This window comes from Neobacillus sedimentimangrovi (genome assembly GCF_010614825.1).
Lineage (GTDB): Bacteria > Bacillota > Bacilli > Bacillales > Cytobacillaceae > Neobacillus > Neobacillus thermocopriae.
Window position 1 is genome coordinate 1 of the sequence record NZ_JAAFZF010000006.1, and the last position, 99,846, is coordinate 99,846.

Consider the following 99,846-nt stretch of genomic DNA (forward strand, 5'->3'; position numbering starts at 1 on the left):
AGAATTAGATGATTATGTTCATTGGTTTAATCATATCAGAATTCACGGAACACTTGGGTATTTAAGCCCTATTGAATATAAAAATGAACACCTTAAAAAAGTTGTCTAGTTTAGTGTTGACATACCAATAAGTAGCTGAACCGTCAGAAGTCAGCAGAGGTCATAGTATTAGTTGGTCTAGAACAACTAAGAAGGACCGAACAATTAAGAGAGAATAGCCCTTGGCATTCAGTGAGTCATGATGAACACAGAAAACGTAGTACCTCACTTGAGGGAGGAAGCGGTGAATCCCGTGGGAGACCTCTTGGAGGGTGGAGTGACCACTGGCATAAAGAGAACAGCTATTCACGGAAGTTATAAAGACTTGCGTCAATTATCTTAATTGAACCGCCGTATACGGAACCGTACGTACGGTGGTGTGAGAGGACGGGAGTTAATCGCTCCCTCCTACTCGATTCTTTTGAAAGTTCCTATTGAAGTAATGCACCCGTTAGTTTAATAAGAACAGAGACATTTATTAAACAATGGCGTCCTTTAACGGAATATGTTTATAAATACCGTCTTAACCTGTTACCGTTAATAAAACTGCTATTGTATTAAATACTCCATGAACTATCATTCCTGGAATGGCAGAACCTGTCTTTTCATACGCCCAAGCGAACACAACACCGTTGATGAAATTCACGGGCATTGCGTTTAAAGTTGGAAAGTGCGCTATCGTAAATATTAGCGAGCTAATCACGATTCCCCAATTCATTCCAAGTCTAACTCTTAACCAACGGTAGATAAACCCTCGATAAAATATCTCTTCATAAACTGGAGATACTACGCCAGCGGAAATAATACCAATGAGTATAGTAAACAGATTAATATTTTGCTGTAAGCTCTCCGTCTTGCTGTTATCTACACTATTACCTAATAAACTTGTTAGTAATACTACAGCTACGCTTAAAATAATGGTTATCAATAACCATATCGGGATTTTTAACCAATACTTTGTAGAAAAACTTCTTACTCCTACCTCTTTCCATGAAAGATTTTTAGGACGTAGTGCGATTAAATATAATCCTGTCATGAGTACAATCGCAATTGTTAATCCAGTCAATGTTCCTGAGTATAGTGTATTGCTAAACAAAGATAGATAAAGTGATTGGACGCCATATTTAACAACCACAATCACAAATATAAATTCGAGTAATAGCAGTAGCGTAAATTCCTTCCCAGTCCATGTGTCCTTCTGTTTCCATGCCGAAACATTCATAACCTAAATTCCCTTCGATAATTAGTTTTTTATTAAACAATATTGCCCGATTGTTGAACACAAGTTAAACAACACTGAATACGTTTGAAACGAATAGAAGTTCCAACTTTAAATAAATTTTCCATATATAATTTTCAAAATTCCATTTTTTCTTATTGAACTAAACTGCCCAATAGTTAAAGAAGCGACAGCTTTGTTCAGCTATCGCACCCGTTACTTGAATAATGTACTTATTCTAAAAATGATTATTTATTTGTCAATCTTTAGATAATGGGTTGCTGATGGAAGAAATCTAAAGTTCGTCCCATTAATTCTAGCACTAACTTCTTTCTTATTTAATGCTTCTATTAATTCGTCCAAATATGGGTAAACTTCGTCTTTAAAACCAACTAAAGGATATATAAAAATTGAACCATCTTTTTTTTGTAATTATTACCATTTCCTTAATAGCATCTAAATGGAATTTAAAATTAAATTGCTCTTGATATAGGAATATAAAGTGATAACAAAAAACAAGTGAAAATGTATCATCATCAAAAGGTAAAGAAGGCAATCTTGCTGGAACGTATATTTCTTTTTTTCATCTCTTTTATAACTATTTATAAATTGATTTAACGAACAGTTTCGAATATCATCATGATGTTCTAAGCTATTGTAATAGTTCCATACAAAAAGATTTTCATTTTGGGATAACTTTTGAGAAGCTATTTTGATTTCCTTTCTTCCAAGACTACCGATTTCTTCAATTGAAAGTTTGTATAAAGGGTCAACAGCCATCGCTTTAAATCCCCTTTGATTTAATTCTGCTGTAAATGATGAAGCACCTGAAGCAATATCAAGAATTGTACCTTTTCCTAAAAAATCTTGCTCTAACATGAACATTTCTTGATACTCTTCGTAAGAGCGACAAGTCATCGCAACCCCTGTTTGAGTATATAATTCGGTTTTACTCATTTCTCATCTCACCTTTCTCTTCTCAACTAAAGCTAAACTGACTTAATAATATACACTATTATATAAAGAGGTTAGAAATTCCTTATTCAACTAAACTGCCCGTTAGTTCAATAACACTTATTTCAAATAGTAAAACCTTTTACAACAAAAAAAGTAAGGGTTGCCCCCTACTTCAAAACTACAATTTTATACTGTTATTCAGTCGGTCTAATATAGGCTATAAATTTAGGATTAGTCAAAGCAAAATCACTATTGATTCTAGCCCTGTTTTTAATTTGTCCACGATTGAAAGCATCGCCTGATTTATCAATATCAATCTGTAAACCGCCTTCAGGTAATACCCCCCATGCAATCGTACCTAAATCACCAACTAGCGCCTGATTTTCTTCTAAACCGCCCGCCACATTGTAAGTATTTAGATTTTGCATGAAGCTAGGGGCTTGAATAAATTGCCCTGTTGTATCTGTTAATAGTTCCATATCCATTGAATCATTAGAATTTAATACAAGTCCATTTGCTCGCCCGTTATTATTTCTAATGGCTTTGATTCCTTGCCCAATGCTCTCATAATCAATGGTGTTAGCATCCACAAGATTAATATCAGCATCGTTTAAAATCCCCTCATATCTAACGGATCACCGCCATGAAGCATGAAGCTTTAAACGACTTGCGCCATACTTGAAGCCATAATTTGAGTAACGGCTAATCCTAAACTATCCCACTTGATTCAAGCAATTCCAAGGAAATTGAAGTCATTGCATATAATGGTTTTGCTTCAAGCTTCACACCATCAAAAACGGGTGCTGATTCTACAATTAAATCATTTTCAGCTTTGAAGGCTGGCAAAATATCGCCCACAACTTTAGGAATCACTAAAGCCTCAGACACACACATGCAGTTTTGTTACTTGAATCAAAAGCAAACATTAAATATGTATCAAGTCGTTTGGGGCATAAAACCATCAAAACAACTGCGGATACTTATCTTGATATTACTGAAAAAATATAAGAAGACGAACTTCAAAAGTTCGCCTCCTACACTAAAAGATAATTTCAACTTGGCACAAATTTGGCACGACATGAAACCCTCTCAAACCCTTGATATATAAAGGTTTTTTATTTGTTATCCAATACTGCCTTCCATTTCGAACTTAATCAAACGGTTCATTTCAACAGCGTATTCCATTGGTAGTTCTTTTGTGAATGGTTCAATGAAGCCCATGACAATCATTTCAGTTGCTTCCTGCTCAGAGATTCCACGGCTCATTAGATAGAAGAGTTGTTCTTCTGAAACTTTGGAAACTTTCGCTTCGTGTTCAAGTGAAATGTTGTCATTTAAAATTTCGTTATATGGAATTGTATCTGAAGTAGATTGGTTATCCATAATCAACGTGTCACACTCGATATTAGCACGGGCACCATCCGCTTTACGTCCGAAGTGGACAATACCGCGGTACGTTACCTTACCGCCCTGCTTGGAAATCGATTTAGAAACAATCGTTGAAGATGTATTTGGTGCAAGGTGTATCATTTTCGCTCCTGCATCTTGGTGCTGACCTTTACCGGCAATGGCAATGGATAATGTCATACCGCGTGCGCCTTCACCTTTTAAAATAACGGCAGGATACTTCATCGTAAGCTTAGAACCGATGTTACCGTCAATCCATTCCATTGTTGCATTTTCTTCACAAACAGCCCGTTTTGTAACCAGATTATAAACGTTATTAGCCCAGTTCTGAATCGTTGTATAGCGGCAGTATGCACCTTTTTTAATAATAATTTCAACAACCGCACTGTGAAGGGAGTTGGTTGTGTAAACCGGCGCCGTACAACCTTCTACATAGTGAACATGAGCACCTTCATCTACGATAATGAGTGTTCTTTCAAATTGTCCCATGTTCTCAGAGTTAATACGGAAGTACGCTTGTAATGGAGTATCCACTTTTACACCTGGCGGAACATAGATAAAGGAGCCACCAGACCAAACGGCAGAGTTCAAGGCCGCAAATTTGTTATCTGTTGGTGGTACAACCGTTGCCCAGTGCTTACGGAAGATATCTTCATTTTCTTTTAAAGCAGAATCTGTATCTTTAAAGATAATTCCTAATGCTTCTAAATCTTCCTTCATGTTATGGTAAACAACCTCAGATTCATACTGTGCAGAAACCCCTGCCAAATATTTTTGTTCTGCTTCAGGAATTCCTAGCTTATCAAAGGTTGCCTTAATTTCTTCAGGGACCTCATCCCAAGAACGCTCTGATTTTTCGGATGGTTTTACATAGTAAGTAATCTCATCAAAGTCTAATGCATTTAGATCTCCGCCCCATTGAGGCATTGGCATGTTATAGAAATGCTCAAGAGATTTTAAACGGAAATCAAGCATCCATTGCGGTTCGCCCTTCATCTTAGAAATTTCTTCGACAATCTCACGTGTCAAACCACGCTTTGAGCGGAAAATGGAAACGTCCTTATCGGCAAAACCATATTTATAATCACCGATTTCCGGCATTTTTTTCGCCATCGTCGTATTCCTCCTTTGGAAACGGAGGGTCAGTATTTGACCCTTTCCGTTTGATTGTTGAGCTCATTCTGCTGATACTTTCTCTTGGTGTTAATGCTTTTCTTCTTCCTTGAGTCCTTTTTCCATTGCCTTCCATGCTAATGTTGCACATTTAATTCTGGCTGGAAATTTAGACACACCTGATAATGCTTCAATATCCCCTAAATCGATATCATCGTCATATTCTTTCCCTTGCATCATATTGGAAAAAATCTTAGACAATTTTAATGCGTCATCTATATTTTTCCCTTTGATCGCTTGGGTCATCATAGAGGCAGATGACATGGAAATGGAACAACCTTCGCCTTCAAATTTGGCATCACTTACAATGCCGTCCTCGACCTTGATTGTTAAACGAATCCGGTCACCACAAGTAGGGTTGTTCATATCAATCGTCAAATTGCCATCCTCTAAGATACCGCGATTACGGGGATTTTTATAATGATCCATAATGACTTGGCGGTACAATTGATCTAAGTTATTAGAAGACATCACTGAAATACTCCTTTGTTTTGACAAGCCCTTCAACAAGTTTATCAATATCTTCTTCCGTATTATATAGGTAAAAGCTGGCGCGAGCTGTAGCTGTTGCTTTTAACCATCTCATCAATGGTTGGGCACAATGATGGCCGGCGCGGACTGCGATCCCTTCTGCATCTAAGACCGTTGCCACATCATGCGGATGCACATCCTGAATATTAAATGTGACAACTCCGGCACGTTTGGCTGGATCTAGCGGACCATATATTTGAATACCTTCGATCTCTGCCATTTTTTCAAGTGCATAGGCAGCGAGTTTACGTTCATGTTCTGCAATTTGATCAAGTCCAATTTCATTTAAAAAATCGATTGCTGCGCCAAGACCTACCGCACCAGCAATGATAGGGGTACCCCCTTCGAACTTCCAAGGTAGTTCTTTCCATGTGGAATCATACAATTCAACAAAATCAATCATCTCTCCGCCAAACTCAATCGGCTCCATGTTTTCAAGTAAATGCTTTTTACCATATAAAACTCCGATACCAGTTGGGCCGCACATTTTATGGCCGGAGAATCCAAGAAAATCACAGTCTAAATCTTGAACATCGATTTTCATATGTGGTGCACTTTGGGCACCGTCCACGACCATAATCGCACCATTTTCATGCGCAATTTGAGCAATTTCCTTAATCGGATTAATAACGCCAAGAACATTGGAAATTTGCATAATCGATACAATCTTTGTATTAGATGTAACAGTTGCCCGAACATCGTCTAATGAAATCGTTCCATCCTCCTGAAGTGGGAGGTATTTCAATTGGGCTCCAGTTCGTTTTGCCACCTGCTGCCAAGGGATGATATTACTATGGTGCTCCATATAGGAAATAACAATTTCATCGCCTTCCTTCAAGTTCGCAGCAGCATAGCTTGCAGCGACCGTATTAAGGGCCGTCGTTGTCCCTCTCGTAAAAATAACTTCTTGAATCGATTTGGCGTTGATGAACTTTCGAACTTTTTCCCGTGCCCCTTCGTAAGCATCCGTCGCTTTTGTTCCCAATGTATGAACACCACGATGGACGTTGGAATTGTACTCACGGTAATATCTTTCAAGGGTTTCAATCACCTGAATCGGTTTTTGAGATGTAGCCGCACTGTCTAAGTAAACAAGAGGCTTCCCGTTTACTTCCTGGTCCAAAATCGGAAACTGTTTGCGAATATCTTGGATATTCATTATCTTACTTTCCTTTCAATAACTTCCGTCAATTGCTGTTTTACTTTTTCAATTGGAAGTTGATTTACCACCGGCGCAAGGAAACCATGAATAACTAAGCGTTCTGCTTCTGCCTTTGGAATTCCCCGGCTCATTAGATAATAAAGTTGAGTAGGATCTACACGTCCAACAGATGCCGCATGTCCTGCTGTTACATCATCTTCGTCGATCAATAGAATTGGGTTGGCATCTCCGCGTGCTTTTTCGCTAAGCATTAATACGCGAGACTCTTGTTCAGCGTTAGATTTGGAAGCACCATGCTCAATTTTTCCGATTCCGTTAAAAATAGAAGTAGCGCTGTCCTTCATTACACCGTGCTTCAAGATATAACCTTCTGTATGTTTACCAAAGTGAACCACCTTAGTAGTGAAGTTTTGGATTTGCTCACCACGTCCAACTACTACGGTTTTTGTATCACCATAGGAACCATCACCAAGTAGGTTCGTTGTATTTTCAGAAATGGTATTGCCTTCGTTCATTAATCCAAGCGCCCATTCGATACGGGAATCACGGCCGGTTACCCCACGGCGGTTTACATAAGTAGTAACCCCTTTTGCCAAATTATCAACCGCTCCATATTGTACTCGGGCATTCGTATTCGCGATTACCTCTGTTAAAATGTTCGCTAATGTGTTAGATGTTTCCATTGTGGAAATGTAGTTTTCAACATACGTAACAGAACTATTATCATCCGCAACCACAAGCACATGGTTAAAGAGATTTGCTTCATTATTATCATGTAAGAATACTGCCTGAATTGGTTCGGTGATTTGAACGTTTTTTGGAACATATAAGAATATGCCGCCGTTTACAAGCGCTGCATGCAAAGCAGTTAGACGATGCTCATCTGCATTAATCGCTTGTGTCATATAATATTTTTTCAATAAGTCACCGTGTTCGCGGGCTGCAGTAAAAATATCAGTAAAAATTACACCCTGTTTTTTTAGCTCATCAGACAAGGTCAAATATGCCGGAGTCTGATTGCGTTGGATGTATAAATTTTGGTTACCTGCATCCACATCCACGAGTGCTTTCACTTCATCCGGAAGATCCGCCAAAGATGTGAAGGCTTCACTTTTAACGGTATACTGATTAAAATTTGTGAAGTTCCACTTATCAATTTTGGTTTTATCCGGTTTTGGCATTGGAAGCTCTTCAAACTCGGCTAATGCCTTTAGCCTAAGCTCTTCAAACCAGGCAGGCTCGCTCATTTCTTTGGAAAAAGAGCTGACGATACCTTTATCAATTGTTTCGATTGTCATGTTCATCCTCCTAACCGCAAGTCTTACGCTTCTTGCCCAACTGTTTCGTCTTCGATCCCAAGTTCTTTCTTAATCCAGTCGTATCCTTCTGCCTCTAAACGTTGAGCCAGTTCCGGTCCTCCAGATTTAACAACACGGCCTTGCATCATAACATGCACATAGTCAGGAGTAATATAGTTTAAAAGACGCTGATAGTGAGTGATAATTAAGCATCCAAAATCTTCACCACGCATACTATTGACACCTTTTGATACAACCTTAAGGGCATCGATATCAAGTCCGGAGTCAATCTCATCGAGGATCGCAATTTTTGGTTCCAACATCATTAATTGTAAAATTTCGTTCCGTTTTTTCTCCCCACCTGAGAAACCTTCATTTAAGTAACGTTGCGCCATGTCTAAATCCATTTCAAGGAATTCCATCTTTTCATCCATTTTACGGATAAATTTCATTAATGAAATTTCGTTTCCTTCTCCTAGACGGCTGTTGATCGCTGAACGTAAAAAGTCTGCATTTGTTACACCAGTGATTTCACTTGGATATTGCATGGCTAAAAATAGACCAGCACGTGCACGCTCATCTACTTCCATTTCTAAAACATCTTGACCATCTAGTGTGATGCTACCACTTGTTACTTCATATTTTGGATGACCCATGATCGCTGCTGATAAAGTGGATTTACCAGTTCCGTTTGGTCCCATGATTGCGTGAATCTCTCCGCCTTTTACTTCAAGGTTTACACCTTTTAAAATTTCTTTTCCATCAATTGCCACATGTAAATCCTTGATTGTTAAAGTTGATCCAGCCATATTAATACCTCCGACAAAGAATGTTTGTATTATCAGATCCTAACGTCTCTAACATCATTCTCAATTTATTCTCATTACAATCTTATAACAAATTAAAGGTGTTAGCAACCTTTATACTGTATAAACCTAGCTTTTATTTTCAATAAAGGATGGCTAATTGAGAATGAATTTCAGATTAGAATCAAATTTCAGATATTCATAGTAGATAAAAAATATGTAAAATAAACTCGAATAAAATCATAACCCATTTTCAATATAATTGCCAATGGTACATATCAAATCTATTTTTACCATCAAATCTTGTTTCAATGTAAAGAAATAAGAAAAGCCAGTGAATCATCCTCACTGACTTTTCTAACCTTTTTTCTACTTATATTAATTATTCAGATACTGGTACAACAGCACCATCATATTTTTCTAAAATGAAATCTTGGATTTCTTTTGAATGTAGAACTTCGATAAGCGCCTTGATTTTTTCTCTATTTTCGTCCCCTTTACGAACGGCAATGACGTTTACATATGGAGACTCTTTATCTTCAATAGCGATTGAATCTTTTAATGGATTTAAGCCGGCATCGATCGCGTAGTTAGAGTTGATTAACACGGCATCCCCTTCACCTTTATTATAGATTTGCGGAAGAAGTGCTGCCTCATAGTTTGCATCAAATTTAAGCTTCTTAGGATTCTCTACTACATCTTTAATTTCAGCTTTTGTCTTATCAATGCCGTCTTTTAATTTAATTAGTCCTTCTTTTTCAAGTAAGGATAAAAGACGCCCATGGTCAGCGACAGAGTTACTCATGATAAGATGTGCACCTTCTGGAAGGTCGCTAAGTTTTTTGTACTTTTTGGAATAAACACCAATTGGCTCAATATGGATACCACCTGCATTGACAAATCCATAACCGAATTCTTCATTTTGAGCATTCAAGTAAGGGATATGCTGGAAGTAGTTAGCATCCAATTCTTTAGATGCTAAAGACTTGTTAGGTAATACATAATCTTGGAATGTCTCGATTTTCAGGTCAATGCCTTTCTCCTTTAATAGTGGTTTTGCTTCTTCTAAAATTTCAGCATGTGGTACGTTGGATGCACCGACCACTAATGTTTTTGTTTCTTTCGATGCTTTATCCCCGCTATCTCCAGCGTTTTCTTTGTCATTTCCTGTTCCACAAGCAGCAAGAACAAAAGCAAGCGTTAAAGCAAAAAATACACTTAACCATTTTTTCATTGTCTAAACTCCCCTTTATCGTTTATCTAATTTTGAAGTGATAAAATCACCAATAAATTGAATCGCAAATACTATAACTAAAATGATAATGGTAGCAACCAAGGTTACGTCATTATGTCCTCGCTGGAATCCTTGAAGATAGGCGAGATTTCCCAATCCTCCTGCACCTATGACACCCGCCATGGCTGTATAGCTAACCAAGGCAATGGCTGTTACCGTAATTCCGGAAACAAGTGCCGGCATGGATTCCGGTAACAATACCTTCCAAATAATCGTTCCCGTAGTTGCTCCCATGGATTTGGCAGCTTCAATAACACCTTTATCAATTTCACGAAGGCCAATTTCAACCATTCTTGCATAGAACGGAGCGGAACCAATAATTAAAGCTGGCAATGCTGCATTTTCGCCAATCATTGTTTGAAAGATTAACATGGTTAATGGAATTAATAATACAATCAAAATAATAAATGGTATGGAACGGAAAATATTTACGATTGCACTTATGACTAAGTTAATCGGCTTATTTGCCCATAAATTTCCCGGTGATGTTAAGAATAAAAGCATACCAAGAATGATGCCCAACACAAATGTAATCAATACGGAAATGCCCGTCATATATAAAGTTTCCACCGTTGCCTGCCACATCGCCGACCAATCGACATTTTGAAAGTAACCTTCTTGATTATTCACCTGTAACCACCTCCACTCCTACCTTTTGGGAACGAATATATTCTATGGCTCTACTGATTTCTGCTTGGTCCCCGTCGATATGAATGAAAAGAGATCCGTACGAACCGCTTTGCGTTTGCGAAATCTTACCTTGTAATATATTGACTGTCACATGGTGATGACGAATTAGATGGGTGATCAGTGGCTGTTCAGCAGAATCACCAATAAAGGTTAACTTGACAATGGAACCTGAATGATAACGCTCCAGTAAATGCTCGATGGTTTCTTTTGCTTCTTCCGGCTCTGTCACTTGTTGAACAAATCGCTTTGTAATCGGCTGTTTAGGGTTTTTAAACACATCTAGAACCTGACCAAGTTCAACAATTCTTCCACTTTCCATAACAGCTACACGATGACAGATTTTCCTGATGACATGCATTTCATGGGTAATTAACACAATCGTTAAACCTAGTTTTTTGTTAATATCGACTAATAGATCCAAAATGGAATCTGTAGTCTGTGGATCAAGTGCAGAGGTTGCTTCATCACAAAGCAAAACTTTTGGATTATTTGCCAGCGCTCGAGCAATCCCGACCCTTTGCTTCTGACCTCCACTTAGTTGAGATGGATAGGCATCTTCTCTACCTTCTAGACCAACTAATTTAATCAACTCGGCTACCCGTTTTTTCCTCTCTGGGGCTTTCACACCAGCAATTTCTAATGGGAAAGCAATATTTTCACTAACTGTTCTTGACCACAAAAGGTTGAAATGCTGAAAAATCATACTAATTTCTTGCCTTGCCTGCCGAAGCTCGCTTCCTTTAATTTTGGAAATTTCCCGGCCCGCCACTGTTACAGAACCATCTGTTGGAATTTCCAAACCATTCAGCATACGAATTAAAGTACTCTTTCCGGCACCACTATATCCGATGATTCCGAAGATTTCGCCTTCTTTAATTTCAAGATTCACTTCATCCACAGCTTTAAGCAGGCCATGCTTGGAAGGAAAAATCTTTCGGACGTTTTTGATCGATATCATGAACTCACCTGCTTCTTATCCGAATTAAATTTATATTTTGACTTTTTTTCTGAAAAGGATTCTATCATTGGCGGGCAAAAAGGAATTTCTTGCCCCCAATATGATCTTATAAAAAAATGCCTTTCTGCACAGGCAGAAAGGCATCATAAAACAACAATCCTTTCTCCCATCTCTCAAAGCAAAATGCTTTGTGTGAATTGGCACCATTTCAATTCAAAGAATTGACGGTTGCCGGGCTTCATTGGGCACATCCCTCCACCTCTCTTGATAAGAGCGTTTAAGCAATCCTATATTCAGTTAACACATCGCTGTGTATAAGTCAGAAAATATTTTACGAAGGCTATCGTATCACGGATAAAAACAGGTGTCAATGGAAATTTTTAATAATACTTAGGCTTTCGTTTTCAAAGAGGTAATACCTGTTGCTACTTCAATGGCATCTTCTAAATCTTCAATTAAATCCTCTACATTTTCAATCCCAATAGATAAACGAATTAAGTCTTCTGACACACCAGATGCCTTTAATCCTTCCACATCGAGCTGTTGATGGGTGGTGCTTGCCGGGTGAATAATCAAGCTCTTGGCATCACCGACATTCGCTACATGCGCCCAAATCTTAATGGAATCTATTAATTTTGCCCCAGCTTCTCTTCCACCTTTTATTCCGAAGATAACAATTGAACCAGCCCCTTTAGGCAGATACTTTTGAGCAAGCTCATAGTCAGGGTGAGAAGCATCCCCTGGATAAGAAACCCACTCGACCGCTGGATGGTTCTTCAAGTACTTAACGACCTCTTTCGCATTGGCTACATGCTCTTTCATACGCACATGCAATGTTTCCAATCCTAATACAAATTGAAACGCATTTTGTGGACTTAACGAAGGTCCCATGTCTCTAAGCAGTTGAACACGTGCTTTAATAATATACGCAAGTGGTCCCAGTGCCTCCGCATAAACAAGGTTATTGTAGCTTGGATCTGGAGTAGTGAAGCCAGGGAATTTCGGAGAATTCCAATCAAATTTACCACCATCTACAATGATGCCTCCTGTTGTCGTACCATTTCCTAACAGCCACTTTGTAGCAGAGTGAACCACAATATCTGCCCCATGCTCAATCGGACGGCATAAATATGGAGTGGCAAAAGTATTATCAACAATTAATGGAATACCCGCTTCATGTGCAATATTTGCCACTTTTTCGATATCCAACACGCGCAAACTTGGATTTCCAACAGTTTCAGCAAAGACCGCTTTTGTTTTTTCCGTAATAGCTGCCCGGAAATTCTCCGGATCCTCTGGGTCGACGAACTTTACGTTAATCCCGTATTTAGGAAGAGTCACAGCAAATAAATTGTATGTTCCACCATATAGTGTGGAAGCTGACACAATTTCATCTCCAGCTTCGGCAAGGTTAAGAATCGCGAGCGTTATGGCTGCCATACCACTTGCTACCGCAAGTGCTCCAACCCCTCCTTCCAAAAGTGCAACCCGTTCCTCAAAAACCGTTGTTGTCGGGTTATGGATACGGGTATATATATATCCTTGCTCTGCCAGTGCAAAGAGGTTTGCGGCATGTTCTGTATTTTTAAATTGGTAAGCATTGTTCTGATAAATAGGGACTGCTCGTGCCCCTGTTACCGGATCAGGAGACAATCCTCCATGAACACTTAATGTTTCAAAGCGATATTTCTTTTCCTTTGCCGTCATCGTTCTCTCTCCCTTCTAAAAATAAAAATCCCCTGCTTCATAAGAAGAGGGGGAATTCTCTTCTTATCTTTCAGAGCTATAAGCTCTGCTGGATTTAGCACCGTGTTTCAAGTACCGGTTGCTGGGCTTCACTGGGCCAGTCCCTCCACCTCTCTTGATAAGAATCTTTATGTAAGTCATTTAATGTGCGAATATTTAAAAAAAAAATCATACATGAAGTTTAATTCCGAGTCAATAGGTTTGATTAAAGATCTTTTTAATTTTGGAGATAAGAACACTAGTCCAAAAATAGAGGGAGAAATATAAAACTACAAAAATAATTTCTCATATTTCATTTATATGAATAGAGGATTTTATAAAAGAAATTAAACTCAATTATTTTTATTTTTTAACATCAACCTGCCAATCCAGACGACTCCTACACCAAGAATGAGCAGAAATAATATTTGAACAACTTGAAAAATCAAATCTCCTACAAACATGGAGAGATTCTCCTTTCACACGTAGTTTTACGTAACTAATTCCAATAAACCATAAATATCCAATAATGTAAATTACCATTTATTATTAAGGTAAAAATTGTTAGAGGAAAGTTTATGAATTTAAATTCTGCTTTCCTCTTTTTCTTGTTTACTCATTTGTCCTTTTACACATTTCTACGTTTCTTACTCTCATTGACGGACTAGGAGAAAAGCATTTTTTCCTTTCGAAGTCTTATGTCAATGGCTTGATCATTTTGATCATCACTTAGATAACCTTTTGGGCAATTCCTAAACGTGACCCGTTCTGATTTATTTTATTGATCTTTTTCATTTTTTCATTTCGTGAATTGGCCAAATAAAAAACGGACTCCAACAATAAGATTGTCCGCAATGGTGCGGTAATGGTGAGGCTACCGATTCGTTCCAGAGTCCTTAGTTTTTCTTGCCCCTTAAGGAGCTGTGCCAATCCATCACTACTCCCGCTGATGAGGCAATGGGGTTGTGAATCGTTTCTTTCATGAAGGAATAAAATTTCCCCATTTTTGATGATAAGCTGAATGGTTTGCTGTTCGCTTTTTAGGACAACCCGGACATCTACTTGTTCAGTTACTGATAAGCTTTAAACTCTTGAGGAAGCTCAAATTATTACTAGAAGGACAGGAGCCATTATGTTCCATACTAACTTAATTCATAGAGGTAGCGATTCTAAAGAGAAATACTTACTTGCTAGGTTTAAAGATTTTGAAAACAATAATTCTGTCATAACTAAAAGCGAGTAGTATTAAAATACTCGCTTTTAGTTTACCTTTTACATTATTAAAAAGCTTATAATTAACCCAAATATCCCTACAAACAAATAAGAATAACCTAGAATTGAACTATTTCTATTTTTTTCTTTTTTAGCAATCAAGAAATATAGTCCAAACCCAATTAAAAAGGCAAGTAAGACACTCCCTACCTTGAATAATATCATCAAAACACACCCATTCTAAATTATAAATTAAAGTATATGCCTCTAGCCAGTTGGGCATTTTGGTGTGTTTTAAGTAAAGAATCTAAAGTTGCTCCATACGCACCTAAAGCTGCCAAACCTGCTGTTAAAGTTCCCGCTCCTGCTGTAGGGACAGAAAGAATAAATGCTTAAAATTAAACTAAATAAGTGAGTAGTTCTCAACTACTCGCTACTATCAACGTTCCAGTTCCAGTTCCATTTCTTTGCTTCTTTGAGGTTTCTCCAACTTCTCCAATGAATCCTGAACATAAATTTATATAATTTCGTAATTAATTTTAATAAACTATAAATATACAATAATGTAAATTATTGTATATTTCAAGGTGGAATTTGTTAGAGGAAAGTTTATGAATTTAAATTCTGCTTTCCTCTTTTTCTTGTCTACTCATTTGTCCTTATACACATTCCTAGGTTTCTTACTCTCATTGACGGACTAGGAGAAAAGCATTTTTTCCTTTCGAAGTCTTATGTCAATGGCTTGATCATTTTGATCATCACTTAGATAACCTTCTGGGCAATTCCTAAACGTGACCCGTTCTGATTTGTTTCTTTGAACTTTTTCTTTTTTTCATTTCGTGAATTGGCTAAATAAAAAACGGACTCCAACAATAAGATTGTCCGCAATGGTGCGGTAACGGTGAGGCTACCGATTCGTTCCAGAGTTCTTAGTTTTTCTTGACCCTTAAGGAGCTGTGCCAATCCATCATTGCTGCCTATGATAAGGCAATGGGGCTGTGAATCGTTTCTTTCATGAAGGAATAAAATTTCCCCATTTTTGATGATCAGCTGAATGGTTTGCTGTTCGCTTTTTAGGACAACCCGGACATCTACTTGTTGAATTAACGGGAAAAGATGGCTACGTTTCTTTACTTCTTGTAAAAAAACTTGTACAGCTTCAATCATTATTCCTCACTCCGATTCATTAGTCTTACCTTATAATTTAAGCAATCCCCCTTTAATTCCTTTTAGAATTGCTCGACAAATGTCTTTATTATCAAGCGTGATTTCAGTGTTTTCCCAGAAATATGTCGGAAAATGTACTCAATGCTAAAGAAGTAGAGAAAGTTCAAGAGGAAATCATTTGTAGAGAAACGATGACACGAGGAAAAACAAGTTAGCAACATTTGTAGGCAACCAAAAATAAACTTTTTAGTCTAAAAAAATGACGCCCTCCATAGGCGTCTAAAGTAAATCTCAACCAAAATGTTCATTTATTTTTTCTAGCAAGTACGGCACAGAACGAAATGCATAGAGCGTATCAGTTACTTCTCCTCCACGGATGAACAATAAACAGGGGACACTTTCAATTCCAAAGTCCATCGCCAAATCAGGATAAAAATTCAAATTCATTTTACCCATATCAATACGAGCTATTTCCTTAATTACCTCAAGCATTTTTCCTGCTAATTGGCAGGTGCCGCACATTGGCGTATAAAAATAAAGCAATCCATTCCCTCCATTTTCAAGGAAGGAGGTCAAATCATTTCGGTTCCATTCATTCATATAGCCCTTATCCCATCTCTAAATACTCAGTATGGACATCGATATTGGCGCTCAGTAGTACTGTGGCTAAATGGTGCACAGGAGCGGTAGCCACCTCTCGATACATCCTATCTATATATAAATGCTCTGCATTTGGAAATTCACGCTTAAATAGCTTCCGAAGCTTTTCACCTGCTTCGTCGGCATCGACAAGAATATATACATCCTTGTCTTCAAGGAATTCAATCCATTCATCAAGCTTACTGTGACTAATGGTTCCATTCGTACATATAATTTCAAGTGGTTCCTTGACAATATTTTTCACTTTGTTTTTATCCGATTTTCCTTCAACGATCAATACTTTGTCAACATACAAATCTTTCATCATCCATCACCCGAGATAGAAATCTGTTTTATGTTAACATATTCCAAATTCCAATACGTGTGCTCTAATTAATTATGTTAACTATATCATTATTAGTAGTATTAACAATAGGTATTTGCTCATGAATGATGAAAAAATTCTCTCATTTGCACCATCCACTATTATTGTAGACTAATATTCCTTTCCACCGATTTTATGTTAAGATTCCCTATAATTGCATTAGAAATAGTGGAAATTTTATGCAAAAAAGCACCCTCAAAAGGTGCTTTTTCCCCAAAATTAATCTTCTTTAATCATTTCTTCATATTGTTCAGCTGTTAAAAGTTCGTCTAATTCACCACTGTTTGAAGGTTCCACGACAATCATCCATGCCTTTTCATATGGTGATTCGTTAACAAATTCAGGGCTATCGCTTAATTCTTCGTTAATTTCCACTACCTTACCGCTGACAGGAGCATAAAGTTCAGAAACGGTTTTTACAGATTCTACACTTCCAAATGGTTCGTTGACCGTTACTTCATCGCCGACTTCTGGAAGTTCAACGAAAACAATATCCCCTAACTCAGATTGAGCAAAATCCGTAATTCCAATACGAATCTTTCCATCTTCTACTCTTACCCATTCATGTTCTTTTGAATAACGTAATTCTTTTGGTACGCTCATTGCTTAAATCCCTCCATGTATGTTTGTCGAAAAAAATTTATCATCGAAATAATTCGATTTCACAGGAATAAATGGAAGCAGGCTTTTATTTAAGCCACATTTTTTCATACTCTTCTTCTTTAAAACCAACAGTAACATGTTCACCATCTGTTAACAGAGGCCTTTTAATTAACATGCCATCTGACGCCAACAAATCCAATAATTCATCCTCCGTTGCGGTTTTCAGACGATCTTTAACACCGAGTTCACGATATTTCTGCCCGCTAGTGTTAAAAAACTTCTTTAATTCCAGTCCGCTTTTATGATATAAATCCACTAATTCCTCACGGGAAGGAGGATTTTCGACAATATGTACTGTCTCATATGCAAGGTTATGTTCATCCAGCCATTTCTTTGCTTTACGGCAAGTCCCGCATTTCGGATACCAGTAAAAAGTTAGAGACATCCATGATCACCGCCTATTCAAATTCACTGCCATTTTACCATAAGGCCTTTGAAAAACCTAATAGATGACAATATGCGATTTTCAGCCATCGGATAAATTCGACATCATTTGTAGATTTTCCTCCTTCATAAAAAAATATTTTCCATTCTATTCAGAAAAGCGGAACGCCCCTGGGCAGCGGCCAGTAGTGCGAGGCATAAACTACCGTAGCCTTCCTGTGGTGCTCTCCTACTGAAATAATTAATGTTGAATTATCCAGAAAGAGGCAAAGCTTCTAGACGGAAATCATATCGACACCTCTGCTTTGCAATGCACAGATACAGCGACAAACTACAAAAAATTCGCTACAATGAAGGGCTTACAACACGAAGCCATCAATGTTCGTAAAGGGATCTATACAAAGAAAGGAATTTACCATATTCAAAACGTTAACGGGTATCATACTCGTTTGAAAAAGTGGATGAATCGATTTCAAGGTTTAGCAACCAAATACCTTGATAATTACCTTTTTTGGCATCGTATTCTTGAATTGAATAAGAAAATGCCGGTGTAAAGGGAATGCTTCTTTGTTCTTGCCAACGAGTGAACTTTACAACTGTTGCATCCATAAGAGCATAAAAAGGGGCTGTCCGGAAAGTGGTATTTCAGCCGAAATCTTTATAAAAGCAAAACCCAAGAATGCTGTTAAATCAACATTCTTGGGTTTTTAATTTGGGTTCATTTTTCTCTTAAATGGACTTTTTAGACAGCCCCTTGTCGGAACTTATAAACATAAATTTTTTCTGCAAAAAAACTGACAATTAAACCAATCATTAAAGGAATCAAAGAACTGCTTGTAATGTAGAAGCCGTTTAAATTATCTATATATTTGTGATGAAACATTAACAACGGAATGGTAAATATATGCCCTACTAAATAAAGAAGCCCTGTTGTTAAAACAAGTGTCGTCAAAACAATCATAAATCTTTTCATTTTCTCATCTCCTAAATAAAATTTTAACAAAATCTACATTTTTTGTTAATAATATAAATTTTATTTTGCTTTTAGCAACAATCTTTTAGAAAAAAGCCTAAAATAAAAAAGCTTCCCTCATTTATGAAGGAAGCCCAAATTTATCGTTACACTACATAACGCTCAGCTTCGATTAGAACATCAGCCGCTTCACGCTTTTTCGCAATGACGTTCACTGGAGTGTGACGAGTTAACTTGCGAAGCATGGATAGCATCATGCGTAACATATCACCTTCTTCAACAGCAATAAGTGTTTCTTTGGCACTCGCTTCGATTTCATTAAATGCCTCTTGGCAGAAGATTTGTGTATAAAGAACCTTTTGTTTATGCTTATCAGCACCGTCTTTTTTAATGGCCTTTTCCGTGCGTAATACGACAGATTCCATTGCATAGACATTAGACACGACGTCAGCAATGTTTGCAAGGATTTCTTGCTCTTTTTCAAGGGCTTTGCCATATTTCTGAGCGGCCAATCCAACTAAGAGAAGCGCCATTTTCTTCGCATTTTTCAACAAATATTTTTCTTGAGCAAGTAGCTCATTGCCTGGTTCTTCCGGCATTAACATCATGACTTCTTCTTGAAGGGTTATAGCCTTTTGGAATAATGGTAGATCTCCTTTCATTGCCTTTTTCACCAAGGTTCCAGGAACGAGCAGGCGGTTGATTTCATTTGTTCCTTCAAAAATGCGGTTGATGCGGGCATCCCGATAAGCTCTTTCAATTGGATATTCCTGCATATATCCGTATCCCCCGTGGATTTGCACTCCTTCATCAACGACATAAGATAGAACTTCACTTGCAAAAAATTTATTGACCGAGCATTCCACCGCATACTCAGCAATGGCACTTGCTAGTTTCTTAATATCTTTTACTTCTTCTGCAGAAAGCTTGCCTTGATTATTTTCATATAAACCTACAGTTCGATAAACAGAGCTTTCAGCCGCATATATTTTCGAAGCCATCGTACCGTATTTCTCTTTCGTTAAATTGAACTGAGAAATTGGTGTATTAAACTGTTTGCGTCCATTTGCATATTGCACGGTCATATCAAATGCTTTTTTCGCTCCTCCGATAGCGCCTACAGCCAATTTATAACGACCAATGTTTAAAATGTTAAAGGCAATCACATGACCTCTTCCAGGTTCACCTAATAGATTTTCTACCGGTACAGACACATCCTCCAAAATAAGCGTTCGAGTGGAGGAAGATTTAATTCCCATTTTCTTTTCTTCCGCCCCAGTTGAAACGCCTGGAAAATCTCTTTCAACGATAAAAGCAGAGAAGTGCTCTCCATCAATTTTGGCATATACGACAAAAACATCTGCAAAACCGGCGTTCGTAATCCATTGCTTTTCACCATTTAGAATATAATGAGTGCCAGCCGCATTAAGTTTAGCTGTTGTTTTTGCCCCAAGAGCATCGGATCCCGAGCCTGGCTCCGTTAAAGCGTAAGCAGCAATTTTTTCTCCGGAAGCGAGAGCCGGAAGATACTTTTTCTTTTGCTCTTCATTTCCAAATAAAACAATTGGGAGAGAGCCGATTCCCACGTGCGCTCCATAAGAAAGGGAGAATCCGCCAGCACCAGCCATTTTCTCAGTAATGACAGAGGAAGTGATCTTATCTAAGCCAAGTCCTTCATATTCTTCAGGGATATCGACGGCTAACAAGCCCAGTTCCCCCATTTTCTTTAACAGTTTAACCGTGCGATCAAATTCATGGTTCTCCAAATGCTCAAGTTGTGGGAGTACTTCTTTTTCAACAAAGTCTTCCGCTGTTTGTGCAATCATTAAATGCTCATCTGAAAAATCTTCCGGTGTAAAAATATCTTCATAAGAAAGATCATCAATTAAAAAGCTCCCGCCCTTTACAACCTTTTTTATTTCAGTCATGTAAAATTCCTCCTAAATTAGTTTGAAAGCTGCCACTTAAGTCAGCAGTGTTCTTTTTAAAGCAGTTCAAATACGCCTGCAGCACCCATGCCTCCGCCGATACACATCGTTACAACACCGAACTGTTTTTGTCTGCGTTTTAATTCATTTATTAGTGTTAATGTAAGCTTTGCTCCTGTACAACCAAGCGGGTGTCCAAGGGCAATGGCTCCACCGTTTACGTTCACTTTCTCTTCATCTAGACCAAGTTCCCGGATGACCTGAATGGACTGTGAAGCAAAAGCTTCATTCAACTCGAATAAGTCGATGTCAGACAATTCAAGTCCCGCAAGCTTCAGCGCTTTTGGTACAGCCACGACAGGACCGACACCCATAATTTCAGGTGGTACACCGCCTACTGCAAATGACTTAAATTTAGCAAGCGGCTTTAAGCCAAGTGCTTCTGCCTTTTTTCGCTCCATAATCATGACAGCGGCTGCCCCGTCACTTGTTTGAGAAGCATTCCCTGCGGTTACAGAGCCATTAATCGAGAATGCTGGGCGAAGCTTTGCCAAAGTTTCCAAATTTGTATCTGGACGAACCCCTTCATCCTGAGTAAATTGAAAGGTTTTTTCCACCAACTTATTGTCCTTTCCGACGGAGCGAATCGTTACATCCACCGGTACAATTTCATCGACAAATTTGCCTTCCTGAATCGCTTTATGGGCACGTTGATGACTTCTAACCGCAAAGGCATCCTGCTCTTCACGTGTAATGCCGTATTTTTTTGCCACCTCTTCAGCTGTATGCCCCATGCCCATGTAATATTCCGAAGCCTTTTCTACAAGTTTCACGTTTGGCCGAATCACATGTCCTCCCATTGGTAGCATGCTCATGGATTCCACCCCACCCGCAATAGCCGTATCCGTATGACCGAGCATGATGGATTGAGCTGCATAAGCAATTGCTTGCAATCCCGATGAACAGAATCGATTGACTGTGATGGCTGGCACAGTGTGCGGAAGACCAGCTAATGCCCCAATATTTCTTGCCACGTTCATTCCTTGCTCTGCCTCTGGTGTCGCACAGCCTATGATTAAATCATCAATATTTCCTTCGTAGTTTCCGGCACGTTTCAATGTTTCTTTAACTACTAATGCTCCCAAATCATCCGGACGAACCTGGGCGAGCGATCCTTTTTTGGCTTTACCAACCGGGGTTCTCGCTCCAGCTACGATTACCGCTTCTCTCATTTCGTTCCCTCTCTTTCTCTTATATTTAAAAAATATGAATCTATTTTTTTATAAGAAGAGAAACCCTCCGTTAATCTTAATTTCTTAATGGTTTACCCTTCACAAGCATGTGCTGCATGCGCTGCTGTGTTTTTGGTTCCTTAATTAAGCTTAAGAATGCTTCCCTTTCAAGTTCCAATAAATATTCTTCATCCACTTCGGTTCCGAATGGGACTTTGCCACCAGCAATGACATAAGCGATCTTCTTCGCAATTTTCATGTCATGCTCAGATATATGACCAGATAGTTTCATTGCTTCAGCACCTAACAATAAAGTGGCATAACCAGTTTCTCCAACAACGGGTACCTTTTTCTTAACTCTTGGTTTATACCCTTTTTCATGTAAAGCAAGGACGGCCTGCTTTGCATCATATAATAAATGGTCACTATTTATGCTGATTCCATCAGAATGGCTTAAGAAATTATATTCTCGAGCTTCCTCACCTGAAGTGGAAACCTTAGCAGTGGCAATTAATTCAAATACTTTATTGGCAACCTGCTGTAGGTCAAACGGAACACCGTTTGGCATCATTTCTAAGTGCTTGATGTAAAGTTCTTTGTTACCGCCGCCACCTGGCAATAAGCCTACACCGACTTCCACAAGACCCATATACGTTTCAATAGATGCTTGAATATGGGCTGCTGGCAAGCATACCTCTGCACCGCCACCAAGAGTCATGCCAAATGGCGCTGCAACAATTGGTTTAGAGCTGTATTTTACTTTTAATAGTGCCTTATGAAGCATGCGGATAACTAAGTCAAGCTCATCATAGTTTTCATCCTGTGCTTCCATTAGCATCATGGCAAGGTTAGCTCCAACACAGAAGTTTTTGCCTTGATTCCCGATGACAAGCCCTTTGTAATTTTTCTCCACTTCATCTACAGCGAAATTAAGCATTTGAATGGTATCCAGCCCCAGCGCATTGTTTGGTGAGTGGAATTCTAATAAAGCTACACCGTCTCCGATATCGATCAAGCTGGCTCCGCTGTTCTTTTTGATTACACCTTTTTGTTTTTTGATTTTCTTGAGGTCAATCACTTTAGGATTGAACTCAACGAGCTTATATTCTCCGTTATGATAAAAGTAAAGTTCATTATTTTCTTCTTTGTAGAATGATGTATGCCCATTATCGAGCATTTCCGTTACCCAGGATGGGATTTCCATACCTGCTTCCTTCATTTTTTGAACCGATTTTTTAACACCAATGGCATCCCATGCTTCAAATGGGCCGTGCTCCCAGCCAAAGCCCCATTTCATCGCGCGGTCAATGGATACGATATCATCAGCAATTTCCCCCAATAGTTTTGCAGCATATAAGAATACTTGTGAAAATGTATGCCATAAAAATTGACCAGCACGGTCATTTGCATAAACAAGCGCTTTCAATTTGTTCGCTGTTCCTTTTTCCTGTTTAGCAAGCTCGATGGATGGTGCAGACAGTTTTTTACGTGGGCCATATTCTAATGTATTTGGATCGATTTCAAGAATTTCGTTCCCTTTCTTTAAGAAAAATCCTTGACCAGACTTGCTACCTAGCCAGCCATTTTCAACCATTTTCTTCATAAAGGCCGGTACTTCGAAAACTTCCTTCTCTTTTCCTTCTACTTTTTCATACACATTGCCAGCTACATGAACAAACGTATCCAATCCGACTACATCCAACGTCCGGAACGTTGCACTCTTAGCCCTTCCAATTAACGGTCCAGTAATCGAATCAACTTCCCCCACACTATATCCGCCCTTCAGCATTTCTCTTACTGTAACAAGAAGGCCGTATGTCCCAATTCGGTTGGCAATAAAATTAGGGGTATCTTTTGCCACAACCACACCTTTCCCTAATACATCTTCCCCAAATGTTTTCATGAAAGAGAGAACCTCTGGATCGGTATATGGTGTCGGGATAATTTCCAACAATTTTAGATAGCGCGGTGGGTTAAAGAAATGTGTTCCAAGAAAATGTTTTTTAAAGTCTTCTGAACGGCCTTCCACCATAGCTTCAACGGAAATTCCGGATGTATTAGAGCTGACAATGCTGCCAGGTTTTCGGTATTGGTCAACCATTTCAAAAACCTGCTTTTTCACATTTAAATTTTCAACCACGACCTCGATAATCCAGTCAACATCCTTTAACTTTCCTAGGTCGTCTTCCAAGTTTCCAGCTTCAATCAAATCGATATTCTTCTTAGATGTCAGGGGTGCCGGTTTTTGTTTCAATAATTTTTGAATGTTATTCGTTACAATCCGATTACGTACTTGTTTGTCATTTAATGTAAGTCCTTTTCCTTCTTCTTCCTTCGTTAATTCACGCGGCACAATGTCCAGTAACAGCGTTGGAATTCCGATATTCACTAGATGGGCAGCAATACCTGATCCCATTACTCCGGAACCCAGGACAGCTGCTTTTTTGATTAAATAACTCAACATTGTCTCCCCCTTCAACTTTGAATGAATACTCATTCATTTTTTTATGAAAAAAAATTTCTCTTGCATTAAATAATTCGCTCATATTAACTATAAAATATTTAGAAAAATTACGCAATTAAAAATCGTTAAAAATTAAAATTTTTTTGAAAATAAACTGCACCTTAAATATGATAATTTTCTCTACCTAGGGGAATCTATTGACGAGGTGATGAAAATGGCTAAAATGAAAAAAAATCCATCAAAAGCAGGCGTAAGTGCAGCTAGTGTCAGAGGAAATGCTGGTCCAGGCCGCGAAGCAAGCGGAGTGGATAAGCAGAACAGCCAAAATAATCAATATAAGAGATAATAATAAAAAAGGTGCCCAGTAATTGTGCTATTTGGGCACCTTTTTTGATGAATGAATGAGGACTAGGAAGCTTTACTCTTTTATTTTTTCATTGACTCTCGATGTTTTTCGTTCAGCAGTTTAATTTCATTGATGATTTCTTTCATTTCTGCCCGCGCATTTGGGTAGAGTGCACTCCAGTGATTTACTAGTTGTGGCATTGATTTGGCAATATGTGTGTATATTGCCCAGGCCTTTACCTTTTCTTTTATTTCCTCATCCGTGGTTCCAACCAATAGTTCACTATATTTTTCAAGTAAGGCCTCGAACTGCTCCGCAAATATTTTCTTTTCCATTGATACACCTTCCATCCTTACCGAGATAAGTACATGGACAAGTTTTACAGCGCTTGGTGCTGCCACTAAGCTGATAAGTAAAGCAGCAGGTTTTTCTCAATCTGACTTTTTCACCATTGGCCATGTACACCTTTTCTGTGTAATATTTTTGCAGTGGATTTTCATGGCAATCCCCGAACAAAGCCCCTTCCGCTTCAAAAATTAAATATTGAAAATCGTCCAAGACTTGTTCATATCTACTATCCTTTAATTCCTTTTCATAGAGCCAAAATAAATATACTGCAATATTTTCCCATAAAATCAGTTTGGAAATCCTAAATGTTTTTTCCAACATGGAAAGGATTGGATCAATGTTATTAGCAAAAAGGTCTTTTAACACCTTTTTCCGCCAGTCAGCCCGGCTCAAAGCAGTGGCTTCCCACTCTTCTACAGTTAAATCTTTTAAACGAATGGATGGTAGCCAGTTATTTCCTTGTTTCGTCGTTTCCATCCATAGTGTATCCAGACTGACATTCAGTTTTTTGTTCCAAACAGACATGGCATAAAGAGCCATTACAGCTACAAAAGCATATCGTTTCACAAAAATCGATGCAGCCACTTTATCGGATGGAGCACCAATCACTTTTGCTAGGTTCCCCATAAATTTTTTTAAAAGAACTTCATCAAGGAGATTGGTAATGGCATATGATTGTTCCAACTGCGGATTGAAACGATATTTTTGTAACAACAACATCTCCTTTTCAGTAAGTTGTTTAGCCATGGACAGCTGCCGCCTTATTGAGAATACATCTCCCTTTTCCATAAGGGATACATAGCGGAGTTCCAAATAGCGGGTCCATTGTTACTTCACAGTCCATGTCAAATACATTTTTCACAAGACTACAATTGATGACATGTTCCGGTTTCCCTTGAGCATAAACTTTTTGATCCTTGATCGCCACAATATTATGAGCATAGCGACAAGCTAGGTTCAAATCGTGGAGTACCATGATGACGGTCCGCTTATTCTTTTCATTTAACTCAAAGAGTAAATCGAGAATTTCAATTTGATGTGTCAAATCCAAATAGGTTGTTGGTTCATCCAATAAAAGGATGTCCGTATCCTGGGCTAATGTCATCGCAATCCATGCCCGTTGGCGTTGGCCTCCAGACAAAGAATCAACCGGTCTTTCCTTTAACTCCTCCAGGCGGGTCGCCTTGAGGGCATCATTCACTTTTTTCTCATCTTCCTCCGACCATTGACGGAGCCATGACTGATAAGGATAACGTCCTTGCTTGACAAGCTGCATAACCGTTAATCCTTCCGGGGCTGATGGGGATTGTGGCAAAATAGCCATCTTTTTGGCAACTTCCTTTGTGGATAGTTTGGCAATTGCTTTACCTTCCAACAGGACAGAACCGGAGTTTGGCTTTAATAAGCGGGCAATAGAACGCAGTAAGGTAGATTTTCCACAGCCATTCGCACCAATAAAAACGGTAATCTCGCCCTTTGGAATTTTCAAATCAAGCTCATTGATGATTAGTGTATCCCCATAGGATATCGTTAAATTTTTCGTTTCAATCGCATTTGGCATCACAGCCAACTCCTTTGTTAAGCATTCCTAGTTTTAAAAAGCAAATAAATAAAATAAGGTGCTCCAATACCGGCGGTAAATACACCGGCAGGAACCTCAAGCGGTGAAAACAATGTTCGTCCGACCAAATCAGCGAGCATCACAAGAATCCCGCCAATTAACGCTGATGCAGGAAGCAATGCCCCAAATGATGAACCGACCAATCTTCTTGCCATATGCGGTGCCATTAAACCTACAAAGCCAATCGCACCTGCAAACGCGACAGATATCCCAATTAATGCGGTACTTAACATTAATAAAAGAAAACGATGTTTCTGAACCTTATCTCCCAAACCAGTCGCTACTTCATCTCCAAGTTCTTGAAGATTGAGCAACTTAGCAGCAGCAATTGCAATAACGAAGAAAATTACTGCCCAAGGGACAAGTATGGATACATTTTTCCAATTTGATCCGTACACGGTTCCAGTAATCCAAATATTTGCTTGGCTAGCCTGATATACTGGACCGGTCACCATTAAAAGGGTCGTTAAAGCTTGCATGAGAGCAGAGATGCCAATTCCAATCAACACCAATCTGATTGGGGAAACCCCGTTTTTCCAAGCTAGTAAGTATACTAATAAACCAACTACACAAGCCCCGATAAAGGCGGCTAAAGGGAGCCAGGCAATACTGACTGTTAAGGAATGATTTTTATCGCTGAAAAGACTTAAGAATCCTACAACACAAACGGCCGCCCCTCCGGTGATTCCCAGTACATCAGGAGAAGCTAGCGGATTTCGAATCATTCCTTGTAAGATTCCTCCGGCAACCGCTAATGAAATTCCCACCATTAATGCGACAATTATTCTTGGCAAACGGAATGAATGGATCACCAATGTCTCCATTTCCGGACCTGCTCCGAATAAAACCTTAACTACTGTTAGTGGATCAATTTTCATTTCTCCGGAACCGGTGCTGATGACAAAAACAGCAAATGTGATGACAAAAAGAATAAAACAAATAAATGCCGCTTTACGGTCGGCTAATAATGATAGCTTACCTTTAAAAAGTCGAAAATTCCTATATCTACTCATCGTCGTGCATTGAACCCCCTTCTTGCTATGTAAATAAAGAATGGGGTTCCAATAATGGCAGTCATAACCCCTACAGGAATCTCTGACGGCATTAATATATATCTGGCTGCAATATCGGCAGCTAATAACAGAATGGCACCGATAACACCGGCATATGGGATAACCCAACGATGGTCAATACCGGTAATAGATCTAGTAATGTGTGGGACCACCATTCCGACAAAACCAATTGGCCCTGCAACTGCTACAGATGCCCCAGCCAATAAAACCACTAATATTCCGATGGAGATTTTGACAAGTCCAGTATTTAAACCTAATCCCTTAGCTACATCTTCCCCCATCGCAAGAACATTCATTTTTCCAGATATCAATAGCGCCCCAAGCCATCCAATGCCCATGTACGGTAGGACAGCAACAAGTGTCTCCAACTTCCGTCCCGAAACTGACCCTGCCAGCCAAAACAATACTTGGTCAAGCAACGCTTCATCGAGCACGAGCAGAGCCTGAGTAAAGGAAGAGAACATCGCTGAAATGGCTGCACCAGCTAATGTCAACTTTATTGGTGTCAACCCTTCACGTCCAATGGACCCAATGACATAAACACTTATTGCTGCTACCGTGGCCCCTAGGAAGGCAAGAGCGTTAAATCCTTGCATATTATGAACAGAAAATAAGGTCATTGCTGTAACGACAGCCAGACCGGCACCTGCATTAATCCCAAAAATCCCTGGAGAAGCCAATGGATTCTTCGTTAATGTCTGCATGAGAACGCCGGCAATCGCTAGGCTTGCCCCAACAGCAGCCGCAATGAATGCTCGAGGAATTCGAACAGTTTGAATAATGATATGTTCATTGGAGCCATTATAATGAGTAAAACTATCGATGGCCAGCCGCCAGCTTGTGTCCGTATAGCCGTAAATGACACTTGCACACATAAAGCCAATTAATAAGAAAATCGCCGCCACCAAGCCTAGCCATTTCATTAAAGTACTTTTTAGCAACATCTTTTTAGAAGCCTTTCTATTTTTGTATCAGTTTCATGTATCATGCATGATCAACGAGTTTGATAATCATTTTCAATTATACCATAATCATGTTTAGAAAAAAATTACTGAAAATCATTTTCAATAAAATATTGACATAAGGGTGTCTATCATTTTATGATAGAGTTGTTATTGAAAATGATTATCATTAACAGTTACTTAAGGGGGCAACATACATAATGAAAGCTTTCAAAACAGTTTTGACTCTTCTATCTGTTATGGCTGTATTTTTATTAGCGGCCTGTGGTGGCGGTAACAAAGAAAACGCTGACAAAACAGAGTCGAAAAAAACAGAAGATAAACCTTATACCATTGAACATGCAATGGGTAAAACGGAAATCAAAGGTACACCAAAAAAGGTGGTTGTTCTTACAAACGAAGGTACAGAAGCATTATTAGCACTAGGAATTAAACCAGTTGGTGCCGTGCAGTCTTGGCTTGGTGATCCATGGTATGACCATATTACCAAGGATATGAAAGGCGTTGAAGTAGTTGGAACAGAAAGTGAAATTAATGTTGAGAAAATCGCAACATTAAAGCCTGACTTAATCATCGGGAACAAGCTACGTCAAGAAAAGATATACAATCAACTAAGTGCCATTGCACCAACAGTTTTCTCTGAAACCCTTCGTGGCGATTGGCAAGAAAACTTTAAGTTATATGCAAAAGCGGTAAACCTTGAAGAAAAAGGCAACCAAGTATTAGACGATTTCAATAAGCATATTGCTGATGTAAAAGAAAAACTTGGTGATAAAGTCAATAAAGAAGTTTCAGTTGTTCGTTTTATGGCTGGTAAAACTCGAATTTATTATACCGATTCTTTCTCTGGTGTGATATTTAACCAATTAGGCTTCAAACGTGCCGCTCAGCAAGAAGAGCTGTTCACTCCAGATAATAAGCTTGGAAATTTGGCTGTTGAAGTTGGTAAAGAAGTAATTCCAAAAATGGATGCAGATTACATCTTTTATTTCACCTATGCGCCACAAGGTGATCAAGCAGCATTAGATACAGCAAAAGAATGGACAAATGATCCATTATGGAAAAATTTAAATGCAGTTAAGAGCGGAAATGCCTTTGAAGTAAGTGATGCGATTTGGAATACTGCAGGTGGCGTTCTAGCTGCAAACTTAATGCTTGATGACATTGAAGAAAAATTAACTAAGTAATAACCTCCCCAAGGTTAATATATTAAGAAAAAAGCGAGGCTGCCATGACCTCGCTTTTTTCTATTTATTAAATCTTGTCTAAACACAAAAAGCGGCTAACTTGCCGCTTTTTTTGCGATAAATTATGCCGTTGTCGAAAACATGTACTTCTTATAATGATATCGAATCGAAAAGATTAATCCGAGAGCAAACATATTTCCCATTAATGCACTGCCCCCATAACTAATGAACGGCAGAGGAATACCGGTGATTGGCAGAACTCCAATGGTCATCCCGATATTTTGAAAAACATGGAATGTGATCATGCTGATTACTCCGACACAAATGTAAGAGTAAAATTGATTCTTCGTTTCCATTGCGACTTTAATAATATGGTAAATCAATAAGAAAAATAAACTGATTAGGACACTCGCCCCGATAAAACCAAATTCCTCACCAACGACACTAAATATAAAGTCTGTGTGGCTTTCCGGCAAATAAACTTCACGATTGCCATATCCTTTCCCGCCTGTTTGACCGGAGCCAATAGCAAGCAGTGATTTGGTTAAATGGTAACCAGCTGAACTTTGATAGTTATAAGGGTCCAGCCAGGAATATATTCGTCCAAACTGGTACTGCTTTACCCCTAAGTATTTTTCAAGTATTTCGGGTTTCCATAATACAAAATAGAAAATAGTACCAATACAGGCAATACCAAACGAAAAAATCGGAACTAGTATTTTCCAGGATATCCCTGAAATAAAAATCATTCCTAATAAAATCGCCAGGAAAACGAGTGATGTTCCAAGGTCTGGCTGCTGCATGACGAGCATCAACGGAACCATGGTCACAACCCCAAGCTTTATTAATAGCCAAAAATCTGACTGTACGGTTTTGTTAGGATTCTTCTGATGATGATCGTCAATCACCCTTGATAGAGCAAGGATAATAAAAATTTTCACAAACTCAGATGGTTGCAGTGAACCCATGCCAGGGACTTTAAACCAGCTTTTCGCCCCGTTAATGACCGGAGCGATACTTGATGGTGCTACAATCAAAAACGCAAGCAGAAAAATTCCGAAGCCATACATGTACCAAGTCAGCTTACGCAACTGATCGGAATCTAATTGCATCACAGCCGCAATAATTCCGCCTCCAACCACATACCATACGATTTGCTTAACTAAAAAGTTTTCATTATACTGCCCGCTGGCTTGTGCACTATAAATGGCGATACAGCTAGACAAGAACAATAATAACAATATGAAAACTAAACTATAATCCAACTTGGAAGTTGTGTACTTATTTGAAGTCATGTTGAAGTCTCCTTAACAAAGAACTAGTACATTCCTTCATTATATTTTTAAAAAGCTCAAATCACAACTTCTAAGTGCAGATGGATTTTTTTACATATCGTCTAAAAATAGAGGCGCTGGATTTCGCCCGCCATCCAGTTTAAATTATTCGGTACTTGCGGTAGACCGTATCCAATATACAATGGGGTTGTAATAAATCGCGGTACCACTTTTGCATATATTTTGGAAAAGTAATGATAGAAAAAAATATTATAGCTCGTCGCCCTAAATGGGAAATGATGTAAAATGTAGTGGGCGGCAATTTGCATATATTCCGAAAAACGTTCCTTATAACCTGAATCATCCATTTCCATATTCAATTCGTAAAAACCAACACGTGGTTTTGTAGAGAGTGAAAAGCGCACCCCATCTTCTTCTGCTAGAACGATTCCTTCAAACATTTCATAGTTCACTTGATCCCTATAATCAATATCATACAAACCAACAATTTGCATATGCGGATGGGAAAGGGTTCCACCAGATAGTGGGCCATGATTTTTGAAAAAAATAACAGACTTATAGTTACCACTATCCTCCATTTCTAGCCAATGCCTCATCCCAAATTGAATCAGCCTATGTAGATGTTCTTTTGAATAAGTAGACAGTTCCGCATGGCAATCATCCGTTTCGATCAAAACCGTTTGATAGGCATTTTCTAATACAGGGTATTTATTTTTCAAAAGAATAATTGGACCATCGACCTCAATCAGATCAGTGAGTTCCTCTCTTGCACAAAATGGACATGCCTGTTGTTTGTTCCGATAATTTTCCGGCTTTTTAACCCCAATGGCTGTATTGAAGTGTAGATGTTTACTTTCCAATCCTTTTTTCCCCTCTCCAAAAGCTATACTTCTATTTTATGGGAGGAAATACGAGCTTTGCACATATTTTGATTAGCCTTTCATTTTTTCAATCGCCAAGCTTCATGAAATATATCCCCTCAGCATAACTATATATTGTACAGGCTTTAGGAATAAAATAGAATGCGAGGAGTACTATGTTATCAAAACTAGAAGCATTTATTCTTGGAATGATTCAGGGGTTAACTGAATTTCTCCCTATTTCAAGTACGGGACATCTATACTTGGGAAGAAATTTATTTGGATTGCAAGAAGCAGGGCTCCTGCTTGATACCATGCTCCACATCGGAACTTTGCTAGCAGTCTTTGTCTATTATAAGGAAGAATTCATCAAGATCATTAAGAACCCTTTTAGCAAATTAACGTTTTTACTGATTGTTGGTACCATTCCTGCTGTTGTCATAGGACTAGTAACGAAAGACTATATTGAAGAAGTGTCAAAAACGGGCATCACGATTGGCTGGGAGTTTTTGCTTACCGGGTTATTTCTGTGGATGGCGGATACGGCTAAAAACGGCTACAAAAAAATGGACGACATTAGCTACAAGGACGCCTTCATCATCGGTACATTTCAAGCAGCGGCCATACTGCCAGCGATCTCTCGTTCCGGAATGACCATTGTTGCTGCACTTTGGCGCAAATTAGACCGAGAAACAGCAGCCTATTTCTCTTTCTTGTTATCTACACCCGCAATAGCCGGAGCCATTGTCCTACAAACAAAAGATTTGCTGAGCGACGGCGGTGAGCAAATTTCCCTATCGACTTTGCTAGTCGCTATCCTCTCCTCCGCTTTCTTTGGTTATGTGGCCGTTAAATGGATGATTGGCTTTTTAAAAAATCACTCACTTAAACCATTTGCTTATTATGTGTGGGCATTAGGATTCCTCATCTTATTCTTTCAGTTTACAGGAAAATTCTGAAATACAAATTTAACCTTACTTAAGTATCATAGTAGACCAGTAATTTCTTTCATGCTATTGCTTTATCCTTCCTATCCGAATGCACGTTTGTGCAGCAGTTCCTATCCATATAGGAACTGACTTTTTATTTCATTGTCTTAAAGTTTTCCGAACGCTAAAATAGGATTTAAAAATGGATTTTAGGAGGGCTTATCATGAAATACGCCATTATTACCGGAGCGTCAAAAGGCCTTGGAGCATCCATTGCAAAGCGCCTCATTGACGAGCAAATTGCACTTGTAACGGTATCCCGCACAGAAAATGAAGAGCTCAGGAAGTATGCTCAAGCAAATAATATCTTTTACCAACATCACTTCTGCAATCTTTCCAACGACGAAGAAATTCAAGAAGTGTTTATGGAAATCGCACATTCTATTTTTCAAAAGAATCCTGAGGAAATCCTTCTCTTTAACAATGCAGGCGTAATTGAGCCTATACATACAGTCGGCAGCCTGGATCAAACACCTATTATTCGAAACATTCAGGTCAATTTAATTGCTCCTATGCTCATTACCAATTTATTTCTCCAAAAAGCCAAGCTTACGAATACATCCGTTCAAGTCATAAATGTGACTTCCGGTGCAGCAACACGTCCTATTCATGGTTGGAGCATATATTGCAGTTCAAAGGCAGGACTTAATATGTTCACACAAACAGTTGCCATGGAACAAGCAGAAATGAAGACGAACAATAAAATTATGGCTTTTAGCCCCGGGGTTATGGATACAGAAATGCAGGAAATCATCCGCACCTCATCAAAAGAGGCATTTATAGAAATTGATAAATTTAAAGAATATAAGAATAAAAATATACTAAAGCATCCAGATGTAGTTGCAGGAGCATTAGTGGATCTAGTTCTGAGCGGCAATTATGAAAGCGGGAAAGTTTATCATATCAAGGATTTATTAAAATAATAGAACATCGGTTTATTCGATAGTAAAAAATTATTCCAGAATCATAGTCTTAAAGAGTTCCATAAAAAAATCCTTATCGAGATCGATAAGGATTTTTTATTATTTAATCAGCATTTTTCTTGATTTGGTCGGTCAATTCTTCAATACTTTGTTTAACATTGCCTTTACCGGAATAGTTTTCGATGAGTTCTTTCACATCAATGCCACTGGAAGCTTTTAAAGATTCTTGCAGGGTAGTCATTAAGTTTGTCGCATAGCTGGTGATTTTATTGGCTCCTCCGTTTTCCCCAGAACTTCCTGTGTCCACGACCGTAATTTTATCAATATTAGAGAGTGGACTAGCCACTTGCTTCGCATATTCAGGAAGCATTTTGATAATCATGTCGAGAATCGCAGCCTGACCAAATTGTTCGAACGCTTCGGCAATTTTTTGCTTAGCTTCCGCTTCAGCCAAACCTTTCATGCGGATAATTTCTGCTTCAGTTAACCCCTGAGCCTTTTGTGCTTCAGCCTTCGCAAGACCATCAATACGAACCCGCTCGGCTTCTGCCTTAGCCATTGCTTCAATCCGATATTTATTTGCCTCTGCTTCAGCAATTTGCTTCGCCTTTTCCGCAGCTGCTGCCTGCTCAACAGCATAGCGGTCGGCATCGGCTTTCTTTTTAACTTCAGAATCGTATTGTCTTTCACGGCGAAGAATCTCTTTTTCTTCTAGTTCAATTTGTTTCTGTCTTTCAATAATCTTGATTTGCATTTCTTGCTCAGTAACTTCCTGCTTTGCTTTTGCACTTTCTAAATCATAAGCCATATCCGCACGAGCCTTGGCAATATCTTGTTCACGGCGAAATTCCGCTATTTTCAACTGGTTAATTTTTTCTGCTTCAGCAATTTCCGTTGCGCGCTCCAACTCAGATCGTTTCGCTTCCTTATCAGCTTCTGCCTTTTTAATCCGTGTTTCTTTTTCCGCTTCTGCTGTGGCAATATCTGCATCTCGTTTGACTTGAGCAATCCGCGGTTTACCCAATGCTTCAAGGTAACCATTCTTATCACGTACATCTTTAATTGTAAATGACACAATCACAAGTCCCATTTTGGCAAGATCTTGAGAAGCTACGCGTTGGACCTCTTGCGAGAATTTATCACGGTTTTTATAGATTTCTTCCACGGTCATCGAACCTAAAATGGAACGAAGATGACCTTCCAAAACTTCTCTCGCTTCATTTTCCCGTTCTTCCTTTGCCTTGCCAAGAAATTGTTCAGCCGCTGTAGCAATTTCGCTAATGGATCCGCCAATTTTAATAATCGCGACCCCATCGGCCATGACTGGTACTCCCTGTTCCGTATATACTTCAGGCGTCGTCACTTCTAGTTTACTAGATAATAGACTTAAAGGTTCTGCCTGTTGGAACACCGGCAAAATAAATGTACCTCCACCACGGATGATTTTGATCTTATTGCCCGATTCGTCAACATGCACATTCTTAGAACCTAGGAAACTTCCTGTAACAATTAATGCCTCGTCTGGGCCAGCCGTTCTGTACTTTGTAATAAATACGCCAATTAATGCGATTAATAATAGTACAACAATCCCAATAATAATCCATACAAAACTCATCTAATGACCTCCTATTCTTTTTTTATATAAAACTTTCTATTTCCTGATGAACGGTTACTTCTAGGACACCATCTTTCACCTGAACAACTAGCACCTTCGTACCATTTGGTACAGCCTTCCCATCAAAGCTGACAGCCGGTTTGGCGATTCTACCACTAGCATTCTCAATCATGACTTCTCCATAACCATCCGCAGGAATGGGAGTAATAACGGTACCAATCCGTCCTCTCAAGTCAGACTCTTTATATACAAGAGATTCCTCGGCAGACGATAGCGGCACGAGTACAAACACATTTAATAAAGTAACAAGTATAAATGCGATAACTGCTGATATTCCCAGAATAAGTAAAGAATGGAGGGATGAAAGCCGTTCAAACAAATAACCGCTCGCAGAAAGTATGGTGATGAATGCAAAAATGAGAACTGGATTTAGAAAGGGCAGTCCATCTCCAGGTGCATCAAAATGAAACACATCTGCAAATAGAACATATAAAACGGTTAGTACTCCTGAAATAATGAGACCATACAGATAGATCGTAACTAAAGAAATGCCAAAAAGTTCCATGGGCATCATTCCTTTCCATTAAGATGGAAACAAGAAAGGCATTTGTGCTAAGGGACATTGATGGCAAGAAACTTAAACATCGGAGCATCCATCCTTTCTTTAAGATTATGTATGGTATTTAATACGGATCAAAAAGGAAAAAGTTTCAAACTTCACGGTATTTTTAACCATTATTGTAAGACTATATAAAATGACTCTGTTGTAATACTATTAAAGTACTATAGATAAAAACACTTCACACAAATTGTTTGGAGTGAAAATGGACTTAAGGGTAACCATCTATATTTTTATGTTCGGTTCCTTCTCGAAAGACCATTATTCCAATAAATGAAACTTTACAGTCATTAAGAACGTATATGTATTAGGAAAAATTTTCAAGAAAGGAGATTTTTGTATGCCTACTTGTCAAAATTGCGGTAAAAAATGGTCTTGGATTGATTCCTTAAAGAAATTAGTAACATTCCGTAAAAGTTTGAAATGTCATCATTGCGGAAAAATCCAATACCAAAGTACTTCTTCCAGAAATATAACTTCCTTATTTACCTTACTTCCAATTATCACGATTCCATTTTCTATCATGTTTCATTTATCTTTAACTTCTGTGATATTATTAGAACTTGCTTTCATACTCGGGGTTCTATTTGTTATGCCATTGTTCTTAAAATTATCTAATATAGAAGAACCGTTATGGTGAAGATGGAGACTGTGAATCTTGTATATTTCTTTTTTCTCTACTATTAACATAGCCATTTCTAATAGTTATTGGAAAAAGAAAAAGTGCCCCAGCCTATGGCTAAAGCACTTATTGTATCATATTCAAGAACTTCCGAGTTCGTTCCTCTTTCGGGTTGGTGAAAATTTCTTCCGGCTTGTTTCGCTCGACAATGACTCCTTGGTCCATGAAAATAATTTCGTCTGCGACATCCCGAGCGAAGCGCATTTCATGGGTAACCACAATCATCGTCATTCCTTCTTGAGCAAGGTCCTTCATAACTTTAAGCACCTCACCGACAAGCTCAGGATCGAGCGCTGAAGTCGGTTCATCAAATAGCAGTACTTCTGGTTCCATTGCCAAAGCTCTTGCAATTCCCACACGCTGCTGTTGGCCGCCCGATAACTGGGATGGGTAATAATTCATTTTATCACCAAGCCCGACTTTTTCCAGCAATGCTTGCGCTTTTTTCCTTGCTGTTTCTTTTTCCACGCCCTTTACAATGATTGGCCCTTCCATTACATTTTCCAAAGCCGTTTTATGAGGGAACAAATTATAGTTTTGAAATACCATCCCTGTCAGACGGCGAAAGGAGGCAATACTTTTTTTCGAAACGGATTTTGAAAAATCAAGACTATTCCCTGCAATAGAAATAATGCCTTTTGTTGGTGTCTCCAGCACATTTAAGCAGCGGAGCATCGTTGTTTTTCCTGAACCAGATGGTCCAATGATAACTACAACCTTCCCTTTATCTACCTCAAGGTCCATTCCCTTTAATACTTCCAACTTCCCAAATTGCTTATATAACCCTTTGATCGAAATCATCCTATTTCTCCTTTCCTAAGACACATACCGATCCAATCTACTTTCCATGTATTGCTGCAAAATGGATAGGAAAAAGCAGATGATCCAGTAGATAAGTGCAGCTTCGGAATAAACCAGTAGGAATTCGTAATTTCTTGATGCGATTTCCTGCGCACGGCGGAACATTTCGGTTACAAGCACAAGGGATGCAAGGGAAGTATCTTTTACAAGGCTAATAAAAGAGTTAGACAAAGGAGGAATCGATACTCTTGCAGCTTGTGGCAGAATAATTCTTTTTAAAGCTTGTGTATAAGTCATACCAATCGAAAATGCAGCTTCCCACTGTCCTTTTGGAATAGAAAGAATCGCTGCGCGAATAATTTCCGATGCGTATGCCCCAACACTAAGAGAAAAACCAATCACTGCAGAAACAAACGGATCAAGCGTTACTCCCAAGTTCGGAAGCCCATAAAAAATAATAAATAATTGCACGAGTAAAGGAGTACCGCGAATGATCGAAACATAGACTCTAGCAATGCCCTGCAATATTTTCACATGGGAAATACGAGCTAATGCTGTTAATATGGCTAAAATCAATCCGATTATAAATGATAAAATGGTAAGTGGAATCGTATACAAAAGAGCTCCCTCCAGCATTGGCTGAAGGGAACTAACAGCTATTTCCAACCATCTTTCTGCTTTTTCCGGATCAGTAAAAATACTATTTAAGTACATCTTCACCAAACCATTTCTCAGAAATTTTTGTGTATGTGCCGTCTTCAATCATATCTTTTAACGCCTTGTTTACAGCGTCCACAAGCGTGTCACTATTCTTTCTAAACATAAAGCCGCTTTTTGAAGCATCTTCACTTTCATCAACAATTTTAATCGGCGCATCAGGTTTTTGTTTTGTATAATCCAAGTAAGCAATATTATCATTGATCGTTACATCTACCCGTTTAGATGCAAGGAGCTCCACTGCCTGTTGGAAACCTTCCACCCCAACTAGATTCGCACCATATTCTTTTGCAATATCTGCATAGTTACTTGTTAGAGACTGAGCAGAATTTAATCCTTTAATATCCTCAAATGATTTTACTTTATTATTATCCTTATGCGTAATTAGAACGGCTTTTGAAGTGATATAAGGATCAGAGAAATCATATTTTTCCTGACGATCAGGGCGAATTCCGACTTGGTTAGCAATCATGTCAAAACGTTTGGAGTCCAATCCAGCAAACATGGCATCCCATTGCGTTTCCTTGAATTCAGCTTTCACACCAAGTCGTTTAGCAACTTCTTCAGCTAGTTCCACATCAAATCCCGTTAATTTTCCACTTGAATCATGATAGGTGAACGGAGGATATGTACCTTCTGTTCCGATTAATATTTTTCCTTCTTTCTTAATTTTAGCAAGTAAATCGGCATTTTCAGCCGTCTTTTTGTCCTTACCATTCTCTTCTTTGTCCTTATCATTTTGGCCGCATGCTGTTAAAACCAGCATAAAACTAAATAACAAAGCCAATAGTACGGATAATTTTTTCAAAACTTATACCTCCTAAATCCGATTTTTTTACTATGATTTTATAATCATATTACATCCCTTTTCTAGTGTCAAAAGAAAAATTTCATAATTATTTTCCCCTATATAATAAAAAAAAACCTATCAGCGTCTGATAGGTAAAATTTTTTCTATGCGGCTTTTTGTCCTTTTGTTACAGAACTTTTCTTTTTCAATAATGGTTTGATAAAAATGATCCCACTTGCCAATAAAATCATTCCATAACTAAACGTTTTAATATCTGCCGTACCTGCCACAATGACCCAAATAGAATAAATGGTTGCTAATAATCCAATTATTCCGTCACTAATTCGGGATGACAAGTCTTTGTATGTTTCACCTGTTAGCACTAATTTTAATTGGTAAACAGATGAAATAAGATATGGCACTAAATAGGCCAACGTGGCAATGATAATGACAAAGTCAAAAGCATCTGAAATTGAATTCGAAACGGTAGAAAAAATTAATACTTGTGCTAAACCATTAGAAATATTAAGTGAAAATATTGGCATGCCTTTTTTGTTTTCTTTTTGGAAAACTGGCAGAAATAATCCTTGCTTCGTTGCTTGATAAGGCACTTCAGCACTTAACATGATCCAGCCAATCGTTGAGCCAAAAAGGCTGATTAACCCAAGGACCGCTAAAATTTGTCCGCCTATTGGGCCTATTACCGTTTCAATGGCATCAATTAAAGGTTTTTCTGAGTGAATGAGTGTTTTTTGATCAAGAATTCCCATCACAAGGACACTAATTCCAACATAAATACCTAAAGCAATAAATAAACCAAGGATAGTTGCCTTTTTTACATCTGTTTGTTTTCTAGCACGAGAGGCAAACACCATCGCAGATTCAACACCAATGAAGGCCCATAGTGTGATAACAGCTGCATTCTTCAATTGAGACATTAAACCAATGGATTGTCCTGCTTCGTCAAATCTCGGTGCAGTCATCGGAAGAATGTTCGATTTATCAAAAGCGAATAAACCGATGACAATAAATAGAGCAAAGCCAGCTACTTTTGCAGCAGTAACCGCCACATTCAGCTTTCCTGCTTCTTCCATTCCACGAACGATAATGAAGTGGACACCCCACAGTAGAACAGAACAAACGATAAAGGTTAAACCATTTCCAACCTTAAGCGTAAAGCCGCCTACTGAAAACCATTCCGCTTCACTTGTTAAAATCGGGAAAAAGGTGGATAAATAACTTGCAAACGTGGTAATCGTGGCTACATTTCCAGCTACACTTCCAATCCAATAGCCCCAAGTAGACATAAAGCCGGAAAATATTGAGGCTTTAGAATTTGCAGGAAAAAGTTCTTTTGCATAAATTTGCGGGCCGCCAGTTAAGCTTGGCTTACGAACAGCTAGGTTACCAAATACAAGTGCTGTCATTAAAACACCAAATCCAGTAAACAGCCATGCAAAGAGCACTCCAGCCGGGCTGGCTGCTTCTGATAGAGAACTCGGAAGCATAAAGATGCCAGAACCTACCATATTTCCAACAACTAGTGCTGTTAATACCCAAAATCCAAGTTTATATGAACTGCTCAAGATGTTCGCTCCTCTCGATGTATACGTGTTTAATAATGCATATTTATGAATAATACTTTATAATCATAAATTGGACTTACTTATATGTCAATGGAAATTTTTATTCTGATAAAGTATTAGAGGATAGCATTTTGCCGCCAGAGCACTTTTTCTAAAGTATTCTCGAAGTGGAAAAAATACATTCTTCATACAAAAAAAGAGGCTGCCATTCTTTTTGGCAACCTCTTTACTAACAAATTACTTCCACCAATTATCAAACATGGTGGCAGGCAATCTTCGCTTATGTTCTGTTGTAATATAACGTTTTTCAATTTTTTCCGCTACAGAAGGATCCACTGTTTTCCCTTCAAGGTAATCGTCAAGCTCTTCGTACGTGATCCCCAGCTCAGTTTCGTCAGCTTGACCAGGCTTTTGATCCAATAAATCGGCAGTTGGCACTTTCAGATAAAGACGTTCGTCTGCACCTAGTTCTTTTAACAAAGCCTTCCCTTGACGCTTCGTCAGACCGGTCAATGGCAGCACATCAGCTCCTCCATCGCCATACTTTGTAAAAAACCCAGTCACTGCCTCCGCTGCATGATCGGTACCAATCACGAGCAGTCCTTCCATACCGCCAATCGCATACTGGGCAATCATTCGCATTCTCGCCTTCACATTTCCTTTTTGGTAATCACTTAGCGGCTGACCTTGGACCACGCTATTATATTCCTTTTGTACTTCATCAACCGCACCCTTTATATTAAAAATAACTTCGCGATCTGCTCGAATAAATTCTAGTGCCCGTTTGGCATCCTCCTCATCCTGCTGAACCCCATATGGAAGACGGACCGCAATAAATAAGGCTTCTGTTCCTTCACTTCGCAGTTCTTCAACAGCCAGTTGTGCCAATCTCCCTGCAAGCGTGGAATCCTGGCCACCACTGATCCCAAGTACATACCCCTTTGCTTTCGTTTTCAACAAATAATTTTTTAAGAAATCAATTCGCTTGCGGATCTCTTTCTTTGGATCAATAGTAGAAGATACATTTAATTCCTTGATAATTTGTGCCTGTAAACTCATTTACCTTCCTCCTCATTTGTATATATGTAATGTACCACAATTGAATTTTTTTCACTAAAAATAGAAAATGATAAAAGTAATAAACTTAGTGGAGGATTTATAATGGAAGCAAAAACATGTAATGAATCAAGAGTGGTAAGAACTAGCCGAGTATTTCCCAATGATGTAAATAATCATAATACATTATTTGGCGGAAAACTGATGAGTGATGTGGACATGCTCGCCTCTATATCTGCCACTAGACATGCAAGAAAAGAGGTTGTTACGGCATCAACGGATTCAGTGGATTTTCTTCATCCGATTACCCCACAGGACTCCGTATGTTTTGAATCATTTGTTACCTGGACAGGGACAACCTCTATGGAGGTATTCGTAAAAATTATCGCAGAAAACTTAATTACTGGTGAAAGAAAAATTGCTGCCACCGCCTTTTTAACCTTCGTGGCCTTAGATGAAAACGGGAAACCGACGAAGGTCCCACAAATTATCCCAGAAACACCAGAGGAAAAAAAGCTGTTTGAAACGGGAAAAGAACGTGCGGAAAAGCGGAAGGAACACAGAAAAGCCAGTAAGGAGCTGGCCGCTTACTTTACGACACAAAAACCATGGGAATAAAAAACGAGATATTCTCTATTTATAAACTGATTGCCGGGTTTACACATGGAATTAAGTACATTTGCCAAAGAGCCCGGCTTTTTCTTCGTTTGTCTATCGTTTTTCCCTCTAATTAAAGCACGAAAAAAGTTCGCGTTAGGCGCGAACTAATCAATTTTTTCCAATTTTCTTCTACTTGGGGCATGTGGAGGTTCTTGAAACCATCCACGTTCCATCATAAGGTCTACTCCTTTGGCAGAATAAGCTAATATTTGCATTAAAAATTTTTCAAAGCAAGCCGTTAAATCGGTTCGCATAGACGTAGAAATAGCATGCCCTAATAAAGTAATATCTACCCCATTTAGTAAATGAAAAAGGGTAACAATCAGCCTTTCAGAGAACGGATTATCCGTCAAATCTGTAACCTCTGTCCTAATAGATACATTTCCTAACAGTTCTTCCCTCATTAATAATTCATTATAGGTTCGAATTTGCTGCTCTGAAATTTTCTTCCCTTCCTTAATAAAATGGTGAATTTCCTTATCCTTCACTACCTGAAGTAAACCCATACATAACAAAATAGAAAAATAGTTTCGTTCAATGCCATAAAAAATCTCTGTAATTTCAATGGCATTTAATGGCCTTTTTTTTCCAAAACCGCTCAGATAAGAAAGCTTTTTCGTATATTCCACTTCTTTCGGATAGGGAATCATTGGAGATCGATCATAAATCCCTTTCTTCTGCATTAACGTTGTTGACATCTGATACAACTCAGTGGATTCCTTGGTCATCTCAATAAAAAGCTCCATAACATCTTGTCGAGCAACATTTGCCGTAATAAAGCCTATTTCGATCATCGAAAGACGACTTAATGAATTAACAAAATATAATCCAAACAGATCATAAAAAAGCGGTGGAATCGTTAAGTCAATGTCTTTTTCAGAAAACCCGTCCGGAATAGGAAATTCTTCTTTTTGAAAAATGGCCGTTATTTTTTCAACATGCCCTACTGCTAAGTCATATGCATGCTGCAAAATTCCCCTTATTTCCTCATCTTGATTATGGTGAAGAAAATACGTTAACAGGCAAACAGTCAAATTTTCTTGTAGATAGGAAGACCATAATCCTCCAATCTCGGAACTGGATAACCTAATGCTATCTTTACCCATTTGGAATAAATCCCCCTCAAAAAATCCACTTTACAAGTAGATTGCCATTATTTCAAATGCATTATTCACTGCATCCAATCCAGGAGTAAATTCTGGAAAAATAGCACTTGGCTAATTAGAAGATAGCAATTAAACGTTCTTCAAAACCATATACAACCGATTGTTTCGCTCATTTTTTTCTTCCTCAGACGCCAAGTCATACTTTTTCAGCAAATGAAACATTTCATTTAAGATGTCTTGAGTGTGCTCTTTAGCAAAAAATTTCTCAAATAAAGGTTTCATCTCCTCTGGCAAAAATGCAGTCTGTGATTCAAATTTCTTTTTTACATCCTCATAAGTATGATCCAATTTACATTCACTCATATGAATACCTCCTATTAGAAAAGCGGAAGCGCCCTGTTTAGCGGCGTATGACCTCCTCCCGAAAGCTATCGCTTTCGGTCGTGCGATGATGATGCTTCCGTAGCCTTCCTTGTGGTGGTCTCCAGCTGAGATAAAGGAAACACGAAGAACCGCAGGTGATTCGATGTTGACTTATCGTAGGGCGGAGACCGAAGGGCGTCTCGCCGCTAGGGCGCTGGAGCTAGACAATTCTCGAAGTCGAAAAGATATTTTCTTATCTGACCGGAAAAGCGGTTGCCCCTTGCCCAGCGGCGTATAGCCTCCTCCCAAAAGTTATCGCTTTCGGTCGTGCGATGATGATGCTGCCGGAGCTTTCTTTGTGGTGGCCTCCAACTGAGATAAAGGAAACACGAAGAGCCAACAGGCGATTCGATGTTGACTTATCGTAGGGCGGAGACCGAAGGCGTCTCGCCGCTAGGGGGCTGGAGCTAGACAATTTCCGAAGGCAACAAGATATTTTCTTATCTTCTGAAAAGCGAAAGTCCCCTGCCCAACGTGGTATAGGCTTCCTTCTCGAAGTCAAAATTATACTTACGAATACAAAAAAGCCCTGTGCGAGGGCTTTTCACTTAACGGTTTCTTTTGTTTCCGTAACTTCTAATACATCCAAGAGGAAGACAAATATTGGGATACCAATGATTAGTCCCCAAATGCCGAAGAAGTGTTCTGAAAAAATCAACACAATAAAAGTATAGAAAACAGGCAGATTGGTCTTTGAGCTCATCAAATTTGGGTTTAATATATAAGCCTCAATGGCATGAATAATTAAAATCGCAATACAGACATATACAACTTTGATAAAACCGCCGATACTATAGGCAATAATCGTCAGCGGAATCATCGAAATGATTACCCCTGCAACGGGAATCAAGCCCAAAAGGAAAATCATAATGGATAATCCTCCGAGCTGAGGGAAATCCATCAGCCACAATGCAAGTGTCGTCAGAATACAGTTGACAACAGCAATGATCAACTGTGCTTCAATTACCTTACCAAACGTTCTTACAAATTTTTGCGCAAAAAACTCAATTTCCACGTAAATCGATGACACTTTGCTCGTTTTAAATTTACGAGTAAATTCCACTAAACGCGGTTTTTCTAATAGAAAAAACAAACTTAATAATAGCGCAAGTAGAACCTGTAAACTAATAGCGCTTATATCTGTAAAGTACTTCAATACATAGGTGACACCTTGCTCCAAATAGCTGGAAATGTTGATATCTTCAATTCGCTCTACAATATAATTCAAGACAATATTATCATGTTTTGCGGTGTAAAATGCCGTCAATTGTCTGATTAAAGCGGTAATCTCACCATAAATCATCGGCAGATACATCACTAATCCATACGACAATAATCCGACAATACTCGCATAAGAAATGACAACCAATAGTCTCCGGTTTAAAGGAATTTTCCCTTCAATAAACTGAACCAATCGATCCATTAAAAAAGTAAAAATGAACGTCAATAAAATAAGATTAATCATCGACCGCATTGCATATAACGCAATCGCGATGAAAACAAATATCATAATTCTTTTAAAACCGCTGCTTTGTAATAATTTATTGATCATAGGCAAGTATCAGACCCCATTACTTTCGATAAAATATATAAGAGAAAAATCATAGTTTCATTATAACAAACATTCGGATAGTTTGCCTTTGTTAAACTACTGGTTAAAATTGGACAGGTTCCATAGAAGGGTCAATAGCTTTCCCTACATATCCTTTTGTAGATAAATATTCAAGCAGACGCGGCAAATGTTTTAGCGTCTCTTTTCTCTCATGAAGGAGGATGACGAACGGTCCACCATTATCGCCTTTTGCCTCTATTTGCTGAATAACTGTATCGACATACCTTCCATCCTTATAATACCAGTCCTTGCTGTCAATATTCCAATCCCACATGATATATCCGTTTTCCTTCACTTTTTGTTTATAATCCTCTTTCATATGTGGGACACTACCATATGGGGTTCTCATTAAAAACGAATTAATACCGGAGATTTCCAATAACGTCTGTCGATTTTGTTCTAATTCGCCTAATACTGAACTAGCAGATGCATAAAATAAATCTTTATCATGAGAGACACTATGCAGACCAACCGCTGATCCAGATTGAACCATCAATTTCACTGCATCAGGATATTTTCGAATATTCCCGTCAATCAGAAAAAACGTTGCATCAAACTGATATTGTTCTAATAGGGCGATAATTTCATCGGAAAATGCCGCAGGCCCGTCATCAAATGTAAGATAAACGGTTTTTTCATTATTCTCTTGTGTTGATGCTTGAGAATTTGATGCATTTGAATTGGTTTCCTGATTCGATGTTGTAGAAGGAGTAGTGGTAGCAGGTTGTGCTGCAGCAGTTTTTTCTGAAGTAGAATCAAGCTTTTTATTTTTCTCTTGCTCATTTCTCCAAGCCGTTGCTTTTTCTAACTGCTTCTGAGTCATTTCTTTCTCTTGTTTATCCCCTTTCACCTGTTGAGAAAGCTTTTCATGACTAATAGATTTATTGTTTGTTTGATTGGAAGAATTGTTTTGAGCATTTGCCTGAAAATAATTCGTCACAAAAATGGCTGCAAACATTAGCCCAAATACGATATAGAAAATATATGCCTTTCTTCTCCGATTTTTTCTCCTCATTCTTTATTCCCTCTTCGATGATTTATTTCTTTTTTCATTATAGACGATTTCATCCAAAAAATGTTACTTTTCTATCAAAAATATTACAATTCTATTAAAAAATATGTCAGATTCATAGATTTTTAGACAAGTTCCTACAATTCTCTCTTCTTATTTTATCGTATATTTAATAAAAATTGGAAATAAATCACTCAAAAATTTCCAAAAAGAAGACAGGCAAATTTTATGATAAGTCGACATACATATCACTTAGTATGGATTTTCAAATCAAAAAAATTCCGTGCTGTTATCCTAACTTTGGGGGTGTAAGCCAATTGTCGGGAGGACTGAAAGCATTACTTTACATTTTATCGTTTTTCATACCAATTGTGGGTCTTATTATTGGGATTATTTGGATGAATGATCAACAAGATTTAGAGAAGAAAATCACCGGTCGAACCTGTTTAATTATTAGTATTGTGTCTATGGTCTTAAGTTGTATCTGCTGGATTGCATTATCCACATTTTCTATTGCCCCAGCATTCATGACCGGGTATTAATTAAGTTTTAAAAAAAATCCTAAGTGCTTTTTAATAAAGGAGTGATACTTTTTGCTCGAGGAGATCATGCATTTTCTGGGAAGGGCTATTTGTCATCAACTGGAGGAGCGATCACTCCTTGTGTCTGAAAAACCATTATCCGTCTGTGCTCGCTGCACAGGGATTTACATAGGAATCTTATCAACATGCCTATATTTATATATAGTGAAAAGGAAATCTTCCATTACTATTCCAACCATCAAAATGAGTTTTTTTCTTCTATTATTAATGTTGCCATTGATCATCGATGGTTTAGGTTCTTATGCTCATCTATTTAATAGCCATAATGTCCGTCGCTTGATCACTGGAATTTGCTTTGGACTAGCACTTCCATTTTTCATCTATCCCCTCCTTTCCGAAAAATCACTACAGCAAAATTCTGTTCCAGTAATTAGAAGAAACTTAGACATACTTACCCCCATACTCTTAAGCCTCATCATCGGGGGATTGGTTTATGCAGGACTGTTTCCATATGTCATCATAAACATCCTCATCCTGTTAACCATTATTATGTGGTTTAGTTTACTTGCTTCCATTTTCTTCACAACGATTCGTATCCCGAAGGGAAAGTGGGTGCTTTCTGTTTTAAGTAGCCTCATTTTTCTTCTGATTCTCTCCACTTTACACCAGATCATAATTTCTTAACATCCATTCCTTCATAATAAAATTTGGAACCTGATTCTCAATCAGCCTCTCCTTCCTCCGATTTTATGAATAATGCTCTATCCTTGATACAAAATAATGATGGTTATGCCAACTAATAAATGATGGAGGAGATCATGATGATGCAGAATCAAAATCAGCCTGGGCAAATGCACCAAAATATGCATACTGGAGCAGTACCGCAGCAAATGAATCATGGCGGTCATGAAATGTTTGATGTGCATGAGGTGTTATCTGGTTCCATTGAAACAATGAACCATTATCTGATGTATATGCAGTACGTAAAGGATCCGGAATTACGTGATATCCTAACCCGACAATATCAATTTATGCAACAAGAATATAACACCACTCTCGAATGCTTTAAGACAGGACAGGACCCAACCGTACCTACCCAGAGCTATAAAATGAAGCAAGACAATGATTTTGTTTACGGAATGAAACCATCTCAACCGAAAAAACCAATGCAAAACATGACGGAGATTTCTGACGAATTTATCGCCAGCTCAATGCTTGCTCACTGTAAAGCAGGAGCTACTGCAAAGACAATGGCTGCGTTGGAAACGACCAATCCCGTTGTTCGTCGCGTACTAGCCGACTCTGTGCCAAACTGTATTGAAATGGGCTATGAACTTTCTATTTATATGAACAAGCATCACTATTACCAAGTTCCACAGCTTGCGCAAGAGGATATGACGGCAATGATGAATGCCTATGCACCAGCCCAAGGTATGTCTCAAGCGACTGGTATGAACATGAATCAACCATTGAATCAGAACAATCAATTGCCTCATTAATGAAAGGGGCTGTCCGGAAAGTGGTATATCAGCCGAAATCTTTATAAAAGCAAAACCCAAGAATGCTGTTAAATCAACATTCTTGGGTTTTTAATTTGGGTTCATTTTTCTCTTAAATGGACTTTTTAGACAGCCCCCTTTTTGTATTTTTCTTGTTCATCCTCTCCAATCGTGCCTCTTTCCTTCCAAACCAAATGAATGGTACATACTTTAAGATACTTATGGAAAATTTAATAGCAGAATAACCATGTTTTTTCCATAAGGAGGCGAGACTTATTAATAAGTCAGATTCCATTACATCGCTTCAATTAATCCTTTTATTTATGACGGTCATTGGTTTTAATAACCACGTCTTTATTATTTCTCCGTTAATTCAGACGGCTGGCCGTGATGCCTGGATCAGTGTTATCATCATTTTTCTCTTAACATTTGGGGTGATTCCCCTTTTTTTGTATATTCGGAAGAAGCTCGGAAATGAGTCACTTTTTGAATGGCTTCGCTCTCATGCAGGAAAATCATTATCCGTTTTCATTGGATTGATTGTCATCGTATATCTAGTTTTATTACTCTCAATGTCGTTAAAGGAAACCATTGATTGGGTAAAAATTGTTTTTATGCCAGAGACACCTTCATTTGTTTTGACTCTGATTCTATGCTTAATCTGCAGTCTCCTTGCAGTTACAAGCCTTCGAACCATTAATTCACTTAATTACATTTTACTGTTTTTTATCACTATTCTCGGATTTTTTGTTGCTTTTGCTAATTTACAAGTTAAAAATTATAAACTTTTAACGCCTATTTTAGAACATGGATTTTCTCCTGTTATAAAAAGTCTAATATACCCAGCTTCCGGAATGATTGAGTTAATTTTCTTTCTTTTTATTCAGCATAAAATCAAAACGCCATTTAAATTCAAACATTTTGCGATCATCTCTTTCATATTAATCGGATTGACCTTAGGGCCTCTCATTGGGGCAATTACAGAATTTGGTGTAGAGGAAGCATCCAAACAAAGGTTTCCTGCTTATGAAGAATGGGGGCTTGTCTATCTTGGACACTTTGTGGAACATGTCGATTTCTTATCCATCTATCAATGGCTTGCAGGAATATTTATTCGTTTATCTTTCTTATTATTTATGACTAGGGAAGTATTTACGTTTAAAAAGCGAAAGACTGAAAATATTTTTTTATTCATTCTTGTCCCAATCGTTATCGGTTTAACTATGATTCCAATTAGCGATTTAAAATTTTCCATGTTGGTAAATAAGGTTTTTCTGCCTGCCATGTTTTGGGCTTCCTTAAGTTTATTATTGTTGCTTGTGGTTATTGTAGCATGGTTGTCAAAAAGAAAAGGAGCGTCAAAAAATGCATTTGAATAAGCATAATACCAATAACAGACATGGGATAGCAGATGATGAAATAACTCAAGAGAATTCCCCTGCCAATTGTCCAAATGAAGAAAGGCTTCGAGAGTTATTTAGTCATAGTAGTGATGTGAAATTTGTCCCCTTTTACTTTGAACCTTACAAGGTGACGCTAATTTATTGTACGGGATTGATTAGTAGTGACTTCCTATACACAACAATTCCTAACCGTTTGGAAACCTTTTTTTCTCAGGCTAACAAACAGCCGACAAAAAGGGATATTTTAGAAAAGCTTCATCTTCCCACCATTAGCGTCATTGAAACAGAGGAGCAAGCTATTTCTGAACTGTTTGCAGGAAAATTATTTTTATCCTTCAGTTTTGAGGAAAGAATGTTTTCGATTGATATTTCTGACCGACCAGAACGGAAACCAGAAGAAACAAAAACGGAAGTGGCGATTCTAGGACCACGGGACAACTTTATTGAAGATATAACCGTTAATATTGCTCTAATAAGAAAACGGCTAAGAACGACTTCTCTTATGATTGATACACTGGAAGTAGGGAGAAGAACAAAAACAAAAGTCGCTATATTACATATTGATGATATAGCGGATAAAGAAATCCTTCAGCAAATTAAGGATAAAATATCAGCCATAGATATTGATGGACTTTTCAGTGGCACCCAATTGGAAGAACTGATCAACAATAATCCTTACAACTTGTTCCCGCGCTATGTTTATACGGGAAGACCGGATTATGCTGCGCAATCACTATTAAACGGTCGATTTATTATTTTGATCGATGGTGTTGCCTATGCTTATATTACACCTATTAATTTGTTTTTTCTCTTAAAAAGTGGGGAAGATAAGGAATTCTCGTATGCCTTTAATTCCTTTCAACGAATTATGCGTATTGTTGCCGTTTCTGTTGCCGCATTTCTTCCTGGATTTTGGGTAGCATTGACCTCTTTTCATCAAAATCAGATTCCACTTACCTTTTTAGCAACCATTGTGGAATCTCGAAGAGGTGTTCCACTTTCAACCGCTGCTGAAGTTCTATTAATGCTTTTGTTATTTGAGGTATTTAGAGAAGCTGGTATGCGCCTCCCCATGGCTATCGGGCAAACATTAAGTGTAATTGGCGGGTTAATCATTGGAGATGCAGCCATCAGAGCTGGGTTATCAAGTCCGGCAACCTTGGTTGTGATTGCAGGTTCGACTATTGCTACCTTTACTTTATTAAACCAATCTTTAGCTGGTACCATTTCCTTAGTTCGTTTTATTGTCGTCATTTTTGTATCGTTCTTCGGCTTTTTCGGATTTTTCCTATCCATTTTTCTCGTTGGTATCTATATGGCGAATATTCGAATCTTTGGTGTTCCTTATTTAGGAATTGCAACTAGATTAGATGCCTTCAATGAATTGAAAACGATTATTCGTTTGCCAGAAAGAAAAAATATGACAAGACCGCTTAATACAAATCCGAAGGACCCCACTAGTAGAGGGGGAAATTCCGAGTGAAGATCAGAATAATTTTAATGATGTTATTATTGATATTACCGCTAAGTGGATGCTGGGATACAAATGAGCCAGAACGGATGGTTTATGTATATGGGATGGGAATTGATTATAAGGATGGGGACTATATCGCCTATTTACAAATTATAAATTTGGGATTATTGGCAAAAAACGAGGTAGTCGGCAGTAGTTCCGAAGTAAAAGTGGAAGTAGGTCATGCAAAGGGAAAAACCGTGGATGAAGCCGTCTTTAACTTATACCGTAGTACCCAGAGACGTATATTTTGGGGCCATCTTTCCTTTCTTATTTTTAGTGAAGAGGCAATGAAACATGGTGGAATCATATCTATCATTGATATACTGGACCGTTACCGCGAGACAAGTTACCGGATTTGGGTATATGTCACGAAAGATCCACTTTCTAGAATATTTAAAAACATACCGATGCTTGGAATGTCCACTGGTTATTCTAAAATAAGTGACCCTACAGCAGCCTATGAACAATTCTCCTTTATTGAGCCAGTCGATTTGAGAAGGTTACTTATTTGGATTCATGAACCGGGACACGAAGCGAATGTACCTCTTATTAGTATCAATAACAAAAATTGGCTGACCGATGTAAAACACCATGATTCCATTAGTATGGATGGAATTGCGGTTGTGACCAAAGATAATATAAAAGGTTATTTCACCGGTAAAAACGTGAAAGGCGTTCAGTGGATGACTAATAAGATGAAAAGAGGAGGAGTGACAGTAAAATATAAGGATTCAACCATTGATATGTTAATCACAGATGTTAAGGCAAAGATTAAGCCCGTTGTAAAAGGAGAAGAGATTCAATTTGATATCAAAGTGAAAGCCAATGCTGTTATTGACCATATTGTCAAACCTGTCCCACTAACCACTCTAACATCTTTAATTGAAAAAGAGTTAAAAAAGGATATCTTATATACCTATGAACAGGCCCTAACCAAGGATGTAGATATTTATCATTTGTCAGAAACGGCTTATCGCAAAAACGTGAATGCCTGGAAAAAGGTCCAGCAGGGTGGAAAAATCCCTTTAAAAAAAGATACCATTCGTCAATTAAAAGTAAAAATAAGCTTAGATCATGGTGGAAAACAACGAGAATTACCTACATTGGAGAAGTAATCAGAAAAGCGGAAGCCCCCTGTTTAGCGGCGTATGGCTTGGAGGTCTCCAACTGAGATATAGGAAACACGAAGAACCGCAGGTGATTCGATGTTGACTTATCGTAGGGCGGAGACTGAAGGCGTCTCGCCGCTAGGGGGCTGGAGCTAGACAATTCTCGAAGTCAAATGATATTTTTTTATCTTATTGGAAAAGCGGAAGCCCCCTGCCCAGCGGCGTATGGCCTGGAGGACCAATGGGGTAGGTTAGTAAAATTAAAATATTTTATATGATGAAAGAGATGGTCTATATCAGAACCATCTCTTTCATTTACTATCCTTTAAATTTTAACAATCTGATTGAATTTAATATAACGATTAGTGCAGCACCTGTATCACTTAAAACAGCCAACCAAAGTGTTAGCCAGCCCGGAAAGATTAAGATTAATGCAATGAGTTTAATAATGATCGAGAACCAAATATTTTGTTTAATAATGGTTAATGTTTTTCTACTTAACTTCATTGTATGTGGAAGTTTTTCAAGATTATCCGCCATTAAAACGATATCAGCTGTCTCCATTGCCGTATCGGTTCCTGCCCCACCCATGGCAATACCTAAATCTGCGGTTGCAAGGGCCGGGGCATCATTAATCCCATCTCCAACCATTGCTACCTTATGGCCTTCCTTTTGTAATTTCTTTATGGCATCTACCTTATCTTCTGGTAATAATCCTGAAAAATAACGATTTACATTAGCTTCTTCCGCAATCTGTTTTGCTGTAGCTTCATTATCACCCGTCAACATGACTGTTTGATTAAGGCCACTTTGTTTTAATAATTGTAAAGCAGATACTGAATTTTCTCGTATAGTATCTGAAACGGCAATCATCCCGAACAGTTGATTTTTTGTACCTATCATAACAACCGTTTTGCCTTTATTTTGTAATTCTTGTACAAATTGATTTACATCTACTAAAGAGACATTCATTTCTTCGAATAACTTTACATTACCGGCATAGTAAACCTCATTTTCAATTGTCGCTTGCACCCCTTTGCCAACAATATTTTTGAACATATCCCCATTTTTAGATTGAATTCCTTTATTATTTGCATAGTTCACAATGGATTGGGCAATAGGGTGTGTAGAATATTCTTCTAGTGTTAAGGCAATTGATAGTAATTCTTTTTCTGATCCATGTAAAGCCTTGACATCTGTTACCTTTGGTTTCCCTTCCGTTAAAGTTCCTGTTTTATCAAATGCAATGGCGGTGATCAAACCTGCTTTTTCTAAAAATGTTCCACCTTTAATTAAAACACCATTCTTTGCTGCGTTACCAATTGCCGACACGATGGCAACAGGCGTAGATATGACTAAAGCACAAGGGCAAGCTACAACTAATAGTTCTAGTCCTCGATAAAACCATTCTCCCCATGTACCAAATCCAATTAGTGGGGGAAATAGGATAATAGCTAATGCGAGGATAAACACAACAGGGGTATAAACACTTGCAAATTTATCAACAAATGCTTCAGTTGGTGCCTTTTGTTCCTGTGCTTCTTCGACTAAGTGAATAATTTTAGAAATGGTTGTATCTTCAACTACCTTGGTAACCTTAATCTTAAGGGACCCATGTTCATTGATTGTCCCAGCATATACAGTATCACCGATTTCCTTATCAACAGGAATGGATTCCCCTGTGATTGGTGCCTGATTAACACTAGATGCTCCATGTATGATTTCACCATCTAATGGAATTTTATCACCCGGTTTAACAATGATTATATCCCCAACTGATATTTCCTCAACAGGTTTTTTAATAATTTTTGTTCCAACTTGGACCCAAGCTTCTGGGGGAGCCAAATCCATCAGATTTTGTATCGAATTTCTAGTACGTTCAATGGACTTTGTTTGTAGATAATTCCCAATGGCAAATAACCAAAGAACAGTAGCCCCTTCCAGCCACTCGCCGATGAAAGCAGCTCCAATGGCAGCGATAGACATGAGTACATTCATATCAAGCGAACGACTTTTGATTGCATAATAGGCACTTTTAACAGGCTTATACCCATTGATCCCCATTGCGATGGTGTAAACAAATGTGGACAATAGTGATGATACCCCACTTAATGAGCCGATAAAACCAAGAGCGATCAGAATACCAGACAGAATAACGGGAGCACTTTCGCTTTTATTTTTGCTGTTTTGTAAAGATTGATTTTTCGTTAGTAATGAAGCCTTATAGCCAATTTTAGAAACCTCTGAAATAATAACTTCTACTTTACCTGTATGTTCAATCTTCATTTTTCCAGTAGAAAAATTTACGCTAACATATTTAACAAAAGGAAGGGTGTTTAAATGGTTTTCTATGCTTTTTGCACAACTACTACAATCCATCCCGTAAATCCTGTACTCAAAGGATTCATTAGATGGAAGAGGTTTTGGGATGTTCTCGTTCGTCTGTTGTTCAATACTGCAACAGCTTGTTTTTTCTAATTGATGGACGGTATCCGCGGGTAAATCACTACTATAACAATTGATTTCATTATGTTTTTCAATCGCTTTAATTGATCCACAACATTTTTCAGCCATTCTAATTACCTCTATTCGATATGACGTTCACAGCATTCGACATCTTTTTTTACATCTTCAAGTACCACATCAATCATTGTTAATAAATCACGAACGAGTTGATTACGTACACGGTAATAAACATATTTCCCCTCTTGTCTACTCACAACAAGCCCACAACCTTTTAAGCACGCCAAATGCTGCGAAATGTTTGATTGATTGCCATTTAATTCGTTAACAATTTGGGAAACTGTTTTTTCATCATCTTTTATACACTCAAGTATTTGAACTCTGATTTTATTCGAAAAACCGCTTAAAAATTTCATCTTCGTATCCATATCAACTTTTAGCATTTTTACCCCCTTAATATTAGACAGTACTAATATGTTTTGTTGCTATCATATTAGTGGTTTCTAATATGTGTGTCAAACCATTTGCAAATGGGCAGTGACCACTATAGATTAAGGAACTTGATAATATATGTTGAAATAGGAATTGTAATGAAGTGAATTAATGGGGAAAAGATGGATGAGGAAACATTTATTATAGAGAAAAATCATGGTTAAGATTCCATGATTTTTCTATTAGCGTTATAATGTTCAATGATTTTTTCTTTAATTTATCTATTATAATCAACTGGTCTATACCCAAAAAAAGAGCAGAAGAACTCCCTTAAGTTTCTTCTGCTTTTTAACAAATAATTATTGATAAAGGTGATGATAGGTGAAAGCTGAACTTCCAATGAATTTAGGAAATACAAATAAGGACAATTTAGGTTGTTAAAAATAATTATTTTTACTGTTCATGCGTCCAAGTAACTGAATTTCCAGTTTTAAGGCAAGCTGGAAACTTCTCTCCTTGTTGAAGCACTACATGATCCCCATCTGAATCTATGTAATGTCCTGATTCCATTACAGTATCTCCAGTTCTATGTGTGTGACTAGCGTGGGTCCAAGTTGTTGCCTTCCCTGTAACAGGGCTATTTGGAAATGTTTCTCCTTGGTGAAGATTTTTCTTGGTTCCACCTGCATCTATATACATACCTGATTCCTTTACGACATCTCCTGTATGATGATGATCTGAGAAGTGAGACATGAATAAATTCCTCCTTATAATTTGTCTAAACAATTTATAGGCTCTCACTAAGCAATAGAAATATTCTTTTTAAATACTTTCAACAAATATAAAAAAGCAATCTTCGAAGCAGCGGTTAAAATAAAGAAAAACGTATGAACCCATACGTATAATTAATGAGCAAAGCTATTTAATGCTAGATAAAACCTTAAAAATAAGATACCTAACATTGCAGCAATAAACATTTTTATTGTTAAATGCTCTTTTAACTCCTTCCACAATACTTCATAAAAGGTTACATACCCCAATGTTCCAATTGCGATTCCCACAAACATTGTCTTAAGTTTAATAGATTGAAAATCAAAGGCTATTCCTAAATAAGTATTTATACCTACTCCTAGAGAAAGTAGAAAACAAAAAATCAAAAAGACATTTACCTTCATCCTAGAATATAAAACAGTAACCATCATTACCATTCCTTCTGGAAAATGATGAATTAATATGGCAACTAGTAAAGCAGAATCTTGAAAATGGTCACCTTGAAAATCTAATCCTAACGCAATACCAGTAGGGAGGCTATGAAATAATAATGCCAGAGATAACAATATAAACGTTTCAGAATATTCGATTTGAGCGTATTTGTTGGTATGTAAAAATCTATCCATTAAGAACATAAAAAAATACCCAAAGATATTCCTGCCATTATTCCAACTGGTCGGTAGTTAGTCATTAATTCTGGAATCAAATCAAGTCCCAATATTCCTGCTAAAATAAATTTAGATAAAAAGAATTTTTATGAAAAACTTTATTTATTATAATTACGGCGAGTCCACCTGATAAGGTGCCTAAAAAGATAAAAGCGAATATATATAAACTCCATTGAAATGCCTCAGTCATAATATTCCTCCACAATATACATTTGTACATTATATTCTTGTAAAGGTATCCAATGACTTGCATTCGTGTTTAAAATCGTTTGTATAAATACTCTGCATCTATCTCTACACCTTGGAGTAATGCAGACCCTCTGGTGTATTGACAAGGTAAACCTAATAAGTATACCTCTTTTTACGGATACTACACCTTTTTCATGAATCGGTGCACCCTTCTCATCCAAAACGGTAGACTTACAGGCTTTATCCATCGAATATGTTTCAAGAGATATACTAATAGCTAATAGGATAACAACGACTGCACCTTAACCCGATTCCCCTATAAATGCTGCACCCATGATAGCAATGGTCATCAAGCTTTTCATAGTAATCTCTAAACTGATTAATTCTTTAATTCAACTTAAAAAATAAGATAACCACCTATTAAATACTGCCTACTATATTTGCTACATCGAATACATACAATTCATCCTCTTCACTTAAGACAAGAGTGATTTTTATTCTAGTGTCATCAGATAACTTTAAATATATGTGCTTCAGACATTGTTGCTGCGATAAAGTTTGTTCACATGCTTGACCTTATTACTTTCCACACAGGTTCCTTCACATACATCTTCTTATTTCAAAGATTGCTCCTCCATATTCATATCTTTGTTTATTAAAACATTCAAATAATTATTTGAACTTTAGATTAGTAATTGAATATAAAAAATAGCATTTGGTTATTGACAAAAAGATTGTCCTTGTCATAAAGTATTGGCATATAAAAATAGTTTTGGATTAGGGAAACTTTTTAAGAGGAGGTAAAAAAATGGCAGAAAAAAAAATTTCTCGGCGAGATATTTTAAAAATTGGAACTACTGGTGCACTTGGTATCGCAGGAAGTATTTATCTAAATAAAATAGCACCGTTTTCAAATGTAGTTCATGCGGAAAATCATCAATCAAATCACTCTGGAAATCACACAAACATGCATGAAACAACAAAAACTGAAGGCTATATGATGGCTGAACGTCTCCTTACAGAATTTGACTACGGAAAAGTTTCAAAACTTTCAGACGGCCGAACACTAAGGGAATATCAAGTAGTAGCTGTTGATAAGGAAATTGAAATTGCCAAAGGAATTAAATTTCCTGGGTGGACTTATAATGGGACCATTCCAGGGCCAACATTTCGCTGTACCGAAGGGGATCTTTTACGGTTTCATTTTATTAATCAAGGAAGTCACCCCCACTCTATCCATTTTCACGGTATTCATCCACCTGATATGGACGGAATAACACCTATTGCCCCAGGTCAATCATTCACCTATGAATTTGAAGCAAGGCCGTATGGTTTACAACTATATCATTGCCATGTTCTTCCTCTGGCCCGACATATTCACAAAGGGTTATACGGAAACTTTATTATTGATCCAAAGACACCTAGGGAACCAGCTTTAGAATTGAATATGGTTATGAATGGTTTTGACTTGGACCTAGACGGTGCTAATGAATTTTATACGGTGAATGGTTACGCATTTGCCTTTATGAACCATCCCATCAAAGTCAAGAGGGATGAGCTTGTACGAATCTATTTAAGCAATTTAACGGAATTTGATTTAGTAAACTCTTTTCATTTACACGGCAACTATTTTACCTATATTCCAACAGGTAGAAATGAAAACCCATCACAGTTTACAGACACCATCATGCAATGTCAGGGTGAACGCGGGATTATTGAAGTCCGTTTTCCATACAAAGGAAAATATATGTTTCATGCTCATGTTAGTGAATTTGCTGAGCTTGGTTGGATGGGATTCTTTGAGGTTGAATAGAGGGGAGTGCAAATAATGAGGAAATCAAAATGGTTTATTGCCCTACTAATTCCACTAGTTCTTTTACTATTGGTATTGGGATGGGTGTTAAAAAATGGAGCTGGCATTAAACAGAATCCTGCTGCTCCCATTGAAGTGTTGAATGTTGAACGGATTAAAATTGTACCTTCAGGATTTGAGATAGATGTAAGTAATACTGGCCCAGAAACTTTGAAAATTTCTCAAGTAATTGTTGATGATTCAGTATGGACTTTTTCAATGACACCAGATACAACACTAAATCGTTTTGAAGATGCTAGGGTAAAAATTAATTATCCATGGGTTGAGGGTGACCCCCATACCATTCTTTTCATCTCTGAAAATGGAATTATAACAGAGGCAGTCATTGATGCAGCAACATTAACTCCTGAATTTTCTTGGGATAATGTGCTAAATTACGGATTAATAGGATTTTATGTTGGAATTGTTCCGATTACTCTAGGACTTTTATGGTATCCATTTATGAAGCGTTTAAAGAAAAGCTCGATTAATGCCATTCTTGCACTTACAATTGGTCTCCTCCTATTCTTATTTTTTGGAACGTTATTTGATGGTTTTGAAATTGGAGCAGAAGCACCATCTGTCTTCCAAGGAAACATGGTAGTAATTATTAGTACCGTCCTTTCTTTTCTCCTATTGATTGGCTTTGACCAGTACCAACAACAAAAGCAAAAACGCAATGGATATTCACCACTAGGAATTGCTTTATTAATGGCAACAGGGATTGGACTTCATAATTTGGGTGAAGGATTGGCGATTGGTTCTTCTTTTGCACTTGGTGAAGCAGCATTAGGTACGTTTTTAATAATAGGTTTTACTCTTCATAATATTACAGAGGGGATAGGAATTGCTGCCCTATTATTAAAAACTAAACCAAAGATTAGCCAATTTGTTTTATTAGGCACGATTGCAGGTGCACCTGCTATTTTAGGAACTTGGTTCGGTGGATTTATCTTTTCACCCATTTGGGGTGCAGTATTTTTAGGTATTGGTGCAGGTGCAATATTACAGGTAATCTTCGTCATTTCCAAAATGCTTATGGAAGATCACAAAAAGAATAATGAACCTTTCGTTTCGTGGCTGAATTTCGCTAGTTTTACAATCGGAATATTACTCATGTACTTTACATCACTTTTTGTTAAATTTTAAGTACTAATTGGTGTTAAATTAATTAAGAAAGGTTTCGATTCGCACAGATAAACAAATTTCATTTTGACTATTCTGTATAAATATTTGATTTAGAAAAAGTATCGAATCTAATTAAAAGTATGATCTTAAAATTATATTTCAATCAGAACTATCGTCCGAGATTTACCACAATCATTAAGTTTAATCAAGGATAAAAAATCTTGGTAAGGAAATTGATATTAACGAGTTTGTTACCTGAATCAATAGTAGAAATGGTGGTTCAAAGAAGAATTACAAAAGATATATTAGGAGGGAAACTATGCTACAAAACATCGGAATTCCAGGTTTAATACTCATTGTAATGCTAGCTCTTATTATATTTGGCCCTTCCAAACTACCTGAAATTGGAAGAGCATTTGGATCTACACTTAGGGAATTTAAACAATCAACAAAAGGAATAATTGATGATAATCACGAAAAATAAATACGATATTATATAAAAAAGGTGGTTCATCGTGTCTGAGACGATAATCCACCTTTTTTGATTTTATCCTAATTCATTATTATTTTCAGAAGCTATTACCGTTTTAGCAATTTGATTCAACTTTATGTATGGTGGAGACGGCGGGACGTGTGTTTCCATGCTTTCGCAATGGCACTGACTATATCTTGAACCTGTGCATGAACAGGTCCTCCGGCGTATTATGCGAAACATAAATTTACCTCATTAGGTAGAAATTTCGCATCCTAGTACTACCACCTTATTGTGGCAGCCTATGAGTCGATACACGGCTGTTGGATTACTCCACATACCGCTCGGCATTGCCATATCACTTTTTTCAAGTGACTTAGGTTTCACCGATAAAGCCGGATTTTCACTTATGTGTTACCACATAAGGCGACTAATCATTAATCGAACCCGCGTCCAAAGATATCGCCACTTAAGCTTCTACGAGTGTAGTCGATATATTCAGTTTCGCTGAGTCTTTTGCCTATCGACAGGCGTCCGATCAGCTAGCCTGATTGTTCTCTTCCTTCATCCTCAGGCGGTGGAATCCGGCGTAGCCTGCTATCGATGAGTCCGCTACCCTACCACACAGGCGATGGAGGGGCGAACAGCTGCGTTAAATTAGGCAGCTAAAGAAAGTTGTTTGTTGCCAGTTATTGGCTTTGACGTTTTTACGAGGCCGATCCCCTCGACTCGCAACTTAAGCTCGAACTACCCCTGTCGAATCCGTAGCGTCCCCATGATAATAATTAAAGACGTTTTCGGAAACTGGCATGAAGTTTTTGAGCTAAGTTTATGTCACTCATCTTAGCGACAAGTTTATTATAACAACATCATCGATATTTTTCAATTGTAAGTATCTGTAAGAAACACCAAACTTACAATTTACATTTTTTGACGCTCGCGAAAAGCACGCTCGATTTCACGTTTCGCTTCTTTTTGCTTTAAGGCTTCCCGTTTATCGTAGTTCTTTTTACCTTTGGCAAGACCAAGCAACACTTTGCAAAAACCATTTTTTAAATAAAGTTTTAATGGAACTAAAGAGTATCCTGCTTCTCTTGTATCACCATACAGTTTCAGAATTTCACGTTTATGCAGCAATAGCTTGCGGTCTCTTAATGGATCATGGTTGTAACGGTTTCCCTGTTCATACGGACTGATATGCATACCAATAAGGAATACTTCTCCATTGTGAATTCGGGCATAAGAATCTTTCAAGTTCACTTTACCTGCGCGAATCGACTTGATTTCAGTACCTTGAAGGACAATGCCAGCTTCGTATGTTTCCTCGATAAAATAATCATGGTATGCCTTTTTATTTTGGGCGATTACTTTTCCTTCACCTTTTGGCATGATGTTCACCTCGTTTACGTGTCCATTTTAACAGAATGGTCATTTTAGAACAATGATTTTAATTAGTTAGTTGATAGAGAACGGTTGCTGTTGTAGAGACATTTTCTATCCTAGCATTTTGTCTCAAATAACTAACCATTTTGATTTCTAACACATAATCCTTGTTTGCTTTTCAGTCCTAACCTTAACAACAAAAGAGAGCCTGCAAGCTGGCCCTCCATTATTATCGACGTTTTTTTCGTTTAGTGCTTTTAGATTTTGGAACGTTCTCGTAAAATTTGCGTTTCTTTTTGGATTTACTACCATTGCCCGATTTGTGTTGGCCTTCTTGGTTACGAGCGCCCTGCTTATTTCGGCGCGGCTTGCTTGTATCACTACCTGTTTTAATGACCTTCGGCACATCTGGTCTATTCCTGCGGCGGCTTCCTTTCATACCAACGATTTCAAAATCAATGGAGCGTTCGTCTTTGTTGACATTTACCACACGAACAGTAATTTCATCTCCAATTCGGAATACATTTCCCGTCCGCTCACCAATCATCGCATAATGACGCTCATCAAATCGGTAATAATCATCTGTCATATAGCTAACATGCACGAGACCTTCAATTGTATTCGGAAGTTCGACAAACATCCCAAAATTGGTCACAGAGCTGATAATACCATCGTAAACTTCACCAATCTTATCGGCCATAAATTCCGCTTTTTTCAATTCATCTGTTTCCCGTTCGGCTTCCACGGCACGGCGTTCCATTTTAGATGAATGTTCCGCAATGGCTGGAAGCTGAGCGTTCCATTTCGCTCGTGTTTCTTCATCTAGCTTACCTTCAATAATATAGGTGCGAATTAACCGATGAACGATCGTATCCGGATAGCGGCGAATCGGTGAGGTAAAGTGGGTATAAAACTGGGTTGATAACCCAAAATGTCCCAAACTTTCCGGATCATATTTTGCCTGCTGCATGGAACGCAGCATTACCGTTGATACAACCATCTCCTCTGGTTTACCTTGCACCTCTTCAATAATTTCCTGAAGTGCCCGTGGATGTACGTTATTGGCCGTTCCTTTTACAATATAGCCAAAATTAGTGATAAACTCAAAAAACTTCCTCAGTTTGTCTTCTTTCGGATCTTCGTGTATACGATAAATGAAAGGCACATCCATCCAATGGAAATGCTCTGCGACTGTTTCGTTCGCCACTAGCATGAATTCCTCAATCAGCCGTTCCGCTACAGAACGTTCGCGCAGGATGACGTCGGTCGGTTTTCCTTCTTCATCCACTAAGACCTTTGATTCTTTAAAATCGAAATCAATCGCACCACGCTTCATACGTTTTTGGCGGAGAATGGATGCCAGTTCCTCCATTAATTCAAACATAGGGACAAGCGATTCATATCTTGCACGGGTCTCTTCATCTTTATCGACAAGGATTCGGTTTACATCATGATACGTCATCCGTTCGGTTGTTTTAATCACACTTTGAAAAATTTCGTGTGATACTACTTGGCCGTCTGGATTAATTTCCATTTCACAGGATAACACCAATCGGTCCACCTTTGGATTTAACGAACAGATCCCATTGGATAACCGATGAGGGATCATCGGAATCACCCGGTCTACCAAATACACACTTGTCGCCCGCTCTGCCGCCTCCCTATCAATCGGAGTTCCTTCTTTTACATAATAGCTAACATCCGCAATATGTACGCCCAGTTTGTAATTGCCGTTATCTAACTTTGAAACCGTAACTGCATCGTCCAAATCCTTGGCATCGGCACCGTCAATCGTTACTATGATCTCATTGCGGAGATCGCGGCGGTTCGCCAATTCACTTTCATCAATGATATCAGGCACCTGGTTCGCCTGCTCTAATACATCATCTGGAAACGAAAGCGGCAAACCGTGTTTATGTATAACGGAAAGGATGTCGACACCTGGGTCATTTTTGTGCCCAAGAATCGAAATGACTTCTCCCTCGGCACTTTTTCTTCCCTCTGGATAAGAGGTAAGCTTGACAACGACTTTATGACCTTCAACAGCTCCTTTAGAAGCATTTTTCGGAATAAAAATATCGCTTGTAAATTTTTTATCATCAGGTATGACAAAGCCAAAATTCTTGCTTTCAACATACGTTCCAACAATTTGTTGGATGCCGCGCTCAATAATTCGGATGATGCTTCCTTCGCGGCGCTGGCCAGTACTTTCAGATGAAACACGGACTAAAACAGTATCCCCATGCATGGCATTATTTGTTTCTGTTGGGGGAATAAATATATCATCCATTCCTGGCTCATCTGGAACAACAAACGCAAATCCTTTCGCATGTCCGGTTAATTTGCCACGAATTAAGTTCATTTTTTCAGGCAAACCATAGCGGTTGGCACGTGTCCGTACGACCAAACCCTTCTCTTCCATTTGAACAAGCGCTTTGACAAAATCTTTAAAATCAGCCGAATCCTGAATGCCAAAAGCTTCTTCTAATTCTTGAACGGTCAATGGTTTGTATGTCTCATCCTTCATAAATTGCAAAAGGCGATCGACATGCTTTTGAATATTATTTTCCAAGTTAATCCCTCCTTTTCAGGATTTTATTCACGCCAATCCAGCTTTTCTAAAAAGGTATATATATCCTCGTGTAGCTGCTCCTTTTCTTTATCCAGTGTGATGACATGACCGGATTCTTCATACCATTTGATTTCCTTCATCGTAGATTCAATATTTTCATAAATAATATTGGCGCTTTCCGTGTTAATCATGTGATCGTGACGGGCTTGTACGACGAAGGTTGGTGCATAAATCATATCTACATTATCACGAACCTCCGCAATTAAATCTTGGAGAGCTTTTAACGTATTCATTGGCGTTTTTTTAAACTCGTTCATTTCCTTTTCGATTTGCTCGTCCGATTTTCCTTCCCGCTTTTTAAATTCCCGGGCATATTGAAGCACACCTTGGTACATGACTTCTTCACTTTTAATATGCATTGGCGCACACATGGTTACAATTCCCTTTATAGGTACAGTGTAACCCAATTTCAAAGAAAATACGCCGCCTAGAGAAAGACCAGCCACTGCAATTTCTTCATGGCCCTTATTTTTTAAAAATTGGTATCCTTCCATGACATCTTGCCACCAGTCTTCAGGGCCGGTATGAACAAGCTCCTCTGGCGGTACACCATGCCCCTTATAATGTGGCGCATGGCAAGTGTAGCCTTTTTTTTCAAGAAAACGGCCTAGCATCCGAACGTCTGAGGAATTTCCAGTAAAACCGTGCAGTAATAACACCGCACGACTTCCTCCTTCAAAAGTAAATGGTTTTGGCATTGCTATCTTCATAATAAAACTCCTTTAATCCAAAAATCTCACTATTCCTTAGTTTAAGCAAACCAGATATGAACATTCCATTAAAACGCCTTATTATGAGGCAAAATAAAAAACCTAGCGTTATTGGCCAGGTTTTGACTCTTTATGATTAAATTTCGAAATACGTAACCGCAAGTGTAAGCAAGAAGAACAATACCGCTAACACGATCGTAATACGATGCAATATTAGATCGATTCCCCGCGCTTTTTGCTTACCAAAAAGGGTTTCTGCCCCGCCGGAAATGGCACCGGATAAACCAGCGCTTTTACCTGATTGAAGTAAGACTATAATGATTAATGCAACACTTATAATGACTAATAAGGTAATTAATAATGTATGCATGAAAGGCCACCTCCTAGAACGTACAATAAACATTATTTTAAATTTACCATATTCTAACCGGTTTCACAATACACGAGTATTGGTAGACAGTTTTTTGTTCTCACATACTACGGTTCTTTATTTCCTTATCCTTTTTATTGAATCGCCATTGGATCATTAACATCCACCAAAAAAAGATATACAGGATCATCAATAAACATATCCAAGACCATAATTCCCCACGAAGTAAGGACGTCAACCAATATTCCCACTCATTTTGGTCTAATCGATTCATACTATTTAATGCAACCATCACTATAAATATAGGTATTAATAAAATTGTCATGACCGAATATCTTCGTTTAATTAGATTTTCAACACTGGCAACTATCGCGGCTATAAACGTTATAAAGAAAAATCCATAATATATAACCCAAATCCATGTATCTAATGTTGGACCCATACTAATTATCCCCTTTTTTTAAAATAAAAAAGTCTTGAAGCTTGTGTTCCTTTTCAGGTGTTTTGAGTTGTCCAATTTTTTTAAATTTTTCAATATTAAATACCCCAATTATTCCATGTCCCGTCTTATTATAACTCGTAGTTACCTGCGACATAACATACAAATAAGTTCCATTAAATTTAGCCCTCATATAAGGAAAATTAAAAGTTTTATATTTAAGTACCTTAAAATTTTCGTCCAATATAACAAGTCCTGTATATCCTTTATCATAATAACTAACAAAAAGCTTATTATGATAGGTATGTAGCTGGTCAAATGATAATAATTTATTATTTATATCAATATAATCAACATTAAAGGACTCTTTCTCAATTATAGTTAGCCTTTTTTCAGTTGAAATAACTAAATTATTATTAAAAATCAGCATGTCACTAGCGTGATTTTGTTTAATAGGAATTTCTTTAATAACCTGCTTTGAACTTTTACTTATAACATAAACCACTGATCTTTCTTCCTCAATAATGTCACCAAATAAATAAATATATTGCTCATCATGGGTTGCATTAATTATTAATGGTTTAAATATTAATTTAAACTGTTCCCCCCTAATATTAATTAAAATAGAGTTTTCTGTGGTACTAGTATTCAATGATAATATCTCTATGTCTTTCTCCTTTACAATAAAGTTTAAAGGTTGCCCAATTTCGACCTTATTTTGCTTATACCCATCCTGTTCAATTTCAAATAGAGAATTGCCAAGATTTGACCATAAAATAATATTTTTATTATTACTATTTTCATCAATGTAAAATAATCCATTTTCTTCAATTAAAACTTCATGTTCAATTTGTTTTTCTTTGGTTTTTAATAGATATGATTTTTTATTAAAAGGATGGGAGTAAAGAAGAAGTAAATCATTGGGAACAATTCCATTACTGGTTTGGTCAAAAAACTTCTCTTCTATATTCATACTCTGATATACCGGCTCATCTGTTTGATTATTAAAGTATCCCACTTTTTTGACAATAAAGTATGAAAAAAAAAATAATACAATAAAAATGCTAATATATATATATAATTTCTTAAATCGTAAATTCATGTAATCACTCCCATTGAAAATAATAAGAGCATAAAATTAAACTATTATGCTCTTATTATAAGAAAATACAAATAAATTTATCGAGAAGCAAATGTAATTGTCTGTGAATCCTGGTCAATATCACCTGGTGTCACAAGAACACCACCATCATCGTCAAGATCAAATCCAGCTTGATACCATGCTTTCCAAACTAATAAAGAACAATACCAGTAAGAATCTTGATACTTCCCATATGCAACACTATAAGGATCGCCATGCTGTAATCTCGCATAATACTCTGCATAGTCATAATCTGCGCCATCGGCACCTGATACCCATAATCCTTTCCAAGTGGTAAAACGAGACTTCCAATTGTTAGTATAATATCTAACACCAGCATTTGGCCAAGCTTCAATTACATAGGAATTATCCCATCTAACTATGGCAGCGTGGCCATGATTCCATCCAGAAGTTTTATTATCATAAGTAATTAGAATATCTCCGTTGGTTCCAAGAGCATTACTAGAAGAAAGTGTCGAATATTCACCTTGTACTGTATCACTGGAGTTCATAACCTGCTCATATTTTTCAGGAGCATGTTTCTTCATCCATTTAAGCTCTTTCTCAACTTTTTTTAGATTTACCTTCTCAGTTTTGGTTTTTTCTCTCAAGGCTTCAGTTTCTGGAATTTTTTGTTCAAGTTCAATCTTGATCTCTTCCTGCTCACTGCTTCCATTAGTTGAAGCCTCTACTACACCTCCTACTCCTCCTAATAACATTAATGTACAACTCGTTGATGCTAAAAACCTTTTTAACCGCATTTTCATCCCCCCTAATTTTGGATACACATAAAAAATTCTATAAGTTTATTTAGTCCCCTTTATTGTCTAAGTTGGGAAAATTTTTAAACCCTGGAAAATTAGATAACCTCATCAATCATTTACACCAACTTTCCCCAAACAAGTGGGGAAATAAAAAAATTGCCTTAACAAAATTGAAAAAGGCACCCAATCCCTAGGGATGGATGCCTTTTATTATATTCATTCCATTATTTTTTTAAGTTGTAAAAAGATTTAATTCCATTGTATTGAGCTGTTTCACCAAGTTGGTCTTCAATACGTAGTAATTGATTGTATTTCGCCACACGGTCTGTACGAGATGGCGCACCAGTTTTGATTTGACCAGCGTTCGTTGCTACTGCAATGTCAGCGATTGTGTTGTCTTCCGTTTCACCAGAGCGGTGTGAAATAACTGCAGTATAGCCAGCGCGTTTCGCCATTTCGATTGCATCAAATGTTTCTGTAAGAGTACCGATTTGGTTAACTTTGATAAGGATGGAGTTACCAACGCCTTTTTCGATACCTTCAGCAAGTTTTTTCGTATTTGTAACGAATAGGTCGTCACCAACTAATTGAACTTTTTTACCAATACGTTCTGTTAATAACTTGTGGCCTTCCCAGTCGTTTTCATCTAATCCGTCTTCAATGGAAATGATTGGGTATTTGTTTACTAACTCTTCATACCATGCAACCATTTCTTCTGAAGTTTTCACTTTGCCTTCTCCAGCAAGGTGGTATTTGCCATCTTCTTTGTTGTAAAGCTCAGAAGAGGCAACGTCCATAGCAAGCATTACTTCTTCGCCTGGTTTGTAACCTGCTTTTTCAATCGCTTCAATAATTGTTTGTAAGGCTTCTTCGTTTGAACCTAAGTTTGGAGCAAAGCCACCTTCATCACCAACAGCTGTGTTAAGGCCTTTGCCTTTTAGAACAGATTTTAAGCTATGGAAAATTTCCGCGCCCATGCGAAGTGCTTCTTTAAAGCTTGGTGCACCAACAGGCATAATCATGAATTCTTGGATATCCACGTTATTATCAGCGTGCGCACCACCGTTAAGGATGTTCATCATTGGCACTGGAAGTTGTTTAGAGTTTACGCCACCAAGGTATTGATACAATGGAATATCTAAGTAGTTTGCTGCTGCGTGAGCAACGGCCATGGAAACACCAAGAATAGCGTTTGCTCCTAATTTTCCTTTATTTTCAGTTCCGTCTAATTCAATTAACGCTTTATCGACAGCTACTTGATCAAGAACGCTGTAGCCATCTTCTACAAGCATTGGTGCAATAATGTTATTTACATTTTCAACCGCTTTTAGAACACCTTTTCCAAGGTAGCGCTCTTTATTTCCATCACGAAGTTCAACAGCTTCATATTCACCAGTAGATGCACCGCTTGGTACTAAAGCACGGCCAAAGGCACCGGATTCTGTAAATACTTCTACCTCAACTGTAGGGTTACCGCGGGAATCTAATACTTCACGTGCATAAACATCAACAATAAATGGCATTTTTTCATCTCTCCTTAACAAAGTTTTTAAAGGTTCATTTAGACGGAATCATCGCTGAATTATCGATCTCTTTCAAGTAAACGATTCTTCCGTTTTTCTAATTTTATAATCGAATTTCGCTACAAAGCGACTTAATCATTACTTAATTAAAGATTTTCCAGTCATTTCAGCAGGCTGCTCAAGATTAAGAAGGTCTAACATGGTTGGAGCTAAATCTCCTAAGATTCCATCTTCACGTAGCTCAAGACCTGGTTTGGTGATAATCACCGGTACAGGATTGGTTGTATGAGCTGTCATTGGTTTTCCATCAAGGGTCACCACTTCATCTGCATTCCCATGGTCAGCAGTAATAATTGCTATACCACCTTTTTCTAGAATCGCATCTACCACTTTTCCTAAACACTCATCCACCGCTTCAACAGCTTTGATGGTTGGCTCAAGCATTCCGGAATGACCGACCATATCTGGATTAGCATAGTTTAAGATGATGGCATCAAACTTATCTTGTGCAATTTCTGAAAGCAGTGCATCTGTTACCTCGTAGGCACTCATTTCAGGTTTCAGATCATAAGTCGGTACTTTTGGTGAATTGATCAAGATGCGTTCCTCGCCAGGGAATTTCTCCTCACGTCCGCCACTCATAAAGAATGTTACATGAGGATATTTTTCTGTTTCAGCAATGCGCAATTGCTTTAATTGATTTTGTGACAATACTTCCCCTAATGTGTTATCAAGGTTTGTTGGTTTAAAGGCAACATAACCATCAACTGTTTCACTGAAATGGGTTAAGCATACAAAAAATAAATGGTTCGGATGCTTTGGTCCACGGTCAAAGGAACGGAAGTCCTTGTTCGTAAAGGTGTTGGAGATCTGAATGGCACGGTCAGGACGGAAATTATAGAAAATAACCGCATCATCATCTTTAATTGTCGCAACCGGTTCACCATTCTCTTTTACCATTACCGATGGAATGACAAATTCATCAAAAATTCCGTGAGCGTAGGAATCCTCTACTACCTCTAATGGGTTTGTATACGTTGGACCCTCGCCATAAACCATGGCACGGTAAGATTTTTCAACACGTTCCCAGCGTTTGTCACGGTCCATGGAATAGTAACGGCCCGAGATAGTGGCAAATTCGCCTACTCCATACTCCTTCATTTTGTCCAGTGTTTGCTGAATATATGTTGGTGCTGTTTGCGGGCCAACATCACGGCCGTCAAGGAATGCATGAACATAAACTTTCTCTACGCCTTCCTCTTTTGCAAGCTTTAAAAGAGCAAACAGATGGTTAATGTGGCTATGTACTCCGCCATCTGATAATAAACCGAACAAATGAAGGCTAGTGCCATGTTTCTTTACATGCTCCATTGCCCCAAGGAAGGTTTCATTTTTTTCAAATTCTCCTTCACGGATCGCAATGTTCACACGTGTTAAGCTTTGGTACACAATCCGGCCAGCACCGATATTTAAATGGCCTACTTCCGAGTTCCCCATTTGTCCTTCTGGTAGACCAACTGCTTCTCCGCAAGCTGTTAAATGGGTATGTGGATAGGTGTTCCAGTACCGGTCGAAATTTGGCTTTTTCGCCTGAGCAACAGCATTCCCTTTTTGCTCAGCTCGGCAACCAAAACCATCTAGAATGATAAGGGCAACAGGAGCTTTACTCATTTTGTCCCGCCCCCAATAATTGTAGGAATGATTGTGGCTCAAGGCTTGCACCGCCGACTAATGCGCCGTCAATATCCGGCTGAGCCATGTATTCTTTAATATTTTCAGGTTTAACGCTACCACCGTATTGAATACGGATTGCTGCTGCCACATCTTCAGAAAATGCTTTCGCTACGACTTGGCGAATATGAGCACAAACCTCATTAGCATCAGCAGCTGTCGAAGATTTACCTGTTCCGATAGCCCAGATTGGCTCGTAAGCAATAACCGTTTGTTTCGCTTGTTCTTCAGTCAATCCGTTCAATGCTTTTTCAATTTGTGAAGCGACAAGGTTCATTGTTTCACCTTGTTCACGTTGCTCTAATGTTTCACCACAACAAACAATAGGAGTTAACCCATGTTTGAATGCTGCAAGCACTTTTTTGTTGACTGATTCATCGGTTTCATTAAACATTTCACGGCGCTCAGAGTGTCCGATAATCACGTATTGAATACCAAGGTCAGCAAGTGCTACCGGGCTGATCTCACCAGTAAAAGCACCTTTTTCTTCAAAGTGCATGTTTTGTGCACCAATTTTCACATTGCTGCCGTTTGTCGTTTCAACAAGACTTTGTAAGAATAATGCAGGAGCACAAATAACGGAATCCACTTTGTCCGCATCAGGTACAAGCCCCTTTACTTCTTCCGCAAAGCTCTTCGCTTCAGAGAGCGTTTTATGCATTTTCCAGTTACCTGCAATAATCGGTTTACGCATGCTGGAACATCCTTTCATGGTGGAGTATAACGCATGAAGGAACGGAAAAAACGGATCCCGCTCTTTCATGCGAAGCTGTGCGGGACATGATAATACCCGCTTATTATTTATCGTTTAATGCCACAACACCTGGCAGAGCTTTTCCTTCCATAAATTCAAGAGAAGCGCCACCACCAGTAGAAATGTGGTTCATTTTGTCTCCCAAACCAAATTTTTCAACCGCTGCTGCTGAATCGCCACCGCCAATAACAGAGTAAGTGTCCTCCGCCTCAGCCAGTGCCTCTGCAACCGCTTTTGTTCCGCCGGCAAACTTATCGATTTCGAATACGCCCATTGGCCCATTCCAAATGACAAGTTTTGATTTTTGGATCACATCACGATAAATTTCTCGTGTTTTTGGTCCAATATCTAGTGCTTCCCAATCAGCAGGGATTTCTTCAATAGCAACTGCCTTTGTATTGGCATTTTCAGAGAAATCATCTGCTACAATGACATCAACCGGCATGTAAAAATTAACGCCTTTTTGCTTCGCTTTTTCCATAAAGGAATTTGCTAAATCAATTTTGTCTTCTTCAAGTAAGGATTTGCCTATTTCATGCCCTTTTGCTTTTACAAATGTATAAGCGAGGCCCCCTCCGATAATCAAGTTATCGACTAGTTCGAGAAGATTTTCAATAACACCGATCTTATCCTTTACTTTCGCACCACCAATGATGGCCGTAAATGGACGCTCTGGATTGGAAAGTGCCTTTCCAAGAACTTCAAGCTCTTTTTCCATTAAAAAGCCGGAAACAGCCGGTAGGTGGTGAGCAATACCTTCAGTGGACGCATGTGCGCGGTGTGCAGCGCCAAAAGCGTCATTCACATAAATATCTGCTAGCTCTACAAATGCCTTCGCAAGCTCCGGATCATTTTTCTCTTCTCCAGGATAGAAGCGGACATTTTCAAGGAGTAGTACATCTCCTTCATTCATTGTTTCAATGACCGCTTTTACAGATTCACCATAAGCTTCCTCTGTCTTCTTCACTTCTTTTCCAAGCAGTTCAGAAAGTCTTAAAGCAACAGGGGTAAGACGCATTTCTTCTACTACTTTCCCCTTTGGACGTCCTAAATGACTTGCTAAAATGACTTTTGCCCCTTGGTCCATTAAATATTGAATCGTTGGTAACGCTGCACGAATCCGAGTGTCGTCGGTAATTTTTCCGTCTTGCATTGGAACATTAAAATCCACCCGGCAAAAAACGCGTTTCCCCTTCACATCGACATCTCTTACAGACTTTTTGTTCATCGAAAAAGGACCTCCTTATGTACTGGCTATTTTAAAAAATCACCATGGGAGCTGTATGCTTTAAAAAGCATAAACAGCAAAAAGGAGAGGGGGCTGACAACTCCCCGCTCCCCATCATACCATAAATCATTATAAACAAATTGTGGGTAAGACACCAATACTTACATGAAAATTTCAGAAAGAATTAAAGTCCTTTTTTAGCGATATAGTCAACAAGATCTACAACACGGTTAGAGTATCCAACTTCATTATCATACCATGACAATACTTTCACCATGCTGCCTTCCATCACCATTGTAGATAGGGCATCAATAGTAGAAGAAGCAGTTGAACCATTGTAATCACTAGAAACAAGTGGAAGTTCGCTATAAGCTAAGATTCCTTTTAGTTCACCTTCTGCCGCTTCTTTTAATGCAGCATTTACTTCTTCGACTGTTACTTCTTTTTCTAATTCAGCAACAAGGTCTACAATAGAAACGTTCTTAGTTGGTACACGCATAGCCATACCATTTAATTTTCCTTTTAATTCAGGAAGTACAAGTGAAACGGCTTTTGCTGCTCCAGTAGATGTTGGGATCATGTTCTCTGCTGCAGCACGAGCACGACGGTAATCTTTGTGCGGCAGGTCAAGAATTTGCTGATCGTTTGTATAAGAGTGAACAGTTGTCATCATACCGCGCTTGATTCCGAACTTATCATTTAATACTTTTGCAAATGGAGCCAAGCAGTTAGTTGTACAAGATGCGTTAGAAATTACATGATGATTTGCTGGATCATATTTGTCTTCGTTAACGCCCATAACGATTGTAATGTCTTCGTTAGTAGCTGGAGCAGAGATAATAACTTTCTTTGCACCTGCTTCAAGGTGTTTCGCTGCATCTTCACGTTTTGTGAAGCGGCCAGTTGATTCAACAACCACGTCAACACCAAGATCGCCCCAGCCCAGTTGTGCAGGATCACGTTCAGCAAGAACTTTCACTTTTTGACCGCCAACAATTAGATATTCACCGTCAACAGTTACATCTTCTTCAAGAGTACCGTGAACACTGTCATATTTTAATAGGTGGGCTAACATGTTAGCATCTGTTAAATCGTTGATTGCCACGATTTCCACATTGCTATTTTTTAATGCCGCACGGAATACATTACGACCAATACGTCCAAAACCATTAATACCAACTTTAACTGTCATGATAATTCCTCCTTAAATTGGATAGGGATTAATATATTTTAAAAGGGAGTTTCCCTTTCAATTAAACAAGTTGACTATCACTTACAGGAGCCTAGCAGCGCCTTCATCCGTAATTAAGATCGTTTGTGATGGGGCTTGCTTCATATAGGCCTTGATAGCTTTTGCCTTAGTGGATCCTCCTGCAACCGCGATCACATTTGGAATATGTGCCAGGTCTTCAAGCTGAAGTCCAATCGTGGAGACCTTGTGAACAATCTCCCCTTCTTCATTAAAATAATAGCCAAAGGCTTCACCAACAGCCCGGCCCTCTTTTAACTTCGCTAATATGTCGGGTGTTGTTCTTCTTCGTTCGGCCATCTTAATGGCATCTCCAATACCATGTAGAACCATGTTGGCTGAACGAATTAGCTGTAAATTCTCATGAATATCAGGGACTTTAATCAAGGAATGATAGATTTCCTTGCTTACCTGATCAGGGACATAAAAAACACGATTTTTCGTTTGGGTGTTTTTGGCCATGTTTGCACAAATCGTATTGGCTTGGTTTTGCACATCTTCACCAAACCCACCGCGCGCCGGGACAAATAATAATTCATTTTCATCTGAAACCGGCGACAGCCATTCTGCCACAGCAGCCATAGTTGACCCGCCTGTAACTGCGATGATATCTTTCCCTGAAAACAATTTTTTCATTCGCATGGCACAGGCTTTGCCAAGTTCCCTTTTTACCATCTGCTGCTCATCGCTGTCTCCTGGGACGATAATTACCTTTTTAATTCCCAGCCGGTGCTTTAATTCCAGCTCAAGAACATCGATTCCCTTCCATTCACGCATTAACCCTTCCAGATCCTCTAATAAATTTTTTCCTTCGGGTGTTAAACTCATGCCGACACTGTTGGTATAAATAAGATTCTGCTCTTTGAGGAATTCTACTTCACTACGGAGAACTCTTTCCGTCAATCCTAGACTCACGGATAAACTCCTTCTTCCTACAGGTTGCATAAATCCTATGTACTTCAGTATCATGTATCTTTTTTGCAAAACTTGAAGGAAATCAGGTAATAATCTTTTGGCAATATCGATGAATGACTGCATAAGTTTTCTCCTTTATAATATGCTGATGGTCAAAAAATGTCCACCCTAGACATATTATGTCCCACTAGATCCAAAAAAAAATCACCCTGACTACAAATATTATTGTAGCAGGGCGAAAAATGGATTTCAACCAATATGTCCCGCCATTTTTTCTTGTAAGCGTTCACCAATTTCAAACTTATTAACGAAACCGTATGCGACTTCTTCCCCGTCAATGTGAACAACTGGAATCATCAGGCCATATTTTTCTGTCAGTTCGTCACTACTTTCAATGTCAATTTCTTCTAGTTCAAAATCCCATTCTTCTTTCAGTTCTAAAAGTGCTGCCTTAGCCTTATCGCATAAAGGACAACGGCTTCTTGTATATAATGTAATCGTTGTTTGCGACATGATCATGACTCCTTACTATTAATTAAATCTCTTTCTTTTCGTTGAGGATGGGATGCCTAACTGATCCCGGTATTTGGCGATGGTTCTCCTTGATACTACCATACCCTCCATTGCCTTTAGTTGCTCGGCGATTTCTTGATCAGACAATGGTTTTTGTTTATTTTCCATTTCGATTAATTTTCTAATCGCATTTTTGACTTGAGTAGAGGAGGTGGTTTCATCTCCTGCCGTTGTTTGAATCGTGCTTGTGAAAAATGATTTTAAGGTAAAGGTCCCAACCGGTGTTTGAACATATTTTTCCCGTACGGCTCGGCTAACGGTAGATTCGTGTATATCAAGTTCAGCAGCAATTTCTTTCATTGTCATTGGCGCCAAAAATTGTGGGCCTTTTTGAAAGAATGCCGACTGCCTTTCGACAATCTTTGTTACAACCTTTGTAAGTGTTTCTCTTCGCTGTTCAATACTTTTGATAATCCACTGGTAATCTTGTACCTTTTCCTGCAAAAACCGGCTTACTTGACGGTCCTTGTCTTTAAATCTATTGAAATAGGATTCATTAAAACTAATTTTTGGGATAAGATCATCAAACATGCGGACGATCCACCCTTCGTCTGATTGTTCGACAATGACATCTGGGATAATGTAAGCGGCAGCCTCTCTCCCTAAAATAGCCCCGGGCTTAGGATTTAATAATTGGATTTGATCAAATATTTCTTGAATATCCTTAAGTGTTACTTGAAGTTCCTTTGCAATCCGTCTCCATTTCTTTTCTGCAAATGGAACAAAATAATCGGTGACAATTTTTTTGGCTAAATCGTTATCAGGAAGTTCATAGTCAATTTGAATGAGTAAGCACTCCTGAAGATTTCTTGCCCCGATCCCTACCGGTTCTAGTGTTTGAAGGACTGCCAACCCATCCTCCGCAAGTTCGACCGGAACCTTTAGATTCCGGGCAATTTCATTTAAGTCACCGTTAAAGTAACCGTTTTCATCAAGATTATTTATAAGATGACGAATGACCTTTAACTGCTCCGCCGGTAATTTTTTAAGATTCAATTGCGAGATTAGTTGTTCTTCCCATGAAAATGGTCTATCGGCAATCTGTTCAATCCAGTCTTTTTCCGTTTTTTCATGTTTCCTACGATTTCTATCAATTAATGGGTTCATCGGACGGACATTCACATGTTCAATTTGTAATAGGGGATTTTCAAGTGCCTTATTCTCCAAAAAAGCTGTTAGCTCCTGCGCTGAATATTGCAGCAGTGCAATCGCCTGAGTCAGTTCCTGGGTCATCATTAATTTAAGTGTTTGCTGCTGCCATAAACCCGCCTTCAAATTCATTGTTCTTCCCCCTCGAGTTATATTTTACACTTTTAAAATTATTTATGTAATAACTAATTCCAGTATTCTCACCCATTTTTTTCTGATTTTTCACTATAAATTATTTTAAAATTAATTAGATTGTCTAAGCAATATGAAGAATTATTGCATTTCTTATATAAAGGAGGAATGGTTTAGAATCTCTTTTTCTAAAAAAATAAAGAAGGAGGGAGAAATATGGCTACTAAATGTAAACATGAATATTTCTGCTATGGATTATACCGTGAACTGAAAGAATATGAAGACTACGTCGTTACAATTAGAACAAGAAGTGGTGATCTTATTCAAGGAGTTCTAGATGATTGTACAAAATATGGTATTGTAAAAATTTATCAGCAAGATACACTGTCACCATTTATGGAAGAACAACTAACATTTATTCGAATCGATGATATTGAAAGCTGTTCAGTTACTGATGTTGATGATGATGATGATGACGACTAACTAAAATAGTTTTCTAAATAAGGACAACCTCATCAATCAAAATACTAAAAAGGTATAAGGAAAAAGAAATGAAAATATTATTTATTTCCTCCGGTTTTTTTGGTGTCTATCCCTATTTGGAGAAATCTATCATCAAAGCTTTTCAATCATTGAACCATTCCATCTTGACGATCCCCCCTACCTATTCAGACGTAAGCATAAACAAAGTAAAAGAGTTTCAACCAGATGTAGCTTTATCCTTTGTAGGTTATAAAACAGATGAACGATTATTAGATTCTCTAAAAGAGAAAGGTATTGCACTTTGTGTATGGTTAACAGAAGATCCCTACTATATTGATCGTTCCGTTCTACTATTGGACAAGTACCATTATGTATTTACGATTGATAAAGGGGCTTACGAATATTACAAGAACACGAATACTACTAACAATCTTTTTTATCTTCCATTAGGGACAGACACTTCTTTATATTATCCTGAAGAGTCAGATCAACACGTACTGTTTGATATATGTCTTGTCGGTTATCCCTATCCAAATAGGATAGACCTTATTCAACAAATTCTTAAACATACTTCCTTTACTGTTTTATTAGTAGGGCCAAATTGGCAAAGGTATTTTCCAAAAAAAATAGACAAATTAAAGATTCTTCCCCATTGGTTGAAACCAGATTTGGTAAGAAAAATCTATTCCAACTCCAAAATCATATTAAATCCTCATCGACCGTTTCATTTTCCAAAAAACCAAAATTCCCTGTCGGTGGAAAGCAAAAGCATAAACAATCGAACATTTGATATTGCTGCTTGTCAAGGGTTTCAACTAGTGGAAAACAAACCTGATCTACGCCATCAATTTGACCTATCACAAGAAATCGTTGCTTATAACAACAATGAAGAGTTTATGCACTTACTCGATCAATATATCCATGATAATGATTTAAGAAAAAGTTACAGCCAAAAAGCAAGAAACCGTGTCTTAAAGAGTCACACATTTGTTCATCGAGTGAAATATATTATTGAACAAGTGACAGGAACAATTTCATAACTTGCAAGGATACGATCAAATTTGAAAAGACTCTTTACTAAACATGTAATAAAGAAAGAGGGAGAAAGTTGTATGAACTAAAGGATAAAACCATTTTAATAACGGGTGGTACTGGTTCATTTGGAAAAAAATTTGTCAGCAAAATTTTAGAAACTGATGTAAAAAAAGTTATTATCTTTAGCCGCGACGAGTTAAAACAATTTGAAATGGCCCAGGAATATAAAGATCCAAGAATTCGTTTCTTTATTGGTGACGTTCGTGACAAAGATCGATTATATAGAGCCTTTGAAGGGGTTGATATTGTTGTCCATGCCGCTGCCTTAAAGCAGGTTGGCATTTGTGAATACAATCCTTTTGAAGCTATAAAGACGAATATTCACGGCGCACAAAACATTATTGAAGCTGCCCTCGACCGAGGCGTGGAAAGAGTAATCGCACTAAGCACAGATAAAGCGGCGAATCCGATCAATCTATATGGTGCTACGAAACTAGCTTCAGACAAACTATTTATTGCTGCGAATTCATATGTTGGAAACAAAAAAACTAGGTTTGCCGTAGTCCGTTATGGAAATGTAGTTGGAAGCCGAGGCAGTGTGGTTCCCTTTTTCAAAAAAATGAAGCAAACGGGTAAAATTCCTATTACCGATGAAAGAATGACGCGATTTTGGATTACCTTAGATCAAGGAGTTCAATTTGTCATAGATAATTTGGGTCGAATGAAGGGCGGGGAAATCTTTGTACCCAAAATTCCAAGTATGAGGGTGGTCGATCTTGCGAAAGCGATCGCACCAGAGTGTGAAATTGAAATCATCGGAATCCGTCCAGGTGAAAAATTACATGAAACGATGATTACCGAAGACGACGCTCGCCGTACCCTATCATTTGACACGTATTACGTCATTCAACCGGAATTTCCTTGGTGGAAAGTGGAATATGCTAAAGGTGGAAAACCATTGCCTGAAGGTTTCAGCTATGTCAGTAATACCAATGATCAATGGTTATCGGTTGAGGACTTAAAAAACCTGATCAAAGACTAACGGAGAGAAGGACTTTAAATGGAAAAGAACACAAAAAGAGCCACTTTACTTCCTTACGGCCGTCAATGGATTGATGACGATGATATCGAGGCAGTTATCAAAGTATTAAAAAGCGATTATTTAACCACTGGGCCGGCTGTTAGGGAGTTTGAAAAAGAAATAGCTGAATATGTGGGCGCCAAATATGCTGTGAGCTTTTCCAATGGGACAGCGGCACTGCATGGCGCCTGCTTCGCTGCTGGCATTACAAAAGGTGATGAGGTGATTACCACCCCTATCACCTTTGCTGCTAGCGCTAACTGTATTTTATATCAAGGTGGAAAGCCTGTCTTTGTCGATATCGATAGTAAAACTTACAATATCGATCCGAAAGAGATTGAAAAACATATTACCAGTAAGACCAAAGCCATCATACCTGTTCACTTTACCGGCCAACCTGCTGCATTAGATGAAATTACTTCGATTGCTAAAAAGTATGGACTCGTTGTAATCGAAGATGCTGCTCATGCCCTTGGTGCCGAATATAAGAATAGAAAAATCGGTTCCATCAGTGATATGACCATGTTTAGCTTCCATCCTGTTAAACATATTACAACAGGAGAAGGTGGCATTATCACAACGAATAATAAGGAATATTATGAAAAACTATTGGAGTTCCGTAGTCACGGAATTACTAGAGACCGGAATAAAATGAAGGAAATACATGGACCATGGTATTATGAGATGCAATTCCTTGGCTATAATTACCGATTAACGGATATCCAAGCAGCACTAGGAACAAGCCAACTGAAAAAGATTGACCGATTTATAGAAATCCGCAGAAAATATGCCGATCAATATAATGCCGCATTTTCAAACCTTCCTCAAATCACTATTCCTTACCAACATCCAGACGGACAATCTAGCTGGCACCTTTACATTCTTCGTTTCAATCAGGAGCAATTAACGGTCAATAGAAAGGAAATCTTTGAACACTTGCTCTCTATGAACATTGGAGTAAATGTTCATTATATCCCTGTCTATCTTCTCCCTTATTATCAACAACTTGGCTATCCAAAAGGATTATGCACCAATGCCGAAAAACTTTATGAAGAAATGATTACTCTTCCCTTATTCCCAAAAATGAGCCAAGAAGACATATCAGATGTCATTCAATCAGTTAAAAAAGTAATTTCCATGTATTCGACTTAATCAATCATGTTTTATTGTCATATGATGAAGGAAGTGATCCTTTGAAAGTAGTTGCGATCATCCAAGCCAGAATGGGGTCGACTAGACTTCCCGGGAAAGTAATGAAAGAAGTTTGCGGCAAACCTCTTCTTGAATACCTAATTGAGCGAGTTAGAAAATCAAAGCTGATCCATGAAATAGTGATTGCAACGTCGATAAAAACAACAGAGCAACCTATTATTGATTTGTGCAATAGGTTGAAAGTAAATTATTTTCGCGGGTCGGAAGAAGATGTGTTATCCAGATATTACGAGGCAGCTCAATACTACAAAGCTGATTTAGTCATCCGTCTTACCGCAGACAATCCTTTAATTGATCCCCATATCATTGATAAAATAATTTCATTTTTTTTATCCGACCCAACGAAATATGATTATGTATCCAATACATTAGACCGAACCTATCCGCGTGGATTAGACACTGAGGTTTTTTCCATGAAAGCTTTAGAGCAAGCCTATCATCAGGCAGATCAACCAGCCTATCGGGAACATGTCACCCCATATATTTATCTTCATCCTGAAAAATTCCAATTGGGAAATGTGACAAATGACACGAACTATAGTTCCATCCGCTTGACCGTCGATACCGAAGAAGATTTTTCGCTCATAAAGAAAATCATTGAAACCTTTCATCACCAGAAGATGGAATGTTTTCATTTAGAAGATATCATTCAATTATTGCAACAACAACCAGATTGGCTATCTGAAAATCGTCATATTCAACAAAAATTAATCGAGGATAACCAATGAATGTCTTTATTAGAGTAGATGCATCGATCGCCATCGGTACGGGTCATGTGATGCGGTGTTTAACTTTAGCAGAAAGACTGAGGGGTAAAGGGGCAAATGTTCAGTTTATTTGCCGTGAGCATCCTGGACATTTATGTAGTTTGATTGAATCGATGGGATATCAAGTACTTAAACTGCCCGCCCCTCCAAAAAAAACAATCCATTTCTCCTCCCATAAAGAGTGGCTGGGAGTTTCTTTGTTAACCGATGCCAAGCAAACAAAAGAGTTGGTAAAAAATGAAAAGATCGACCTATTAATTGTCGATCACTATGGAATTCATGCGGATTGGGAAAGCTGTTTTCGGTCTATAGCAAAGAAAATTATGGTCATTGATGATTTAGCGGATCGCCGGCATGATTGTGATTTTTTATTAGATCAAAATGATCTTGCACTCGAACTCAAACGTTATCATGGCCTTGTCCCTTCCCATTGCAAACTCTTTCTTGGCCCGAACTACGCTCTATTAAGAAACGAATTTTTCAACCTTTTACCAGAAAAGTGGATCCGAAGCGGCCATGTAAAAAGAATATTTATATTCTTTGGTGGGATTGATCAAACCAATGAAACGAGCAAGGCAATTGCCGCTTTCTTAGACTTAAACCGCCCTGATATTGAGGCAGATGTGGTCATCGGACAGTCCAATCGTTATAAGCATGAAATTTCTTCCCTTTGTAGGTTGCATAAAAATCTCCATTTTCATTGTGAAGTAAGAAACATAGCAGAAATGATGCACCAAGCGGATCTTTCCATTGGAGCAGGCGGGACAACAACATGGGAACGTTTATTTCTCGGACTTCCTTCCATTGTTATCAGTATTGCTGCGAATCAAGAAAAAATTTGCGAGAATCTTGCCAAATTAAAAGTCATCAAATACTTGGGAAAAAGAGAAGAAGTCAATACAAATAGGATCACAAGCCAATTAAAAAATTTGATTGAAAATGAACAGGAACGAGTAGACATGTCCAAACGGGCAAATCTCATGTTCAAAGATGCCCCCCTTCATCAAGCAAAAATGTTAAATGAATTAATGAGTTAAGGTGACATGTATGAACTACTTTTTAAGAGAGTTAAAGGAAGAGGATAAAGACATCCTCTTTAAATGGAGAAATAAAGAAGAGATTCGCCTCAATATGTTCCATTCTACTCCTATATCTTATGAACAGCACTTGGAGTGGTTTGAGAATGTGTTACAACATCAATCCAGTGTTTATCGGATATTTATGAATCAAAACACCCCATTGGGCCTTGTCTCCTTCAAGATAAATCCGCAACATCAAACTTGTTTTTGGGGTTTCTATGTAGGAGAGGAAACTGCCCCTAGAGGAACGGGATCCATCATGTGCTCTTTGGCCTTAGACTTTGTATTTGATCATTTAAAACTTAGAAAAGTGATTGGAGAAGTATTAGCATTTAACAAAAAAAGCATTAAATTACATCAAAAACTAGGATTTAGTCAAGAAGGTTACTTTAACAAAGAAATTATCAGGGATGGAGAGTTCATCGATGTGATTCGTTTTGCTTTATTTGAAGAAGATTGGGTGAACCATAAAAAACAATTAAACATCCCCTATGTACAAAGGAGTGATTGATTGTATGAAAGAGATAAAGCTTGGAAGTAGATCAATAGGGCCAGGTCATCCTCCTTTTATTATTGCAGAAATGTCAGGGAATCATAATCAATCATTGGAGCGCGCTCTTGAAATTGTTGATGAAGCGGCAAAATCGGGGGCACATGCCTTAAAAATTCAGACCTATAAAGCAGATACCATGACACTCGATATGGACCACGGTGAATTTAAAATTGAAGACCAAGAAAGTTTATGGAAGGGAAAAAGTCTCTACAAGCTCTACCAAGAAGCATATACCCCTTGGGAGTGGCACGAACCCATTTTTGAACGTGCTCGTAAATGGGGGATGATCCCCTTTAGTACTCCATTTGACGAAACTGCTGTAGACTTCTTAGAAACGTTAGATGTCCCAATGTATAAAATAGCCTCCTTTGAAAATAACCATATACCACTCATTAAAAAAGTCGCAGCAACAGGAAAACCTTTAATCATCTCTACAGGAATGGCAACAGTAGAAGAGTTAACTGATGCGGTCCATGCTGCAAGGAGTGCCGGATGCAAAGATTTAGTACTGCTAAAGTGTACCAGTACCTATCCTGCCTCACCTGAAAATACGAATATCATGACCATTCCTCATATGCGAGACTTATTCCAATGTCAAGTAGGACTGTCTGATCATACAATGGGAATTGGAGTGGCTGTCGCTAGTATAGCACTCGGTGCCACGGTCATTGAAAAACATTTTACGTTAAGAAGAGCTGATGGAGGAGTAGACTCCGCCTTTTCCATGGAGCCGTTAGAAATGAAAGCTTTAGTGGAAGAATCTGAACGGGCTTGGCTATCACTTGGTAAAGTTTCATATGGGCCAACAAAAACCGAACAGAAATCCACCATCTTCAGACGTTCCATCTACATTACGAAAAATGTAAAAAGCGGAGATATTTTAACACCGGAAAATATAAAAGTCATCAGACCAGGCAACGGATTGGCCCCAAAATATTACGAAGAAGTATTAGGAAAAAAAGTCATAAAAGATATCCAAGCCGGAACTCCATTAAACTGGGAAATGCTAGAAAGATAAGCGTAGACGCGGCGTATGACCTAGAGACTCTCCAACTGAAATAGAGGAAATACGAAGAGCCCTAGAGGCATGTTGACTTATCGTAGGACGAAGAGAGAAAGCGTCTCGCCACTAGAAAAAGTAGATATTTCTTATCATATAAAAAAGTAAGATTACATCTTGTGATAGGATGAAATCTTACTTTTTTTATTTAGGAGAATTTCAAGTGAGTCTATTAATGAGATCCATTAATTTCTTTCCTGAAGTTCCATCATTATAAGTTGTAGATAAATATTGGTGTCTTATTTGGCGATACGTATCTCTTTTTTTCTTTGATTGATAATATTCTCGTATGAGCTGATAAAGTTGATCAGGATCTGTTTGCACAAACTCACCTAACTGATCATAATAATCATATGTCCGATTACTGATCATAAAATTGTAAATAAATACAGGTTGTTGAAAAAGTAGGCTTTCAGTGACGACTGTAGACATGGTGGATACTACTCCGTCTACGTGTGACAACATTTCAAACAGAATGTTCCCTTTCGCTGTATAGGTTTTAACAGTCGGAAATCTCTTTTCAAGCTCCAAATAAGTTTCGAGTTTATTTTTCCCTATCTCCCACGGATGTGGCTTAATAATAATTTGAAATTTAGGATCCGTTGCTAGATTTTCAATAAGCTTTTTAAATCTTTTATTATCGATACTAGTACTAGTAATAACAAGTAGAGTTATTTTTTTCTGGTCTAATCCGAATTTTTTAATAAACTCTGTTTTTCTGGGGTCTAGTCCTAACTTTCTAAGAAAATCAGCTTTGTTTTTAGAAGTATAACGAAAAATATCATCATATTTCGGGTGACCTATGGGAGCAATGCAGTCTTCTTTGACCCCTCTTTGGATGTACCAATGTTTTTCATATTCACCATATACACCAACTTTTGTCGTAAAAACGGGCATAAAGGCTTCTTCCCCCATTAATATTCCATGCTGCAAACAGATACTCTGAATCCCTTTCGCAGCCCCTACAATAGCAAGTGCTCTGCTAATGACATCTTCGGTCGTTCCTAAAATAATAAAGGAAATGGAATGCTTTTTTAATAGTTGAAAGGATGAATGAATCGCGGTTACAATTTGGGGGATTCGGTTTAAGAAAGTAGATTGAAAGAATTCATTTCCATAGGCGGGATGATCTGAATATTTCTGAAAAAGCTGACGCGCATTTTTTACAAGTTCATCTGAAATTTCACTAAGATCTTTTTGGTAATTATCCATACTTTCACAAGGGATTCCAAATAAATGGGATTGTCTCGACCGGGCTACTATAATGGTTTTTGCAGGATCAAATAGGGTACGATAAGTCCATTCACTGATTCTTGAATAATTGTAATGGACTAAAATTTTTCCTGCATGCTCCTTTTTAATGTCATCGTTTTTCTTTATTTTATCCATCCAATGATCAAAATAGGGCTGAATCTGATTTTGTTCCAAAAGAGGAATGGTTAATTCCGACTGAAATTGTTCATTTTCCATTTGACGTTTGAGTTTATCATCAATTTGTTGATAGAAATTGGTTAATAAAGCAATTGGGATATTGTGATAGGTTAGATGTTGAAATATGTCTATAAATTCCTTGTACAATGTCCAATAATGTTTGAGATAGATACTCATTATTTATTCACCCGCTTTATCTTTCTTAATATATCTCTTAGTTCCTGGCATGTTCTTTGCGGCGGAAGTAATTTAGCAAATTCTCCTGGTTCCTCTTGAAATAATTGAGCATGTATGGATTTAGGAGTAATATAATTAAAATCCAAGATTTCATTAACAGGATAAAAGGGCCAAAAATGGTTGATTCTCCAAAAAAATCTAGCGTCTCCTAATCGGTAAAATTCTGGACTTTCATCCCAATAGGAGCCAAACTTTTCCTTAATGACAGGGAGAATCGATCGACGATGCATAATGGAACAATGATCAATCATACAAGGAGCAAGCCAAGTAACACTGTTTGCCGGTCTAATAATAGATCGGATGATTTTCCCCTCATCATTTAAATAACTTGTTTTAGAAGCAGTGTATGCAACCATTGCATGAGGATTCTTGTCCAAAAACTCCGTAAGTTTTTTAAACTTTTCCTTATGAAAAAAATTGTCATCTGTCGCATAGGCAATATATTCTCCTTGTGCCATTTCCAAAGCTTGATTAATCAGAACCGCATATCTCGTTTTTTCTACTCTTTCCTGCATGCTTTGTATATTACTCTTGAAAAATTTCACCCGTTTATCTTTAAGAAACGGCTCTATCATTTTTAATGTTTCTTCATTTGAATTATCATCCATTATAAATAATTCAAAATCAGTAAAAGTCTGTCTTAAGATGGCTTTTATCGATTGGGCCACATATTCGTGCTTATTATAGCTTGTTAATATGACAGATATCTTCGGCACTTTTTTCACCTCTACTTGGTCTCGTTTTTTCAATTTACTCCGTATCATGTATTTCTTCATAGTAATGGTAATTAGCTTTATATAGACTTTCGTGTGTTCCAGCATCAAGCCACCATTCTTTTAACACATCATACGATAATTCATTTCTCTTAATATAGTAATTATTTAAATCTGTAATTTCTTTCTCCCTACGTGGTGATGGCTCCAACTCCTGAATCACATTAAATACATCGACATCATAAAGATAAATACCAGTTACACAATACTTGCTAGGTGGATTTATTGGTTTTTCAACAATCGAGTGAATGGAATGAGAGTTTTCATCAAATGACACGACTCCATATCTTTCTGGATCTCTCACCTCTTTTAATAAAATTTTCGCTTTATTGTCTTCTTTGTAAAACTCTTCAATCATTGGACGTAAGTTTTCATCAAATAAATTATCACCCAAGAGTACAACAAATTTATCATCGACAAAATCCTTCGCACATGCTAAAGCATCGGCGATTCCTCCCCCTTTTTGATTTTGAATTTGGTAAAACAAGTTAACTCCCCATTGCTCACCAGAACCCAACACTTTTTTGAACGACTCTATATCTTCACGGTTCGTAATAATCAAAATTTGAGAAATCCCTGCCTGTTTTAATCGCCTAATCGGCCAATAGATCATTGGATAAGGGCCAATTGGCAGCAGATGTTTATTAATTACCCTAGTCAACGGATCTAAGCGTGTTCCTTTTCCACCAGCTAGAATAACACCCTTCATCCTTTAACCATCCTTTCAGTACATTTTTTATTACATTTCATGTTATGAAAAGAAGGACTGAAATGGTACAACTTTCAGTCCTTCTTGTAGAAAGTGGTCCTTTTACTCATTTAATTGGGTATCTTATAGGTCGAATCTCTCCCACCACCACTTGTTATCTACATACCATTGGATGGTTTGTGCAATTCCTGTTTCAAAGGTATAAAAGGGTTTCCAGCCAAGTTTTTCTAATTTTGCAGGGTTGATGGCATATCGCTTGTCATGTCCTAAACGGTCCGGTACAAATTCAATTAAATTCTCAGATTTTCCTAAATGATCAATAATGGTTTTCACCACTTCTATATTGGTTCGTTCATTATGACCGCCAATATTATACACTTCTCCAATTTTCCCTTGATGAAGGATCATATCGAGAGCTTGACAATGATCCATTACATAGAGCCAGTCACGAATATTTTTTCCATCCCCATAAATCGGGACTTTTCTATTGTTTAATACACGTAAAATCGTTAAAGGGATTAATTTTTCAGGATAATGGAAGGGGCCATAATTATTAGAACAGCGAGTAATATTTATTGGAATTTGATAGGTTTCATAATAGGACCGAACTAATAAATCGGATGCTGCTTTACTTGCACTGTAGGGACTATTTGGTTGAAGAGGGCTTTCTTCTGTAAAAAAAGTATGGGGATCAAGGTCCAGCTCACCATAGACCTCATCTGTGGAAACATGAATAAATTTTGTCACACCAAATTGTTTCACTGCATCCAATAGCACTTGTGTACCCAAGACATTGGTTCGGACAAAAATTTCTGGATCTCGAATAGAACGGTCTACATGGCTTTCTGCAGCAAAATGAACAACATAGTCAAACTTGAACCCTTCAAAAATAGAAAAAATCCTTTTTCGATCTATGATATTTGCTTGAATAAAGTGATAGTTTTCTTTTTTTTCAATATCACGGTGTTTTAAAAGATCCCCAGCATAGGTTAATGCATCTAAATTATAAATATGGTAATGGGGATATTTATTAACCATATATTGAACAAAATTGCCTCCAATAAAACCGGCGCCACCAGTAACCAAAATCTTTATGGTTTCCATTCCATCACCTCTTTTCCATAGAATCTAAGTAATGTTTTACAGCCTCTTTCCAATGGGATAGTGGACGAAAGCCTGCTTCCACAAGTTTTTGCTTGGACAAGCGTGAATTTTTAGGTCGAACGGCTAGGGTTGGATATTCTTCTGTTTTAATCGCATTCACTTTTACATTTTTTCCTGTTAATCGAATAATTTCTTTAGCGAATTCAGCCCAGCTGCAATACCCTTCATTGGTAGCGTGATAAATTCCATATTTATCTGTTCCAATCATATCTAACAATAAGCGAGATAGCTCAAGGGAATAAGTGGGGGAACCAATCTGGTCTCCGACGATATTAAGTTCATCCGTCTTTTCGGCTAACTTTAAAATGCTTTTTACAAAGTTGCGTCCATTTCTTCCGAAAACCCAAGATATTCGAATAATGAACCAATCTGTTAAATGGGATTGAACGATTTTTTCACCTTCTAACTTGGAACGTCCGTAATAATTAACCGGATTGGTTATGTCTGTCTCTTTATACGGTATGTCACCAATTCCCTCAAAAACATAATCCGTACTTATATACATAAATTTTGCTTGAATTTCTTTTGCTGCATTGACTAAGTATCTTGTCCCATTTACATTAATATCCCAGCAACGTTCCTTTTCCTTTTCAGCTTGATCAACAGCCGTATACGCAGCACAATGAATAATGGCATCAGGATTTTCTGCTTTTATATAGTCATAAACCAACTGTTCATTCACAAGATTTACCTCTTTTGAACTAATCCCTATCATTTCATACCCACGATGAATGCCTTCTAAAAACACGTCAGATCCAAGTTGTCCTGTATAACCTGTAACTAGAATTTTCATCATCATTCACCATAAAAGAAATTAATTTCTGCTGTTGATAAAAGAGGAGCACATTCATCTTTCTTAGACAAAATGGGAGTCATCGGTAGTGGCCATTTAATCCCAATTGTTTCATCATTCCAACGAATGCTCCGATCATATGCTGGCGCATAGAATTCGTCCACCTTGTATTGAACTTCGACATCATCCGTCAATGTTAGAAACCCGTGGGCAAACCCTTTTGGAATGAACAGTTGTCGTTTGTTTTCTGAACTCAAAGTGACTCCAACCCATTTGGCATACGTAGGACTGTTCTTTCTAATATCTACCGCCACATCAAATATGGCTCCTTTTAAACATGTAACTAACTTTGCTTGCGCTTTAGGCTCCAATTGATAATGTAATCCCCGAAGTGTACCTTTCATTTTTGAATAGGAACGATTATCTTGAACAAAATGAATGTTGATTCCAACCTGTTCCAACACTTTTTGATTATAGGACTCCATAAACCATCCACGCTGATCACTAAATACCATTGGCTCGATAAGCATTACACCCGGCAAGTGAGTTTCCTTTATATTCAATGAACAACACCTCCTTTTAATGTATGCAGCAAATCTGTGTTTTGATAACACTTGTCTTGGGTGCTTGTGCTAGATACTTCTCCAATTCGAAAACAAAAAAAGACCTTATGTCTGTTGATCCATAAACACGAAATTGGAATAGACATTATTTTTGAAGAAAAAGTTTCTGGAGCAACAAAAGATCGTGAGTAACTTCAAAATATGTTAGAGGATTTACAGGAAGGTGACATTATTTATGTTACAGACTTAACTCGGATCACTCGTAGTACGCAGGATTTATTTGAATTGATTGATTTAATACGAAGTAAAAAGGCAAGCTTAAAATCACTCAAGGATACATGGCTAGATTTATCAGAAAATAATCCATACAGCCAATTCTTAATTACAGTAATGGCTGGTGTTAACCAACTAGAGAGAGACCTTATCCGTATGCGTCAACGTGAAGGGATTGAGCTGGCTAAGAAAGAAGGAAAGTTTAAAGGTCGGTTAAAGAAATATCATAAAAATCACGCAGGAATGAATTATGCTGTAAAGCTATATAAAGAAGGAGGTATGACTGTAAATCAAATATGTGAAATTACAAATGTGTCTAGGGCTTCATTATATAGAAAGCTATCGGAAGGGAACTAATAATCAGCCCTTATTCCATTAAGGGACAGTCCATCGAAATTGTAAATGGGGGCTTTCTTGTTGACAATTTTTAAAATTTGGCATATCTTATACTTAACTTAACAATCGGCAGATGTTGATTTTACCCTTTTTAAATAATTAGGCCTTTAGCATCCATTTAAAATTAAATATTTAATATTAAATATTTAATTTTGAATGGATGAAAAAGTATCCTAAATAAAAAAGGAAGAGTAACGTAAATCGATTTATTTCATAATCAAAGGACTAAATAAAAGTTAAACCAATGTTTTCTTTAGAAGGAAATTAAAACATAAAGTAAACTGATCTATAAAAAGGTAGCTCTTCAAAAAACTTTGCATGAAGTTAGTTGAAGTGAAGCCGACAATTTGCAAGATTCAATGATTTAAAATCATCATTGAATTATTGAAATTGTCGGCTTTTTTTATTCATAAATAACATTTAACCAATAAAAGAAGTAAATAATCTAGAAATAAAATCACCTTAATTAAAAGGATTTTTTGTACGGTAAATGTCATAAAAAGGGAGAATTTGAAATGATGGTTTCGCTGAGTTTGTCATCATTTTTAACATTATTTTTTATTGTGCTTATTGCTGCTGGGCTAAGTGGACTATTGTTTTTACATCCACGAGTACCCTTGAGTTTTGTTCGTATTCATATTTGTATCGTGGCTTTACCGCCCATGGTTTCCTTAGTGTCTCTTGCTAATACTAGTGTGAATGGAAGTGTTGGTCCTTGGTCCTTGGATTCCTTAGCTTGGTTAATGGCTTTCTTTGTTCTTGCAATTGGTTTAATCATTCAACGTTTTTCTGTACGTTACTTAATGGGAGATCGCCATTATCGTAAGTATTTTACCCTTTTCACATTCACTACAGTTGTTGCTTCAATTGCATGGTTAAGTGGTGATCTCCGCTTAATGGTTATATTTTGGGGAGCAACTCTCGTCGGTTTAACCTTACTTATAAGGCTAAACCGTGATTGGAAAGTAACTAGTCAAGCAGCCAAGGTTGCTGGTCGATTATTTATGTTAAGTTGGTTTTCTCTGTTATTCGCGATGATTTGGCTTTTTCAAGTCACAGGTCAATGGCAGCTATCATTAGCTCTAACAAATGATAGTTTAGCTCAACTTGAATCATGGGAGAGAACAGGGATTAATTTATTGATTATATTAGCAGTAATAATTCCTGCAGCCCAGTGGCCTTTCCAAAGATGGTTAATTGAGTCTGTTGTTGCTCCGACTCCTGTTTCTGCGATTATGCACGCAGGTATAGTAAATGCAGGAGGGATTATACTAACTCGATTTTCACCTCTTTTTAATGGTGATATAGCTTCGATTATGCTACTTATTCTTGCAAGCATTTCTGTATTGATTGGATCTGGAATTAGTTTAGTCCAGGTTGACTATAAACGTCAGTTAGTAGGCTCCACGATTGGACAAATGGGGTTTATGCTCATTCAGTGTGCATTAGGTGCGTATATAGCAGCCATTATTCATCTTATCTTACATGGTTTGTTCAAAGCTACGCTGTTTTTACAGGCTGGTTCGGCAGTACGTCGTTTCGAAGTATCGACTCGCGTTAATGAAAGGTCATCCTATTTATGGATCATGACTGGTCGGACTTTAGCCTTAGTTATAGGGGTTGCATTTTGGGTCATGGCTCCTGGTGAGAGGTATCGATTGATTAGTGCGCTAATCTTAGGGTGGTCATTGTCCGTTTCTTGGACACAGCTCGTAGCTTTTGGAAAGGGGAAAATTGGTCGAATTGCTGGTTTATCATTTTTAGGAGGAGCTGCCATCGTTTATTTTATCATTCATAACCTCTTCTATGAGTGGTTGCATACAACCGTTTTTCATAGTGTTCAACCTCCAATGTTAGTTGTCATCATTGTCGTATGTTTCTTACTATTTGGTAGTGCTTTAGGTACGTGGGTTGCTCGTAATCGTTCATCTGTTTCCTTCGCAATACTCTATCTTTGGTTAGTACGATTAAGTGAAGCAAAACCAAAGTCAGTAGAGAGTCATCCAAACTACCTTAAACAATACTTATCATAAGGAGATAATCAGCGATGGGCGTAACATCCGTATTAACGAAAGAGAATGTAAAAAACAAAGATACAGATATTGAGTTTCAAGAAAGTGATATTAACGTTTTAGTTGAATCTGCTAGCCGAGTGATTGCACCTCTTTGGCCTATTTCCACATTTGCAGCACGTAATCCATGGATGGGACTTGAAAAGCAATCTTTTGACCAGGTTGCAGATTGGTTAAAAAATACTCGTGATGTTGATATATACCCTAGTGCGTCTATGATCCTTTCGGCAAAGAGTAAAGGTGAGATTGATGAGGTCTATGTGAAAATGGGGCTCCAGCGTTGGCTTGATTCACGTTCCTTTAATATCCCACGGGACGTGGCAGAACGATTTTGTCATGCTGCTCTGAAATTAGATCCATTACCTTCTAACCTTTTATCATCACGCAAGCTGGAGAAATTGGTAGGTGAATTTAGTGGACTGAATACGGATAATATCGAGAATTTTCCAATGCAACCAATAAGTTCACATATAGAGAATAAAGATGGTGAAAGGTTAATCGATATTCTTGATTATCATGTCATCAAGTGGTGTAAATTATATCTTGATGACTCTCAGGCAGGTTGGACAATGCCAAATCGTGAGGAAGGTTTCTATCGTGCCTGGCAGCGTCTGATTCAATATGATCCGGCACTTAGTAAAAAGCAACGTGAAAGTTTAAAAGATTGGCCACAAGAGGCACATATGGCTTTAAAAGAAGCGTTATCCGCACTAGAAATACCTGAATCAGAGATACAGACTTATCTTGAAGGTCATTTACTTTCCTTACCTGGGTGGGCAGGGATGATGCTTTGGCGCTCCCGACAATCGAGCCATGAACATGCACTCCTAACAGAATATTTAGCAGTTCGAATTTCTATGGAGTTGGCGCTTATAAAACCTTACTTACCTTTGACCAATCAACGATCTGAGAAAAGAGTTTTGATTACTCCTCTTATAGCATCTTGGGTCCATTGGGGGGGACTTACAATCGAGGAATGGTCACAGATGTCAGTCGCTGTACAAAACGAATATTTATCATTTGCCCATAGCTTTGATGAGAAGCTTCGCAGGAAACTTTGGTTAGAAGCTTGGGAGCAAACATACACAGATCGACTAAGACAGAAAATATTCTCTAAACAACGTGAGACCAACGATAAAAAATCTGCATTGGCTCAATTAGCATTCTGCATTGATGTACGATCAGAACCTTTTCGTCGTCAACTTGAAAAAGAAGGTCCGTTTGAAACGATTGGAATTGCAGGTTTCTTTGGCTTACCGATTGAAACAAGTGAACTCGGGTGTAATCACAGTCATTCTTCCTTGCCTGTTATACTAAAGCCTCAGCATAAAATAAAAGAGACAGCTGATGAAAATGAACTCAAATCATATCAACAACGTAAACAGGCAGTTAATTCCTTAAGCAATACATTTAAAACGATGAAACAGAATGTACTAGCGAGCTTACTTTTACCTGAGCTAAGTGGACCTTGGCTTAGTCTGCAAATGGTAGCACGTAGTTTTATTCCAAGAGGAACAGACCGTCTAATTTGTAGTCTTCGTGACATTTGGTTACGTAAACCTAATACAACTCTCTCACTTAATCGAATTCATCATGTAGAAACAGATTTACCTTTTGGTTTTTCAGAAGAAGAAAAAGTGAATTATGCGCGCCAGGCTCTGAAAATGATGGGGTTAACAAAGAATTTCGCACCATTAGTCGTAATATGCGGACATGGTAGTAAAAGTACCAACAACCCCTATGCTGCTGCTCTCGACTGTGGTGCCTGCGGTGGGGCGGCAGGTGGATTCAATGCTAGAGTTTTAGCTGCTTTATGCAACCTTCCTGAGGTAAGGGAAGAGCTTTCTTCTGAAGGAATTAAAATCCCTGAGGACACCGTTTTCGTAGCCGCTGAGCATAAAACAACGGTGGATGAATTACACTGGATTTATGTTCCTGAGCTTTCCGAGGCTGCACAAGAAGCATTTGATCGTATCGAAGCTATTATGCCGAAAGTGAGCCATAAAGCAAATGCAGAACGTCTAGCCCAATTACCGAATTTCCAAAAGAAACTTAAAAATCCGAAGGCTGAGGCACACCGATTTGCGGAAGATTGGAGTGAGATACGTCCGGAATGGGGATTAGCTCGTAATGCCGCTTTTATTATCGGTCAACGTGAACTAACTCAGGATTGTGACTTGGAAGGTAGAGCCTTCCTTCATAATTATGATTGGAATCAGGATGAAAGTGGTGATCTCCTAGCTAACATCATTGCAGGACCAGGAACGGTGGCCCAATGGATTAATCTTCAATATTACGCTTCAACGGTAGCACCTCATTATTATGGTAGTGGAAATAAAGCAACTCAAACCGTTACAGCAGGTCTCGGTGTTATGCAGGGGAATGCAAGTGACTTGTTAGCCGGACTACCTTGGCAATCCGTTATGCAATCAGATCACGAAGCTTATCATTCTCCTCTTCGTTTGCTGATTGTCATCCAAGCACCTAGTGAATATGTAAAACGGTTATTAAATAATGATTCAGTATTTCGAGAAAAAGTTCAAAATGGATGGGTTCGACTTGCTAGTGTTGATCCAGAAGGACGTTGGGAAAACTGGTAACTGCTAAAATAAACATTTATCAAATGATTTGTTACTCCATCAAAAAATTCATAAAAATAAAGAAGGGGTGTACTATATGAATTTAGATAAAAATAAAAAAGTATTATTTTTAACGGACATTGAAAACGGGTTGGAGCCTATCTTACAAGAAGTGACTAATATTCGAGCGGAAAACATGCTGACTATACAAAACTATGGTACCTTAATCTCACATCCTTATGGGGATATAATGAGGTCTGTTATCATTGCTATTTATCAGGAAAATGTTGAGGAGATTTTTGTTGTAGGAACAAAAGATAAGAGGACTGCCACAGTTAATGTACTAACTCAACTTGAATCAATGAAAGACAAAATACAAACATTGGACTATCTTTTTCAAAATTGTATGCCTGAATTTTCAGGTAGTACGGTTGAAGAATGGCTAAATGGAAATGAAAATATCATTGACAGTATCGAAAAGAGTCTTGATGTCATTCGTCACCATCCTTTAGTACCGTCTTATGTTAAAGTTTGTGGTTTAATAGTTAATAATAAGGATGGAAAACCCTCAATTGTGGAGGTTCCTACCTGATCACACTTTCATTTTGAAACGGTAGGGGAATTTAACTTCTATGCACCCATACATGGGAAAAAGGCAGTTCTATCCACAATGCCTGGGAAACAGCGGACAATTGTTCAACCTTTTAAAAAGTTCTTAAATGTTTCTATGAAAGTCCCTAATAAGATCAATACAAACCTGTTAGGGACTTTTTCTGGAGAGATAGAGCGAGATAGCTTACTCCCTTAGAAATTCTCTGGAAAAAAGAAAGAATGGGATGGATGAACTTGGTCTCCCTCTTTGAATAGCTAGTGCAGGAAGTAATAGACTAATTTTTTGTTCTATAGGGGATGTATAGTTTATGAAAATATCTAAAGGTTCTTATGAATCTGAAATAAGTAAGGCAATTACTCAATGGGAAAAAGACTTTCTTGGGCGTGGGTCTATATCTGTTAAAACAGATATTTTACGGGATATGATAATTGTGAATTTACAAGGTATTTTAACACCAGCTGAATATACCGTTTGTAAAACAAAAGAGGGACTGTTAACTATAAAGAAAACTCGTTCGGAATTAGTTGAATCAGGTATAGAAGATCTTAAGAATATTATATTAACTATAACTGGAGAAAAAGTGAAAAGTTTTCATACTGATATAAGCTCTCGTACTGGCGAACGAGTAATGGTATTTAAATTATTTAATGATCTTGAGAAAAATCTTTTTATGAAAAAATAAGTGAAAGTGTTTATTAAAGTGGTACCTGTAGTTAGGACACTTGAAAAAAAGAGTGCTAACTACAGGTATTTTTTATATACTAAACATTTAAGAGTAAGGAAGTAGTTTGTGCTGAATATGAGTAAAATTTTATTTTCACCAAAAGAGATTCAAAAGCTTCAAAAAAATCCAAATGTCCAACAAGTTAGTGAACGTGCGATTATCTATACAGATGAATTTAAACGTAAATTTATTGATGAATATTTAGCAGGGAAAACTCCAAGACAAATCTTTAATGAACATGGATTTGATGAAGAAATCATTGGAATCAAACGGATAGAAACAATCTGGCTATCGTTGGCGTAAAGCCTATGAAAAGGATGGATTAATTGGATTAACAGATACTCGTAAATCTGGATCAGGTAGACCATTAAAGCGTGAATTAACACCTGAAGAAGTCATTGAAAAACAAGCTGCTCGTATTCAGCTCTTAGAAGGACAAGTTGAATTATTAAAAAAGCTCGACGCGACAGAAAGGAGGCTGTTGAGCAGCAGTCGAAAACTAAGCATAAATAATGTATTTCAACTTATTTCAAATACACTAACTCAGTTTCCATTTAAACGTATGGTGACTTATTTTTGCGAACTCTTAAATGTTTCACGTTCAGGATATTATAGCTTCTTAAAAGCGAAAGAAAAGCGTGAAGTGAGAGAACAGAAAGATTTAGAAGCACGCGATATCATCTTAAAAGCATTTAATCGACGTGGGTATAAGAAGGGGTCACGTTCGATTAAAATGACATTAGAACAAGATTATCAATGTGTGATGAGTCGTAACTTATGCGGAAGTATGGGATTGTATGTTCACATCGTAGACCGAATCCTTATAAACAAATCGCAAAGGCAACGAAAGAACATAGCGTTGTTCCCAATAAATTAAATAGAGAGTTTAAGCAAGAGATTCCTGGAAAAGTCCTTTTAACAGATATCACTTATTTGCCATATATTTGCCATATAACGGAAATTGTATGGCTTATTTGTCAACCATAAAAGATGCCTCTACAAACGAAATTTTAGCCTACCATGTATCAAATCGTATTACATTAGATATCGCTATTATCACGATTGAAAAGCTAATTCGCAATAAGCGAATTCCACTTCACCCAGACGCTTTTATTCATTCAGACCAAGGATCACATTATACAAGCCCTAAATATCAACAATTATTAAAGAAACAGGGACTTGGTCAATCCATGTCACGTCGAGGCAACTGTTGGGATAATGCACCTCAAGAATCCTTCTTTGGTCACTTCAAAGATGAAGTTAATTTTAGCACGGTCAAAACATGTATTTGGCAATTAAGAAATGTCGCTAATGGCAGTATATTTTTTGAATGGAAAATAAGGCTGAATATACAAGTAATGCATTAAATCTTGTATATTCAGCCTTTATTAAATACATATGCTTATTTTATTAAAGCCCCCTATAGTTTAAGTATAAATTTTACAATTTCGATTAAATTTAATAAATTCTCTATTTTTATTAAGATAAAATTATGTTTTAACCAATCATAATCTTCTCTTCCGCATATTTATATGGCAATTTCTTATTAGCTCTAGCCAGTGCAAAGGCAATTGTAAGTGGTCCCACCCTACCAATAAACATCATAAGTGAAATTAATATTTTTCCAACTGGACTTAATTCAGTAGTCAACCCCAAGGACATTCCAACGGTTGCAAAAGCTGAGATAACTTCAAATAGTATCATATTTAAAGGCGCTTCTTCCGTAATTGTTAAAATAAATATGACTAAAGACACGATAGCAGTGGAGTAAACTGTGATTGAAAAGGCTCTAAAGATTATATCGTTAGGAAGTCTTTTACCCAAAATATTTACTTCATCTCTACCCCTGATTAGAGTCCAAACAGCAAGGATTAAAATCACAAATGTTGTCACCTTTATACCTCCTGCGGTACCTCCCGACCCTCCTCCAATAAACATAAGAAACATAGTTACAAATTGGGTACTTAGTGTTAAATCAGGCATATTTAAGGAGTTAAAGCCTGCTGTTCTAGGAACAACTCCGTGGAAAAAAGCTCCCAGTAGTTTATCCTTAAAAGATAAATTACCTAAAGTTCCAGGATTATTATATTCCAATACAAAAATTAGTATTGTAGCAAGAACATTAAGTATTAAAGTAACCAATAAAACCAGTTTTGAGTGCAAAGAAAGTTTTCTCAATGATTTCTTTTTCAATAAGTCTACGATAACCGTATATCCAATACCACCGATAATTAATAATGAACTTAATGTTAAAATAACAGTAACATCTCCAACATACCCTGTTATACTTTTAAATCCACCCATAATATCAAAACCTGCATTATTAAATGCTGAAATAGAGTGAAATATGCCGTAAAAAATAGATTGTGGAAATCCAAAATCAGAAGACCAACGAATTGCGAGTATCACTGCTCCTAGACCTTCAATCAACAATGTAAAAAAGACAACGAACTTTACTAATCTAACCATTCCTTCTAATGAAAGCTGATTTAAGGATTCTTGAATCATAAGTCGACCTTTTAGACCAATATTTTTTCCAAGAAATAAAGCAATAAGTATTGCAACTGTCATAAAACCAAGACCGCCTATTTGAATTAATACCATCAATACAATTTGACCGAATAAGGTAAATGTAGATTGAGTATCAACTACAACTAACCCAGTTACACAAACAGCTGAAGTAGCTTCAAATAAAGCATCAATAAAAGAAAGATGATGTCTATCCTTTGTAGCAAATGGAAGCATGAGCAATAAAGTTCCTAAAATAATCAGGAAGAAAAAACCTAAAGATAACGTTAAAGTGTACCCTTTGTAAAGGACATTTTAAAAAAGCCTAGGCAACTTGTTGAAGCTGCTGTCTGTATTTTACAGGCGGCAGCTTTTTTAAATTCCACTGTCCACGATAATGATTGTAGTACGTCAT

The 99,846-nt window shown here is 37.8% G+C and carries 97 protein-coding genes, 1 other RNA gene, 6 pseudogenes and 2 riboswitches; of the genes and pseudogenes, 35 read left to right on the top strand and 69 right to left on the bottom strand.

The genetic code is table 11. From position 1 onward, the window contains the following. A partial coding sequence (locus GZA11_RS03890) for an IS3 family transposase (protein WP_163182945.1) occupies positions 1-109 on the top strand: 109 nt, incomplete at its 5' end. Between the two features lie 453 nt (positions 110-562). Here GZA11_RS03890 and GZA11_RS03895 read toward each other — a convergent pair. The 4 genes from GZA11_RS03895 to GZA11_RS03910 all read right to left on the bottom strand — a co-directional run bounded on the left by GZA11_RS03895 (position 563) and on the right by GZA11_RS03910 (position 3,088). Next, complete coding sequence (locus GZA11_RS03895; RefSeq protein WP_163182946.1) at positions 563-1,261, bottom strand: CPBP family intramembrane glutamic endopeptidase; 699 nt, start codon at positions 1,259-1,261, stop codon at positions 563-565. 453 nt (positions 1,262-1,714) lie between these two features. Beyond that, the gene (locus GZA11_RS03900; protein WP_231314162.1) at positions 1,715-2,215 is read right to left on the bottom strand and encodes a methyltransferase domain-containing protein; all 501 of its coding nucleotides are present in this window, start codon (positions 2,213-2,215) and stop codon (positions 1,715-1,717) included. 194 nt (positions 2,216-2,409) lie between these two features. Further along, positions 2,410-2,832 carry a phage major capsid family protein gene (locus GZA11_RS03905; RefSeq protein WP_268926750.1) on the bottom strand — a complete coding sequence of 141 codons (423 nt, stop codon included), beginning with the start codon at positions 2,830-2,832 and terminating at the stop codon, positions 2,410-2,412. A gap of 91 nt (positions 2,833-2,923) precedes the next feature. Beyond that, the gene (locus GZA11_RS03910; protein ID WP_163182949.1) at positions 2,924-3,088 is read right to left on the bottom strand and encodes a hypothetical protein; all 165 of its coding nucleotides are present in this window, start codon (positions 3,086-3,088) and stop codon (positions 2,924-2,926) included. A 9-nt stretch (positions 3,089-3,097) separates the two neighbouring features. Between GZA11_RS03910 and GZA11_RS03915 the strand changes: the two are divergent. After that, positions 3,098-3,223: pseudogene (locus GZA11_RS03915) on the top strand (tyrosine-type recombinase/integrase); the annotation flags it as partial. Positions 3,224-3,337: 114 nt separating this feature from the next. Here GZA11_RS03915 and sufB read toward each other — a convergent pair. The 10 genes and pseudogenes from sufB to GZA11_RS03965 form a co-directional block, all read right to left on the bottom strand. Continuing rightward, on the bottom strand, positions 3,338-4,735 hold the full coding sequence (gene sufB / locus GZA11_RS03920; RefSeq protein ID WP_038537095.1) for a Fe-S cluster assembly protein SufB: 1,398 nt from the start codon (positions 4,733-4,735) through the stop codon (positions 3,338-3,340). A gap of 90 nt (positions 4,736-4,825) precedes the next feature. Further along, positions 4,826-5,266 carry a Fe-S cluster assembly sulfur transfer protein SufU gene (gene sufU / locus GZA11_RS03925; protein WP_038537097.1) on the bottom strand — a complete coding sequence of 147 codons (441 nt, stop codon included), beginning with the start codon at positions 5,264-5,266 and terminating at the stop codon, positions 4,826-4,828. Next, complete coding sequence (locus GZA11_RS03930; RefSeq protein WP_038537099.1) at positions 5,256-6,485, bottom strand: cysteine desulfurase; 1,230 nt, start codon at positions 6,483-6,485, stop codon at positions 5,256-5,258. Before GZA11_RS03930 ends, sufU begins: the two co-directional genes overlap by 11 nt. Beyond that, entirely contained in the window at positions 6,485-7,786 is a 1,302-nt protein-coding gene (gene sufD / locus GZA11_RS03935) for a Fe-S cluster assembly protein SufD (protein ID WP_038537102.1), read from the bottom strand. Before sufD ends, GZA11_RS03930 begins: the two co-directional genes overlap by 1 nt. Before the next feature lie 23 nt (positions 7,787-7,809). Beyond that, positions 7,810-8,595, bottom strand: coding sequence for a Fe-S cluster assembly ATPase SufC (gene sufC / locus GZA11_RS03940; RefSeq protein WP_038537104.1), 786 nt, complete (start codon positions 8,593-8,595; stop codon positions 7,810-7,812). A 379-nt stretch (positions 8,596-8,974) separates the two neighbouring features. Next, positions 8,975-9,826 carry a MetQ/NlpA family ABC transporter substrate-binding protein gene (locus tag GZA11_RS03945; protein WP_163182953.1) on the bottom strand — a complete coding sequence of 284 codons (852 nt, stop codon included), beginning with the start codon at positions 9,824-9,826 and terminating at the stop codon, positions 8,975-8,977. A 15-nt stretch (positions 9,827-9,841) separates the two neighbouring features. Beyond that, on the bottom strand, positions 9,842-10,471 hold the full coding sequence (locus tag GZA11_RS03950; protein ID WP_163183048.1) for a methionine ABC transporter permease: 630 nt from the start codon (positions 10,469-10,471) through the stop codon (positions 9,842-9,844). 37 nt (positions 10,472-10,508) lie between these two features. After that, positions 10,509-11,534, bottom strand: a complete 1,026-nt coding sequence (locus GZA11_RS03955) for a methionine ABC transporter ATP-binding protein (protein ID WP_163182954.1) — start codon at positions 11,532-11,534, stop codon at positions 10,509-10,511. 163 nt (positions 11,535-11,697) lie between these two features. Continuing rightward, positions 11,698-11,808, bottom strand: a riboswitch (SAM riboswitch). A 116-nt stretch (positions 11,809-11,924) separates the two neighbouring features. After that, the gene (locus GZA11_RS03960) at positions 11,925-13,241 is read right to left on the bottom strand and encodes an O-acetylhomoserine aminocarboxypropyltransferase/cysteine synthase family protein (RefSeq protein ID WP_163182956.1); all 1,317 of its coding nucleotides are present in this window, start codon (positions 13,239-13,241) and stop codon (positions 11,925-11,927) included. A gap of 60 nt (positions 13,242-13,301) precedes the next feature. Then, positions 13,302-13,405, bottom strand: a riboswitch (SAM riboswitch). Between the two features lie 583 nt (positions 13,406-13,988). Continuing rightward, a pseudogene (locus GZA11_RS03965) lies at positions 13,989-14,303 on the bottom strand (SCP2 sterol-binding domain-containing protein); the annotation flags it as partial. Between the two features lie 58 nt (positions 14,304-14,361). Between GZA11_RS03965 and GZA11_RS16595 the strand changes: the two are divergent. Beyond that, positions 14,362-14,502, top strand: a pseudogene (locus GZA11_RS16595) (replication/maintenance protein RepL); the annotation flags it as partial. A 731-nt stretch (positions 14,503-15,233) separates the two neighbouring features. Here the strand turns inward: GZA11_RS16595 and GZA11_RS03975 are convergent. From GZA11_RS03975 to GZA11_RS03995, 5 genes are all read right to left on the bottom strand, one after another. Beyond that, positions 15,234-15,638, bottom strand: coding sequence for an SCP2 sterol-binding domain-containing protein (locus GZA11_RS03975; protein WP_163182958.1), 405 nt, complete (start codon positions 15,636-15,638; stop codon positions 15,234-15,236). 291 nt (positions 15,639-15,929) lie between these two features. Continuing rightward, positions 15,930-16,238, bottom strand: coding sequence for a thioredoxin family protein (locus tag GZA11_RS03980; RefSeq protein ID WP_163182960.1), 309 nt, complete (start codon positions 16,236-16,238; stop codon positions 15,930-15,932). A 7-nt stretch (positions 16,239-16,245) separates the two neighbouring features. Next, positions 16,246-16,602, bottom strand: a complete 357-nt coding sequence (locus GZA11_RS03985; RefSeq protein ID WP_081905079.1) for a toprim domain-containing protein — start codon at positions 16,600-16,602, stop codon at positions 16,246-16,248. 279 nt (positions 16,603-16,881) lie between these two features. After that, a complete protein-coding gene (gene gcvH, locus GZA11_RS03990) occupies positions 16,882-17,265 on the bottom strand; it encodes a glycine cleavage system protein GcvH (protein ID WP_038537122.1) in 384 nt (127 codons plus the stop codon). Positions 17,266-17,350: 85 nt separating this feature from the next. Further along, positions 17,351-17,710 (bottom strand): arsenate reductase family protein, encoded by a 360-nt coding sequence (locus GZA11_RS03995; protein WP_038537126.1) that lies wholly within the window; start codon positions 17,708-17,710, stop codon positions 17,351-17,353. A 280-nt stretch (positions 17,711-17,990) separates the two neighbouring features. Here GZA11_RS03995 and GZA11_RS04000 point away from each other — a divergent pair. Next, a pseudogene (locus tag GZA11_RS04000) lies at positions 17,991-18,328 on the top strand (IS1595 family transposase); the annotation flags it as partial. Positions 18,329-18,451: 123 nt separating this feature from the next. Here the strand turns inward: GZA11_RS04000 and GZA11_RS04005 are convergent. The 4 genes from GZA11_RS04005 to GZA11_RS04020 form a co-directional block, all read right to left on the bottom strand. Then, complete coding sequence (locus GZA11_RS04005) at positions 18,452-18,682, bottom strand: hypothetical protein (RefSeq protein WP_038537127.1); 231 nt, start codon at positions 18,680-18,682, stop codon at positions 18,452-18,454. Between the two features lie 146 nt (positions 18,683-18,828). Continuing rightward, positions 18,829-20,610: an acyl-CoA dehydrogenase family protein gene (locus tag GZA11_RS04010; protein ID WP_038537130.1), complete on the bottom strand. Its 1,782-nt coding sequence runs from the start codon at positions 20,608-20,610 to the stop codon at positions 18,829-18,831. A 56-nt stretch (positions 20,611-20,666) separates the two neighbouring features. Further along, positions 20,667-21,842 (bottom strand): acetyl-CoA C-acetyltransferase, encoded by a 1,176-nt coding sequence (locus tag GZA11_RS04015; RefSeq protein ID WP_038537133.1) that lies wholly within the window; start codon positions 21,840-21,842, stop codon positions 20,667-20,669. Between the two features lie 76 nt (positions 21,843-21,918). Continuing rightward, complete coding sequence (locus GZA11_RS04020) at positions 21,919-24,303, bottom strand: 3-hydroxyacyl-CoA dehydrogenase/enoyl-CoA hydratase family protein (RefSeq protein WP_268926748.1); 2,385 nt, start codon at positions 24,301-24,303, stop codon at positions 21,919-21,921. A gap of 217 nt (positions 24,304-24,520) precedes the next feature. Here GZA11_RS04020 and GZA11_RS04025 point away from each other — a divergent pair, with 217 nt between their 5' ends. Next, positions 24,521-24,652, top strand: coding sequence for a YuzL family protein (locus GZA11_RS04025; protein ID WP_081905080.1), 132 nt, complete (start codon positions 24,521-24,523; stop codon positions 24,650-24,652). A gap of 80 nt (positions 24,653-24,732) precedes the next feature. On the opposite strand, the gene GZA11_RS04030 is transcribed toward GZA11_RS04025, so the two are convergent. The 5 genes from GZA11_RS04030 to GZA11_RS04050 are packed head-to-tail and all read right to left on the bottom strand — an operon-like array spanning position 24,733 to position 28,638. Next, positions 24,733-24,987, bottom strand: coding sequence for a DUF2573 family protein (locus GZA11_RS04030; RefSeq protein ID WP_163182963.1), 255 nt, complete (start codon positions 24,985-24,987; stop codon positions 24,733-24,735). Then, positions 24,944-25,747 (bottom strand): siderophore-iron reductase FhuF, encoded by an 804-nt coding sequence (fhuF, locus tag GZA11_RS04035; protein ID WP_163182966.1) that lies wholly within the window; start codon positions 25,745-25,747, stop codon positions 24,944-24,946. Before fhuF ends, GZA11_RS04030 begins: the two co-directional genes overlap by 44 nt. Next, positions 25,740-26,561 (bottom strand): ABC transporter ATP-binding protein, encoded by an 822-nt coding sequence (locus GZA11_RS04040; RefSeq protein ID WP_038537142.1) that lies wholly within the window; start codon positions 26,559-26,561, stop codon positions 25,740-25,742. The genes fhuF and GZA11_RS04040 overlap by 8 nt, the downstream gene beginning before the upstream one ends. 17 nt (positions 26,562-26,578) lie before the next feature. Beyond that, positions 26,579-27,634, bottom strand: a complete 1,056-nt coding sequence (locus tag GZA11_RS04045) for a FecCD family ABC transporter permease (protein ID WP_163182968.1) — start codon at positions 27,632-27,634, stop codon at positions 26,579-26,581. Continuing rightward, positions 27,631-28,638, bottom strand: coding sequence for a FecCD family ABC transporter permease (locus GZA11_RS04050; protein WP_163182970.1), 1,008 nt, complete (start codon positions 28,636-28,638; stop codon positions 27,631-27,633). Before GZA11_RS04050 ends, GZA11_RS04045 begins: the two co-directional genes overlap by 4 nt. 218 nt (positions 28,639-28,856) lie before the next feature. Between GZA11_RS04050 and GZA11_RS04055 the strand changes: the two genes are divergently transcribed. Further along, on the top strand, positions 28,857-29,843 hold the full coding sequence (locus GZA11_RS04055; RefSeq protein WP_163182972.1) for an ABC transporter substrate-binding protein: 987 nt from the start codon (positions 28,857-28,859) through the stop codon (positions 29,841-29,843). A 122-nt stretch (positions 29,844-29,965) separates the two neighbouring features. On the opposite strand, the gene rodA is transcribed toward GZA11_RS04055, so the two are convergent. Both rodA and GZA11_RS04065 read right to left on the bottom strand, forming a co-directional pair. After that, positions 29,966-31,138, bottom strand: coding sequence for a rod shape-determining protein RodA (gene rodA, locus GZA11_RS04060; RefSeq protein ID WP_038537154.1), 1,173 nt, complete (start codon positions 31,136-31,138; stop codon positions 29,966-29,968). Between the two features lie 101 nt (positions 31,139-31,239). Next, positions 31,240-31,998 (bottom strand): DUF4931 domain-containing protein, encoded by a 759-nt coding sequence (locus GZA11_RS04065; RefSeq protein ID WP_038537157.1) that lies wholly within the window; start codon positions 31,996-31,998, stop codon positions 31,240-31,242. A gap of 176 nt (positions 31,999-32,174) precedes the next feature. On the opposite strand from GZA11_RS04065, the gene GZA11_RS04070 reads away from it, so the two are divergent. Together GZA11_RS04070 and GZA11_RS04075 are read left to right on the top strand one after the other, a co-directional pair. After that, on the top strand, positions 32,175-32,957 hold the full coding sequence (locus GZA11_RS04070) for an undecaprenyl-diphosphate phosphatase (protein WP_163182974.1): 783 nt from the start codon (positions 32,175-32,177) through the stop codon (positions 32,955-32,957). A 194-nt stretch (positions 32,958-33,151) separates the two neighbouring features. Then, the gene (locus GZA11_RS04075; RefSeq protein WP_163182975.1) at positions 33,152-33,910 is read left to right on the top strand and encodes a (S)-benzoin forming benzil reductase; all 759 of its coding nucleotides are present in this window, start codon (positions 33,152-33,154) and stop codon (positions 33,908-33,910) included. A 103-nt stretch (positions 33,911-34,013) separates the two neighbouring features. Here the strand turns inward: GZA11_RS04075 and GZA11_RS04080 are convergent, their stop codons facing one another. Both GZA11_RS04080 and GZA11_RS04085 read right to left on the bottom strand, forming a co-directional pair. After that, positions 34,014-35,525 carry a flotillin family protein gene (locus GZA11_RS04080; RefSeq protein WP_163182977.1) on the bottom strand — a complete coding sequence of 504 codons (1,512 nt, stop codon included), beginning with the start codon at positions 35,523-35,525 and terminating at the stop codon, positions 34,014-34,016. Between the two features lie 22 nt (positions 35,526-35,547). Beyond that, positions 35,548-36,090, bottom strand: a complete 543-nt coding sequence (locus tag GZA11_RS04085) for an NfeD family protein (RefSeq protein ID WP_163182979.1) — start codon at positions 36,088-36,090, stop codon at positions 35,548-35,550. A 394-nt stretch (positions 36,091-36,484) separates the two neighbouring features. Between GZA11_RS04085 and GZA11_RS04090 the strand changes: the two genes are divergently transcribed. Further along, on the top strand, positions 36,485-36,784 hold the full coding sequence (locus GZA11_RS04090) for a TIGR04104 family putative zinc finger protein (RefSeq protein ID WP_163182981.1): 300 nt from the start codon (positions 36,485-36,487) through the stop codon (positions 36,782-36,784). A 108-nt stretch (positions 36,785-36,892) separates the two neighbouring features. Here the strand turns inward: GZA11_RS04090 and GZA11_RS04095 are convergent, their stop codons facing one another. The 5 genes from GZA11_RS04095 to nadE all read right to left on the bottom strand — a co-directional run bounded on the left by GZA11_RS04095 (position 36,893) and on the right by nadE (position 41,779). Beyond that, complete coding sequence (locus tag GZA11_RS04095; RefSeq protein WP_163182982.1) at positions 36,893-37,627, bottom strand: amino acid ABC transporter ATP-binding protein; 735 nt, start codon at positions 37,625-37,627, stop codon at positions 36,893-36,895. 15 nt (positions 37,628-37,642) lie between these two features. Continuing rightward, on the bottom strand, positions 37,643-38,341 hold the full coding sequence (locus GZA11_RS04100) for an amino acid ABC transporter permease (protein WP_038537176.1): 699 nt from the start codon (positions 38,339-38,341) through the stop codon (positions 37,643-37,645). Continuing rightward, positions 38,328-39,152: an amino acid ABC transporter substrate-binding protein gene (locus GZA11_RS04105; protein ID WP_269153245.1), complete on the bottom strand. Its 825-nt coding sequence runs from the start codon at positions 39,150-39,152 to the stop codon at positions 38,328-38,330. Before GZA11_RS04105 ends, GZA11_RS04100 begins: the two co-directional genes overlap by 14 nt. Before the next feature lie 146 nt (positions 39,153-39,298). Then, entirely contained in the window at positions 39,299-40,720 is a 1,422-nt protein-coding gene (locus GZA11_RS04110) for an amino acid permease (RefSeq protein ID WP_163182984.1), read from the bottom strand. A gap of 237 nt (positions 40,721-40,957) precedes the next feature. Further along, on the bottom strand, positions 40,958-41,779 hold the full coding sequence (gene nadE, locus GZA11_RS04115) for an ammonia-dependent NAD(+) synthetase (RefSeq protein ID WP_163182986.1): 822 nt from the start codon (positions 41,777-41,779) through the stop codon (positions 40,958-40,960). 102 nt (positions 41,780-41,881) lie between these two features. On the opposite strand from nadE, the gene GZA11_RS04120 reads away from it, so the two are divergent. Then, a complete protein-coding gene (locus GZA11_RS04120) occupies positions 41,882-42,394 on the top strand; it encodes an acyl-CoA thioesterase (RefSeq protein WP_038537189.1) in 513 nt (170 codons plus the stop codon). 146 nt (positions 42,395-42,540) lie between these two features. On the opposite strand, the gene GZA11_RS04125 is transcribed toward GZA11_RS04120, so the two are convergent. The 4 genes from GZA11_RS04125 to GZA11_RS04140 form a co-directional block, all read right to left on the bottom strand. After that, a complete protein-coding gene (locus GZA11_RS04125) occupies positions 42,541-43,542 on the bottom strand; it encodes a DUF3231 family protein (protein WP_163182988.1) in 1,002 nt (333 codons plus the stop codon). A gap of 129 nt (positions 43,543-43,671) precedes the next feature. Beyond that, a complete protein-coding gene (locus GZA11_RS04130) occupies positions 43,672-43,905 on the bottom strand; it encodes a group-specific protein (RefSeq protein ID WP_163182989.1) in 234 nt (77 codons plus the stop codon). Positions 43,906-44,509: 604 nt separating this feature from the next. Next, entirely contained in the window at positions 44,510-45,523 is a 1,014-nt protein-coding gene (locus GZA11_RS04135; RefSeq protein ID WP_407938532.1) for an AI-2E family transporter, read from the bottom strand. Between the two features lie 97 nt (positions 45,524-45,620). Further along, a complete protein-coding gene (locus tag GZA11_RS04140) occupies positions 45,621-46,592 on the bottom strand; it encodes a polysaccharide deacetylase family protein (RefSeq protein ID WP_051968202.1) in 972 nt (323 codons plus the stop codon). Between the two features lie 314 nt (positions 46,593-46,906). On the opposite strand from GZA11_RS04140, the gene GZA11_RS04145 reads away from it, so the two are divergent. The 6 genes from GZA11_RS04145 to GZA11_RS04170 all read left to right on the top strand — a co-directional run bounded on the left by GZA11_RS04145 (position 46,907) and on the right by GZA11_RS04170 (position 52,664). Further along, positions 46,907-47,131 (top strand): hypothetical protein, encoded by a 225-nt coding sequence (locus GZA11_RS04145; protein WP_163182991.1) that lies wholly within the window; start codon positions 46,907-46,909, stop codon positions 47,129-47,131. Positions 47,132-47,197: 66 nt separating this feature from the next. Continuing rightward, positions 47,198-47,815, top strand: a complete 618-nt coding sequence (locus GZA11_RS04150) for a DUF2085 domain-containing protein (protein WP_268926749.1) — start codon at positions 47,198-47,200, stop codon at positions 47,813-47,815. Positions 47,816-47,955: 140 nt separating this feature from the next. Next, complete coding sequence (locus tag GZA11_RS04155; RefSeq protein WP_051968337.1) at positions 47,956-48,630, top strand: spore coat protein; 675 nt, start codon at positions 47,956-47,958, stop codon at positions 48,628-48,630. Positions 48,631-48,923: 293 nt separating this feature from the next. Next, positions 48,924-50,009: a GerAB/ArcD/ProY family transporter gene (locus GZA11_RS04160; protein WP_268926751.1), complete on the top strand. Its 1,086-nt coding sequence runs from the start codon at positions 48,924-48,926 to the stop codon at positions 50,007-50,009. Next, entirely contained in the window at positions 49,996-51,516 is a 1,521-nt protein-coding gene (locus GZA11_RS04165) for a spore germination protein (RefSeq protein WP_163182995.1), read from the top strand. Before GZA11_RS04160 ends, GZA11_RS04165 begins: the two co-directional genes overlap by 14 nt. Continuing rightward, positions 51,513-52,664 (top strand): Ger(x)C family spore germination protein, encoded by a 1,152-nt coding sequence (locus tag GZA11_RS04170; protein ID WP_235924830.1) that lies wholly within the window; start codon positions 51,513-51,515, stop codon positions 52,662-52,664. The genes GZA11_RS04165 and GZA11_RS04170 overlap by 4 nt, the downstream gene beginning before the upstream one ends. Before the next feature lie 312 nt (positions 52,665-52,976). Here GZA11_RS04170 and GZA11_RS04175 read toward each other — a convergent pair whose 3' ends face one another. From GZA11_RS04175 to GZA11_RS04190, 4 genes are all read right to left on the bottom strand, one after another. After that, positions 52,977-55,232, bottom strand: a complete 2,256-nt coding sequence (locus tag GZA11_RS04175) for a heavy metal translocating P-type ATPase (RefSeq protein ID WP_081905083.1) — start codon at positions 55,230-55,232, stop codon at positions 52,977-52,979. 11 nt (positions 55,233-55,243) lie between these two features. Beyond that, positions 55,244-55,564, bottom strand: a complete 321-nt coding sequence (locus GZA11_RS04180) for an ArsR/SmtB family transcription factor (RefSeq protein ID WP_038537202.1) — start codon at positions 55,562-55,564, stop codon at positions 55,244-55,246. Between the two features lie 442 nt (positions 55,565-56,006). Further along, positions 56,007-56,306, bottom strand: a complete 300-nt coding sequence (locus GZA11_RS04185) for a hypothetical protein (RefSeq protein WP_038537205.1) — start codon at positions 56,304-56,306, stop codon at positions 56,007-56,009. Positions 56,307-56,458: 152 nt separating this feature from the next. After that, positions 56,459-56,959: a ZIP family metal transporter gene (locus tag GZA11_RS04190; RefSeq protein ID WP_163182997.1), complete on the bottom strand. Its 501-nt coding sequence runs from the start codon at positions 56,957-56,959 to the stop codon at positions 56,459-56,461. Between the two features lie 1,030 nt (positions 56,960-57,989). Between GZA11_RS04190 and GZA11_RS04195 the strand changes: the two genes are divergently transcribed. The 3 genes from GZA11_RS04195 to GZA11_RS04205 all read left to right on the top strand — a co-directional run bounded on the left by GZA11_RS04195 (position 57,990) and on the right by GZA11_RS04205 (position 60,645). Next, entirely contained in the window at positions 57,990-58,994 is a 1,005-nt protein-coding gene (locus tag GZA11_RS04195; protein WP_163182999.1) for a multicopper oxidase domain-containing protein, read from the top strand. Between the two features lie 15 nt (positions 58,995-59,009). Then, positions 59,010-60,182, top strand: coding sequence for a ZIP family metal transporter (locus GZA11_RS04200; protein ID WP_163183001.1), 1,173 nt, complete (start codon positions 59,010-59,012; stop codon positions 60,180-60,182). A gap of 298 nt (positions 60,183-60,480) precedes the next feature. Continuing rightward, positions 60,481-60,645 (top strand): twin-arginine translocase TatA/TatE family subunit, encoded by a 165-nt coding sequence (locus tag GZA11_RS04205; RefSeq protein WP_081905084.1) that lies wholly within the window; start codon positions 60,481-60,483, stop codon positions 60,643-60,645. Positions 60,646-61,071: 426 nt separating this feature from the next. Here GZA11_RS04205 and ssrA read toward each other — a convergent pair. The 16 genes from ssrA to rpoN all read right to left on the bottom strand — a co-directional run bounded on the left by ssrA (position 61,072) and on the right by rpoN (position 77,326). Beyond that, positions 61,072-61,400: a transfer-messenger RNA gene (gene ssrA / locus GZA11_RS04210) on the bottom strand. Positions 61,401-61,554: 154 nt separating this feature from the next. Then, positions 61,555-62,022, bottom strand: coding sequence for an SsrA-binding protein SmpB (gene smpB, locus GZA11_RS04215; protein ID WP_038537216.1), 468 nt, complete (start codon positions 62,020-62,022; stop codon positions 61,555-61,557). Positions 62,023-62,245: 223 nt separating this feature from the next. After that, the gene (rnr, locus tag GZA11_RS04220) at positions 62,246-64,588 is read right to left on the bottom strand and encodes a ribonuclease R (protein ID WP_163183003.1); all 2,343 of its coding nucleotides are present in this window, start codon (positions 64,586-64,588) and stop codon (positions 62,246-62,248) included. A 23-nt stretch (positions 64,589-64,611) separates the two neighbouring features. Beyond that, positions 64,612-65,358, bottom strand: a complete 747-nt coding sequence (locus tag GZA11_RS04225; RefSeq protein ID WP_163183005.1) for an alpha/beta hydrolase — start codon at positions 65,356-65,358, stop codon at positions 64,612-64,614. Positions 65,359-65,494: 136 nt separating this feature from the next. Next, complete coding sequence (gene secG / locus GZA11_RS04230) at positions 65,495-65,728, bottom strand: preprotein translocase subunit SecG (RefSeq protein WP_038537224.1); 234 nt, start codon at positions 65,726-65,728, stop codon at positions 65,495-65,497. Positions 65,729-65,828: 100 nt separating this feature from the next. Further along, a complete protein-coding gene (locus GZA11_RS04235) occupies positions 65,829-66,170 on the bottom strand; it encodes a hypothetical protein (protein WP_038537227.1) in 342 nt (113 codons plus the stop codon). 1 nt (position 66,171) lies between these two features. Next, entirely contained in the window at positions 66,172-67,269 is a 1,098-nt protein-coding gene (locus tag GZA11_RS04240; protein ID WP_163183007.1) for a hypothetical protein, read from the bottom strand. A gap of 77 nt (positions 67,270-67,346) precedes the next feature. Further along, entirely contained in the window at positions 67,347-68,069 is a 723-nt protein-coding gene (locus GZA11_RS04245) for a distant relative of cell wall-associated hydrolase-like protein (protein ID WP_144242968.1), read from the bottom strand. A gap of 227 nt (positions 68,070-68,296) precedes the next feature. Beyond that, positions 68,297-69,595, bottom strand: a complete 1,299-nt coding sequence (gene eno / locus GZA11_RS04250; protein ID WP_038537239.1) for a phosphopyruvate hydratase — start codon at positions 69,593-69,595, stop codon at positions 68,297-68,299. A gap of 138 nt (positions 69,596-69,733) precedes the next feature. Then, positions 69,734-71,266: a 2,3-bisphosphoglycerate-independent phosphoglycerate mutase gene (gene gpmI / locus GZA11_RS04255; RefSeq protein WP_163183008.1), complete on the bottom strand. Its 1,533-nt coding sequence runs from the start codon at positions 71,264-71,266 to the stop codon at positions 69,734-69,736. Further along, positions 71,259-72,020, bottom strand: coding sequence for a triose-phosphate isomerase (tpiA, locus tag GZA11_RS04260; RefSeq protein ID WP_163183010.1), 762 nt, complete (start codon positions 72,018-72,020; stop codon positions 71,259-71,261). The genes gpmI and tpiA overlap by 8 nt, the downstream gene beginning before the upstream one ends. 103 nt (positions 72,021-72,123) lie before the next feature. Further along, positions 72,124-73,308: a phosphoglycerate kinase gene (locus tag GZA11_RS04265; RefSeq protein ID WP_163183012.1), complete on the bottom strand. Its 1,185-nt coding sequence runs from the start codon at positions 73,306-73,308 to the stop codon at positions 72,124-72,126. A gap of 184 nt (positions 73,309-73,492) precedes the next feature. Then, complete coding sequence (gap, locus tag GZA11_RS04270; RefSeq protein ID WP_038537249.1) at positions 73,493-74,500, bottom strand: type I glyceraldehyde-3-phosphate dehydrogenase; 1,008 nt, start codon at positions 74,498-74,500, stop codon at positions 73,493-73,495. An 81-nt stretch (positions 74,501-74,581) separates the two neighbouring features. Beyond that, positions 74,582-75,595 (bottom strand): sugar-binding transcriptional regulator, encoded by a 1,014-nt coding sequence (locus GZA11_RS04275; protein ID WP_163183014.1) that lies wholly within the window; start codon positions 75,593-75,595, stop codon positions 74,582-74,584. Positions 75,596-75,721: 126 nt separating this feature from the next. Further along, on the bottom strand, positions 75,722-75,985 hold the full coding sequence (locus GZA11_RS04280; RefSeq protein WP_163183016.1) for a glutaredoxin family protein: 264 nt from the start codon (positions 75,983-75,985) through the stop codon (positions 75,722-75,724). Between the two features lie 18 nt (positions 75,986-76,003). Further along, positions 76,004-77,326, bottom strand: coding sequence for an RNA polymerase factor sigma-54 (gene rpoN / locus GZA11_RS04285; protein WP_163183018.1), 1,323 nt, complete (start codon positions 77,324-77,326; stop codon positions 76,004-76,006). 216 nt (positions 77,327-77,542) lie between these two features. Here rpoN and GZA11_RS04290 point away from each other — a divergent pair, with 216 nt between their 5' ends. The 8 genes from GZA11_RS04290 (at position 77,543) to pseI (ending at position 84,554) form a co-directional block, all read left to right on the top strand. Further along, positions 77,543-77,809 (top strand): hypothetical protein, encoded by a 267-nt coding sequence (locus tag GZA11_RS04290; RefSeq protein WP_163183020.1) that lies wholly within the window; start codon positions 77,543-77,545, stop codon positions 77,807-77,809. Between the two features lie 68 nt (positions 77,810-77,877). Further along, positions 77,878-78,849 (top strand): CgeB family protein, encoded by a 972-nt coding sequence (locus tag GZA11_RS04295; protein WP_163183022.1) that lies wholly within the window; start codon positions 77,878-77,880, stop codon positions 78,847-78,849. Positions 78,850-78,917: 68 nt separating this feature from the next. Continuing rightward, entirely contained in the window at positions 78,918-79,886 is a 969-nt protein-coding gene (gene pseB / locus GZA11_RS04300) for a UDP-N-acetylglucosamine 4,6-dehydratase (inverting) (protein ID WP_163183023.1), read from the top strand. 18 nt (positions 79,887-79,904) lie between these two features. After that, entirely contained in the window at positions 79,905-81,077 is a 1,173-nt protein-coding gene (gene pseC, locus GZA11_RS04305; RefSeq protein WP_163183025.1) for a UDP-4-amino-4,6-dideoxy-N-acetyl-beta-L-altrosamine transaminase, read from the top strand. A gap of 41 nt (positions 81,078-81,118) precedes the next feature. Next, positions 81,119-81,865 (top strand): cytidylyltransferase domain-containing protein, encoded by a 747-nt coding sequence (locus GZA11_RS04310; RefSeq protein ID WP_038537271.1) that lies wholly within the window; start codon positions 81,119-81,121, stop codon positions 81,863-81,865. Beyond that, positions 81,862-82,941, top strand: a complete 1,080-nt coding sequence (gene pseG / locus GZA11_RS04315; RefSeq protein ID WP_163183027.1) for a UDP-2,4-diacetamido-2,4,6-trideoxy-beta-L-altropyranose hydrolase — start codon at positions 81,862-81,864, stop codon at positions 82,939-82,941. The genes GZA11_RS04310 and pseG overlap by 4 nt, the downstream gene beginning before the upstream one ends. 10 nt (positions 82,942-82,951) lie before the next feature. Next, complete coding sequence (gene pseH / locus GZA11_RS04320) at positions 82,952-83,494, top strand: UDP-4-amino-4,6-dideoxy-N-acetyl-beta-L-altrosamine N-acetyltransferase (RefSeq protein ID WP_038537274.1); 543 nt, start codon at positions 82,952-82,954, stop codon at positions 83,492-83,494. Between the two features lie 4 nt (positions 83,495-83,498). After that, positions 83,499-84,554 (top strand): pseudaminic acid synthase, encoded by a 1,056-nt coding sequence (pseI, locus tag GZA11_RS04325; protein ID WP_163183028.1) that lies wholly within the window; start codon positions 83,499-83,501, stop codon positions 84,552-84,554. A 201-nt stretch (positions 84,555-84,755) separates the two neighbouring features. On the opposite strand, the gene GZA11_RS04330 is transcribed toward pseI, so the two are convergent. The 6 genes from GZA11_RS04330 to rfbC all read right to left on the bottom strand — a co-directional run bounded on the left by GZA11_RS04330 (position 84,756) and on the right by rfbC (position 90,266). After that, positions 84,756-86,204, bottom strand: a complete 1,449-nt coding sequence (locus GZA11_RS04330; protein WP_163183030.1) for a CDP-glycerol glycerophosphotransferase family protein — start codon at positions 86,202-86,204, stop codon at positions 84,756-84,758. After that, complete coding sequence (locus tag GZA11_RS04335) at positions 86,204-86,980, bottom strand: glycosyltransferase family 2 protein (protein WP_038541892.1); 777 nt, start codon at positions 86,978-86,980, stop codon at positions 86,204-86,206. Before GZA11_RS04335 ends, GZA11_RS04330 begins: the two co-directional genes overlap by 1 nt. Before the next feature lie 34 nt (positions 86,981-87,014). Then, a complete protein-coding gene (locus GZA11_RS04340) occupies positions 87,015-87,746 on the bottom strand; it encodes a sugar phosphate nucleotidyltransferase (RefSeq protein ID WP_163183032.1) in 732 nt (243 codons plus the stop codon). 123 nt (positions 87,747-87,869) lie between these two features. Beyond that, positions 87,870-88,850, bottom strand: coding sequence for a dTDP-glucose 4,6-dehydratase (gene rfbB / locus GZA11_RS04345; protein WP_163183034.1), 981 nt, complete (start codon positions 88,848-88,850; stop codon positions 87,870-87,872). 4 nt (positions 88,851-88,854) lie between these two features. Then, complete coding sequence (rfbD, locus tag GZA11_RS04350; protein ID WP_163183036.1) at positions 88,855-89,703, bottom strand: dTDP-4-dehydrorhamnose reductase; 849 nt, start codon at positions 89,701-89,703, stop codon at positions 88,855-88,857. A gap of 2 nt (positions 89,704-89,705) precedes the next feature. Beyond that, positions 89,706-90,266: a dTDP-4-dehydrorhamnose 3,5-epimerase gene (rfbC, locus tag GZA11_RS04355; protein WP_163183038.1), complete on the bottom strand. Its 561-nt coding sequence runs from the start codon at positions 90,264-90,266 to the stop codon at positions 89,706-89,708. A gap of 126 nt (positions 90,267-90,392) precedes the next feature. On the opposite strand from rfbC, the pseudogene GZA11_RS04360 reads away from it, so the two are divergent. The 8 genes and pseudogenes from GZA11_RS04360 to GZA11_RS16610 form a co-directional block, all read left to right on the top strand. After that, a pseudogene (locus tag GZA11_RS04360) lies at positions 90,393-90,896 on the top strand (recombinase family protein); the annotation flags it as partial. A gap of 554 nt (positions 90,897-91,450) precedes the next feature. Then, positions 91,451-92,968, top strand: a complete 1,518-nt coding sequence (locus GZA11_RS04365) for an NADH dehydrogenase subunit 5 (protein WP_163183040.1) — start codon at positions 91,451-91,453, stop codon at positions 92,966-92,968. 14 nt (positions 92,969-92,982) lie between these two features. Then, entirely contained in the window at positions 92,983-95,607 is a 2,625-nt protein-coding gene (locus GZA11_RS04370; protein WP_163183042.1) for a DUF2309 domain-containing protein, read from the top strand. A gap of 76 nt (positions 95,608-95,683) precedes the next feature. Next, a complete protein-coding gene (locus GZA11_RS04375) occupies positions 95,684-96,178 on the top strand; it encodes a carbonic anhydrase (protein WP_163183044.1) in 495 nt (164 codons plus the stop codon). A 328-nt stretch (positions 96,179-96,506) separates the two neighbouring features. Then, positions 96,507-96,881: a DUF2294 domain-containing protein gene (locus GZA11_RS04380; protein ID WP_038537292.1), complete on the top strand. Its 375-nt coding sequence runs from the start codon at positions 96,507-96,509 to the stop codon at positions 96,879-96,881. Positions 96,882-96,998: 117 nt separating this feature from the next. Continuing rightward, positions 96,999-97,226, top strand: coding sequence for an HTH domain-containing protein (locus GZA11_RS16600; protein ID WP_328822029.1), 228 nt, complete (start codon positions 96,999-97,001; stop codon positions 97,224-97,226). 178 nt (positions 97,227-97,404) lie between these two features. Continuing rightward, positions 97,405-97,800, top strand: a complete 396-nt coding sequence (locus GZA11_RS16605) for a hypothetical protein (protein WP_235924839.1) — start codon at positions 97,405-97,407, stop codon at positions 97,798-97,800. Positions 97,801-97,897: 97 nt separating this feature from the next. Further along, positions 97,898-98,206 (top strand): annotated as a pseudogene (locus GZA11_RS16610) (DDE-type integrase/transposase/recombinase); the annotation flags it as partial. Positions 98,207-98,420: 214 nt separating this feature from the next. On the opposite strand, the gene GZA11_RS04390 reads toward GZA11_RS16610, so the two are convergent. Together GZA11_RS04390 and GZA11_RS17020 are read right to left on the bottom strand one after the other, a co-directional pair. Continuing rightward, positions 98,421-99,668 carry a TrkH family potassium uptake protein gene (locus GZA11_RS04390; protein WP_163183046.1) on the bottom strand — a complete coding sequence of 416 codons (1,248 nt, stop codon included), beginning with the start codon at positions 99,666-99,668 and terminating at the stop codon, positions 98,421-98,423. Between the two features lie 88 nt (positions 99,669-99,756). Continuing rightward, on the bottom strand, positions 99,757-99,846 hold a 90-nt coding region (locus tag GZA11_RS17020; protein ID WP_328822053.1), incomplete at its 5' end, for an IS3 family transposase.

Bases quoted from the DNA above. Each gene is read 5' to 3' on its own strand.
- GZA11_RS04095 (WP_163182982.1), bottom strand. From the start codon at position 37,627: ATGATTTCGATCAAAGGGTTATATAAGCAATTTGGGAAGTTGGAAGTA.
- GZA11_RS04290 (WP_163183020.1), top strand. From the start codon at position 77,543: ATGGCTACTAAATGTAAACATGAATATTTCTGCTATGGATTATACCGT.
- GZA11_RS04375 (WP_163183044.1), top strand. From the start codon at position 95,684: ATGAATTTAGATAAAAATAAAAAAGTATTATTTTTAACGGACATTGAA.
- GZA11_RS04205 (WP_081905084.1), top strand. From the start codon at position 60,481: ATGCTACAAAACATCGGAATTCCAGGTTTAATACTCATTGTAATGCTA.
- GZA11_RS04265 (WP_163183012.1), bottom strand. From the start codon at position 73,308: ATGAACAAAAAGTCTGTAAGAGATGTCGATGTGAAGGGGAAACGCGTT.
- sufB (WP_038537095.1), bottom strand. From the start codon at position 4,735: ATGGCGAAAAAAATGCCGGAAATCGGTGATTATAAATATGGTTTTGCC.
- GZA11_RS03945 (WP_163182953.1), bottom strand. From the start codon at position 9,826: ATGAAAAAATGGTTAAGTGTATTTTTTGCTTTAACGCTTGCTTTTGTT.
- GZA11_RS04120 (WP_038537189.1), top strand. From the start codon at position 41,882: ATGGAAGCAAAAACATGTAATGAATCAAGAGTGGTAAGAACTAGCCGA.
- GZA11_RS03895 (WP_163182946.1), bottom strand. From the start codon at position 1,261: ATGAATGTTTCGGCATGGAAACAGAAGGACACATGGACTGGGAAGGAA.
- GZA11_RS04155 (WP_051968337.1), top strand. From the start codon at position 47,956: ATGCAGAATCAAAATCAGCCTGGGCAAATGCACCAAAATATGCATACT.
- rodA (WP_038537154.1), bottom strand. From the start codon at position 31,138: ATGACTTCAAATAAGTACACAACTTCCAAGTTGGATTATAGTTTAGTT.
- sufU (WP_038537097.1), bottom strand. From the start codon at position 5,266: ATGTCTTCTAATAACTTAGATCAATTGTACCGCCAAGTCATTATGGAT.
- GZA11_RS03975 (WP_163182958.1), bottom strand. From the start codon at position 15,638: ATGATTGAAGCTGTACAAGTTTTTTTACAAGAAGTAAAGAAACGTAGC.
- GZA11_RS04025 (WP_081905080.1), top strand. From the start codon at position 24,521: ATGGCTAAAATGAAAAAAAATCCATCAAAAGCAGGCGTAAGTGCAGCT.
- pseH (WP_038537274.1), top strand. From the start codon at position 82,952: ATGAACTACTTTTTAAGAGAGTTAAAGGAAGAGGATAAAGACATCCTC.
- GZA11_RS04010 (WP_038537130.1), bottom strand. From the start codon at position 20,610: ATGACTGAAATAAAAAAGGTTGTAAAGGGCGGGAGCTTTTTAATTGAT.
- GZA11_RS04075 (WP_163182975.1), top strand. From the start codon at position 33,152: ATGAAATACGCCATTATTACCGGAGCGTCAAAAGGCCTTGGAGCATCC.
- GZA11_RS03980 (WP_163182960.1), bottom strand. From the start codon at position 16,238: ATGAATGAATGGAACCGAAATGATTTGACCTCCTTCCTTGAAAATGGA.
- pseI (WP_163183028.1), top strand. From the start codon at position 83,499: ATGAAAGAGATAAAGCTTGGAAGTAGATCAATAGGGCCAGGTCATCCT.
- GZA11_RS04165 (WP_163182995.1), top strand. From the start codon at position 49,996: ATGCATTTGAATAAGCATAATACCAATAACAGACATGGGATAGCAGAT.
- GZA11_RS04045 (WP_163182968.1), bottom strand. From the start codon at position 27,634: ATGAGTAGATATAGGAATTTTCGACTTTTTAAAGGTAAGCTATCATTA.
- GZA11_RS04015 (WP_038537133.1), bottom strand. From the start codon at position 21,842: ATGAGAGAAGCGGTAATCGTAGCTGGAGCGAGAACCCCGGTTGGTAAA.
- GZA11_RS16600 (WP_328822029.1), top strand. From the start codon at position 96,999: ATGAGTAAAATTTTATTTTCACCAAAAGAGATTCAAAAGCTTCAAAAA.
- GZA11_RS04245 (WP_144242968.1), bottom strand. From the start codon at position 68,069: ATGCGGTTAAAAAGGTTTTTAGCATCAACGAGTTGTACATTAATGTTA.
- GZA11_RS03985 (WP_081905079.1), bottom strand. From the start codon at position 16,602: ATGAAAGATTTGTATGTTGACAAAGTATTGATCGTTGAAGGAAAATCG.
- GZA11_RS04340 (WP_163183032.1), bottom strand. From the start codon at position 87,746: ATGAAGGGTGTTATTCTAGCTGGTGGAAAAGGAACACGCTTAGATCCG.
- GZA11_RS04050 (WP_163182970.1), bottom strand. From the start codon at position 28,638: ATGTTGCTAAAAAGTACTTTAATGAAATGGCTAGGCTTGGTGGCGGCG.
- GZA11_RS03950 (WP_163183048.1), bottom strand. From the start codon at position 10,471: ATGTGGCAGGCAACGGTGGAAACTTTATATATGACGGGCATTTCCGTA.
- GZA11_RS04070 (WP_163182974.1), top strand. From the start codon at position 32,175: ATGTTATCAAAACTAGAAGCATTTATTCTTGGAATGATTCAGGGGTTA.
- GZA11_RS03960 (WP_163182956.1), bottom strand. From the start codon at position 13,241: ATGACGGCAAAGGAAAAGAAATATCGCTTTGAAACATTAAGTGTTCAT.
- GZA11_RS04055 (WP_163182972.1), top strand. From the start codon at position 28,857: ATGAAAGCTTTCAAAACAGTTTTGACTCTTCTATCTGTTATGGCTGTA.
- GZA11_RS04040 (WP_038537142.1), bottom strand. From the start codon at position 26,561: ATGCCAAATGCGATTGAAACGAAAAATTTAACGATATCCTATGGGGAT.
- GZA11_RS04085 (WP_163182979.1), bottom strand. From the start codon at position 36,090: ATGGAACTTTTTGGCATTTCTTTAGTTACGATCTATCTGTATGGTCTC.
- GZA11_RS04030 (WP_163182963.1), bottom strand. From the start codon at position 24,987: ATGGAAAAGAAAATATTTGCGGAGCAGTTCGAGGCCTTACTTGAAAAA.
- gcvH (WP_038537122.1), bottom strand. From the start codon at position 17,265: ATGAGCGTACCAAAAGAATTACGTTATTCAAAAGAACATGAATGGGTA.
- GZA11_RS04380 (WP_038537292.1), top strand. From the start codon at position 96,507: ATGAAAATATCTAAAGGTTCTTATGAATCTGAAATAAGTAAGGCAATT.
- secG (WP_038537224.1), bottom strand. From the start codon at position 65,728: ATGCATACATTATTAATTACCTTATTAGTCATTATAAGTGTTGCATTA.
- GZA11_RS04240 (WP_163183007.1), bottom strand. From the start codon at position 67,269: ATGAATTTACGATTTAAGAAATTATATATATATATTAGCATTTTTATT.
- GZA11_RS03900 (WP_231314162.1), bottom strand. From the start codon at position 2,215: ATGAGTAAAACCGAATTATATACTCAAACAGGGGTTGCGATGACTTGT.
- gap (WP_038537249.1), bottom strand. From the start codon at position 74,500: ATGACAGTTAAAGTTGGTATTAATGGTTTTGGACGTATTGGTCGTAAT.
- GZA11_RS04100 (WP_038537176.1), bottom strand. From the start codon at position 38,341: ATGTACTTAAATAGTATTTTTACTGATCCGGAAAAAGCAGAAAGATGG.
- rfbD (WP_163183036.1), bottom strand. From the start codon at position 89,703: ATGAAAATTCTAGTTACAGGTTATACAGGACAACTTGGATCTGACGTG.
- rpoN (WP_163183018.1), bottom strand. From the start codon at position 77,326: ATGAATTTGAAGGCGGGTTTATGGCAGCAGCAAACACTTAAATTAATG.
- GZA11_RS04185 (WP_038537205.1), bottom strand. From the start codon at position 56,306: ATGTCTCACTTCTCAGATCATCATCATACAGGAGATGTCGTAAAGGAA.
- GZA11_RS04275 (WP_163183014.1), bottom strand. From the start codon at position 75,595: ATGCAGTCATTCATCGATATTGCCAAAAGATTATTACCTGATTTCCTT.
- gpmI (WP_163183008.1), bottom strand. From the start codon at position 71,266: ATGAGTAAAGCTCCTGTTGCCCTTATCATTCTAGATGGTTTTGGTTGC.
- pseG (WP_163183027.1), top strand. From the start codon at position 81,862: ATGAATGTCTTTATTAGAGTAGATGCATCGATCGCCATCGGTACGGGT.
- GZA11_RS04130 (WP_163182989.1), bottom strand. From the start codon at position 43,905: ATGAGTGAATGTAAATTGGATCATACTTATGAGGATGTAAAAAAGAAA.
- GZA11_RS04225 (WP_163183005.1), bottom strand. From the start codon at position 65,358: ATGAAGATAGCAATGCCAAAACCATTTACTTTTGAAGGAGGAAGTCGT.
- smpB (WP_038537216.1), bottom strand. From the start codon at position 62,022: ATGCCAAAAGGTGAAGGAAAAGTAATCGCCCAAAATAAAAAGGCATAC.
- sufC (WP_038537104.1), bottom strand. From the start codon at position 8,595: ATGGCTGGATCAACTTTAACAATCAAGGATTTACATGTGGCAATTGAT.
- GZA11_RS04140 (WP_051968202.1), bottom strand. From the start codon at position 46,592: ATGAGGAGAAAAAATCGGAGAAGAAAGGCATATATTTTCTATATCGTA.
- GZA11_RS04190 (WP_163182997.1), bottom strand. From the start codon at position 56,959: ATGTTCTTAATGGATAGATTTTTACATACCAACAAATACGCTCAAATC.
- rfbB (WP_163183034.1), bottom strand. From the start codon at position 88,850: ATGGAAACCATAAAGATTTTGGTTACTGGTGGCGCCGGTTTTATTGGA.
- GZA11_RS04280 (WP_163183016.1), bottom strand. From the start codon at position 75,985: ATGTCGCAAACAACGATTACATTATATACAAGAAGCCGTTGTCCTTTA.
- GZA11_RS04195 (WP_163182999.1), top strand. From the start codon at position 57,990: ATGGCAGAAAAAAAAATTTCTCGGCGAGATATTTTAAAAATTGGAACT.
- eno (WP_038537239.1), bottom strand. From the start codon at position 69,595: ATGCCATTTATTGTTGATGTTTATGCACGTGAAGTATTAGATTCCCGC.
- sufD (WP_038537102.1), bottom strand. From the start codon at position 7,786: ATGACAATCGAAACAATTGATAAAGGTATCGTCAGCTCTTTTTCCAAA.
- GZA11_RS04125 (WP_163182988.1), bottom strand. From the start codon at position 43,542: ATGGGTAAAGATAGCATTAGGTTATCCAGTTCCGAGATTGGAGGATTA.
- GZA11_RS04200 (WP_163183001.1), top strand. From the start codon at position 59,010: ATGAGGAAATCAAAATGGTTTATTGCCCTACTAATTCCACTAGTTCTT.
- fhuF (WP_163182966.1), bottom strand. From the start codon at position 25,747: ATGGCTAAACAACTTACTGAAAAGGAGATGTTGTTGTTACAAAAATAT.
- GZA11_RS04090 (WP_163182981.1), top strand. From the start codon at position 36,485: ATGCCTACTTGTCAAAATTGCGGTAAAAAATGGTCTTGGATTGATTCC.
- GZA11_RS03930 (WP_038537099.1), bottom strand. From the start codon at position 6,485: ATGAATATCCAAGATATTCGCAAACAGTTTCCGATTTTGGACCAGGAA.
- GZA11_RS04150 (WP_268926749.1), top strand. From the start codon at position 47,198: ATGCATTTTCTGGGAAGGGCTATTTGTCATCAACTGGAGGAGCGATCA.
- GZA11_RS04080 (WP_163182977.1), bottom strand. From the start codon at position 35,525: ATGAGTTTTGTATGGATTATTATTGGGATTGTTGTACTATTATTAATC.
- GZA11_RS04295 (WP_163183022.1), top strand. From the start codon at position 77,878: ATGAAAATATTATTTATTTCCTCCGGTTTTTTTGGTGTCTATCCCTAT.
- GZA11_RS04390 (WP_163183046.1), bottom strand. From the start codon at position 99,668: ATGCTTCCATTTGCTACAAAGGATAGACATCATCTTTCTTTTATTGAT.
- tpiA (WP_163183010.1), bottom strand. From the start codon at position 72,020: ATGCGTAAACCGATTATTGCAGGTAACTGGAAAATGCATAAAACGCTC.
- pseC (WP_163183025.1), top strand. From the start codon at position 79,905: ATGGAAAAGAACACAAAAAGAGCCACTTTACTTCCTTACGGCCGTCAA.
- nadE (WP_163182986.1), bottom strand. From the start codon at position 41,779: ATGAGTTTACAGGCACAAATTATCAAGGAATTAAATGTATCTTCTACT.
- GZA11_RS04180 (WP_038537202.1), bottom strand. From the start codon at position 55,564: ATGCTAAAAGTTGATATGGATACGAAGATGAAATTTTTAAGCGGTTTT.
- GZA11_RS03995 (WP_038537126.1), bottom strand. From the start codon at position 17,710: ATGTCTCTAACTTTTTACTGGTATCCGAAATGCGGGACTTGCCGTAAA.
- GZA11_RS04370 (WP_163183042.1), top strand. From the start codon at position 92,983: ATGGGCGTAACATCCGTATTAACGAAAGAGAATGTAAAAAACAAAGAT.
- GZA11_RS04365 (WP_163183040.1), top strand. From the start codon at position 91,451: ATGATGGTTTCGCTGAGTTTGTCATCATTTTTAACATTATTTTTTATT.
- GZA11_RS04235 (WP_038537227.1), bottom strand. From the start codon at position 66,170: ATGGGTCCAACATTAGATACATGGATTTGGGTTATATATTATGGATTT.
- GZA11_RS04175 (WP_081905083.1), bottom strand. From the start codon at position 55,232: ATGGCTGAAAAATGTTGTGGATCAATTAAAGCGATTGAAAAACATAAT.
- GZA11_RS04330 (WP_163183030.1), bottom strand. From the start codon at position 86,204: ATGAGTATCTATCTCAAACATTATTGGACATTGTACAAGGAATTTATA.
- GZA11_RS04005 (WP_038537127.1), bottom strand. From the start codon at position 18,682: ATGAAAAGATTTATGATTGTTTTGACGACACTTGTTTTAACAACAGGG.
- GZA11_RS03955 (WP_163182954.1), bottom strand. From the start codon at position 11,534: ATGATATCGATCAAAAACGTCCGAAAGATTTTTCCTTCCAAGCATGGC.